A 115,343-nucleotide genomic window follows, 5' to 3' on the forward strand; every position below is an offset into this window, starting at 1 on the left:
TGTACGGCGTGGAGAAGTCATATTTCTTTTTACGCTCATCCGAAATGGTGACCTGATTGATCACCACATCGATACGTTTTGAATCCAGCGACGCCAGCATGCCATCCCATTTGGTCGGCTTCAGGCTGGCTTTCACGCCAAGGTGCTGCGCCAGCTGCTGGGCAAACTCCACTTCGAAACCGGTCAGCTTGCCGTTTTCATCCTGGAAGCTGAACGGCGGATAGGTGCCTTCCAGACCGACGAGCAGCGTGCCGCGTTCTTTCACTTTATTCAGCAGATTTTCTGCTGCGAAGGTTTTCACGTTGAAACCGGCGACCAGCGCCACCGCCATCACTCCCATCACCAGTTGGCGACGAACCTGTGAGAAAGCCATAATTACCCCATTTATTATTTGTGAGTTGTGTGTGTTGTGTGCGTTATTCCACCGGGTCAGGCAAAATAACGGCCGGATTATAAACCTTTTTTTGCCCGAGTCTCAGACCGAAGGATGATAAGCAAATAACGCCGGTGATCCGCCAGTGTGGACAAATAGTAGCGGACCTTCACGACGAAAACGGTTCTGACTGATGCCGTCAATCAACCCCGCCATGGCTTTTCCGGTATATACCGGATCAAGCATAATACCTTCCAGACGCGCCAGCAGCTTCACCGCCTCCATGCCCTCTTCATTTGGCTCACCGTAGCGCGGGGCAAAATACTCATCCCACAGCGTAATCGGCGCGCGCGCCTCGACTTCCAGTTGCTGCGCCAGTGCCGTGCGAATTCGCTCGACTACCGGCAACTGGTCTGCCACCTTACGCGACACCGTCACACCCACCAGCTCGCTGTCCGGCAACAGTTGCTCCAGACCAATCGCCAGGCCGGCATGGGTTCCGGCACTGCCAGACGCCACCACCACCGCGGCAAAATCTACCACCCCTTCGCTTTGGTGGGCGATCTCCTGAGCGCATTCCACATAACCGAGTGCGCCCAACGCATTAGAACCTCCAACCGGCACCACATAAGGTCGAAAACCCTGGGCTTCGAGGCGTTCCGCCTGCTCCGCCAGTTGGGCTGTCGGATTATGCAGCGCATCAACCATGACCACCTCAACATCCATTAAATCCAGCAACAGTCGATTGCCGTTGCTGAGATAGTTTGCTGCGCTGGTGCCAATCGGGTTTTCTAACAACGCGACGCATTTCAGGCCGAGACGCGCTGCCACCGCCGCCGTCTGACGCACATGGTTGGATTGAATCGCCCCAGCGGTCAACAGGACGTCAGCACCTTCACGCAATGCATCTGCAGCAAGAAATTCAAGTTTACGGAGTTTGTTACCGCCAAGTGCCACCGGGGTGAAATCATCACGTTTAATGAAAATATCACGGCCAAGATAGTCAGACAGACGGGGTAAATGTTCTAACGGTGTGGGTGCACCCAGCAGCTCAAGACGAGGGAATTGGTGCAGAAGATGTAAGGACAATGCAGCCTCCATTCGGGCAAATTGCAATTATTCTTACAGTGTTGCAGAAGATGAGAAAAGTCGCACCCGGAATTCACCGGGTGCAGCCCTTGTTGCTGGCGTCTTCGACAACAACAAGGGGAGGATCACAGTTAGCTGCGCTGCCAGCCTAAAAACTGGTCATATTTGCGCAAGGCGATGCGGTAGTTGTTATTACCGGCATCAGGTAAATCGTTCTCCAGACACTCATGCCAGCTGTTGCCCCGCAAACGCTCTGCCGGGAAATTTTTCGCCTTGAGCATGTCATCGAGTCGACGTAACCGCACCACATACTCGCGAATGGTGCTGTGACTCATCTCAGTCTGTTCAAAGAGGTATTGCTTGAACGCCATGATATCGAAGTAATTCGGATGAGTATTACAAAAAATATCGCTGCAAAAACGGCACAACGCAGTCAATTCCGGCTGAAGTTTCATCCACACCTGATCATCAATCATCTGGTCCATCCGTGCGATGGCCTCTTTATTGATGATCTGGCCACGGAATACTAACGCCATACGGTCAAGAACTTTGCCACAATGCGAACAATTGCTTTGGCTGTGCTTGTAGTCTTTAAGGTAGCGACTTAAAGGTCTGGCTTTGGATTTGGCTCCCATTGCTGAGTCCCCGGTTTTATTATTTTTGGATCCCCAGGAACTGAGTCTGTCAGCGCGCTCCCGTTAAACGGGCACGCAGGCGTTTAATCGCCTGACTGTGCAGTTGGCTGACGCGGGATTCGCCCACTTCCAGCACCGCGCCAATCTCTTTCAGGTTCAGTTCTTCCTGGTAGTACAGTGTCAGCACCAATTTTTCACGTTCGGGCAATGCCTCGATCGCATCAATTACGCGCTCACGCAGATTCCCTTCCATCAGTTGATGAAGCGGGTTGGCTTCTTCATGCCCTTCCGTCACCAGCTCTGCGCTGTCACCGTGCTCTTCCCGATACTCGTCGTAGGAGAAGAGTTGGCTGTTGTTGGTATCGAGCAAAATTTGCCGATACTCCTCCAGCGAAACATTCAATTGATCAGCCACTTCCTGCTCGGTAGCCGCGCGCCCCATCGCTTGCTCCACCTGATGCATGGCACCGGCCACTTCGCGCGCATTACGGCGTACGCTGCGTGGTGCCCAGTCGCGACTGCGCAATTCATCCAGCATTGCTCCCCGGATACGCTGCACGGCGTAGGTGGTAAAGGCGGTGCCCTGCAACGCGTCGTAGCGCTCCACAGCATTCAGTAAGCCAATGCCACCAGCCTGCAGCAGATCGTCAAGTTCAACGCTGGCGGGCAACCGAACCTGCAAGCGCAGCGCTTCATGCCGCACCAGAGGAACGTAGCGCTGCCAGAGCGAATGTTTATCCATCACGCCATCGGCGGTATAGAGATCGTTCACGTTGACTACCCTGCGTTAGTAAAGTTATCGGCATGATTATCTAATTCTGTAGGGGGTTTTGATTGGAGGAATAGGCGGGCAAAGCGCGGTTATTTCAATTTGTAATTGATGGCGGCATGAAAAGCCGCCATACAAACCACCGATTAACGCAGATTGCGCAGACGCTGGCGCGTGCCGGGGGGGACATTGTCCCATAACACGCAGGTTTTCCCTTCAAGCGACTGATAGAAAGGGCTAATGTTCTCATCGCTTTCCAGCTGCGTATTGAACACCACCTGACCGGTTTCCGCATCGATACTCAGCATGCGGTTAATAAATAACCGCTGTAAGTCACTGCGCAGGAATAAACCGTTATCCACGCTGTTATCAGCAAGAAATCCTTCCTCATTTTCCTGGGTGTCGATATGGCAGGCTTCAACCCACGGCCAGCTGTGCCGCTCGGTCAGTCGCGTGCCGGTGATCACACAAGCCCCGTAGCGCGCTTTCACCGCCGCACTAAACTCGGCCTGACTGGCACGCTGGAACACGCGAGATTTCACCCGCCTGCCCACCTCAGTACCGGGCATCACCGCAATCGGCACTTTATGTTGCGGCGTACTGAGTACCACCAGAAATTGCACCTTGCGTGACAACGGGAAACACGGGTGTGCCTGCGGATCGAACAACTGCCAATATTCGTCCTCTTCATTCTGACGCATCAGCACCAGCTTAAAGCCACGACTCGCCAGCAGGTTTTGCGCCTCCGCCGAGTGAGGATCGAGCATCGCGTAAACGCGGGTTTCCCCCACCACCTTCCAGCGGTTCTCCTTCTTGATTTCATCCGTACGACGGAAATAGAGGAAAGCCTGCTGGTTCTTCAGGTAGTGTTCAAAGCGACGCAGATAGTTTTTGCGTTCGTTGTCATCCGAAACGAACAGCAGATCTTCCAGCGGGCTGTTGATCTCCTGCTGGGCGAACACCGCGCGGATCACCAAATTGCGATAGCTGGTTGACGGACTGAGCAACCCGCGGGCGGTGAGTTCTTTCTCGTCAGGATGCTGCTGCATGTAGCGCAACGCGATCTCTTCGAAAGTCAGTAGCTCACCCGGTAACAAGTCATAATTGAAGCGCATAGACACCCCAGAAAATGGAAAAAGTAACAAACTGGCAACTTTGCTTTTTCATCATTATCGGCAGCGCTGGCGCGTTCTGTAATGGATTCATCACAGAGATGCAAGACAGATTTTGCTCATCAATGGCGACGATAACTCCCTTACTACACGGCTATTCGTTCAATTGACGATTCCGCCAAGACATCCCGCGCCATCATTGTGTCAGGTACAGGTAAAAAAACACTCACATCAGTTAAGCAAAATTATTTCAACAGATGGACTAATGAAAGATTATCTTTAATTTTTATCTTGCCAATCTCTGTCAAAAAGGCATCTTCAGCATATTTGTCATGCTTCGTGATACTGTGATAACTATAGACAATATTAATCACATCCTCTTCAGTGAAATCGCTTGTCAGTTCAATCGATGCCGCAATCAGCCACTTTAATAATAACCACTCCGCAACCAGAGAATAAAGATTGGCAAAGGCCTCCCTGCCGTTTTTCAGCGGAAAAAAGTCCTCATACATCCGATACTGAATATAGTTACTGATCAGATGGGGACGTTGCTGTAGCCACGGCACCGCTTTCTCCTGCCAGATTTTATTCAACCGCTGCATTGGGGTCTGGACAATATCTGCTTCAAAATTTACGTTCTGAAAATCAATCAATTTTTGCGAGTATTTCCGTAAGGTAGACAACCCGCGGCCTTCATGTTTTGTACTCAGATAGGTTTGCAATTGTAGAAGAAGCGCAGACTGCAACTGATAATCAGGGTTTAATTCATCAATGTTTTTTCTTATCTGGCCGTTTTGAATCGCCGCCTGAATATCCTCAAAATAACTCAAAAGATGTTCATCCGGAGCATTATCTTCTGCCAGCTTATCACGATAAAAGAACAGTAAAATGATACCGTAAAAGCCCCCTTCGATGTCTGAACCGCAGGTTAGCATAATGTTGGTACACATCAGATTGAGCAGGCGATCCTGCTCGCTTATATCCGGTGCATCCAGCGCCTGGGGACTTTGTTTAATCTTTTCGCTGTAGAGCATGGCATCCGGTGTCGTTAACAGTTTTTTCGCAGCTTCCGGGCAAGATAATGTCAGGTTACTTCTGATTTCATATTTATAGCTGCCATACAAGCGTGGATAGATTGCACAGGTGGTGCTCAGCGCTTTTTCCCCAAGCGACTTATGGACTTTGCACAAGCGGTCTTCATCGAGAAAAGTACAGTTTCCATCACTTTTTAATTTTACCTTCCCCCAACTGCTCGGACTCTCTTTGGTGGTAATAATATTTTCCACCGCAATATTACGAATCTCGATTTTATCACTCTGCATGTAGCGACTCACCGTTGGTTCGTCCAGCTCAATATCCCAGCCTTTGCAGCAATGATCGGGACAGGCACTACCGACACAATGAAACTGGCTGAAAAATGCCGGCTCAACAATAACGATCTGTTCCATAAACGCAGCGCTCTCTTCACAAGAAGAAAAAATAAGAATCTCCAACGATAACAAAAGGAGAAGAAATCGATGGTGGCAAAATAAAGCCAAATCGTGGCTTGTTTAGCTCGTAAAACCCTCGTCTGTGTGGACTCACTGGGGTGTTTCAGCGGTAAAACCCGGCAAATCAGGCCAAAAAGCCCGTCTGTTTAAGCCATTGTTCTTACCTGCGCCTGAATAAAATAAAGCGGTTAAATTTACTCAGGCTAAGGTTGGACGCCATGTCTTCACCCTCCCGGGCGCTGCTGCTTGATGCGGGATTCGCCTCGCTGCCCTTTCTGGATGTGTTACGCCAGCATGGTTATCGCACGGCGGTGTGCGGCAGCAAAACTCAAGACCCAGGCCATCGTTTTGCGGATGACAGCAGTCCGGTTAACTATGGTGATGTGCAGCAAGTCATTGACCTGTGTCGCGAATGGGGCATTTCAGCTCTGCTGCCCGGCGTCACGGATGTCTCTTACCTCACCGGTTCGCGCGTCGCAGAACAGCTTGGTTTTGCCGGATTCGATACTCCAGATATTGCCGATACGCTGTTTCAGAAAGACCAGTTCCGCCAGTGGGCACAGATTCACCATTTCCCGGTGCCACAGGCAGTGCAGCAACTGAGCAACAGCGACAGCTTACCGTTACCGCTGATCGTCAAACCGGTTGATGCCTATAGTGGTTTAGGCATTACCCATATCACCGAGCGCGAACAACTGGCTGCGGCCTTCCATGCCGCGCAACAGGCTTCCCGCAGCGGTGAAGCGTTGATTGAGCAGTTTATTAGCGGCACGCTGCACAGCCATTCCGCCTTTATCCGCAACGGCGAAATCGTCTGCGAATTTTTTGTCGATGAGTTTTGCACCGTTTATCCGTGGCAGGTCAACAGCAGTTCCCTCACCACGCAACTGAATCGCACCTTGCAGGATCGCGTCAGCGACTGTCTGGCGACGCTGACGGCACAACTCGGCTTGTGTGACGGCTTGCTGCACACCCAGTTTATGACCGACGGCAACGATTTTTGGTTGATTGAACTGACACGACGTTGCCCTGGCGATCTCTATAGTCGCCTGATCAACCTGTCGACCGGCGTCCCCTACTGTAGCCATTTCGTCGCACCTTTTATCCGTCTCGATGACCACTTTGACCAACGCCGTCCGGTACGCCAGCGTTTTATCGCCCGTCATACCGTCTCCTTGGCCGCAGCAACCCGTTTCGCCGGTTTTCACTTTGCCGCGTTACCGGCAAAAATCCTGGATGTCATTCCTCTTAAGTTGCCGGGCGATGCACTGGAAGCGGCCCCGCGTGACCGCGCAGGACTGGTGTTTGCCGAGTGCGACAGCCTGGTCAGGCTGGCACAACTAACACCGCATCTGAACCAGTATCTCAATCCCCCGATGCAACAGGAGAGAACGTCATGACCCAACCACTCAGGATTGCCTTCCTTGGTGGCGGCATCAATTCCGCCATCGGCCAGACACACAAAATAGCTGCCCAGATGGACGGCGAATTCCAACTGGTCGCAGGCTGCTTTAGCCGCGATGCGCAGATTAATCAGCAGACGGCACAGGCCTGGGGCATCGCTGCCGATCGTCTCTACGATCATTATGAGGCGTTGCTGGCAGCGGAACATACACAACTGGATGCCGTGGTGATTTTGCTGCCCACGCCACATCATCTCGATGTCATCGTGCGCTGCCTTGAATATGGTATTGCGGTGATTTGCGAGAAGGCGCTGGTGGAGTCCGTCGCCAGCGCGCAGGTGGTCAATCACGCGCTGCAACGTACCGGTGGCCGTCTGTTTGTGACCTATAACTACAGCGGCTACCCGATGGTACGTGAGCTGCGCCAGCGCATTGCCGATGGCGAGTTGGGGCATATCCAGCAGATTCTGGTGGAGATGCCGCAAGAAGGCTTTAGCCGTCGCAACCCGGCCGGTGAGGTGGCACGGCCACAAAGCTGGCGTCAATCCGACGGCGTGATCCCCACGGTATCGCTCGATCTTGGTGTTCATGTGCATCAGTTGGTGGATTTTCTCGCGCAACGCCGGGCGACCGATGTTTACGCCATCAATAGCCACTTCACTACGCTGCCGAATATTATCGACACCGTCCATGCCGTCTCACGCTATGAAGATGGCCTGGTGTGCCAGTATTGGTACGGCAAGGCGGCTTTAGGCTATCGCAACGGCTTACGTATTCGGGTGATGGGCGATAAAGGCAGCGCCGAGTGGCTACAGGTGGAACCGGAAACCCTGAAACTCAGCAATGTACACGGCCAGGTTAGCCTGATTGACCGTACTGATAACGCCAATCGGATCGCCAACCTGGCGCGCTATTGCCGCTTCAAAGCCGGTCATCCAGCTGGATTTATCGAAGCCTTTGCTAACTACTATGCGGATATTGCGCAAAGTTTACGCGGCGAGCACAACGACTACAGCCAGGGTATCGATACTGCACTCAGTGGGTTGAATTTTCTTGAAAAAGCCCAGCGCAGCGCCACATTGCATCAACCGGTCACGCTGCTGGATCTGCTTTCCCATCCTGCCACCGCAGCCGGTTAATCTGGCAACGCGATGCTCCCCCCTATCGGGGGGAGCTGTTCTCAGGCCGCCGCGATCTGGCTGGCCGCCAACACGATATCAATAATGCGTGATTGCTCTGCTTCGGTGAGCGTCGGATGAATCGGCAGACAAAGTACCTGCTGTGAGGTGGCACTGGCGACCGGCAGATTGTCAGGATGAGATGACTCATAGCCTTTATACATCGGGAACTGCGAAATCAGCGGGTAGAAGTAGCGACGGGCATAGATCCCGGCGTCCTTCATCTGTTGATAAAGCTGATCGCGCGTCAACGGGAAATGTTCCGGGTGGATAAACAGCGGGCAGTAAGCGTAGTTCCATTCGGTTTGCACATCTGCCTGCAACAACGATACCCCCGGCACGGCGGCTAACGCTTCGACATAACGTTGATAAATCCGCTGACGTATACCAAACGCTGCATCCACATGCTTCAGTTGCAACATGCCAAATGCCGCCTGAAACTCGCTCATTTTACCGTTGATGCCCGCCGCGACTACCGTGGTTTCGTCCGCAAAACCGAAGTTCTTCAGGTAATCAATACGACGCTTAATCTTCTCATCCGGGCAGATAATCGCCCCGCCTTCAAAGGTGTTAAACACCTTAGTCGCATGGAAACTTAGCACCGATAAATCGCCATGATTCAGGATGCTGACCCCTTCACGTTTCACGGCAAAGGCATGGGCGGCGTCATAAATGACACGCAAGCCATAGGTATCAGCGATGCGCTGAATCGCATCGGTGTCGCACGGCAGGCCATAGCAATGCACCGGCATGATGGCACTGGTCTGCGGCGTAATCGCCGCCTCAATTTTGGCCGGGTCCAGGTTACAGGTGTGCGGGTCGATATCGACAAACACCGGTTTGATGCCGTTCCACAACAACGAATGCGAGGTTGCGACGAAAGAATATGGCGTGGTGATCACCTCTCCATCAATCCGCAGCGCCTGCAACGCAGTCATCAACGCCAGCGTGCCGTTAGAAAACAGGCAGATATGTTTAACGCCGAGGTATTCCGCCAGCGCCGCTTCTAACGCCTGATGATACGGACCACCGTTGGTCAGATATTTGCTCTGCCAGATATTCTCCAGATAGGGAATAAACTCCTCCAGCGGTGGCAGGAGCGGGCTGGTCACCAGGATATTTTTATTGTCGTAATGCGGCGCAATCTTTTTCATCATAACCCCCTGCGGGCGGTGGCAAATTTTATGGTCTGGAAAAAGGGAGACCAGCCTGCTGCCAGAAGGCGGCAAGGGTGGCTTCAGTCTGCTGATGCGCGGCATCAACCGCCACCACTGCTGGCAATGAAGTCAGTTGGTGCCAGTCACGCAGCGCGGTGATCCAGACATTCTCTTTGTTACGAACAGGTGTGGCTGAGCCACGACGCGTCAGCGAACTCATGTCGCTACACAGCACCGGCAGCCCCGCCGCCTGGTAATACAGCAGCGTTAAATCATCTTTGAAGCGGTTTTCATCAAGATTGAGGCGAAACAGCACAGCTCCGTTGACGTTAAGGGCATTCAGCACATCGACAGCCACCGGTCCCGGTGTCGCACGATGCACCTCAGTCACGGCAGGCAGCCAGTTGGCAGGTACTTCGCCACGAATAACCCAGTCGATAAAGCTCGCGGTTTCCTGCACGACACGGGCGAAGAAGCGCACATCGGCATCGCTTAAATCCTGGGTATCGCACAACAGCCGTAAGCGTGCATTTCGCGGTGCCGCTGTGGCGCAGACGTCTGACATGGCGACCAGCGATGGCAACATGACGGTGGCTTGCTTACGTTTTTTCAGCCACTGCTGGAGTTCATCGCTCCACACCAGCCAACCGTTAACCCAGTTCGCCTGTAACAGGCTGACGGCGGATTGCGGGTTCAGCGTGGCTTCCGGCAGGCAATAACATTGGCAGCCAGTCAATGCTGCCACTCTGCCGACATGTTCCGGCTGCCGTTCAGCGATCTCTGCCGCAACAATCAACACATCGGGTTGCAGACGCGCCACGACCCAGGCGGGCAAGTTGTCATAGGTTACCAGGGATATCTGTTGCTGCTGCGCCATCGCATTGAGGATGTTGAGCAGACGCGCGCTATAGGGTTGGCGCTTATCGCCGTGAACAAATACCACACGTGGGACTTGCGCCTGAGTCAGTGCAGTCCATGTTTGCTTCAGGCTCTCATCAACGCTGAAAAGCTCGCCATGGAGCGAATAATTGCGGTGATAGCCAGGGTCATGCAGTAACGCACGTCCCCAGCGTTGTTGCAGGTTGAGGGCTTCGGCTGAGGAGCCATTGACTCCACGGGCGGTCCCTTCTAACGCCACCACGCTATAGGGAGTACAAATCGCCGTATGACCGGCATCAGCCACTTTCAGCGCGAAATCCACTTCGGCCACAGCCAGGTCGTAGTAGCGCTCATCCAGACCACCCAACTGTTGCCAGCAGGTCTGGCGGATCAACAGACATTGTCCGTTCAGCAAACGCACCTGACGGTCACTTTGCAGATAGCCCGCGCGGGCTGGTGAATCCCAGCGCTCACCTGCCCCAATATGCCCGGCTAATCCACGGTAGCCAGCGATCATGCCTGCCGAGAGAATATGTTGCTCGGTATCGATCAGTTTCGGTCCCACCAACGCCACCTGGGGGCGCTGTGCGTGGTTCATCAGCGCGGCCAGCCAGTTATCCACCAGAAAGATCAACTGGGGTTCGATAAAACACAGAAATTCGCCGCGCGCCTGTGCGGCCGCCACATTACGCAGTGCTATCGGTTGCCAGTCTGATGCCACCTCAATCACACGAATCTTCTCAGGATCGATAGTCGCCAACCCGGCCAGCCAGTTGTTCAGGGTGCTGTCGTCGTGCTGATGGTTGACCACCAGCAGCTCAAAATTAGGCCAGTTATTGTGCTGCAACAGGCTGGTGATGGCGCGTTCCAGTTGCGCCAGTGAACTGCCTGCCAACAGGATCAACGAAACCAGCGGTAAGGTGTCGTGGCCGTAAAGCGCCTGCAACGGCTGGCCCGGCTGGCTTTGCACCGCCGCAGCGGGATACCCCCTATGCGCCAGGCTCTGCTCCAACACACGCACCGCATCGGCGTGTTCAACCTCACTCATCTGAGGTTCAGGTAGAATCAACAGCGGATCGGTGAAATGGCGAATTGCCCCGGCATTGGCTTGTAGCGCGATATGCTGCATCAGCGCAATTTCCAGCGCCTGCGGATAACGCAGTGCCTCCTCCAGCCAACGTTGCACCGCCGCACGTGCCAGCAGGCAACGTTTCAGATAGAAGGCGGGTGCCGCACTGAACAGATCCGCGTCCCAGTGCGGTTTAAGATGCGGCACCGCTTCACCTGCTGCATTCAGCCAGAGTTCGTCGGCATATACCGCATCGGTATCCACCTGCGCTTGCAGGAAATGAGCCAGTACCGGCCAGCTTTCGGCGCTGTAGAAACTACCGGCCGGAATGCAATGCAGCCAGTCAAAGGATGCCGTTTTCAGCCAGACCGGCCAGTGATCGCCCTCAATCGCCATCAGGTCTGGCGGCAACGCCAGTTCACGTGCCGTGATCACCACCACCTGGACAAATGCGGGCCGTTGCGCGAGGGTGTCGAGCGTCAGTGACAGATGGTCAGGCTGATCCGGGTTATCAACTATTGCCACCAGAATGTGCGGCGCGTTTGCGACCGTCAGCTTCTGGCGCAGGCTGGGCGTCAGGGTACGCTGCACCAACCAGTTTTCCAGTCGCCCCTGCAACAACGTCTGCTGATGCTGACGCAGTTGCTGCTGTGTGGCGTTGACCAAATGTTGGATCTGAAGTTCGGTCTGCTGGCGGCGCGCCAGCAGCGTGTCACGCATTTTCCACAAGTTCTGACGAGTGGCTTCGAGGGTAGCGGGCTGATCATCCCAGCAGATGCCCACGGCACCGTTTTCTGCCAGCGTTGCTTCTGTCAGGGCGTATTTTTCGTATCCCTTTGCCGTCAGCGCCACCACCGGGCTGCCGCAAAGAATCGCCAGCAGCGCCGTACCCGATGACTCAAAGGTATAGAAGGTTCGGGCAGTTTTTAACTTAGCGGCCAGCTCAGTCAGCGTGAGGGGATTATTCATCGACAGGATTTCAATGCCGGGGGGTAACGCGGAGAAATCAACTGCTGATGTAGGTATACGGTTGAGATAAAGAATGTCGCAGGTTTTTTCCGGTTGATCGTCCTGAAACAGATCAAGATCGTAAAACTCGATGTTCAACAGTTGCGGATTGACGTATTTATCCGCAAATTCGGGACGGAACCAGTAAAACAGGTCGTCAGGACCGGCCTCGATCGCATTACCGTTGAGTATCCCTTCTTTGTTCAACATATAGCGCACCACCACCGGTGCCTGATGCACGTTACCCGAGACCACTTCCGGGTAGATGACGGTAAACAGCCCCCCACGCTGACGATACTCGCGCAGCTCTTTTCCGTTTACCGCCGGGGTATTCCATGCCGGATTGACGGTGCAGTTGACCATCCATGCCTGCCTGCCGCTTTCATTCAACAGGTGACACAAACGATGCATCACCTGTACGCCCGCCGAAGACTCGCGATAGTCCGGCGCGATAATGAAATAGGGAAAGTTTTCGTCCTGAATGCTGGTCATTTTGGTCGGCGTCTTCTGTTACCCGGCAAATTTTGCCTATAGTAACGACCCAGCCCGACGACCAATCCCGAAAACAAAGGGCAAAAACGGGGTATTCCGCCCCATTGACACTTTGTAGCGGCGCGATTTATCGCGCGCCTTTAACTTTGATGCTGTGGCCAGACAGCGCGATAAATCGCGCCGCTACCGGTTAATGCATGTCTGTCCTAGGCGCTCCAGGCCTTCAGCCAGTTATCAAGGTGTGCGCCAGTCAGCATCCACTCTTCCCGCACCATGGTTTGCAGTGCCTCGCCGTTACGTGTGCTGGCATCCGCATCGTTGAGGTGCATACGAATCGCATCCACCCAATCTTTAAAGCGGTTTTTCACACGCGTCACCGGCAAATCGGTATGGCGATAACACTCTACATCACTGCATATCACCGGAATGCCGCAAGCGCCGTACTCCATTAGCCGTAGATTACTTTTGCAGACGTTAAAGATGTTGTCTTCGACCGGAGCCAGCGCCAGGTCAAGGTTGAGTGCCGCCAGCGCCGCCGGATAAAGACTGATATCCACACCATTGTGATGTTCATGCACGTACGGGCGTAGTTTTTCCGGGCACATGCCCATAAACACCCACTCCACCTCTGGTGCCAGCGCTTTTACCACATCCGCGATCATCTCCAGATCACCCTGATGGCTGGAACCTCCTGCCCAGCCGACGCGCGGCTTGCGTCCCTGTCCACGCAGGCTTTGCAGATCGCCCCACCAGTTCACCGGCAAACGGTTCAGTACCACCTGAATATCAGGATGGAAGCCAGCCAGCGACTCGGCCAGCGGGGGTGTCGACACCACAAAACGGTCAAAGTAGCTCAGACTTTTACGCAGCAGTCCTGAAACCTCCTGGCTGAAGTTGGCACGGTTGTAGTGCTTCATCGGCAAGTTAAGAATGTAATCGTCCAACTCGAACACTTTGAACATCTCAGGCATCTTACCCGCACGTTCGATCCACGTATGGAAGCTCGGCGCATAACGACGCTGGATAATCAGGCTGTCAGGACGGTATTGTGCAACTTCGCTCAGATTAAGCAGCGATAATGAGGCGTTGCCCTGTGCCTTGCCTTCCACCTGCATGGCATACAAGGGTTGCAACATCCGGTAATGACCACAGCCCGCCGTATCGGAATGATGCAATAACAACTGCGGCAGCGCCGCGCGTTTTACCGGTTGCCAGCTGATTTCGCTGTCGTTACTGATATCAAAGTGGCGGCTACGCAGTGACAGATTGGTGTTGTAAGCCGGGTCATGCCCCACCAGCGGCAGCCAGCGTTGCAACAGTTTGTCTTCTTCCTGTTGCTTCAGTTGAGCGGCAGTCTGGATCGCGACGCCCGCAAAAGGACTTTTACGTTCGGCGGCACGCAGGATGCGCGCGTAAGGCGTCCAGACGGTGAGATAGCCCTGTTCGCGCGCCCGCAAACACAAATCAACGTCGCTAAACAACGGCTGGTTTTCATCAAAACCATTCAGTGCCGCGAACACGGCAAAACGCACCAGCATAAAGTCGCCAGATACTGCGCTGTAGTTTTGATCCAGATGCAAACGTCCCAACGCGCTGGGGTCTTTATCATCATGTCCACGGAATACATCGCCCGCTACGCCATTGACACCCAGCACAAAACCCGCATGGCGCACTTTATTGTTGGCATTCAATTGCTTGCCACCAACAATCGCCACTTCAGGACGCTGTCCATGATTGAGCAGATTATCCAGCCAGTCGCCATCAGTAATTGCCAACTCACTGTGCATAAACATCAGGTACTCACCCTGCGCCTGTTCCGCCGCCAGATTGCTCATCGCACCCTGATGCCACGCCTGCTCATAGGCAATCACACGGATACGTTGTGGATCGACCGTGGCGATGGCGTTCAGCCAGTCATCTCGTTCCGGGCTGTGTTGATCGTCGGCGACAATCAGCAATTCATACTGCTGATAGCGCGTCTTCTCCATCAAAGTGGTGACACAGGTGATCAGCGCTGGCAGGCTTTGCCCGGCAAGAATGATGATCGATACCTTTGGCTGCGACGCATGGTTGTAACGCAGGCGGTAGTTATAAAAGCTATCAAGGGCGATTTCAGCGTTCGCATAGCCGCGATTTTGTAAGTGACGTTGGATGATCCCGGCATCCATCGCTACATCCCGTGTGCGCAGGTGTGCGCACAACAATGGTTCCGCCAGGTGCCCGACCACATTCAGCCCCTGCGATTCGATCAATTTTACAATCAGATCCAGCTCTGCCGCCTGCGGATAATTGAGGTCAAACCCTTCTGCCGCCAGTAGCAATTCACGACGGAACAGCCAGTGCTGCGCCATGGTTTTTGGCGAACTGAGTAACATGTCGAGATTGAAATCCGGGCGGAATGCCAGACCGGTGGGTTCTTGCTGAATAAAAAAGTATTCATCGGCGTATAACGCCAGAACATCATCGCGTGATGGCAACGTGGCAGAGAGCGCAATCAGGCCGGAAGTCGTAAAGCGCGTACCGGCCTCAACCAGCATAAACCATTGGGCATCCTGTTGATTGATCAACTGGTTGATGACCACCAGATGCTGATCGGCGGCGGCCGGAAACGCCGCTGCACCAGACACATTATCCGCAACGGCCCCCACCAGCAACGGACGAATCGTCAGCAACGGCGAGGAAAAATCACCAAGGGAAGCCAGGGTCTCAGGCAGGAGTGCGGCATTGTCTGCTGTCACGTTGATCACCACCGCCACACTGACCGGTTGCGCCAGCTCGGCAGCCAACTGCGTCAACCCTGCCTGGTGAAGCGGGGTCAGCTGGCGCACCGCATTCCAGTGGTTGAGGGTACTGGTACTGAGTGCCTGATATTGCTCCTGACGCATATTGTATTGCGTCGTCTGAACCGGTTGCGTCAACGACGTCAGGCGGATGATCTCTGAGGGGCCTTTGGCATGGTTATACCATTCAGCTTTGCGAATCTGCTGGATGAGTTGCTCACGAGGGAGACGGATATGGTCTTCCGCCTCTTTCATATGGGGTTGCACATAGACATCGGAAACGCGCACCGTACACAACGCCTGCGGGAACCACACCACATCGCCCTGCGTCAGCAATTTGCTGTACAGCACCAGCGCAGCAATTTCTGGCCGTGCCTCCCCTTCAACAGTGAGCAACGCACTGGCATCAGGCATCAGCGCCATTAACATGTCGCGACGCATCAGTGTGGCACTGAGATCGCCCAGCAGGTTGTAACCGAGACGGCACTGATAACGCAGCAAGTCCGCGCCCCGGATAAACCCCGGCTTAGGCAGAAAGGCAGCGGTGGAGAGGATGTCTGCCATCGGTTCACCCGCAGCATCCATCCGGTTGCGTTTTGACACCGCCAGCACCGCCTGAGGTGCGGCGTCTAATGCGCCGATCAGGGTCGTGATGCTGTTGCTGGCAAGGACATCCGCATAGCTCAACACGTTAATAAATTCGCCCTGCGCTTCCGCGATCGCTTCAGCAATCACCGTGGGATGGCGTACCGGATAGACCAGATGGCGCACCGGATGGCCAGGCTGATTCAGGTAAGGTTGCAGCAGTTGGGCAATAAATTCGGTACCACTGACATCAGCGACCAGAATTTCGCAATTCGGATAGTCCTGCGCCAACGCACTGTTGAGCGCCTCTTCCAGCCAAACCGGGAAGTACGCCGTGATGATAATGCTGATTCGTGGGGAGTGGTTGCTCATAGACCTTTCTCTGACAGTGGTTGCGCCATCCGTCGTCGGCGCGCAGCAAGACGATTTTCCTTATCCTAAGGCTTATCAGAGAATTCAATCCGCCAAGCAGTGCCACGAATTTAGGGTTATTCCGCCATAAAAAAACCCCGCCGAGGCGGGGTTTGCAAGTTATCAAAACTCAGGCGATTAGCCCTGCAGCAGAGACAGAACCTGCTGCGGAACCTGGTTAGCTTTCGCCAACACGGAGTTACCTGCCTGCTGGATGATCTGTGCTTTAGACATGTTCGACACTTCTGTCGCGTAGTCCGCATCCTGGATACGAGACTGTGCTTCCGACAAGTTGGTCGTGGTGTTGTTCAGGTTGGTGATGGCAGAGTCCAGACGGTTCTGCACCGCACCCAGGCTTGAACGGTAGGTGTCAACTTTAGCGATAGCTTTGTCCAGCAGAGCCAACGGGTCAGCAGTCGCTGCACCAGAGAATTCCTCAGTCGCGGTGGTTGCACCGCTGGTGCTCAGATGAATACTCATAGTACCGCTGGTTGATTGAGCCGCGTTATTGCTGTTAGCCAGCACGTTACCGGTTACGGCGAAGTTTTTATCTTGCAGAGTGGTGTAAGCCTGCACATTACCGCTGCTATCAGTACCCACTTTAACCAACTGACCACTCACGGTCGCAGGGCTACCGCTCGACAGACCATTAGCGGCGTCATCATAAGACACGTTAACGGTGTTCAGCTCAACTTTACCTGCGTTGCTGCCAGTTGTACCGTCAGTATCAACAGATACAGAGTAGTAATCGCTGCCAGACTGAACGACGTATTCGTTGGTGCCAGAGATCTGGTGCAGAGACAGAGTACCACTGCTCACACCCAGTTTGGTTGCCACGTCAGTCAGGTCGATATCGGTCATCACACCGGTACCGGTATCAGCAACCTGAGTAATAGAGTCAGTCACATCCAGAGAGTTTTTAGAAACGGAGAAGCCGCTCAGACCCAGAGTTGAAGAGTCAATCTGCTGCAGGTTGATGTCGATGGTTTCGCCATCGTTAGAGCCAACCTGGATGCTCATTGAACCGTTTTTAGACAGCACGTTCACGCCGTTGAAGGTGGTCTGGCCAGACACACGGTCAATTTCGTCGAGACGTGATTTGATTTCGTCCTGGATTGAAGACAGGTCGGAATCGGAGTTGGTGCCGTTCTGTGACTGTACAGTCAGTTCACGGATACGCTGTAAGTTGTTGTTGATTTCTGACAACGCGCCTTCAGTAGTCTGCGCAGCAGAGATACCGTCGTTGGCGTTACGCGCTGCCTGAGTCAGGCCGTTGATGTTAGAAGTGAAGCGGTTAGCAATCGCCTGGCCCGCTGCGTCATCTTTAGCGCTGTTAATACGAAGACCAGAAGACAGACGCTCGATAGAAGTAGACAGAGCAGACTGGTTCTTGTTGATGTTGTTCTGAGTGATCAGCGAGAGGCTGTTGGTATTAATGACTTGGGCCATGATAAATATTCCTGTTAATCAAGTCTTTCGGTTAAGGTGTGGGCTTCAACCCGCCGGCTTCAGCGCCGTCAAAGTTGTTATCGTCTGCCCTTAAACAACCTTTAGATTTTTTTTAGTACCAGGCGAAAATTTTTCACTTCAGCCTGTCACGCTTAACTTTATCGCCCAGGTCTTGCACTTCTTTAGTGCCAAATGATCACTTTTCTAGCGCCAGAAATACCCTTCTCTATATGCGCTATTCGCTTTATTACTCGCTGGTAAATAATTTTAAACTTTCCCCATCCAAAGCCGATAACCCCGGTATTCACTCTCCGTGTCGACATGAAAAGGAAACAACATGGCAAGTATCTCTACCCTGGGTGTCGGTTCAGGCCTCGATTTAAGTAGCATTCTGGATAGTCTGGAAACCGCCGAAAAAGCGTCATTAGATCCCATCTCTACTCAGCAGACGGCGTATACCGCCAAACTGAGCGCTTACGGCACGCTGAAAAGTGCCCTGACCACCTTCCAGACGGCAAACACCGCGTTAAATGATGCCGATCTGTTTACTGCGACCACGGCCACCAGCACCTCTTCCGCATTTAGCGCGACGACCTCTGGTAGCACGGTAGCCGGTAACTACACCATCAGCGTATCGCAGCTGGCGCAGGCGCAAACCCTGACTTCCGCCACGCAGTCCAGTAACAGCACCGCACTGGGCGACAGCTCTGCCAGCAGCCGCACCATGACGATCAAGCTGGTGGATGGCACCAGCAAAGACATCACCCTGACCAGCGATCAGACATCGCTGACCGGCATGCGTGATGCGATCAACAGCGCCGATGCCGGTGTTACCGCCACGATTATTAAAACCGGTGATAGCAGCTACCGTCTGTCACTCACGTCTTCTGAAACCGGCAGTGATAACGCCGTTAGCAGCATCAGCGTAACCGGTGATGATACATTGCAAGGCATCGTCGGCTATGACTCCACGGCCAGCAGCAATGCCATGACGGAAAGCGTCACGGCGCAGAACGCCAAACTGACGGTAAATAACGTTGAGATTGAGAACAGCAGCAATACCATTAGTGATGCACTTGAAGGTATTACGCTCAAACTGAACGACACCACCACCGGTAACCAGACGCTGGCCATCACCAAAGATTCATCAAAAGCGCAAAGCGCCATTGAAAACTGGGTAGATGCCTACAACTCCCTGCTGACGCAGTTCGATACGCTGACCAAATATACCGCGGTTGATGTGGGTTCCGATTCGCAGGACTCCAGCAATGGCGCACTGCTTGGCGACAGCACCCTGCGTACCATTCAGACGCAGCTGAAAAGTATGCTGACCAATGCGCAGAGCAGCTCAACGTATAAAACGCTGGCACAGATTGGTATCACCACTGACCCCACTTCCGGTCAGTTGGAAGTGGATTCCGACAAGCTGGAAACGGCCTTGTCCAGTGATGCTGATGGGGTGAAAGAAATGATTGTGGGTGATGGCACCACCACCGGTATCACCACCACCATTGCCACCAACCTGACCAGTTGGCTTTCTACGACCGGTATCGTGCAGGCGGCCACCGATGGCGTCAGTAAGACCCTGAATGACCTGACCGATCAGTACAACGACATGAGTACGCGTATTGATAACCTGATCGCACGTTATAAAACCCAGTTTACTGCTCTGGACGTGCTGATGAGCTCGCTGAATAGCACCAGTAGCTACCTGTCGCAGCAGTTCGATACGTCATCCAGCAGCTCCAGCACCAGCAGTAGCTCATCCTAATAAGGAGTGATTCATGTATAGCGCAAATGGCACCCAAGCCTATGCCAAAATCGGCGTTGAAAGCGCCGTCATGAGCGCCAGCCAGAAGCAGCTGGTGGTGATGCTGTTTGACGGTGCGCTCAGCGCACTGGTTCGTGCCCGCCTGTTTTTGCAGGACGGGAATATGGAGGGCAAAGGTCTGTCGCTCTCTAAAGCAATCAATATTATCGAAAACGGACTCAAACAGGGTCTGACAGAAGGCAACGGTGATGAACTCACCGAGAACCTGCTCGGGCTTTATGCCTATATGGTGCGCCGTCTGTTACAGGCCAATCTGCGTAATGACGTAGAAGCCATCGAAGAAGTTGAAGGGCTGTTACGTAATATCGCTGATGCCTGGAAAGAAGTCGCTCAACCTCAACACCTTCAGGACGCCGTTTAATGACTATCGCACCGCATCTGATTGCCATTTACCAGCAGTTACTCGATCTCAGCCAGGGAATGCTGCGCCTCGCCGCAGACGGCGAATGGGATGAATTGATCACCAAGGAGATGGAATACGTTAGTGCGGTGCAACAGTTGGCCCGATCGACGCAGGACAACGCACCTTCGTTGCAAACCCAGGAACAACTGCGCCCGGTATTACGCCATATCCTCGACAATGAGAGTGAAGTCAAACGCCTGTTACAGGCACGTCTGGATGAGCTGGCGCAGCTGGTTGGACAATCATCACGGCAAAAATCCATGATGAACGCTTACGGCAAACAAGGCAGCGTGTTGGTGCCGCGTCAATCAGTTTGAGTGTTACCTTCGCGTAGCGGCAGTGAAAACCTTTTTCCTGCCGCTATTTTTTCCGCTTTAGCTTAATCCTGCGCAGTATTCTGCATCGGCCGCAAAATCTCCGGCTCAATATCCTGAATTACCGCCTCATCAGGGCGAGCAGCCACTTCTTTTAAGGCCTGCTGACATTCAACCGTTGGACGATCCACTTTCCGCATCCGCAGGCCATCGTAACGCAGCTCACCATTGTTTAACCGTAGCGGCATCACCCGTACCAGGCGTGTCACATTCACCCACTGGTCATCCAGACGTGTCAGCTTACCGGGTTTAGCAATCACGCGCTGCCACTGGCGGCAATCCAGTGTATCGCCCTGCGCACCGATGATCAGAGTGCCCATCGCCTGCTCGCTGATGAGCTTGCGCTGCGGGCCGACAGTTTGCCAGTAGCCCTGCAATTCCGCTGGTGCGGGGGTTTTTACAGCAGCTTCATAGTTGTTAATTTGCGCACACCCCGTCAGCGCCAATGCTGCCAGTACCATCCACTTTTTCATCTTCGATCCCTACACTCGCTTCAATGGCGGCTACGTTATAATTTTTCCAGGGAGTTACGCAAGGTATCTGCGTCGGATCTGCCGGGATTCCTGACAACCTGGCCCTCCCACGCTACACTACGCGCCGAGTTAACCAGCAGGAACCCCAAATGAAAACGCCAGAACAATATTACGCCCAGGCTCGTGAAATGTTTTTTACCGCCCATCCTGATTTCCAGGCGGCGCTGGACGAGTTGACAGAAAATGATGCACAGCAGGCTGGCATGACATTGGTGGCGCTGCGCCAGTGGCATGCAGAACGCATCTATGCTGCGTTCTTACGCCAGAAGAACCTCGATGGCATGCTGTTTTCGATTCAGCTCGCCGAACCAGATAAAGCGGTGGCCGCTGAAGCTATCGAAACCTACCTGAAATCGCACGCTGCGGCTTTAGGTATGACGTGGGAAGCGTTTTGTATTCAGAACGAGCTTTAATCGTTTCAGTTTAGACTGGTCGCGATTGAACACCTCGTACCACTCAAAATGATCAGGATAAAGTTGTACAAGATGGAAGAACTTGTATAAGTTAACTCTACGGCTTCGGTCGTAGATTGTCCTTGAACGAATGGTGCTTTTGCACCGCCTCTGGAGGTGTTGCTGGATTTCCACCTCCAGAGGTTCTATTTTTTTGCTTACTCTCCACGCTCAATCGCTTTCACTTCAACATAACGTGCTACCGCCAGCAGACGATTAATATGCGTCAACAACAGATCCACATCGGACTGCAAAAACTCTTCAGAGGAGCGAGACGCGGTGAAAATCGCATCCTGTACCGTTTCGCTAATGGTCAGCGAGTTATCCTGTTTAGCCTGGATCAACAATGCGGCAATTAGCAGCGATTGTGCTTCTACCTGTGCCATGAGTTCTTTCGCTTCCACATCCATTTTTGCCATCTTGAGCAAAATATCGATAACTAACTGACGCATGCTAACTCCTGAAGTGAAAAAGTGTTGTTATGAGGTGCACCGATAAAATTATCTGATTTCGTCCGTGCTGCCGCTTGATACTGTTTTTATTTACAGTAATATGGCGCTCTGATTTATTAAATGGAATGCCCTGAATGTTTGTGGAGCTGATTTACGATAAGCGCAACGTGGCGGGATTACCCGGCGCGCGCGAAATGATCTTGCAGGAACTGGAAAAAACGCGTGCAGCGGGTATTTCCAGAACTCGAAGTCCGTGTCAAACCCATGGAACGGAACGCTATTGAGACGGATATGAGTAAAAACGAGAAAGCCACCCTGGCACGCATCATTGAGGAGATGTTTGACGAAGCCGACATGTGGCTGGTGGCCGACTGAGCCACCAGCGTTGGTGGCTTAGCTCTCCTGCTCACTGTGATTGACGGCGATTTCCAGATCCTGAATCGCCTGGTCAATATCGTCCAGCAGTTTGCCTTGCTTATTAATCAACGTATCGAATCGAGCTGCATACTCTTTGTCTTTAAACTCACCAGCATCAAAAGCCAGCCAGTGACTGGAAAGGGTCTCGGTGTTGCTTTGTGCATAATGACGCATCTCTTTCAGCTGGGAGGTGACATCACGCAGGTAGTCAGTTTTGGTTTTGATTGCCTCTGAATCACTCATGCTGTTTTCCTTTTTGTGAAAAAAACCAGTTTAAATAACGCCATGATGACTAAAGGTAGTTGAATATAGCGAAGCCGCGTTAGGATTAATCGGAACTAATGTCTGAAAGTCGCCCTGGTCGCAGGATTGCCAGTATCATTATGTAATAAGAAGCATTATCATTTAACCGCTGTTTTACTTTCGTAACAGGACGTTAAATGAAAAAATTATTGTTACCGCTGCTATTGGTTTTACTGGCAGGCTGCGCCCGCTCGCCTGAGGGGAATAAACCGCCGCCGATAGTCAAAATGGTAAAACCAAACTATCCCATCTATGCGTATCAACACGGTATAACCGGCTCAGTTAAAATTTCCTATGATGTCGATGCCAGCGGGCACGTAAGTCGGCTGCGTATTTTGCAGGCACAACCGCCGGGGCGTTTTGAAGACACCGTGGTGGCTGCCGTCGCGCATTGGCGCTTCGCCCCCCATCATCCGACACAGAATATTGTGATGCGCCTGGCCTTTACCATGAATAATGACCCGCTGCCCGAGGTTCCCACCCCAAAGCCCGTCACTGCGGCAAACAAATAAATTGGTGTCCCACGCAAAAAACCCGCCACAGGCGGGTCAAGTAATACAAAAACTACGGCAAAAATTACAACACGTCGGTCAAGTGATCGACGACAACCCTTCCGTTCACATCGGTCTGTGTAATCCGGTAGCTGACATTCCAGGAGCGCTGGACACAGAGTTTATCACACAGAGAAACCCGGCCTTTATGCTCACCATTCTTCCCGACAATACGCCATTCGGTAATATCTTCCTGACCGCGATTGTTGAGCCTTTGTATGCTCTGTTCGACTAAGCGGTCGCTATCATCAATTTTCAAATAATCACGCAACATTGTGCTCACCTCTGGTTAACGAAGGTCACACTACGCTTTTTATTTGTCGTTTCAATCTAATATTTTTATCGTAAGCGAAGTGACAACCAGATGCAGAAAGAATCCGACTTGACGAAAGCAGAACACCGCTTTTTATTCTGTCGAGCGCTTTCAGACGCTTCTCAGGATAAATAATGGCTATCTGCGACATTTTCCCCGAACGCTCTGTTAATGTAGACCTCACAAAAATAATGTTCCGGAACCTGCCATGCTCTCAACCATCCTTTATCGTAGCCATCTCTGCGACCATGTTCCGGTGAAAAAGCTGGAAGATATGGTTAAAAAAGCAAATATAAACAATGAGTTAATGGATATTACGGGCATTTTATTATTTGACGGACTGCATTTTTTTCAGTTGCTGGAGGGACCCGCAGAGGCAGTACAGTCCATTTATGACCGGATCTGTAAAGACGCCCGCCATCAAAACCTTGTAGAGCTGTTGCACGACTATGCACCCGCGCGCCGTTTTGGTAATAGCGGAATGGAACTCTTTGATTTACGGGAATATGATAAAGCCACTGTGCTACAGGCGGTACTGAATAAAGGGACATCAAAGTATCAACTCACCTTTGAAGACCGGGCATTACGTTTCCTCCGAACCTTTGTCGAAGCACGAGATAACGAGAATTATTTCGAAATCCCTCCGGCTAATACCTGGGAATTTATCGCCGATGAGCAAGAAAATTTACTGATTGACGTTCCAGATGACGCAACTGCGCAGTGCCATTTTGCGTTCCAGCCGATTATTGATCCCTTCTCACGCGAAGTACTGGCGGTGGAAGCATTGATTCGCAGCGCCGACGGTGGCTCACCACAAACGTTTTTTGCCCCTTATAGTCGCAAGCAGGCCTATGAAGTTGATCTCAAATGTAAAAGCCAGGCATTCAAGCTGGCAAAACAATTCAACATCCCAAAGCTGACGCTGTCGATTAACCTGTTACCCATGTCGCTGGTGATGGTGCCAAATGCCGTGGAGTATCTGCTGACGGAAATTCACGCAAATGGTCTGATCCCGGAGCAGATTGTGGTGGAAGTCACTGAGGATGAAGCGATTTCACGCGCCGATGAATTTGCCACGGCGATTAAACAATTAAGGGCGGCGGGCATCAGTGTGGCACTGGATGATTTTGGCGCCGGGTTTGCAGGCCTGTCGCTACTGGCAAAATTCCAGCCAGACAAGGTCAAAATCGACCGTAGCATCATCAAAGACGTCCACAAAAGCGGACCTAAGCAAGCAATTGTTCATGCCATGATTAAATGTTGTGCCTCACTGGAAATCTCCGTGATTGCCGAAGGCGTGGAACAACCCGAAGAGTGGATGTGGCTGGAAGCCGCGGGCATCAGTAAATTTCAGGGCTTTTTATTTGCCCGGCCACAGCTGAACGGCATTCCGGCGGTCGCATGGCCAGAGATACGCCAATCCTGAAAAAATTGCGTAGTTGAGTGTTATGGACTAGCACGATTGAAAAATGCTTGTGACTGGCATCACGATTACCAGCAAACATGCCGATACAACCCTTTATTTTTCGGATAAATCTGAGACAATCTTTTTGCCCCTTCAAGAGCTAAGCCATTATGAGTGCCGGAGATAAGCGCCGGGTGGGGCATGAACTTTTCAATGCAGCGGCGCGATTAATCGCGCCGTTTCGTTTGCGGTGAGAGACCGTCGCGTAATGCAATTTACACCGACATATTCATGATGCAATGGTAGAAAAATTGAGCTGGTAAAGAGATAACTCAGATCCCGCACAAACAGAGCATTGCCGATATCACTCCCCACGTCTGCATGTAAGCAGACCTGTTTTAGTTCCACGCACTTTTTGAGATTTCCGGGTTTTCAGCTATCAGCCGGTACTCTTCCGGCGTCAGGTTAATCAGGGATTCATGTTAGTTTCACCGCAGACTCTGTCCACTTACTGGTGGCTCGTAGTTGCGCCCCTTCTTCTGGTCTTCCCCATCATGTAATCCCTCACCCATACAGCCAGACCATTCTCAAGATACTTCCAGCTATACCAAGACAGCAATAGAGTCATGCCAACGTAAGGGAAAAATAGCACCACTTTCATAAGTAGGCTAACAGCAAATTGATCAAAGTATTTTGCGTAAACCGCCAAGACAAATTCATGACAAAGGTAGATAGAAAAACTCATATTTCCGACTGCCAGCACATTGGTGGGTATTTTTATTTCACTATCGGCATTAAGGCAGTCAATACTGTACACCATCACGCCAAACATCAATCCAATAATAGGACCGTGCGCTGGCGCCTCAAGCGTGGTAAGGGATATCATGAAGACGAATAAAGACAGAAAAAATAAAATTCCCGAAGCCTTTTTGTTCAGCCTTATATTTTTTATTGAAAGTAAGCCAACGAGTGAACCAATGTAAAAAGACCAGTTTATCGGCGTCGCAGCGGTAGCGATGAACACGCCAGGAAATTTGAATGATGCATACGGCAACATCACCTTACTTGATAGAAAGCCCAATGTGAATATCATAATTGCAGACAGTGCAATCCAGCGCCACCGGCCTGCCACCATGCTCAGAGCAAAAAGAAGGTAAAAAAGCACTTCAAGAGGAAGTGTCCATCCGGACTTAATGACTGGCATCACATTCCAGGATGGATAGAACAGAATACTTTTTATTATCCACTTAACCTGAGAAATAGCATCACCGGGTATTGATGGCGTGAAAATTAAAAAAAAGAGCAGAGTAAGAACTGCATAGACGGGCCAGACGCGAGAGAATCTTTTAATAAGAAACGTTTTAACCTCTGACAATTCGAAGGTAAATGCCTTCGTCGTATAGACCATTATAAAACCGCAGATTACAAAAAACAGATCTACGCCAATGAAGCCATGTTTAAATAGAGGAATAATCCCTTCATAGTGAAAGCCGACGACCAGAGTAACCGCTAAGGCCCTGAGAGCCTGGATATATCCAATTTTATTCATGAAGTGTAAAGATTTCGAAAATATTTAGTAATCACTCCTTATACTCTTACCAGTCAACTTATTGAATGATTTTCATCAAAGCTGTCTCGGCTAGCATCATGAATTGCTACGGAGTTCAAAGTTTTGCTTGAGTCTCCCGTCTGAACAAACAGTCTCCAGCCCTCACCTGAAGGAACACTGATTAAAAAATGAGTTTTCCCTGATACTCCGGTTGTGGTGATGCTCTGTACAGCTCCTAAGTGATCTGTATCAGGGCCAGCATCAATATTCACAACACATGCAGCTGAGGTTGAACGATCCGTAGACCATAACCGGAACGCCGTAATTGTTGTTTATGGCCCCAGTGACAACAGTAACCCCATTGTATGATTCTGGAGGTTTTTCTGTGATAGCTGAGCCAGATTACCCCAAGCTGGCGTGTGAATTAACACCAAACAATACCCTTATTCAAAGAATAATCTGGCATGACAGACCTTACCCTTCAGTGGGATTCTGATAGAAAATATCAAAATAAAATCAATTGAATCGGTGTGACATGGAGGGGAGCAATAAGCAAAGCTCGTCTGACGTACAGGAAGCCATAACAGTCCAGGCACACTTATGCGTGCTGGTCATTATCGGCAGGAGCAAGCCCCAACTACATTGCGAGTCAGATGGGGTATGCAAACGCGCAGATGGTTTATCAGTTTTACGGATCATGGATGAAAGAAAACGATGAGATGCAAAGGAGTCTTCTCAACGAGAAACTGAATGCTGGTGTCCCACACCAAAGCGGCCAAGCCAGCAATCTCTTCCTTATCAACCAGTTACCATACCTACACCGACATATTCATAATATCGGTATACGCCGACACCAGTTTGTTCCTGACCTGAATGCCCATCTGCATCGAAATCGATGATTTTTGCAGATCGACCATCACATCATTTAACGCCACACCTGGTTTACCCAGCTCAAAATCCTGTGCCTGGCTGCGCGCATTGTTCTGCGTTTCACTGATCTTATCCAGTGCCGCTTTCATGGTCGCACCAAAGTCCACCTGCTGAGTGGCGTCACTCTGCTGGCCGCTGGCTTGCAACGACGTCAGCTGAAGCTGTTGCAGAACACCATCAATTGCCTGAATCGACATGCCATTACCTCGTTGAAGATGATTCATTTTTTCACGATGGAAAAGTTAGCACACTGTCAATAAGACAAAGGCGCTAAATGACTGCAAAAAACCCGGCTTTTTCGCCCATCAAATTTCGCGATTCAGAAAATAATGCAAAGCATTGGAGTGGAATTTCATTTTTCGACGTTTCAGGGAGTCCGTTTTGTCACCACAACACACCCGGTCAATTATGTCAGGCAGGAATCGGTCATGAATGCGAGTGCAGCCGCTACACAGGATACAAACCAGAAAGGCTTCAGTGACCTTCTCGCCCGCCTGCGCGCCAATCCGCGAATTCCCTTAATTATCGCTGCCGCTGCGGCTATCGCAGTGGTCATTGCGTTGGTGCTTTGGGCGAAAGCCCCTGATTATCGCGTCCTTTATAGCAACCTCTCAGATGAAGATGGCGGCGCGATTGTCACCCAGTTGACTCAGATGAACATTCCCTACCAGTTTGCCGAGAATGGCGGCGCACTGATGGTGCCAGCCGATAAGGTGCATGAACTGCGCCTGCGTCTCGCCCAGCAGGGGTTGCCGAAAGGTGGCTCGGTAGGTTTTGAGTTGATGGATAAAGAGAAGTTCGGCATCAGTCAATTCAGCGAGCAGGTTAACTATCAACGTGCGCTGGAAGGTGAACTGGCGCGCACCATTGAAACTCTCGGTCCGGTCAAGAGCGCGCGCATCCACCTGGCGATGCCAAAACCGACGCTGTTCGTGCGTGAGCAGAAAGCCCCTTCAGCTTCTGTCACCCTGAACCTGCAACCGGGGCGCGCACTGGATGAAGGCCAGATTCAGGCCGTGGTGCATATGGTCTCGAGCAGCGTACCTGGCTTGCCGCCGGGTAACGTGACGGTGGTCGATCAGGCTGGCCGTTTGCTGACTCGTTCAGACAGTGAAGGTCGCGATCTTAACGATGCTCAGCTGAAATACACCTCCGAAGTGGAAGGTCGTTATCAGCAGCGCATTGAAGCAATCCTTAATCCAATTGTTGGCCAGGGCAATGTCCATGCGCAGGTGACGGCGCAACTGAACTTTGACCGCAGCGAACAGACGGATGAGAAGTATCATCCGAACGGCAGTCCAGACAACTCAGCGATTCGCTCACGCCAGACCAGCACTAGCGAACAAAACGGTAGCCCGTATCCGGGTGGCGTACCGGGAGCGTTGTCGAATCAGCCAGCTCCTGCCAATACCGCGCCGGTCACCAATCCGCCAGCTAACAATACCAATGGTCAGAATGCCAATGGCCAGAACAATACGGCGAACGGGACCAGCACCAGCACCACTCAGAACAGCGGGCCGAGCAGCTCACGTCGTGACGATACCGTCAATTACGAGCTGGATCGCACCATTCGTCACACCAAGCTGAACGTCGGTGACGTGCAGCGCCTGTCGGTCGCCGTGGTGGTGAACTATCGCACTGACGATAAAGGTAAAGAAGTTGCCCTGAACGATCAGCAGATTAAGCAGATTGAAGACCTGACGCGCGAAGCCATGGGGTACTCGCAGACCCGTGGCGACAGCATCAACGTGGTGAACTCACCGTTCAATATGACCGAGCCTGCCGGTGGCGACCTGCCCTTCTGGCAACAGCAATCGTTCTTTGATCAGTTGATGAGTGCTGGTCGCTGGCTGCTGGTGGCATTGGTTGCCTTCATTCTCTACCGCAAGCTGGTACGTCCGCAAATTATGCGTAAGCGCGAGCAGGAACAAGCCGCCGCAGAAGCCGCTGCCGCCCGTGTTGCTGCGCAGGAAGAAGAAGAAGCCTATAGCGTCCAGCTCAGCAAAGATGAACTGGATCAGGAGCGCAAATCAACCAACCGCATGAGCGCGGAAGTGTTGAGCCAGCGTATCCGCGATATGTCTGAAAACGATCCACGCGTTGTTGCGCTGGTGATCCGTGAATGGATGAGTAACGAACTATGAGTCTGACCGGTACTGAAAAAAGCGCCATTCTGATGATGACCATTGGCGAGGACCGTGCGTCTGAGGTGTTTAAACACCTCAACCAGCGTGAAGTGCAGCATCTGAGTGCGGCGATGGCCAGCATGAAACAGATCTCGCACAAGCAGCTGACCGAGGTGTTACGTGAGTTTGAGATGAATGCCGAACAGTTTGCCGCGCTCAGTCTCAACTCCAACGACTACCTGCGCACCGTGCTGGTCAAGGCGTTGGGCGAGGAACGTGCCTCCAGCCTGCTGGAAGATATTCTCGAAACCCGCGAAACCACCAGCGGCATGGAAACACTCAACTTTATGGAACCGCAGGCGGCGGCAGACCTTATCCGCGACGAGCATCCGCAGATTATCGCCACCATCCTGGTTCACCTCAAACGTGGTCAGGCGGCGGATATTCTGGCGCTGTTCGACGAACGTCTGCGCCACGATGTGATGCTGCGTATCGCCACCTTCGGCGGTGTGCAGCCAGCAGCACTGGCCGAGCTGACCGAGGTGCTCAACAGCCTGCTGGATGGCACCAACCTCAAGCGCGCGAAGATGGGCGGCGTGAGAACCGCAGCAGAAATTATCAACCTGATGAAAACCCAGCAGGAAGAGGCGGTTATCGAAGCCGTTCGCGACTTCGATGGCGAGCTGGCCCAGAAGATCATCGACGAGATGTTCCTGTTCGAAAACCTGGTGGAAGTGGACGACCGCAGCATCCAGCGTCTGTTGCAGGAAGTGGAGTCCGAGCAGTTGCTGATCGCCCTGAAGGGTGCCGAACAGCCGTTGCGCGAGAAGTTCCTCAAAAACATGTCAGCCCGTGCGGCAGATATTCTGCGCGACGACCTCGCCAACCGTGGTCCGGTACGTATGTCTGCGGTAGAAAACGAACAGAAAGCCATCCTGCTGGTAGTACGCCGTCTGGCAGAAGCTGGCGAAATGGTGATTGGTGGTGGCGAGGAAACCTATGTCTGATGCCTTTTCCGCCCGTCCGTGGCAACGCTGGCAGCCTGATGATTTAGGACGTTCGTTCGATCCTGAACCGGAAATCCTGCCAATGGAGTCCGTCAGTGACGAAGTACTGAGTGCCGAAGATGAACAGCACCAGCAGTTGGAGCGTCTGCAGCAGCAGATGCGCAAAGAGGCGCAAACGCAGGGCTACAGCGAAGGCTACCAGAAAGGGCATGCTGAATCGCAGCAACACGGCTACGACGCAGGTTTCCAGCAAGGTTTGGCCGACGCCCAACAGCAGCAAGCGCCGTTACAGGCGCGTATGCAGCAGTTGGTGACGGAGTTTCAGCACACGCTGGAATCACTTGATAGCGTGATCGCCGCACGACTGATGCAACTGGCACTGGAGGCCGCGCGTACCGTTATTGGTCAGGCGACCACCGTCGATGGCAGCGCCCTGCTGCGCCAGATCCAGCAGCTGATTCAGCAGGAGCCGATGTTCAGCGGTAAACCACAGTTGCGGGTGCACCCGGATGACCTGCAACGGATCGAACAAACACTTGGCCCAACGCTGGATCTACACGGTTGGCGTCTGCTGGCCGATAGCAGCCTGCACCCAGGCGGCTGTAAACTCAGCGCCGAGGATGGCGATCTCGATGCCAGCGTGGCAACACGCTGGCAGGAATTGTGCCGCCTGGCGGCACCGGGAGAGTTCTGATGAGTACGCGCCTCAATCGCTGGCTCGGGGCGCTGGACGCCTTCGAAGATCGTATTTCCCAGGTGCAGACCGTACGGCGCTATGGGCGTCTGATTCGCGCTACCGGTCTGGTACTGGAAGCCACCGGCTTGCAACTGCCGCTCGGTGCGACTTGTGTGATTGAACGCCATGACGGTGCCACCATCACCGAAGTGGAAAGTGAAGTGGTCGGCTTTAACGGTCAGAAACTGTTTCTGATGCCACTGGAAGAAGTTGACGGTATTTTGCCTGGTGCACGCGTCTACGCCCGTGTCACTGGCGATAACGCCCACAGCGGCAAACAGCTCCTGCTTGGCCCGCAATTGCTGGGCCGCGTGCTCGACGGCAGCGGTAAACCGCTGGATGGCCTGCCTTCACCAGAAACCGGCTATCGCGCCCCACTGATCACCGCACCCTTCAACCCCTTACAGCGCACCCCGATTGAGGATGTGCTGGACACTGGCGTACGCGCCATCAACGCCCTGCTCACCGTTGGTCGTGGCCAACGTATGGGCCTGTTCGCCGGTTCCGGCGTAGGTAAAAGCGTGCTGCTCGGCATGATGGCGCGTTACACCAAGGCCGATGTGATCGTGGTTGGCCTGATTGGCGAACGTGGTCGTGAAGTTAAAGAGTTTATTGAAAACATATTGGGCGCCGAAGGACGTGCTCGTTCCGTGGTGATCGCCGCACCGGCTGACGTCTCGCCGCTGCTGCGTATGCAGGGCGCCGCCTATGCCACGCGCATTGCGGAAGATTTCCGCGACCGTGGTCAGCATGTGCTACTGATTATGGACTCCCTCACCCGCTACGCCATGGCCCAGCGTGAGATCGCGCTGGCGATTGGTGAGCCACCTGCCACCAAAGGCTACCCGCCTTCCGTGTTCGCAAAGCTACCCGCACTGGTTGAACGCGCGGGTAACGGCACCCATGGCGGCGGTTCGATTACCGCGTTTTATACCGTTCTGACCGAAGGTGACGATCAGCAAGACCCCATCGCCGACTCCGCTCGTGCCATTCTCGACGGCCATATCGTATTGTCGCGACGCCTGGCGGAGGCCGGTCATTATCCGGCGATTGATATTGAAGCCTCGATCAGCCGAGCCATGACCGCGTTGATCGATGAAAACCACTACGCCCGCGTGCGTCAGTTTAAACAACTGCTCTCCAGCTTCCAGCGCAACCGCGATCTGGTGAGCGTGGGGGCTTACGCCGCAGGTAGCGATCCGATGCTGGATCGGGCTATCAAGCTCTATCCACAGATGGAAGCCTTCCTGCAACAGGGGATTTTCGAACGCAGCGACTACGACGATGCCTGCCTGCATTTACAGGCGATGTTCGGTTAAACCTGCGTGAAGGGGGATTGCAATGAAAACGGCCAATGCTATCGATACATTGCGCGACCTGGCGGAACAGGATCTGGAGAAAGCGGTCATCCACCTCGGTGATATGCGCCGTGGCCACCAGCAAGCTGACGAGCAACTACATATGCTGCTCGATTACCAGGATGAGTATCGCAACAAGCTCAATCAGGATATGTCTGGCGGTATTGCCAGTACCCGCTGGACCAACTATCACCAATTTATTCAGACGCTGGAAAAAGCCATTGAGCAACATCGCCAACAGTTGCAGCAATGGAAACAGCGTCTCGATCAGGCTCTCAATAATTGGCGCGACAAACAGAAACGGCTCAATGCCTATCAGACACTGATCACCCGGGCCGCCGAAAACGCATTACGACAAGAAAACCGTCTCGACCAGAAACGGATGGATGAATACGCCCAACGGGCCGCATTGAGGAAAGGCGAATGATTACGCTGCCAACACTCGTTACACAAACCGCCAGCTCGGGAGAGGCAGATACTTCAGCCTCAACGGACATTCTGCAAGGGGTGGAAAACCTACCGCAGGACTTCGTGACCGCACTGGGCAACCAGTTATTGACCCTGGCAAAGCAGCAAGGCACCCATGTGCAATCGGCTGATTCATCAGCAGAAAGTGATGAAAAATCCAGCAAGGGTGTCTCCCTGAGTGCGCTGATGGCAGCACTGGACAAACCAGAGACCCTGAACGCACTTTTACAGCCGGAAAATATTAAAGCCACGCTGAAATCAGCCGATGATAAGGATAAGAGTGAGGCAAGTTCGTTAAGCGCCAGCGACTTACAGAATGTTCAGGCCCTGTTCGCCATGTTACCGGCAGCAGTTGAAGATCGCACCACCCAGACCGCGGCCACCAGCGCGTTGAGTGAAAATACCAGCGACAGTCGCGCCAGTCTGAACAGTACGTTACTGAGTGCGCTAACCCGTCAGGCAAAGGATGAGCAGTCGGATACCACGGCAGCCACCACCTCGACGGTAACGACAGCAGCAACCAAGAAAACCAGCGATGTGGCGGATGCGTTAACTGCGCAAACCACCACAACGCAGGCCACCAGCAGCACGGCCACTACCAGTACGACCAACAGCACCGCCCTGACGCTGGATGAGAGTTTTCAGCAGGTGCTAAGTACGCTAAGTAAGCCTGATGACAAGCGTGATCTGAGCAGCACTGACACGACGACACCGGTCACCAGCGCACCGCTGAGCAGTACCACACAGCTTCTCAGTAGCACCGCGTCGACCAGCACCACCCCGTCGACACCGATGCTGAATGCGCAACTTGGCTCGTCCGAGTGGCAGCAGGCGCTGAGTCAGCAAATTGTGATGTTCAGTCGTAACGGTCAGCAGAACGCTGAGTTGCGTCTGCACCCGGAGGATCTGGGTGCAATTCAGATCAGCCTGACCCTGGATAAGGATCAGGCACAGTTGAATATGGTTTCCAGCCACAGCCATGTGAGGGCCGCGCTGGAAGCGGCTCTCCCACAGCTGAAAACGGCGCTGGCGGAGAGCGGTATAAACCTGGGACAGAGTAATGTCAGCAGCGACGCTTCCGCACAAGGCCAGAATTATCAGGGTCAGCAGGAAGGTCGCCGTGATGGCCAGCACGGCAGCTTTACCCTCTCCCAGGACAGTGAAAACGAGATAACGCCTATTGCCGTCCCGGCAGCCCTCCAGGCGCGCGCGACCGGCAACGGCGCTGTCGATATCTTTGCCTGACAGCGGCTAACGCTGAAGGTAAGCGTAAAACCCGCGTCTTTTCTTCCCATTGTTTGACTTAAGACGCGGGATAATCTGTCCAGGCGAGCCGAAAGGCTTGCCCATAATTCACAGGAAGTAACTGCAAACATGTCTGATAACGCGAAAGCTAAAGGCCGCAAACGTTCAATATTAATTCCGGTGTTACTAATTGTGACGCTGGCCGCTTGCAGCGTGGCAGGCTATGCAGTCTGGCGAATGATGAATAAACACGAGGGCGATAAGCCGGAAGTGGCGAAAGTAGAGCCACCACCAGCCCCCGTATTTTTTGCAATGGATACTTTTACGGTTAACCTGGTCAATCCCGACAATGATCCTGACCGTGTGCTGTACGTGGGCTTTACGCTGCGTCTGCCCGATGAGGATACCCGACGTCGGCTGAATGACTACCTACCGGAAGTGCGCAGCCGCCTGCTGTTGCTGCTCTCGCGTCAAAGCGCAGCCGCGCTGGCGACCGAGCAAGGCAAACAGGCTCTGGTTGATCAGATCAAACAGGTGCTGGCGCCGCCGCTGGTAAAAGGTCAACCTCCGCAGGTGGTCAGTGACGTGCTGTTTACCGCCTTCATTTTGAGGTGATTTAATGGGCGATAGCATTCTCTCCCAGGCTGAGATTGACGCGCTGCTCAATGGCGACAGTGACAGCGCGGAAGTAGAGAAGAGTTCCACCGGGGGCGATGGTGATATTCGCCCCTATGATCCCAATACCCAGCGACGCGTGGTACGTGAACGTCTGCAGGCGCTGGAGATCATCAATGAGCGTTTTGCCCGTCACTTTCGTATGGCGCTGTTTAACCTGTTGCGCCGCAGCCCGGATATTAGCGTTGGGGCGATCAAGATTCAGCCGTACCATGAGTTTGCCCGCAACCTGCCGGTGCCGACCAACCTGAACCTGATCCACCTGAAACCGCTGCGCGGCACCGCGCTGGTGGTGTTCTCGCCGAGTCTGGTGTTTATCGCCGTGGATAACCTGTTCGGTGGCGATGGCCGCTTCCCGACTAAAGTGGAAGGCCGCGAATTTACCCATACCGAGCAGCGCGTGATTCGCCGCATGCTGAAGCTGGCGCTGGAAGGCTACAGCGATGCCTGGAAAGCGATTTACCCGCTGGATGTGGAGTATGTCCGTTCTGAGATGCAGGTGAAGTTCACCAACATCACCACTTCCCCGAACGATATCGTGGTGAACACCCCGTTCCAGGTGGAGATTGGCAACCTGGTGGGTGAATTTAACATCTGTATTCCGTTTTCGATGATTGAGCCGCTGCGCGAGCTGCTGGTCAATCCCCCACTGGAGAACTCACGTCAGGAAGATAACCACTGGCGCGACAACCTGGTGAAACAGGTGCAGCACTCGGAGCTGGAGCTGATTGCCCACTTCGCGGATGTATCGCTGCGTCTGTCACGTATTTTACAACTGAAACCTGGTGACGTCCTGCCCATTGAGAAGCCGGATCGCATCATCGCACACGTAGATGGCGTACCGGTGCTCACCAGCCAGTACGGCACGTTAAACGGCCAGTATGCGCTGCGTGTCGAGCACCTGATTAACCCGATTTTGAATTCGCTGAATGAGGAACAGCCCAATGAGTGACAGCAAGAAACCGTCCGATGACGACATCTCCGCGGACGATCTGTGGGCTGCAGCAATGAATGAGCAGGCGGCAACCAGCGCGCCGGACCCCAGCGAAGCCGTATTTAAGTCGCTCGACGGTGGCGGTGCCAGCGGTTCATTGCAGGATATCGATCTGATCATGGATATCCCGGTCAAACTGACTGTGGAACTGGGTCGTACCAAAATGACCATCAAAGAGTTGCTGCGTCTGACACAGGGGTCGGTGGTGGCGCTGGACGGTCTGGCGGGTGAGCCGCTGGATATTCTGATCAATGGCTACCTGATTGCCCAGGGTGAAGTGGTGGTGGTGAACGACAAATATGGCGTACGCATCACCGATATCATCACCCCGTCTGAACGTATGCGTCGTCTGAGCCGCTAAGTATGTTGAAGAACGCGCAAACGGTACAACCTGCCAGCCACAGCCAACCGGTGGTTTCAGCCGGTTCGGTGATTGGCCAGGTCAGCAGCGTGCTGGCGGTGATTGTGTTACTGATCCTCGCCTGTGGCTGGCTGGCACGCCGCCTCGGTTTTGCCCCGAAAGCGGTGAGCGGACAGGCGCTAAAAGTCAGCGCCAGCGTGCAGGTTGGCCAACGCGAACGTGTGGTGATTGTCGATACCCATGATGCCCGTCTGGTGCTCGGCGTCACCGCACAGCAGATTACCCACCTGCACAGCCTGCCGCCGCTGGCACCGGAAGACCGTGAAGCGCCAACTGCACCGCAGGATTTTCGTCAGCTGTTACAGACTCTGGTTAAACGTCCCGGAAAACCCCAATGATGCGTCGCTTGCTTCCTCTTCTGCCGCTGTTATTGCTGGCACCGGTTGCCCATGCGCAACTGCCAGGCCTGGTGAGCCATCCGCTGGCAAATGGTGGCCAGAGTTGGTCGTTGCCGGTGCAGACGCTGGTTTTTATCACCTCACTGACCTTTATTCCGGCAGTGCTGCTGATGATGACCAGTTTCACCCGCATCATTATTGTGTTCGGATTGTTGCGCAACGCGCTCGGTACACCCTCTGCACCGCCAAACCAGGTGCTGGTGGGGCTGGCGTTATTTCTCACCTTCTTCATCATGGCACCGACTTTCGACAAGATTTATTCCGACGCCTATCTGCCATTCAGCCAGGACAAGATCAGCATGGATGTCGCTATTGATAAAGGCGCACAACCGTTGCGTGAGTTTATGCTGCGTCAGACACGTGAAGCGGATTTAGCCTTGTTTGCCCGTCTGGCAAACACGCCGCCGATTGAAGGACCAGAAGCGGTGCCAATGCGTATCCTGTTGCCCGCTTATGTCACCAGCGAGTTGAAAACGGCGTTCCAGATTGGTTTTACCGTATTCATCCCGTTCCTGATCATCGACCTGGTAGTCGCCAGCGTGCTGATGGCGCTGGGGATGATGATGGTGCCCCCCGCTACCATTTCACTGCCCTTCAAGCTGATGCTGTTCGTCCTGGTGGATGGCTGGCAGTTGCTGGTGGGCTCACTGGCGCAAAGTTTCTATTCCTGAGGAGCGCAACATGACACCCGAATCGGTAATGGTAATGGGGCAAGACGCAATGCGTGTTGCCTTGCTGATGGCAGCCCCGATGTTGTTGGTGGCGCTGGTCAGTGGCCTGATCATCAGCCTGTTGCAGGCAGCGACACAGGTCAACGAACAAACCCTGTCGTTTATTCCCAAGATTCTTGCCGTGGCGGCCACTGCCGTGATCGCCGGTCCGTGGATGCTCAACCTGATCCTGGATTACATGCGCACCCTGTTTAGCAACCTGCCTTATATCATCGGTTAATGATTAACCTCGACAGCAGCCAATTGGTCCATTGGGTCAGTCAGTTTTTCTGGCCGATGGTGCGTTTGCTGGCGTTGTTTGCCAGTGCCCCGGTGCTGAGTGAAAAAAGCATCCCGAACCGCGTCAAGATTGGTCTGGCGGTACTCACCACCTGGATTTTGATGCCGCTGCTGCCACAAGTTGAAGTCACCCTGTTTACTGCCGCCGGCTTCTGGTTGCTGCTGCAACAAATTCTGATTGGCGTCGGTCTGGGTCTGTCCATGCAGTTTGCCTTTGCGGCGGTACGTATGGCGGGCGAAGTGATTGGCTTGCAGATGGGGTTGTCGTTCGCCACCTTCTTTGACCCAGGTAGCCGTCTGAATATGCCGGTACTGGCACGTATTCTTGATATGCTGGCAATGCTGCTGTTCCTGACCTTCAACGGCCATCTGTGGCTGATATCGATGCTGGTCGACAGTTTCCACACCATGCCGATCAGCGATCACCCGCTAAATGCCAACGCATTTATGGCACTGGTCAAAGCCGCAGGATTAATTTTCCTTAATGGCATGATGTTAGCTCTGCCATTAATAGTTCTGCTCCTCACGCTCAATATGGCCCTGGGTTTGTTAAACCGTGTTACACCACAGTTATCAGTTTTCGTTGTTGGCTTCCCAATCACCTTAACTGTGGGGATCCTGAGTCTCGGTCTGATGATGCCTCTCCTTGCCCCTTTCTGTGAACATCTCTTCAGTGAAGTCTTTGATTTGCTCGCTCAGTTCCTGTCAGAACTCTCCCGCGCGGGATGATTAATGATTCTGTAGCCGTTCTTAAGTGATAGTTAAGCTTTCAAAATCTATTTGTGCATTTTTCGAACCATGTTTCTCAGAAATCAACTGAGGAAATTCTGATAAATACGCATTTCTGGTGAAAATTATTCTTATTAAACCGCGCTTCAAGTATTTTAGTCAGACGAATCCTACAGTGCCTAAGCGTGTGGATTCGTTGAGAAAATGCCCAAAATGTTGTTTTCAAACGAAAAAAATTTTGCAGCGATTTTTCTTGTAAGAAAACCTTTTTTCCGGCATTGTCAACACTCGCTGATACGTCACACTTTCGCATTTCAAATGTTTTTAAGATTTGTCCTATCAGATTTGTCCGTGACATGCGCGATAGTGACATGGCTCGCAAAAATGAGCGATTTAAGTACTTAAAGCAAATTCCCGGCGATTCCCACTATCGCGGGGACAAGAGTGACGTTGAAGCAACACAACAAACTTCGCAGAACGGATCAGGGAAGAGTCATGATGGCGCACGGGTTTACTCCGCCAGACTGCTGAGCAGAATAAAAAAGTGTCTTTGGAAATCTCTCTCGTACCGCAAACGCGTAATTCATCGTTGATTTAAACGGATAACAAATTGGTGAGGGTCGCTAACATGCCAACGATTATTATGGATTCATGCAACTACACACGCCTGGGATTATCGGACTATATGTCCGCAAAGGGAGTTAAAAAGAAAAATATTACTTCCGTGTCCGACATCGAGCAATTGCAGCAAAGGTGTGAACAACTTAAGCCCGGTGTCGTATTTATTAACGAAGAGTGCTTCATTCATGAATCCGATTCCAGCGATCGTATTCGCGGCGTCATCATGCAGCATCCTGACACCTTATTTTTCATCTTCATGGCGATATCAAATATCCATTTTGAGGAATATCTCTACGTTCGTAAGAACCTGATTATTACGTCAAAATCGATTAAAACATCGACCCTGGATTCCCTGCTTGGCACCTATCTGCAAAAGAAACTCAATGCAGCGCCACGAATTTCGGCTGGACTTGATATTCACCCTCTGACATTAAGCCAGACTGAATCAAATATGCTGAAAATGTGGATGTCAGGACATGACACCATTCAAATTTCAGACAAGATGCAAATTAAGGCGAAAACAGTTTCGTCACATAAAGGTAATATTAAGCGTAAAATCAAGACCCACAATAAACAGGTTATTTACCATGTTGTGCGTCTGACCGATAATGTTACTTCCGGGATCTATGTCAACGTGCGATAATTTCCCGCAGTAAAAATAAGGGCTAATCAGCAGATTGGCCCTTTTTTGTTTTTATCCATTTTGCGATGTAGATCCCACTCTGCTGGCTAAGCCTTTCCCCTTCCTTGCCGATGTTAGCTTCAGAACACCAACCTATATGAGAGCAAGGATATGAAAACAGCATCGATTGATGAGCAACATAAGCTCAGCATCTGGCAGAACCTGCGCCTGATGCCTCTTTTCAGCATGATCTTTGGTGGCATTCTGCTGCTTTTTGCCCTGTGCATTGGACTCGCCAGCTACTTTCTGATTCAAAGCAATAACTCGCTGAATGACGCCACGGATGAAATCCAGATTCGTATGGGGATCTCCAACAGCTCAAACCACCTGCGTACTGCACGTCTGAATGTGATTCAGTCCGGTGCAGCTGCGCGTATTGGCGAGATGGAGAGTTATCGTGCCGATCTGGCACGCACCGAGCAACGCATAGAACAGGCGCGTGCCGGATTCAAACTCTATATGAATCGCAAAACCAAAACCGCAGAAGACCTGGCGCTGGACGCGCCACTGACCGAACGCTTCAACGCTTATATTGATAAGGGTCTGAAGCCGATGATTGATTCTGCCAAACAAGGCAGTTTTGAAGGCATTATCGCACAGGAAACCGATGTCACCCGTAAGCTGGATGATGCGTATAACGAGGTGTTACTTAAGGCGATTAAAATCCGCACCACGCGTGCGGATGCCATCAATGCGGAAGCCGCGCACCAGTCTCGTATCGGCTTTATCGCCATGGCTGCCGCCTTTGCTGCGGCGTTGGTGTTGGTGTTGCTGACCTTCCTGTTCTTGCGTCGCGTGGTGATCAACCCACTGCGTCAGTCAGTAGCCCGTATTGAACGTATCGCCCAGGGCGATTTAACCGCTCCCGAGCAGGCATGGGGCAACAGTGAAATTGGTAGCCTGCTGCATAACCTGCAACTGATGCAGGCATCATTGGTGCGCACCGTTGGGGTCGTCCGTGAAGGTGCCGTGGCCATTTATCAGGGGTCGAGTGAGATCTCTGCCGGTAATACCGATCTCTCCTCCCGTACCGAACAGCAGGCTTCTGCACTGGAGCAAACCGCAGCCAGTATGGAGCAGCTGACCGCCACCGTTAAGCAGAATGCCGAAAACGCCCATCATGCCAGCCAACTGGCAGCCGATGCTTCAGGCAAAGCACGCAGCGGCGGAGAGCTGGTCGATGGCGTGGTGAAAACCATGAACAATATTTCTGGCAGCTCGAAAAAGATTGCTGAAATCACCAATGTCATCAACAGCATCGCTTTCCAGACCAATATTCTGGCGTTGAACGCCGCAGTGGAAGCTGCCCGGGCCGGTGAACAGGGACGTGGCTTTGCCGTGGTCGCCAGTGAGGTGCGTAGTCTGGCACAGCGCAGTGCCCAGGCGGCGAAAGAGATCGAATCCCTGATTGCAGAATCGGTCGATCTGATCAGCAATGGCTCTCATCAGGTTGGTGCCGCCGGTAACACCATGAGTGAAATTGTTGAGGCTGTACGGCGCGTCACGGACATTATGTCAGAAATTGCGGCGGCTTCAGATGAGCAGAGTCGTGGTATTCAGCAGGTGAGCCTGGCTGTCACCGAGATGGATAATGTAACGCAACAGAACGCCTCACTGGTAGAAGAAGCCTCTTCTGCGGCAGCATCGCTGGAAGATCAGGCGGGTAAACTCACGCAGGCAGTTGCTGCATTTCGTTTAAATGACAAACCCGGTTTGCTGGTCACGACGCCGGTTGTCCAACCGACGTTAAAGGCGCTGACGCCACGCGTGGCAACCATCAGCAATGATAACTGGGAAACGTTTTAAGATCAGTTTCATACCGTAGCGGCGCGATTTATCGCGCGGTCCCGTGCGTTCTGGCGGAAAAACCTGCGCGATAAATCGCGCCGCTACGTGTGTTACTCATTAATCCGCGGCATACGGCTCGACAAAGACCCCATCCGCATGATCGTTTTCATTAAAGAACCAGATACCCAGCGGATAATCCTCCAGCGCGACCAGATACATAATACCTTCGTTAAATGGCTCCACAGCCAGAATGGTGCCTGAACGACGTGGTCCGCCGTCTGTCTTTACCGTCACGCGGTCATTGACCTTCATTGAATACTCTCCAGAAATAATGCCTCGGACACAGTGTAACGGAAGAAAAGCGCAATCGTGTGATCGCGATCAGCCTTGTGTGATGGCTCAACCCCGACTGACGCTATGTCAGATGCAGTATTTTCACTTCCTTAACGTTTCATGGCGAGACTTTTGACGCGGCCTCCGCGTAGAATTTTTAGCACTGCACCAACCCCAAAGGCGCAGTCAACCTAAAAGTAACAAGGATTTTTGCCCGCGCAGCGCGGGCTTTTTTTTGCCCGTCATTCTTCTCCAGCCCGTTTTCCCCTGCCGTCTATACTATTCAGAACCCTTTCGCCTTTCAGGAGGCCTGATGATGGCAACAGCAAAAGAGTATAGCGATAACGTTCAGCGCGAAGTGAACATTGATGTTGATGCGTTGCTCCAGGCGATCCAGAAAAAAACCTCGGGAGAGGTTAAAGAATTTATGGAAGCCGAGCACGCCCATCGCGTTAAAGTCAATGGCGAATCTTACGACTCCTACATTGAACTGGCTGAAGCGTTTGAACTGGATATTCGTGATTTCAGCATCACGGAAGTTAATCGCTGAGATCAGGCAAAAAAATACCCGGCGGGATAGCCGGGTAAAGATAAAGCGTTAAATTCGTTACACCAGGAAAATCTCTAACACAGCAGCCAGATTACGCCTCAGTCTGAATAAGACAAGTGCCAGCACTTTCCAGAGGTGCAACTTATCATGCGTTTATCACCGTGCTTGTTACCGAGAACACCGCATGTATGCTGCTTTTTTTCTGCACCTCTTTCACCTATGCACAATCCTGCTGTCACCTTGTTTTAGGATTCTTCCTGGGTTACTTTCCCTTTGCAGTGCGAAAAACTGTGATCACGATTACGCTATTATACTGATTATTCCTCGCTTTACGGATGCCCCAGGGTGTAAGGAGTGTGAAGATGGTCAGCCTTGACCAACCGTTATTGATAGTCACCGACCTCGATGGTTCTCTGCTGGACCATCATGATTATCGTTGGGATGCCGCCAGCGAATGGTTGGAACGTCTGAAACAAAATCAGATTCCTCTGGTGATCTGTTCCAGCAAGACCGCTGCCGAAATTATCCCGCTACAGAAAAAGCTCGGCATCAGCGGCACACCTTTTATTGCTGAAAACGGCGCGCGTGTGGTTCTTGAAGCGGAACCAACACGCAGTGAAGGATCTGGGCAGGCGTACCTGGCACTTTGTCAGCAGTTAAAAAGCTTACAGGCACACTTTCGCTTCACCGGCTTTCACGATTTCAGCGACGTTGACGTGGCAAAGTTCACCGGCCTGACGCTGGTGGAAGCCAGTCAAAGTCGGCAGCGCGATGCCTCCGAAGTGATATTGTGGCGTGACGATGCCGCACGTCTGGATGCATTTCGTGTAGCACTACATCAACAGGGTCTGGCATTAACCCAGGGAGGACGTTTCTGGCATGTGATGCCCGAGGGATGCGGGAAAGGTCATGCACTACAAGTCCTGCAACAACATCTGGCTCAACGAGATGGCACAACCCGTACCACCATCGGCTTAGGCGATGGCCCCAATGATGTGCCAATGCTGGAACAGGTCGATTATGCCGTCGTGATTAAAGGTTTCAGTAAAACGCCGGTCATCCTGACACGCGATGATGATGAAAACGTCTACCACACTGCACACGTTGGCCCGGAGGGCTGGCGCGAAGGTTTGGATTATTTTCTTGCCCAACCCGATTAACGGGCCACACAGCTAATCAGAAGGATGAGGCGATGAGTGATTTTTACCAGAATGGGGTGATTACCAACTTTCATAATCTCACCCACCGCAGCGTTGAATCGCTGGAAAAAGAGATGGTGCGCTTTGCGCGCAAACGCAAAATGGGGCTGGTTTTACCATCGCTATTTTCCGAACTGGAAGGCCCAGCGCTGGATAACATTGTCAATGAACTGGCCAAAGTGCCGTATCTTGATGAAATTGTCATTGGTCTCGATCGCGCAGACCGCGACCAGTTTTTGTTTGCACGCGAGTTCTTTGCGCGCCTGCCGCAGCGCCATCGTATTTTGTGGAATGACGGGCCGCGTCTGAAGGCGCTGGATGCGGAACTGGACAAAGAAGGACTCTCGCCGAGCCAGCCGGGAAAAGGACGGAACGTTTGGTTCTGTACCGGCTACACGCTGGCCTCGGATCGCACCAGTTGCGTCGCGCTGCACGATTGCGACATCGTCACCTATGAACGTAGCATGCTGGCGCGTTTGCTCTATCCGCTGGCGAATCCGGCTTTTCAGTATGAATTCTGCAAAGGGTTTTATGCGCGAGTGGCAGGCGGCAAACTGAATGGTCGTGTTGGGCGGTTGTTGGTGGGGCCGCTGCTGCGTTCACTACAAAAAGTCTATGGTCACTCGGAGTATCTCGACTATCTCGCCAGCTTCCGCTACCCGTTGTCCGGGGAGTTTGCCATGCGCACTCACGTGCTGAACAATATTAAGATTCCCGGCGACTGGGGGTTAGAAATTGGGGTGCTGTCGGAGATTTATCGCAACTACACCACACGGCAAAGCTGCCAGGTGGAGATTGCCGATAACTATGATCATAAGCACCAGCCCCTGGCTGAAGAAGATGGCACCGGTGGTCTTAAACGCATGAGCAACGACATCGTGCAATCGCTGCTACGGAAACTGGCAACGATGGGCGTACCACTAACCAGTGATTCATTCCGGGTACTGAAAGCCACCTATTATCGCAACGCGCTGGATATGATGGAGATCTACAACCACGAAGCCACCATGAATGGCCTCAAGTTCGACCAACATATCGAAGAGGCGGCAGTGGAGATGTTCACTCAGGCGATCCTTGACGCCGGTCAGGCGTTTATTGAACGCCCGAATGATAAACCCTTTATCCCCAGCTGGAGCCGAGTGCAATCCGCTTTTCCGGATATCCTGCAACGGATTTATCAGGCGGTCGAAGAGGATAACGACGGCAAGGTTTAATCCGCGCTGCACACGCGATTACGGCCGTGGGTTTTCGCCAGATAGAGACGGCTATCGGCTTTAGCCTGCAAGCTCTCGGCGTCGTAATCGCCCTGCTCCTCACTGCTGGTGACACCGGCAGATAGCGTGATGTTAAAAGTGGTACTGGCGTTCACCAGAATGGTTTTGGCAGCCAGGCGCGCACGGATGCGCTCCGCGACGGCGCTGGCTTCAATCAACGTGGTTTCCGGCAGCACAATACAGAACTCCTCCCCGCCAATGCGCCCCGCCACATCGTATTTACGCAGCGTATGACTGATGACGCTGGCGACACGGATCAACGCCTGATCGCCAGCATGATGTCCCCAGGTATCATTGACCTTCTTAAAATGATCGACATCCAGTTGAATAACCGACAGTGGCCGCTGCAACTGCTGACAATGGGTTGCCTGTGCAACAAATTGCTCAAAGAAGGCACTGCGATTAAGGAGTCGTGTTAACCCATCATAGTTGGCTCGCCAGGTAAGTTTTGCCGAAAGGTCATCCATACGCCGTACCAGACGGAAGATAATCTGATGTGCCACCAGCAACATCAGCACAAATAGCATCCACATGCCAAACAGGAATAATGAGACGCGACCCAGTTCCTGCTTCATTCCTTGCTTCAGGGTTTGGACGTTAATGATGTAACCATCGACATTTTTTAGTTTGCTCCAACTGGCAAACTGGGTGCCCAGTCGCAATATCCCGCTCGGTTTCTGTCGCATACGTTCCAGGAGTTCATTACGTTCTGCCGTATCAAGCGGCTCTTCGTTGGGTGCGTGTAAGCGGGTAACTTCATTCAACTTACGATCGAGAAAAACCAGGTTGCCCTGCAACAGGCTATGGCGCGATTCTGTCATCAGGTCACGGATTCGTGCCTGTGGGAAATCCATTGATAGTACGCCATACCAGTAGCCATTACTGATAATAGGGGTGCTGAGCGTAATCATCAGACCTTCATCGAATAATCCCTGATAGCCACTGGTCCAGCGCAGTCGTAACTGAGGATTTTGTAGCGGGTCCAGCGCACGAAAATAGGCACGCTGAACCATAGTGGCATAACTCAGTTCCAGCTCTTGCGGGCTTTGCGGCGGGCGTGAACTGATATAAAACCCGGCACGCGAGATGTACCAAAACCGTGAATAAAAATCCTGGTCGGGATCACTGAACTGCATAATAAAACTGAATTCCAGCGCCGCGCGGATTTCCTGATCTATGCGTGCCGGATCACGCTGCAACAACGGGTCACGCTTCAACCACGCATCACTGACACCGTTGAGTGGCATACTGCGCGGGCTATTCAACTGTAACTGCCACTGTGGTTGCTGACGCAAATCCTTAAAACGGATGACAGCTTCACGCGCGTTGTCTGAATCAAGCGGGTGTGCCAGGGCATAACTGAGCATTTTATCGTAGTAAACCAGCTCATCCACACTTTCCTGGAACTGACTGTCGAGGTTTTTTTGTATTTCCGCCAGTTGCGCACGTTGGCGATCTTCGTAATTGGTTTTGAGTTCAAGCGCTTCATGTACCGTCAGAAACGCTGAGAAAAGGAAAACCGCAATAAAACACAGATGAACAGGTAAAAAGGGATTGCCCGACTGCCGGGGAAGTGGCGATTGTGCCATCAGCAACCATGCTCCGGAAAAAGGCGAATGAAAACAGTGTAGTCAGCAGGGGAAAAATCGTACAGCGAGGGATCAGTAGCAGCGCGATTTATCACGCGACGTTTTCCTGCATCGAGCACGGAAATGCGCGATAAATCGCGCCGCTACGAATTCATGCAAAATAACCCAGCACTTAGCTGGCTAGTTGACGCGCAGCAGATAAGTGACAAAGTTCGTCACTATGGAACGCCTCACGGCGCACGCTGTAGCCATCATACCAACGACACTCTACCATTCCGCTGGCATAGCCGGTCACCACCATAGTGGGTCCGCCCTGTTTATGCTGAACTTCGTCACTGATCGCAAAGGTCATACACGCCCTCCCTTCTACCCGTTGAATGAACTTCATCAGGTATAGCAGGTGCGCGGGGTTTTTGCCTATAAGAGATTGTGATTATTACTGCAATTTAGGAATAAGCAGTTAAATATGCGGAAAATAAAAAAAGCGGATAAAAATTATTATCCGCTTTGAAATGCTTTCCCGGGTGGGAAAATCAGATTTTACAACCTTCGCAATCGGCTTCGTCGCTCAAATCGGTCGGGACTTCACGTGCTTTCTCCGCCGCTTTCGCTTCAGCCTGTTCCAGCTGTGCATCGATATCAAATTCAAACATATCGTCGTTCATCATCGTTCTCCTGACCCGTGATTAGAAATTTCCAGCGCTTTATAGTCTTTATCCACGTACTTTGGCAATCAGATTCACTACCAACAGCACGATCGACCCAATCAAAAAACCCAGCACCAGGTTAGCACCGTTGCTTAACAGCGCCGAGACCAGTGGATTAAAGCCACCACTGTACTCCTCAATCGCGTGATGCAACGGCGTAATCCCGTGTATAACAATGCCGCCGCCCACCAGGAACATCGCCACAGTGCCAACCACCGACAGGATTTTCATCAGTATCGGTGCGGCCGCCAGTAACAAACTCCCCACGGCCTGCGCCAGAGTGGTGGATTTCTCCCGCAGCCAGTAACCAAGATCGTCAATTTTCACAATCCCGGCGACGATGCCGTAGACCCCCACCGTCACCAGAATGGCAATGCCCGCCAGCACCATCACCTGATTGAGCAACGGTGCTTCCGAGACAATACCCAGCGTGATAGCCACAATTTCAGCTGAAAGGATAAAATCGGTGCGCACTGCACCTTTCACTTTATCCTTCTCAAATTTCTGCGGATCTTGCTGCGCCAGTTGCTCAAGGCGTTGCTGACGTGCTTCCGGGCTTTGCTCGGCTTTATCATGGTTCAGGCTGTGTAACACCTTCTCCACGCCCTCATAGCAGAGGTACGCACCGCCAATCATCAGCAGCGGCGTAATCAGCCACGGGGCAAACGCCGAGATCAGCAATGCCAACGGCACAAGGATCAATTTGTTGATAAAGGAGCCTTTCGCCACCGCCCAGACCACTGGCAATTCGCGATTAGCTTTCACGCCGGTGACCTGTTGCGCATTCAATGACAGATCGTCACCCAATACTCCGGCGGTTTTTTTTGCGGCCACTTTGCCCATTACCGAGATGTCATCAAGCAAGGTAGCAATATCATCCAGAAGCGTCAGTAAGCTGGTTCCAGCCAAAATGTTTTCCTTATTCGGGTTCGTTATCCTGACAACAGGGGCAACGCTCAACCGCCGTCACTGACATATCGGCGATGCCCGCACAATCCCACTCGACACGCAACGGTTGCCCCGCCGCATCCCCGGTATGCAAATATTTGCTCACCGGACTTTCCGTCATACCGGTAATCTCTTCGGTGGCGATCAGTGTATCGCCCAGATAGACACGGGCGGTGGCATGGGTGTTGACCATCCGTTCATCACGAAGTTGGTACAGGCGTTTGACCGTCAGTTTAATGCTGCTCATGGCTATGTTCCGCGTCCCAGAGAAAGGAGAGATCTAAACTGTTATAGCGAGTAAAAGCAACAATCTGCCTTATCCGCCACGATAATGATGCAAACCTGCATGATCAATTTCACCACTGTGACTGGCAGCCAGTAGCCACTCCTCCAACCGTTCAATCAGCGCCTCATCCTCCAGACGCAGCTTGCCGCGCAAAGCGCATTCCCAGACGATCAGCACCTTCCAGCCGCTCTCCTGTAACTGCTGAATGTAGCGCTGGTCACGTTCCACGTTACTGTTAATTTTACCGGCCCAGAATTCGGTACGCGTAGCGGGCATTTTGAACAGATAGCAGTGATGGCGATGCCAGAAGCAGCCATGGACAAAAATAATCGCCTGTTGACCAGGAACCACAAAATCTGGCCTACCGGCTAACGCTTTATCCTGCACCCGATAGGCAAAGCCACGGTCTTTTAATATCAAGGCGATACGCTGTTCAATCGCAGTGTCCTGAGTACGAATCGCACGCATATTCTTGCTACGCACATCACGGGAGTGGACGTCGGCCATAATCTTTCCTTTTTCTTGTGGCTCCTTCAACTTTAGCGGTTTGAGGCAAAAGCGAAAGCCACATTCGCCACCGGCACATCGGGCCAATTTCTTCATTGCGTGATGAGTGGTAGCATAGCCGCTTCACTGTTAAGGAAAAACGCATGCACGCCGAAGAGATCGCCGCGACTGCCTCACCCTCCCCACTTTCTGTTTCTGCCACTGATGATGCCACCGCGCTGTTACAGCAAGCGCTGGCGATTTACGCTGCGCGCGATCTGGTTAGCACGCTGAGCGACGCCGGTGGTTGTGACTGGAGCGTGCCTCGTCTCAATCGCATTCGTCAGGGAAAGAGTGCGGCCCCCGCGTTAAGCAGCGCGGAGGTCGCCAGTTTGCAGGCATTATTACCTTCTCGCCCGACGCACTACGACGCGCCGCGTTTCCAGTTTGTCGATCTGTTTGCCGGTATCGGCGGCATTCGTCGTGGCTTTGAACAGATTGGCGGCCAGTGCGTGTTCACCAGTGAATGGAATAAAGAAGCGGTGCGGACCTACAAGGCCAACCACTATTGCGATCCGCAGCAACATCGCTTCAACAGCGATATTCGCCAGGTAACGCAACCGGCTGGCCTGAGTGATGAACAGGCTATCTATCAGCATATTGATCGCACTATCCCTGACCATCAGGTGCTGCTGGCCGGCTTTCCGTGCCAGCCTTTTTCACTGGCCGGGGTGAGTAAAAAGAATGCCATGGGTCGGGCACACGGTTTTGAGTGTGAGGCGCAGGGAACGTTGTTCTTCGACGTAGCCCGTATTCTGGCAGCGAAAAAACCACCGTTTTTTGTCCTGGAAAATGTAAAGAACCTGAAAAGCCACGATAAGGGGCGCACTTTCGCCATCATTATGGCGACCCTTGATGAACTGGGTTACGACGTCGCCGATGCGGATAACGGCGGGTTGTCAGATGCGAAAATCATCGATGCGCGTCATTTTCTGCCACAGCATCGTGAGCGTATTGTGCTGGTGGGCATCCGCCGCGACACCCGCCTGAGTGAGGGTTTTTCCTTACGCGCCCTGTCGAAGCTCTATCCGCAACAAGTGCCAACCCTCAGCAGCTTGCTGGAACCTCAACCCGAAGCCAAATACACGCTATCGCCGGTGCTGTGGAACTATCTCTACCAATACGCCAAAAAACACAAAGCCAAAGGCAACGGCTTTGGCTTTGGTCTGAACGATCCGCGTAATCCCTCGGTATGCGTACGTACCCTGTCGGCCCGCTATTACAAAGACGGCTCGGAAATTCTTATCGACCGGGGTTGGGACAGCGCACTGGGCGAGCAGGAGTTCCACCAGCCGGACAATATGGCGCGTCGCCCACGTCGTTTAACACCGCGCGAATGTGCACGGCTGATGGGGTTTGAAGCACCGGGCGAAACGCAGTTCCGCATTCCAGTCTCCGATACCCAAGCCTATAAACAGTTTGGCAACTCGGTAGTGGTGCCGGTATTTGCTGCTGTCGCGCAACTGCTGCTGCCGTTGATCGAACAATATAGCCGTACCAGCAAGTGATTTAGATCCAGTATTTAGTTTAGGGACGACATTTCTGCTGTTTTGTCTGGATGTCGTTTCACTGTCACCAAACTGTCACATGCCCTGCCAATACTGCTTTTTATTTTTTGGGGGCGTTAGATGTCACTCCTTTCGGTAATCTCTCTGCCAGCGCGTTTTTGCGCACGGCTTCCACTGCGTATTCCTCTGTGGCTCACCAGCCTGCGCAGCCAGTTTCTGCTATTTATTGCGCTGTTTTGCATACTACAATCAGCGGGGGTGTGGTTACTCAACAACCACGTCAACCAGACCCAAATGTCGCTACAACAGGCCAATCAACTCAGAGCAAGGTTGGCCCTGCTGGATAAAGCACGAATTGAACTCCTCACCGCCAGTGATAACAGTCACGGCGCGGCTATCTACCTGATGCAGGATCAACAAAGCGGTTCAGTGGATAGCTGGAAGAGTCTCGCCGCTGCCGCTCAAGATTCACTCAATCAGGCGCAGCAGCTTTTCTCGCAATATCATGCCATCGCCGACAGTCCGCTGGCCCAGGGATTTACCCTGCTGGCTGGAGGGTTGCAGGAACAATTAACCGGTCTCGCCGCCAATGACATCAATGCGTTCTTTATGGTGCCGATGCAGGCCTTTCAGCAGCAATTTAACGACGCGTGGTTTCACGAAATTGAGCAGGCCAATCATCAACTCAGTGATGTGAATCAAAGCACGCTTGTCACGCTGAAGCAGAGTCGCAACATGTCGTTATTGGTCAGTGGGCTGCTAATCGCCCTGCTGATTCTGGCCGCCAGCCTGCTGATGCACGGCGTGCTGCGCCCACTGCGTCAGGCCAACGCGCAACTGGAACTCATTGCCACCGGTGATCTCCTTATCCACCATTCCCCTCCGCGCCGCCAGTCGCTGGAAACGCATCAACTGTTCCAGTCGATTGACACTATGCGACAAGGATTGCAGCAAATTATCAGTGATATCAATACGGTGGCTGCCAGCGTGGCGGTCGGTGCCGAGAATATGCAGCAACATAATGAGCAGGTGATGCAGCAGCATCAGGCACAAAACGCCAGTTTTCACCATTTATCACAACGTCTGCATCGTGTGTCGGAAGAAGTGGAAAACGGCGCACGTTTCTCACAACAGGCCACACGTGAAGCACAATCCGCCGACACCCTGATGCGAAACTGCGCGCGGGAAGTCGACAATATGGAACATCAAATGCAGCAGATTGTTACTGCCTCGGGCGATATCGCCGGGATTGTCGACATGCTGGATAACCTGTCGCTGCAAACCCGACTATTGGCACTGAACGCCGCCATTGAGTCAGCGCATGCCGGGGTATATGGCCGCAGCTTCTCAGTCGTGGCGAAAGAGATTGGTTTGCTGTCGCAACAAAGCGGCCAGTCAACGCGGCAGATAGATGGCTTGATTCAGAACACGCGCCAGCATGTCAACGACGGTTTCGATATGGTGAAAACGCTGGAGACGCTGTTCGCGCAGATCAGCGCAGCGGTATCCGGGGTAGTGCAGCAACTGGATGATTTGCAGAGCAATACCACGGCGCAAAGTCGTCGCGTAAGTACCATCGCTCAAGAGGTGGTGACCATGAGTGAGCAGTTACAGCAAAACGAAAAACATAATGCCCAGCAAGTATTCGCTGCCGGGCAGTTACGTGAGCTGTCTGACCGCCTGGCGCAACGGGCGCAGCAGTTTCGGCTGGATGTTAAGTAAAAAAAAACCGTCAGTTGACGGTTTTTCTCTTATTTCTTCTTCTTGCCCTGCTTCTTCAGCAACGCACGAATCTGCTTCAGTTCGGCAGCACTCAGCTGATCGGCTACCGCTTCTTCGGTGTCCTGATTGTCGATCGCATCCTGCGCAGGCGCCTGAAAGCTTGCCTGCAAGCGATTCACAATTTCCTGGCTCATGGAGATTTGGTTGTCCAGAGCCAGTTGTTTGATGTGTTCTTTCAGCGCAGGATCAATCTTAATCGTTAAATTAACGGTCTCGGTCATCGTGTTACTCCTTATTGATTTTCATCAACGTAGCGGAAGATGCCGAAAGTTAACAGGCTGTCATAAAAATTTAATATTAGACATGTATGGGACTGAAATCCCTTAGTACCGATTCATCGATGGATGTCAGGTTGCCCTGTAGCTCAGCACATAGCTTTGCCATGTAGTGTACCAGGAAGTCAGCGTTGTATTCCGCTAACTGGCGTCCAGCCTCGGTTTGCATCGTTTCCGGTAGACGTAATAACTTCTTCTGGAAGTGATCCAACGTCCAGTGCACATCATTCAGTTCGCGATCTTTACCCAGCGGATCCTCGCTGTCGAACAGCGGGCGTCCCAGTGCACCGGCAGTGTAAAACACCCGTGCCAGGCCGATGGCACCCAACGACTCCAGTCGATCCGCGTCCTGAACAATTTTGGCTTCAAGAGTCTGTGGTGTGATAGCGGCACTGAAACTGTGTGCCTGTACCGCGTGTGCCACCGCATCGACTAATTCAGACGGAAAGTCCGGAAAATCCTGTTGCAGAATACGACGCGTCTCTGCGGCGGCGTGAGTTGAAGCCAGATGGCGTTCCGGATGGTTCTTCGGTAGGTTGACGACATCATGAAAATAGCAAGCGGTTAGCACCACCAGCGCGTCAGCATCACTATTTTGCATAATGCGTGACGCGCTCATCCAGACACGACGCAGGTGGGCGATATCATGGGCTTTATCATCGTGCAGCCAGTTTTGCTGCAACCAGTTTTCGAAACGGTTTTGCCAGCCTGTTAGCGACATCGTGCTTCTCCTGTTATTGCTGTTATAAAGCACCGCCGTCATTGATCAGCGTGCTACTCCTGCCAACATCATAGCGGTCCGGTGATGACACTTTCTTTACACCCCTCCTGCATAATCACCTGTGAAAAAATGCGATCCTGATCCTGTTATAGCGCTGTTAACCACGCTTTCCCAGCACCACACGTGTTTTCGGGATTTCCTCATCGTCGTTTCAGTTAAACAACTCTGTTTAGCAGTCATAATGTTTTAAAGCCATGCAGAAATAGTGTGTTACTGGTTTATTATGGTTTAACGCGCTAGCTCAAAACGCTTCGGCCGACCGATCACCCACGACATATTCTGAAAGAGTTCCCATTGTGTTCGTTATAACGTACTGTATCTGAGAAAAATGCGATTTTGTTTTTCCATTGAACTCAAACAAGCACGTTTTTTGCTTATGAGCCATTTTTAAAACTGAATACGCACTGAAAGCCTGACTATAAGGCGACAAATTATTAAGCAAATTGATTTAAACCCATTATGCTAATTCTGCACATCCGTGGATGCGGATGGTTCAGCAAATTCTCCGGGTTGGTGACACAACAAGAGGTAAATCATGAAAGAACGGCCGATTCTTTTTTCCGAACAGCGGGTCCGCGCCCTGCTGGTTGGCCAGCAAACACAGACCCGGCGCATTATGAAGACTCAGGCATTTGGACCAGGTCAGGATCATCATGAAGGCGTACACGCCTTTGACGTCAGTGCTAACCATCTGCACGGCTATAAACTGATGTCGATGTCAGACATCAGTTACCATTGCCCCTATGGTAAACCCGGCGATCGTCTCTGGGTGCGCGAGACCTGGCGTGGACCGATTGTGCCTGAGGAGCAGTTGGCAGAGTATGAACGTGACCCACTTCCCTTCCGCGATCCGGTGTATTGCCAATACCGCGCTGACAGCAATGAGCTGGGGCAGCAGGATGACAATTTGCAAGATGCCGAGCAATTTGGCTGGCAGACGGCCATCCATATGCCGCGTTGGGCCAGCCGTATTGATCTGGAGATCACCTGCGTTCGTGCCGAAAAGATCCAGGACATCAGTGAAGATGACATCATGGCAGAAGGCGTGCAGACTGACTCACACTTCCTGAATAACTTCTTCACCATGAATATGAACTCGGAATCGCCGAAAGAAGCCTACCGTAAGGCATGGCAGAAACAATACGGTGCCACCAGTTGGGAAGTGAACCCGTGGGTATGGGTGATCGAGTTCCAGCGTGTGGCGCGTGAAGGGTAATGCCTTTCGCCCGTAAAGGTGAGCGGCTTACCTCTCACCTTTGCAACCTCAGTCACAGACAAAATCCTCACTAACAGGTTGAATAGACGGCTTTGATTCTGCGCTGGTAATTTTCTTTGTGCCGCGCGAGGATACCGTCTTCCGTCCTGAAGAGTGAGTGATGCGATGTTCAAATGGCCGTGGCACGCGCAGGTAGAAACGTCAGTTGCAGCGTTGCCGTGGCAACAGGCGCTGGCGCAGCCAATCTTCTCACTGCTTGAAGAAAACGAGCAAGCCATCCTGGTCGTCCTGGCGCAGCGTTTTCTGCAACAGAAAAAAATCACCCCACTCCAGGGCTTGCAGCTCGACGAGCTGCGTAGTGCCCGGCTGGCGCTGCTGTTTTGCCTTCCGATATTGAAACTCGGCCTTGAATGGCTCGATGGCTTCCATGAAATTCTGATCTACCCGGAGCCTTTCAATGTAGATGACCACTGGCAAGATGACAGCGGTCTGGTGCATCAGGCAGCAGCGGTACACGCGGGCCAGAGCTGGACCCAGGGTCCGGTGGTGTTAAATGCGCTGGATATTCAGGATTCGTTTGATCTCTCCGGCTATAACCTGGTGATCCACGAAGTCGCACACAAACTGGATGCGCGCGGTAGTGGCTACACCAGCGGCGTCCCGGCCATCGCCCTGCGCGATGTCGCCAGTTGGGAGAAAGATTTACTTCTGGCGATGGAGGAGATTGAAGCTGAAGTGGAGCTGGTGGGTGAACAAGCTGCCACCATCGATCCCTACGCCGCCAGCGATCCCGCCGAGTGCTTTGCCGTCCTCTCCGAATATTTCTTTAGCGCACCGGATTTACTGGCAGGGCGTTTTCCTGCCATGTATCGCCACCTGCAACAATTCTATCGCCAGGACCCACTGGCGCGTTTAACAGCCACGCGCCCTGAAATTGCTTAAAGCGCGATCGCTTTGTATTAATGCTAGCCAGTTGAATACAAATGTGTTTTTAGCTGTTGACAGCACCGGCACTGCCCATTAATATGCGCGCCATCAACACCGATTCCTCTGTAGTTCAGTCGGTAGAACGGCGGACTGTTAATCCGTATGTCACTGGTTCGAGTCCAGTCAGAGGAGCCATATTTAGAGAAGCCCGCTTAAGGAAACTTAAGCGGGCTTTTTGCTACCCTTCATTCTTGGTCAGACTTGCTCGGCCAGCGGCTCTATAAATAACTTTATAACTTCGCTTTCTTTGTTCAGGCAGAATCCTCTGCATCGCCTGCCAACTCACGCTCCAGTTGTTCAATGCTCGGCAAGTTGGTTTGGAACTCCTCAGGTAGAGATTCAACTAATTTGTATTCAGCGATGCCCATCGGCTGTGCCTTGTCGCCCAGAGCATATTCGGCAACCACTTTGTTTTTGCTCTTGCATAGCAAGAGACCAATAGTAGGGTTGTCCTGCTCGTCTTTTATCTGCCGATCGACAGCTGTAAGATAGAATCCTAACTGCCCCAAATGCTCAGGTCTGAACTTGCCGCCCTTGAGTTCGATTACTACATAGCAGCGCAACTTCAGGTGGTAGAACAGCAGGTCGATGAAAAACTCATCACCACCTACATCCAGCAACACCTGCCGCCCCACAAAGGCAAAACCTGCGCCCAGTTCCAACAGAAACTCGGTCACATGTTTTACCAACGCGTTTTCCACCTCACGCTCCTGGGCCTCTTCAGTCAACCCAAGGAAATCGAAACGGTAAGGGTCTTTCAGTGATTCACGGGCCAGATCAGACTGCGCCCGAGGCAGGCTGACATCAAAGTTAGTCACTGCGGTGCCACTTCGCTGCAACAGACGGCTTTCGATTTGCATTACCAGAACATTACGCGACCAGCTATGCTCAATAGCCTTGATGGCATACCAGCGACGATCTTCAGGCACGGTCAATTTATCCAACAAAGCTAACTGGTGATACCAGGGTAATTGTGCAAGCACCGCTTGCACAAACTCCGGGTCCGGCCAGGCTTCGGCAAAAGCGCGCATATATTTGAGGTTACGAGGTGAAAAGCCCTTCATATCGGGAAAAGCTGTACGTAGATCGTGCGCCAGGCGTTCGATGACTTTAGCACCCCAGCTCTGCCTGCCGTGCCAGGATATCACGACCGATTCGCCAATACAGCCCAACCAATTCCCTGTTTATCACCAGTGCAGCACGTTGTTGAGCGCTATGAATGCGGCCCTTCAGGTCGGCCAGCCAGTCAGCATAACCCTTAGGTTCTGGAATCAATGAAGCCGGGAGCTTCTTGCTCATAGCACTACCTCCGTGTCTTGTTAACCCGCTTTCACCGGGGCTTTGCCGCTAAGTATGAGACTTTCTATAGCGGCAGATGTGGGAATTGAGGACAACATGGTTCGTCTATTCCTCGATTTTTTGTCATTGAAGTTCAATCCAGCATCCTCAAACAAGAGTAGAAAACACGCTTTCAGGACAGATTGCCAAATACGCGACACGCCAGAGGGTGTTAGTTGCACAAAAAACCGCTCTAAATTGTATCAGCCAGGCCCCATTCTGACGAGGGCAAGCATTCGTCGCTTTGCTGAAAACCTAAAGTTACCGCCAGACAAATCCAGAAACACTTGGTTTGTCATGAAACGTCAATAAGCCGACGATCAGAAACGTACCAGGAGGTACAATAAGCGTGCTTATTAACTTTCTACTACGTACATCATGAAAACCATTCGTTTTAAAATCAGGCCATTGCCTGTCGCCCTCCTGTGCGCGCTGGCCGTACCCGCCGCACAAGCTACCGATTTTTTCCACCAGGATACCCTGACCGGCGACTGGGGTGGCGCACGCAGCGACCTCGCTCAACACGGTGTCAGCCTGACCGGCGACTATGTCTCCGAAACCGCCGGTGTGTTGAGTGGCGGCCAGTCTTACGGAACGCGTTACGCCCAACAGGTCCGTCTGGGCGCGACCTTTGATCTAAACCGCATGTTCAATGCGGAAAACGCCGGTACGGTCCAACTCTCGATCAATGACCGCCGTGGTCGCAGCACCTCAGCTGATTTGGTCGGCAATCGTCTGCCGATCCAGGAAGTGTATGGCGGTGAATATACTCGCTTGAGCGAACTCAGCTACGCTAACTATTTGTTCACCCCGCAGTTGCAATACAAACTGGGCTGGCTGGCAATGGGTAATGATTTCGGCGGCCTGTCGATTCTCACCAACTTTATGAACGCAGGTTTCTGTGCTCACCCGCTGTCGATGTCAGGTGGCAGCGGCTGGGGTAACTACCCGAATGCCCACCTCGGCGGTGAACTGAAGTACACCTTCAATGAGAGCTGGGCGCTGCAAACAGCGGTGTTTAACGTCAACCCAGAGCAGAACAGCGAATCATCACGCGCATTTAAACCCTTCGCACCGGGCACTACCGGCTATATCGTCCCGGTTGAGTTGATCTACAACTTACAGGGTGCGTTACCCGGCCAATACAAACTGGGTTACTACTACGACAGCTCTAACGTTGCACGTATCGACCAACCCGATCAGCGTGCTGATAAGCGCTGGGGTGCCTACCTGCTGGCCGATCAGACCATTTGGCAGTCCGCCTCGCTGCGCAGCCAGAACCTGCATATGTTTGGTCAGGCCACCACCACCGATGCCGCCACTTCCCCATTCCGTCACTGGTACTCGGCCGGTTTCGTGTTAAATGGACCATTTGAAACGCGCCCGCATGATGCGATTGCGATTGGTTATGGTCGTGCGGTGTACAACCAGCACAGCCGTGATAACGCCGTTGACAGCCTGCGTGCCAAAGGCGAATTGGCCGATGCAGAAATGGTTAATGGTCTGGATATCGGTGAGCAGCTGGTTGAAATGACCTATAACCTGCAAGCGACGCCGTGGCTGTCGGTACGTCCAAGTGTACAGTACATCAAAGAACCGGGTGCCTTCTCGAATAAAGAGATTAAGGATACCTGGGTAGCGGGTGTTCAGGTCAAAGTGAAGTTTTAAAGCAGAATGCCTTCCGCAGTGATTGCAGAAGGCATATTTTCGGCGGATTAATGGCCGTTGAGCGCCACATCGACGGTTTTCAATACCTGATGCAGTTGTGCTGCATCCACCTGTCCTGGTGCCGAGGCGCTGCCGATCATGCCGAAGGTCAGATCATCACCAAACACTTCCCCGGAAAGTCGTGAAATCGCACCCAAACCACCCATTGACATGGTCAGCAATGGTTTACGTGAATAGTTGTTGCGGATCTGCGCCGTGGCATCCATCAGTTTCACCACATCGCCTGAATCATGCGGCATCACAGCAATTTTCAGGATATCGGCTCCCATGCTGTCCTGCTTACGCAGACGGGATACAATCTCGCTGGTCGCCGGGGTTTTCTGGAAATCATGGCTGGACATCACCACTTTAACCCCGGCGGCATGAGCGGCAGTCACCACCTGATGAATCACCGCCGGATCGCGGAACATCTCCACATCAAGAATATCGATAAAGTGATCTTTAATCAGTGCCAGATAGAGCTTGCCATACGCCTTATCGCTGATGGCTTTCGCCCCGCCTTCGGAATGGGTGCGGAAAGTCAGGATTAGGGGTTTACCCTGCACTTCAGCGGCGACCTGTTTACCTAACGCACCAACTTGTGCGGCATCGGTGGCGAAATTCAGGTAATCAATACGGTATTCAATCAAATCGGCATCCGGGTTGCTGCCGATAACTTTGGCCTGCGCCAGAACCTGGTCGGCTGTCGCGCCGGTGGTAGGGATGATGACTTTCGGCATACCTTCGCCAATGGTGGTCTGGCGAATGGTGATCGGTTGTGCGTGTCGTACATTGACGGCAGCAGCCGGTGCGCTGGTGGCGGCAATGGCGCTGGTCACACCTGGCAAGGCCAGCAGCAGAGAAATCGCTAATACACTCTTATGCAAATTCATGGGTAGTTCCTGTTTCGCTAATGACACACCTGACTGGATGAGATCAGCAGTGGAGCTGCCTCTTTCCGGTCGGATTATTTTTTTAGTTGCAGATGAATGCCGTCAGGTAACGCTGTGCCGCAGCTCGCTCAGGAATGGGTTATTGCATCGGGGCAGGCTTACTTAAGGGTGAGGTTGCACCGTCATCGGTGGTGGCGGTCGCTGTCACATTCGCCACCTGCAAATCCGCACTTACCGGTGTTTGATAATGGATGGTACCGGTGCCTTGCGCATCAATGGTGACCATCTGATAGCCGAGGAAGTGCTCCGCTTCGTCCATCGATGCTTGGCTGTTGGAGAAGAACTCAATCCGGTAGGCGGTATTAGCCTCCCCCTTCACACTGCCGTCAATGGTCAGCGTATGCTGATTACGCACGACGCGGGTAATGGCGGGCGCATGCTGATCTTTATTTGGCGTCGCTTCACAACCGGCCACGTTGCCATCAATGGCGCAGATTTTTTCCAGCGTGCTGGTGTCATTGCTGATACCACCGCCACGATTACCGATAAACGCCGCATGTTCAAGGCCCGGCACATTAAATACAATCGCCCCGGCATAACCCGGCAGGCAGCTACCACCGGCAAAGCAACGCTTAATATCCTTACCGTTGTCGACCATAATATTTTCGGTGATGCGGTTTACGGCAGGTCCGGTGATCCGGTTAATCCCAAAGCTGCCGTCTTTACCTGGCTCACCCTGTGGACGTACCGAAACCGCCACGCGGTTGCCAGTCATAATATTTCCTGCTACTACGTTGCCTGTACCACTTAACGTCACTGCGGAAGAGAGATGGGTGAAAGTATTATCGGCAATATAGTTGCGATTACCCCAATTCAGTTGCACCCCGTCGGAATAGTTTTCAAAGTGATTGTGAATCACTTCGTTATCATTCCCCCACAACATTTCCAGACCCTGTGATGGCTCCTGATTCTGGACGCTGTCAGTGGTGATAAAGTTATCCGCAATCAGGTTGAACGAGGCACCACGCGTGGCCTCCATCGCATCACCATTATTAATAAAGGTATTGCGGATAATTTTATTACGCTCGGTGGTGGTGGCAGTTGAGTTACCTTTACCATCATCTCCCGTCAACATAATACCAGCACCGCCGTGATTACCGACAATACGGTTATCTTCAATCACGTTATTTTTAGCGCGATTAACCAGAATGCCAATGCAGAAATTACGCACTTCCACCCCTTGCAGGGTGACATCATGGGTATCGCGCAGCACCAGACCCGGCATGGTCGTGGTACGCACATTCGCACCATACTGACCCGGGACGGCACCGGGACAGGATTGCGGATCCACCCCTTTAATATAGCCAGAACCGTCGATAGCGACATATTTCCCCTGCTTGAGAAAATCGGTGTTAATAATCTCCACCGGGCCTTTAATCTCCGGTAGCGGTTTATTGGGTTTGATAATCAGTGGCTGGCTGTTGGTAGATTGTAATTCAATGCGGTAATGTCCGGGATTTTGGTTATTCTTTTCCAGTGCCCAACGTAGCGTGCCCTGGCTGCCATCATCGGCGGGAGACGTCACCCGTAATACTTCAATACTTTGTGTTGCGTTATCTGCGGCGTGTGAAACCAATGGCAATAGCAATGCTATTGCACAGGTAATGTTATTTTTAATCATGATGAATTCCGTTCTTACTAAAGTAGCCGGAAATAAACACCTTTAATTTCCGGCCCCTGGTTTAATAACTTTCCATCCCCAATTTAATTGTTTTTACCTCCAGAATTAAAAGAAGCTGCTCCATAAAGAAGAGATTGGCATCGCCAGCACCAATGCAGGGAGCATATTGGCGACCGGGAAGATTTTAATGCCGCAAATTCTAAAGCCCGTTGCGAACATTAATACGCCACCCACCGCCGAGAAATCCGCCTGCATGGCAGGTGTGGTTAACGGCAGAATAAACACCGCGCCATAGGCGAGTAACAACTGGATGATCAGCTGAGGAACGGCCACCACCGCCACCGCAAAGCCGAGCGATGTGGCAAAAATCGCAGCGGTGAACAGATCAAGGAATGATTTGGCGATCAGTACGCTGGTGTCACCGGTCATCCCTTCATGCATCGAGCCAAAAATCCCGGTACCGCTGGCACAAAACAACACGATAATCGCCACATAACTTTGCAGAAACTGCTCCTGTGACTCCTGATCCTGTTCACCCGAACTGACGAACATCTCCACCAGACCACGCGCTTTACTGCCCAGCTTGCCGATACCTTTTTCCAGATAGCACAGTTCCCCCAGCAGTGCGCCGAGGATTACCGACAGCACCATCACCGGCATGTGGCTGACTTTCACCACCAGCACAATCCCCATACACATGGAGGCCGCGCCGAAGATCAGCGGCATGGAGGTTCTGATACGTTCCGGCAGACGCGAACTGAGCAACGCACCGACAATGCCGCCGATCAGTACGGCAGAGCCATTGATATAGGGTCCAATAATCACGATTTATTACTCCTGGTCATTAACGTCACGTCTTCCCCCCAGCGCGGCAGATCGGCACAATCCAGATCCATCAGCCCCAGGGCACGTGCCACGCTGTGTGCAATAATCTCTTCAACACTTTGCGGCCTGGCGTAGAGCGCAGGCACCGGCGGAAACACAATCGCACCGGACTCCGTCGCCTGTTGCATATTACGGATATGTCCGAGATGGAGCGGGGTTTCCCGCACCATTAAGACCAGGCGACGGCGTTCTTTTAACACCACATCGGCTGCACGCGTCAGCAGATTATCGGTCAGGCCATTGGCAATAGCCGCCAGGGTATGCATCGAACAGGGTGCCACCAACATGCCGAGGGTGCGGAACGATCCACTGGCAATCGCCGCCCCTACCGCACGGATGGGATAAACCACATCGGCCATCTCCGCGACATCTTCAGCGGAAAGATGGGTTTCATGTTCGCGATTGAGGTGCCCGGCCGGGGAGATCACCAAATGGCTCTCCACCTCCAACTGACGTAAATAACGTAAAGCCTGTACGCCATAGGAGAAACCGGACGCACCACTAATGCCAACAATCACCCGTGGTTTACTGTTGGTTCGAATCACAGACCCTGACATGCTGCCTCCTTATTTCTGGTTAAAACCTGGGATAAAGCGATTCACATCCACTTCGAGGAATTCGCTGCGGTGGAAATTGGCTTTCAGGTGATAAGGCACGGTGCAGTCGAAAATGGTTTTGCAGGCAATACCATGATCACGTACTGACGGGCTATAGGCTGGGTCCGATGATGGATCGAGCGGATGGCAGCGCACGCCTGGAATAAACACGGTATCGACATCACCCTGGTAACGGGTCGTCATCGCCCAGACCACATCGTTGATATCGAATACATCAACGTCTTCATCCACCAGCATCACATGTTTCAACTCAGAGAAGGCGGAGAACGCCAACAGTGCTGCCTGACGCTGACGGCCTTCATCCGCCGGGGTACGTTTTTTCACCTGCAATACCGCCAGATACTTGCCGGTGCCTGGCGTTGGGCAGTGCACGGTCTGCACAAAGCCGGGCAGCGCACGTTCCACCATCTGCAAGATACTGGCTTCGGTCGGGATACCCGCCATATTGGTGTGTTCATCGCTTGGGCCGATACAGGTTTGCAGAATCGGTGAACGACGATGGGTGATCGCTTTAACTTTAATCACCGGCACCTGAGCCTGTGCCGCACCGGTATAACCGGGGAATTCTGGCATCGCTTTGCCGGAATTGGTGTTCTGGTCTTCACGCACACGCACGCCTGGCAGCAACTCACCTTCAATCACCACTTCCGCATTGGCGATAGCGCGGGCCTTCACGGTCAGACATTCGGCTAATTCAACCGCCTGGTTACGCAGGCTACCGGCGATGGACAATTCATCAAAACCCAGCGGGGTTGTTGGTGGCTCAAAACAGGCACCAATCTCAATCGCCGGATCGACACCGATGCTGATAGAGATGGGCAACGGTTTACCCGCCGCTTCCGCTTTCTGGCGGAAAGTATCAAGATGACGGCCAGGTACGAAATACATCGAGATTTCGTCTTTGCTCTGCACGCACAGGCGGTGAATGGTGACATCGTGCTCACCGGTTTCCGGATCGGCGGCGTAGCACATACCGAGGGTGAAATAAGGACCGGCATCTTCCGGGGTGTTGGTTGGAGCAGGCAAGATTTTCAGGATATCGAAGTCCGGGTCGCTGGCAAGGTGCACCACTTCCTGAGATACCGCTTTTTCACGCGGAATGACAATCGGTGCGATGGGGTTAGCGACGGAATCCTTCAGCATAAATGCCAGGTTTTCTGGTGTGGTGCCAAACAGGCGTGCCACGCGTTTACGCGATGACAGCAGACCGATAAGCACACGCATATCGTTGTAGCCTTTGATTTTGTTAAAAATCATCGCCGGGCCGATTTGCGTTGGACGTTTTACCGTGCCGTGTGCACCGACATAACGGTACACCCCGGATAATTCCGCGATCGGATCTACAGGTTCATCGGTGTAAATCAATTCATCATCGTACTGGCTTAATACTTCCAGTGCGGAACGTAAATCGGTGACTTTTATTTGCTTCTCAGACATCACAATGTCCCTCTTCGTCGTGGTAATCGGTGATGCATCGGCGCAGACAGACGCTGGCACACCTTGAGAACAACAGGTGCGAATTCAGTGGCATAGAACCGGCACCTCCCGTCGTTGCCCCCACAGTTTTAGAGGAACACTGATAAGAGTCCAATAATAATACATGGCGTTTTGATAAAGAGTTATTATCAGTAAAAATCAGGAGGACATTGATGGATTACCGACATTTACACGCCTTTGTGGTACTGGCAGAGGAGTTGCATTTTGGTAGGGCGGCACTGCGTCTGAACATCGCTCAACCGGCGCTGAGCCAGTACATCAAGGCGCTGGAAAAGGAGTTGGACTTCGCACTGTTTACCCGCGACCGGCGGCATGTGGCGCTGACGTTTGAGGGCGAACAACTGGTGGAAGAGGCGCGCATCGCTTCCAGTCATTACGCGAAGTTTCGCGAAAACGCGCGCAGTCTACGGCTGGGTTATCGTGGGCAGATTAAGCTCGGCTATGTCGGTTCTTCGATACTCGATCCGGCGCTCACGCTGTTAATTAATGGTTATCGTCAGCGTAAACCGGGCATTGATATCGTGATAGAAGAACGCAATGTTCACGAACAACTTACACTTCTGTTAACTAATCAAATAGATATCGCCCTGGTTCGCTCACCGGTGCCACGATATGATCATCTGGAATATCTCGATCTCGCCACCCGCCCGTTGATTGCCGTGTTACCACGCAGCCATGTGCTGGCTTCCCAACCGCGCATTGCGCTGTCACAACTCGCCGCTGAGCCTTTTTTGATGCAGGAAGATCCGCCAGGAGTGGGACTCGGCTGGTCGGCGCTGCACGCCTGTCAGCAGGCGGGATTTGTGCCGCAAAAGATTCAGCCAACGCGTGATGTCTCGGTGGCAATCGGTCTGGTGTCGATGGGGATGGGGGTGACGCTGGTGCCTGAAACCCAACGTTCGGTGATGATACCGGATGTGGCCTACTGTTTTTTACAGGATCAGCATGCCACCTCGACGCTGACTATGAGCTGGCAGCGACAGGTGACGAATAAAGCGTTACACGACTTTATTGCTTATGCGCGTGAACTGACACAATAGCCCCCCACAGCGCGATAAATCGCACCGCTACACCTCGGTCCAGCCACGAAGCAAGTTGTGATACATATTCAGCAGCGACAGCAATTCTTCACTGTCGCCATGACGCGTTTTCAGGCTCTGAATATTACGGTCCAGCTCAAACAACATCGCGCGTTGTTTGTCATCACGCACCATCGACTGAATCCACAGGAATGATGCGACACGTGCGCCACGTGTCACTGGTGTCACGCAGTGCAGGCTGCTGGAGGGATACAGCACCAGATGCCCGGCTGGCAGTTTGACCTTGTGCTGACCGTAGGTATCTTCAATCACCAGTTCACCACCGTCATAGCTCTCTGGCTCGCACAGAAACAGCGTGGCGGAAAGATCGGTACGCATCCAGCCCGCCGCGCCGTTGTGACGTACCGCGCCATCAACATGAAAACCGTAGGTTTCCCCCTGCTCATAACGATTAAACAGCGGCGTGGAGATGCTGCGCGGTAGCGCGGCAGAAAAGAACAGCGGGTTGTTGTTCAACGCCTGCAACACCGCCGCCTGCAACCGATCATACAGCGGGGTGCGGGTGTCGATCTGCTGGTTATTTTTCACCGTGGCACCCTGACTGCCGACCGTCACCCGACCATCCACCCACTCGGCCTGTTGCAGCAGCGTGGTAAAGCTGGCGACCTCTTCCGGCGTCAGCACGGCAGGAATGTGATACATCATCGCGTTGTTCTCTCTCAAAAACGTGGGATTAGCACATACGTAGCGGCGCGATTCATCGCGCGATAAATCGCGCCGCTACAGCCAGTTAGAAATGCACGTTGGCCGTCAACAGGAAAGTACGTGGCTCACCCGGATGGTAGCGGTAACCACTTTTGTTGATGGAGGCAACATAGTTGGTGTCGAAAACGTTGTATACGTTAAGCTGCAAATCAAGATTGTTGTTCACCTTATAGCCCAGCTTCGCGTCTGCCACCCAGTAACCTTCGGTGTGGTCTGGCGTGCCCACAGCACCATCGCTTCCGCGACGCAGGCTGCCAACATAACGCGTACCGGCCCCCACGGAAAGCGCATCGGTGGCCTGGTAGTTGGTCCACAACGTGAAAGCATGTTTTGGCGTATACGCCAGCGCGGAGGATCCGTCCTGCGCCACATTGGCACCTTCGGTGACAGAAGCATGTTGCAGGGTATAACCGGCGATCACCTGCCAGTCCGGGGTAATATTACCGGTGGCCGACAGCTCATAACCTTCAACGCGTTTCTTACCGTATTGCGAGTAAGTGCCATCGTCATTGGCGGTCACTTCGTTCTCAATATCGGTACGGAACAGCGCTGCATTCAACAGCAGACGTTTATCCAGTACTTCCCACTTGGTGCCCACTTCGCTGGATTTGGCTTTCTGCGGTTTGAAATCGGTACGGTTGGCGCTGTTACCGGAGCCACCCGCTGCCAGCGCGAAGTTGCTGCCACCCGGCGGTTGCTGGGAGATGGCATAGTTAACATAGACGTTGCCATGCTCGGTCAGGCGATACAGGGCACCCGCTTTCCAGTTGACCAGATTGCCCGATTTCGCGGTATCGACAGTGGTAACTGGCGTACCGGTCGCCACGCCCGCCGGACAGGCCAGCGCACCGCGCCCGGTGCCGCCACAAGCGGTAGCGCTGTCATAGTCGGTGTGATAGTTGTCGAGACGAATGCCACCGTTCAGCTCAAAGTTTTTGGTGATCGCCAGGGTATCGAAGGCGTAAATACCAAAGGTATCGGTCTGGCCGTTAGCGTTAGCGCCGTTACGGTTCAACCCACCCAGCGAAATGTCGCTGATCGGATGGTAGATATTCACGACAGGCGCGGTGATCGGGGTGACGCCGTAGTTGGTCTGATTTTCACGGGTAAACTCGACCCCGGCGCTGACATCATGCCCGACTGAACCGGTATAGAACTTCGAGGTGATATTGGTCTGGTTGGTCAGGATGCGGTTACTGACATCTTTCAGGTTGACGTTACGTGTCCAGGTCCAGGTGTTCACATCGTTCGGGTTCGGCATACCAATGGTGCTACCCATCACCGCCGTCAGCAAATACTCCTGCTTCACCCGCGACCAGCGCGTGGTGTTGCGGATGGTGGTGTTATCCGACAAATCATGCTCGAAACGCATGGTCACGGTATCGGTGGTGGATTTGTCGAAATCTGAATCGGTGCCGTAGTAGTTACTGGTCGCTACCTTGCCGGACGTATTCAGCGCAGAGGAGGCTGCGGTTGGTGAAGAGTAGCCCGGCAGCCCGATGGTCGGAATGCCGCCGTCCGGGGTGTTGTTCTGGTGAACGTGCAGATAATTGAGGTACAGGCGGGTGGAGGTATCGAGGCCAAATGCCAACGACGGTGCCACGCCATAACGTTCATTCTGGATATTATCGCGACCGGCATCATGGGTTTTTTCACCCATCAGATTGAGGCGGAACGCGGCGTTATCGCTGATCGCCTGGTTGTAATCCAGCGTACCGCGACGCATCCAGGCGCTACCCACGCTGACCGACGCATCCAGACCAGTATCAAGGCGCGGCTGTTTGCTGATCATATTGATGGAGCCAGACGGAGCGCTGCGGCCATAGTCAGTGCCTGAAGGGCCTTTGATCACTTCCACCTGCTCGGTGTTGAAGGTGTCACGGGTCACGCTGCCGATATCACGGATACCATCGACATAGATGCTGTTCGAGGTATCCATACCGCGCATATACACTGCATCACCGGTCGACGAGCTGCCGTTTTCTCCAGCATAAAACGCCCCGACGCCCGGCACGTTTTTCAGCGCATCGGTCAGGTTATTCACGCCCTGATCTTTCATCACCTGATCAGGGATCACCGTGATGGTACGGGTGGTATCCACCAGCGGCTGGGTAAATTTAGGATCGGCGGAAACGCCTGGTGAATAGAGTGACGGCGTTTGCGCCTCCACCACCAGGGTATCGTCGTTCTTTTTAGTGGTGTTGTCAGCGGCCAGTGCGGCGGCTGGAGAGATCCCGATACACAGCCCGGTAAACAAGGTCAGCGAGTTAAAGCTACCAAACGGCAGGTTGCGATTTTTATCCATTTTAAGAAGTGTGGGTTCGTTGTAGTTATTGACGCGCACAACGGGCCGTACAAAATGGCCCGCACCTCAAATGATAAGAAGAATGGTTATCATTTACTTTCGTATTTTTGCACGAGCGCAACGGTAAGGAAACACATTTCTTTACGCTATCATTACGAATTCAATACAATTGAAGGAAATGCGGAGGGTTTGTAAGAATTATTTAAACAATGTGCAGAAATTCGTCAGAAATGGAGCAAAAAAAAGCGCGATAAATCGCGCAGCTACGGTTTCGAGCGATACGTAGCGGCCCGATTTATCGCGCACGGCCCAACACGCACAGCTCATTCCAGTAGCTGTAACGCATCACCAGATGGAAGCGTTCATCTTTCATAGTAACGGTAAACCGTTGGGTGAAATTCAATGCCATACAGCTGGCTTATCGGGATCAATAGCTCAATATGTTTGTTGAAATCCACCTCACTCTCTTCAACCGTTGTCGTAGACTGCGGCTCCACCAGACGCTTGAACCACAGGAGCAGTAACTTTTTCATCGGCAGTTCTCCAGAAATGTTTGACCCTGTCAGTTAAGCGCAATCCGCCATATAACCAAAACAAGAAGTTCTGCACTCAATTGCTACAAATTGCATATAACGTCAGGCATGGGGTGGTAGCGCTGCACCTTCGATGCGGCAACGCAGCCAGTCCCGCGCGCGGTAATAACGCAGCGTCAGTTGCGGACCAAAGCCCATCCAGAATGGCGCTTTATGCAACGGCTCAATCTTCAGCGCCAGCTCGCTCTCTGGCAGCTCCAGCGCCCACTCGGCCAGAATACCGCCCAACATACTGCCGGTTGGTACGCCTCGCCCGGAGAGGCCCGTCAGCGCTACCACGCCAGGTGCCAGTTGATACAAACGTGGAATGGTGCGTTGCTGCATATCCAGCTCGCCGTACCAGAAATAGTCCCAGCGCAGCGGCTGATCGATGGCCGGATGCAGCCAGCGCAGACGATCACTCATCACCTGCCAGGTATAATTCATCTCACGCCCGCGCCGTCCCATCGGGAACATGGATGCGACGATGCGCCCTTGCTGGTTATATTTGTAGACATAGATATCACCACGTCCATCATGAATGGTGGTGTTTAGAGGCAATACCTTGCTGCGCAACGCCGCATCCAGCGGCTGAGTCGCCGCGACAAACACCCGCATAATGCGAAAACTCTGCTCCAACTGTGGCCATCCTGCCACGGTGTAAGCCCCGGTGGCGAAAATGACTTTGTCTGCCAACACATGGCCCTGTGGCGTAGTCACCTGCCATCTATTCCCTTGCTTTTTCACCTCACTAACCGGAGAGGCACAATAGACTTCCCCGCCCTCCTGCCCCACTGCCCGCGCCAGGCCGCGCGCATAGCCGAGCGGGTTGAGATGCCCCCCTTCATGATGAAACCAGCCACCATAGAAACGTGGGCTGCCGCTGATGCGCTCTGCCTGGGCGGCATCCACAGCTTCGGTATGTGCCCCGACCGCGTTGTACTGGCGCGCTTTCTCCTCGATCAACTTCATGGCTCCGGGGCGCGCCGCCGCCTGGAGATAGCCGTTCTGTTGCCATTCACAATCAATCTGGTAATCGCGAATCATCGCGCTGACCTGGTGATTGGCCTGGGTCTGACGCCGAATTAACCGTTCGGCCCAGGGTTCGCCCAGCAAGCGACGCAGTTCCGGCAGCGAGAAATGGGTGAAGGTGGGGGTACAGTGCCCGGCATTACGCCCGGAACCGCCAAAACCCGCCTGCTGTGCTTCCAGCAGAATGACTTTCACCCCTTGCTTAGCCAGCGTCAGCGCGGTGGTCAGCCCGGTGTAGCCGCCGCCCACCACGCACACATCGGCGCGATGTTCTCCCTGCAAAAACGGCAAATCAGGTGCGGCTGCCGCCGTGGCAAACCACAGCGAATCTTCAAATGGGGAGAATCGGGCCATTGCGCATCACCTCACTCTTTGTCGCTACGGGCATCCAGTGCATCACGCAGCCCATCACCAATGAAGTTAAAGCAGGTCACCGCCAGTGTGATGGCTATGCCTGGCACCAGCGCCAGCCAGGGCGCACGGATCAGGTACTGCTGCGCGCCGTTCAGCATATTGCCCCAACTGGGCAACGGCGGCTGGATACCGTAACCAAGAAAGCTGATATAGGCTTCCAGCAGGATGGCGCGCGCCACCGTCAGCGTCGCCGCGACGATAATTGGCCCGACCACATTTGGCAGCAGTTCCCGGAACATAATCCAGCGCCCGGAAAGCCCCAGCATGCGCGCCGCCAGGATATATTCGCGCTCACGCAGCGAACGTACTTCGGCCTCCACAATACGCGCCACCTCCATCCAACTGGTCACGGCGATAATTACCGTGATCATCGCCGGGTCCGGCTTGATAAATGCCGCCAGCGCCAGCAACAGAAACACGCTGGGAAAGGCCAGAAACGCATCGACGATACGCATCAGCACGGCACCAACGCGGCCACCGTAGTAACCGGCCACAATGCCGACCAGCGTCCCCAGCATGATGCTGAGCACCATGGCAAAGAAACCGACCAGCAGCGAAATGCGCCCGGCCATCAACAGGCGTGCCAGTAAATCACGCCCCAGTGGATCGGTGCCCAGCCAGTGCCAGCCGGTCAACGGCGGTGCAAAACGCGCGCGCAGATCGATATGTAAATCGTCAAACGGTAGCAGTGACGGGCCAAAGGCACAGGCCAGTGCCATCAGGATAATCAGCAGCAGACTGGCGCAGGCCAGTTTATGGCGCACAAAGCGTTGTAGCGTACGGTTGCGTAGCCAGCGCACCGGTGTTACTGGCGGCGTAATCACAGAAGATGCCATCTTGCCTCCTTAAGCAGGGCGAATACGAGGATCGACCAGCGCGGTAATCACATCCGCCAACAGGTTGCCAATCAGCACCAGAATCGCCGAGCACATCAACAAACCCATCACCACCGGATAATCGCTATAGCCGAGGCTATCGAGAAACAGACGCCCCATACCCGGCCAGGTAAACACCGTCTCCGCCACCAGCGCGCCGCCCAGGATGGTCGGCAGCTGCATCCCGGCGAGGGTGATCATCGGTAACAGCGCATTGCCCACCACGTGCTTCAGTAACACGCGACGTGGTGACACCCCTTTAGCACGCGCGGTTTTGATGAAATCCTGATTGATCACTTCCAGCGTGGCAGTGCGCATATAACGGCTCCAGATCGCCACATCGACAAAAGTCAGTACCAGTACTGGCAACACCAGATGACGCAGCACATCCAGTAACGATCCATCGCCCACCGTGTACATGTTCCCGGCGGGTAGCCATTGCAGCTTCAGAGCAAAAAAGTAGATCGCCACCAGTCCGAACCAGAAAGTCGGAATCGATAGCGCCACCATCGCTCCCATGGTGGCAAAGCGATCAAACAGGCTGTCGCGCTTGATGGCGCTCTGAATTCCGATCCACACACCGATGGCGATCGAGAACACCATCGAGGTGCACATCAACAGCAAGGTCGCGGGCAGATGAGAAAAAATAATGTTCAGTACCGGCTGGCCGTCGCGATAGGAACGCCCCCAATCACCGCGCAGCAGATGGCTGAGCCAGTCGAAATATTGCACCGGCAACGGTCGGTTCAGCCCCATTTGCGTGGCGATACGTTGCATCGCCTCCTGAGTCATTCCCGGCGTTAAGGCGTATTGCGACAACGGTCCGCCGGGTGCCAGATTGAGTGCGGCAAAACCGATAATCGATACCAGGAACAATAGAATGATACTTTGACCGCAACGTCGTAACAGAAATGCGCCCATGGCTCTCCTCCCCGGCGTGACGCTGACCGCGCGTCACGCACCTTGTGAATGGCATCAGGCTTGCTTATCCCAGTACCAGGTGTTGGCGTTCCAGCTGTCGATACGCACGTTGATGTTGGGCGTGATGTTCTCCGCACCCTGCTTGTGGCCGCGCACGTTGGCAAAGCTGAACAACGTCAGGAAAGGCATGTCCTTACGCACCAGCGACTGGATTTGCAGATACGCCGCTTTGCGTTGCTCTGGCGCGAACTCGGCACTACCCTGCGCCAGCAGTTTATCGACCTCGGGATTCTTGTACTGAAACACGTTCTGCCCCGCCCCACCCTGCGCCGGGATGGCATCAGAACGCATATAGGTGGCGGTGTCGGGATCGGAACCGGTGAGGTAATTCAGGCCAACAATCGCGCTGTCGAATTTCGACAGCATCCAGTAATCCCCCCACATCACCGCTGGCGGCAGGTTGGCAATCTTCATCTCCACACCGATCTCCTGGAAGCTTTGCTGCATAAACTGCTGCATCTGTTCACGCAGATGGTTGCCCGCGGTAGTGGAGTTGGTAAACGACAATTTGACGCCATTCTTCTCGCGGATACCACCCGCACCCGGTTTCCAGCCCGCTTTATCCAGCAAGGCTTTGGCTTTATCGAGGTTGAATTCGTGCGCCGGTAGATCGGCGTTGAAATAGGCCGACTGGCGCGGCATATAGGTTTCGGTCGCTTTCGGCAGCCCGTAATAAAGCGCATCAATAATGGTTTGTTTATCAATGGCGTAATACAACGCCTCACGCACTGCCGGGTCCTGGAATTGGGGGCGGGCGAGGTTAAAAGCAAAGTTCTCGATGGTGGCACTCTGGAACACATCCACCACTTTACCCGGCAGTTTTTTCGCCTCGTCGTAGTGGTCGGCTGAAATCCACTGCAACCCGGCGATATCAATATCGCCAGACACAAATTGCGTATACATCACGTTGAGGTCCGGGATGTACTTATAAATCAGGCGATCCAGTTTCGGTCCATCGCCGTAGTAATCTTTGTTGGCAGTCAGTTCAATATGGTCGCCCGGCACCCGCTCCTGCCATTTGAACGGTCCGGTGCCGATCGGCGCACTGTTAAACGGCGCGGTGTTTTTGTCCTGTACGTTGGCAAAACCGTGTTTCGGAATGATGAAGGTAGCGGCAAGGATTGAGGTGTATGGCGAATAGGGTTTCTCCATCCGCCATTTGATCTCAGTCGGAGAGACCACGGTGATATCACGCACCAGCTCATGACCAGAGCGGCTCCAACTGCGGAAATTGGGGTCCACCAATAATTCGAGGGTGAATTTCACATCTTCGGCGGTAAACGGCTGCCCATCGTGCCACTTCACCCCCTCGCGCAGTTTGAGATGGAAATTCAGGCCATCGGCCGAGATACCGCCATTAGCCTGCGTCGGTACTTCGGTTGCCAGTGCCGGGGTGAAGTTACCTTTCTCATCCACGCCGAACAGCGGGTCAAACAGGCTGAAATGCAGACCGTCATCCACCTCGATATGCGGCATCAACGGGTTGAACACCGTCGGTTCTTGCGAGAACCCCACCACCATCTGTCCACCGCTCCCGGCTGCTCCGGTCATTGCCGCGCGCGCAACAGTACTGCCAAACAACCCCGGCAGCGCCATTGCGGCGGTGCCGGAGGCCAGATACACCAGCGCCTGCCGACGGGAAATTTTTGGCAGGGAATCTGCAAACTTATCGCTCATCGTTTTTCCTCAGGTGAACAGAAACACAACGCCGCGCTGCGGCAATAAGAGTTAGTAGCCGGTCATAATTTCAATCTTCGAACCATCAGTGAAACGTGAAAAACGGAACGCTTTCGGGTCCACCACCGGGGTGCGGTTCAGCACCAGATCGGCGGTGAGGCGTCCGGCTCCCGGACCAATACCAAAACCGTGGCCGGAGAAACCGGTCGCCATCACCAGGCCGGGGTAGCGGTCAATATGGGAAATCACCGGAATGGCGTCAGGCAGCACATCAATGCATCCGCCCCAGCGTTGTGCCACCTTGAGTCCGGCCAGCGCGGGTATTTGCTGCTTGAGTTGCTCCAGCACTTTGTTGGTGAGTTTTTTCGACGGCGGCAGATCGAGCACGCGGCAGTACTCAAATGGGCTGGGTTCATCCAGATGCCAGTGGCGCGCCATACGCCACTCGTCATAGAAGCGTCCGGTCAGCCGCAGCCGCAGCGATCCCCACTCATGCCGCAGCGCAGGCAGGAAGTTGCGGGCAAAACGGAAGCTGTCTGGCACGATATCCACTTCGCTTTCATGCCCGGAGGCGATGGAGTAGCCGCCGTCCTGGCGTTTGCGAATGGCGAAATCGCGCGTCCAGAATGCCGCTTCCGGCCCGCCGGGCAGTGGCGCGGTGCGCACCACGCTGTTTAATACTTTAAGTTGTGGCAGAAGCAGACCAAAACGTTGCGCCATCAACCCGGACCAGGCCCCACCCGCCAGCACCACGCTGTGACAGGCGAGCGCCCCTCGTTCGGTAACCACCCCGGAAATCCGTCCACCGCTGGTTTCAATACCGCGTACTGCGCACTCCGTCAGAATATGGGCACCGTGGCGACGCGCCGCTTCGGCGATGGCCGGAGCGGCTTTCTGCGGCTCGGCACGACCATCATCCGGGGTATAGAGCGCGCCAACGCCCTGCACTTTATGGCCGGGAAACAGTTTTTCGACCCCGTCACGATCCAGCATCTCAGCACGAAAACCGGTGCCATCCATATGGCGTGACCAGTTTTGCAGTTCACTGAATTCCCGGTCGTTGGCGCAGTTAAAGGTAATGCCCGCGCGCTGATAACCGGTATCCGCTTGTAAACGTTGATCCAGCTGCTGCCAGAGTCGCAGCGATTCCGCCATCAACGGCACTTCACGCGGATCGCGGCGAGCCAGCCGTACCCAACCCCAGTTACGGCTCGACTGCTCATGACCAATGCCGCCCTTTTCGCACAGCGCGACACTGACGCCTTGTTCAGCAATCTCCAGCGCGGTGGCGCAACCAATAATGCCGCCGCCAATCACCACTACATCGACTTTTTCCGGTAATGTCACATCGCCGTGCACGGGTACTACAAACGGACCTGGCATAATTATTCCCACGGGTTATTGGCAGTTATTTATTTCCGACATCAGCCGCAAGCAGTAATATTTCGGCAACAGCTCACCGCGCGGGCGAAATTAATTTATCACCCACCGTTACCATCCGATTTTATTACTGCGTTACGGCTGTAAGACTTTTTTTAATAACCGAATGACGGTCTGTTTTTCTCTCGCCGTCAACCGTTGAAAAAAACGATCTTCCTGTTGCTGTGCCAATTCGCGCACGCGTTGTGCCAGTGCCTGGCCATGTTCGGTAAGAAACAACGCCTGGGAGCGGTTATCGCTGTGGTCAGCTTCACGCATCAGTAACTGTTGTTGTTCCATCTGGTCGATCAGGCGCGCCATGGCAGAACGGTCGCGCTGGATTACATCGGCAATCACCGAGGGCCGAATACCGGGGTGGCGGTCCACCACCAGCAGGGTGCTGATTTTGCCGGTGCCGCGCGCCACTTCAAGTCCGGCGAGTTGCTGGTCGAGGTCGCGCGACACGGCGATATTGATGCTGCGAATGTAAAAACTCAGCATATTACCCAACGGTCCCAAATCCACGTCGGTGGCCTGTTGCGGAACGGCAGGTGCGGCTGGTTTTGTCATTCTGCGCTCCACATAACTGAAAAAAAACGTCTCAGAAGAAGGGATTAGGGCAGTGCTAACTTTCATCCAGTATTGGTAAAATAGTGGACAATGACAACGACTTTTGTCATAGCTTTTTCCAATTTCACTTAAGACATCACCCGTTCCTCAGCGTGACCGGGAATGGCGCTAACCAACTGTTGGGTATAGCGATGCTGCGGCTCACGGAACACCGCCTGTGGCGTACCCTGCTCCACAATTTCGCCCTTAAACAGCACCGCGATGCGGTCACAAATCTGGCTGGCAACACGCAGATCGTGGGTGATAAAAATCATCGCCACCTGAGTTTGCTGCTGAATACTGCGCAGCAATTCCAGTACCTGCGCCTGAATTGACACATCCAGCGCCGACACCGACTCATCGGCCACCAGCAACACCGGATCGAACATCAGCGCGCGGGCAATACCGATACGCTGGCGCTGACCACCGGAAAATTCATGCGGAAAACGGTTCCAGGCACTGGCATCCAGTCCGACTCGTTGCAGCAGCTGTTTTGCCTTGCGTTCAACCTCCAGTGGCGTCATGCCGCCCAACGCCAGCGGCCCGGCAGACAGGATAGTGCCGATGGTATGACGTGGATTGAGCGAGGCAAACGGGTCCTGAAAAATCATCTGGATATAGCGCCGCAGCGGGCGGAATTCGTTCTCTTTCATCGGCTGGATATCACGGCCGTCAAACAGGATTTCGCCGCTATCCGCCGCCAGCAGTTTCAGCAGCACCCGACCGAGCGACGATTTGCCCGAGCCGGACTCACCGACAATCCCGAGGGTTTCACCCTTGTTGAGGCTGAAGCTGACGTTGTTAAGCGCCTTCACTTCACGGCTGCGACTCAGCCAGCCCCCCTCGCTGCGGTAGGTTTTCACCAGGTTTTTCACCTGCAACACGGTCGGCGTGTTACGCACATCCTTTTCCCCCGCATGCATACGAGGCACGGCGGCAATCAGCTTCTGCGAATAGGGGTGCTGCGGTGCGTTGAGCACCTGCTGCGCCAGGCCGGACTCCACCATGTGGCCCTTCTCCATCACAATCACCCGATCGGCAATCTCCTCCACCACGCCAAAATCGTGGGTAATAAACATCACGCTCATCGCCTTGCGCTGTTGCAGACCACGAATCAGCCGCAGGATTTGTGCCTGGGTGGTGACATCGAGCGCGGTGGTGGGTTCATCGGCAATCAACACATCGGGATCGAGCGCCAGCGCCATAGCGATCATCACCCGCTGACGCTGACCACCGGAGAGGCGAAATGGGTGTTGATGCTGAATTTTAGCGGGTTCCGGCAGTCCCACCTCTTCCAGCAGCGCCAGCACTTTTTGCTGGCGGGAGGCGGCAGTGCCGACGTTATGCGCCAGCATCACCTCGGCGATTTGCTCGCCGATGGTCATCAACGGATTGAGGGCCGACAGAGGATCCTGAAAAATAATGGCGAGGGTTTTCCCTTGCAGTTGGCGCAGCTGTTCCGGCGTTTGTTGCAGTAGATTGGTGCCTCGCAGCAGGATCTCGCCGCCCTGCACGCGCAGGGCTTTGGGTAACAGGCCCATGGCGGCATGGGCCGTGACGGATTTGCCTGAACCGGACTCACCAATAATACAAAGGATTTCTCCCGGCCACAGATCGAAGCTGAGATTTTCTACCGCATAGCGACGGTCCATTCCGGCGGGCAGCGCCACCGAAAGTTGGCGCACGGAAAATAATGGGGCGATGTTGTCAGGGTTTTCCATATTGACGCTCCTGGTTGCACAGAAAAATAACTTTTTCAGTATCGAAGCCAGCGGTTAAATAACGGAATTGACCAGCAGGGTGAATGTGATTTTTTAAATTAAGAAGGGAAAATGACACAGAAAGGTTGAGAATAAATAATAGGTTTTACTTATTTCGCATCCATCTAATCTGCGCGATAAATCGCGCCGCTACAAAAGATAGCACATACTGTAGCGGCGCGATTTATCGCGCGTCGTTAACAAAAATTACCCCCCGCTTTTGGCGATCATCCGGCGGTAATTATTCAGCCATTTGCCACTGGTCAAACGCCACCAGAAGCAGATACCGCGCACCGTCCAGTCGAGGAACATACCGAGCCACACGCCAATCACCCCCATGCCCAGCACGATACCGAGCAGATAACCGGCCACTACGCGCGCGCCCCACATGCTGAACATCGAGACATACATGGTGTAACGCGCATCACGCGCCCCTTTCAGCCCGGCAGGTAACACCCAGGAGGCGGTCCAGATGGGCATAAACGCGGCATTCAGCCAGATCAGGTGTTTGGTCACCGTAATCACCTCCGGGTCGCGGGTATAGAATTTCGCCAACAACCCGGCGATTGGCACGGTGATCGCCGCCAGGCTACATAAGCCAATCATCGCCAGCCAGAAAACATGCTTGATTTGCCGTTCCGCCTGCATCACCTGATTACGTCCGAGGCGTTTACCTGTGATAATGGTCGATGCAGAGCCTAAAGCGTTGCCCGGCAGGTTAATCAGCGTCGCAATCGAGAAGGCGATAAAGTTACCGGCGATTTCGTTGGTGCCCATCCCGGCGACAAAAATCTGCGTCAACAGCTTACCGCCATTGAACAGCACCGACTCGATACTGGCCGGTACGCCGATGCTTAGCACTTCCATCAAAATGCCGTAATTCCAGCGGCGAAAGTAGCTTTGGATGGAGATCTTCAGTGCGGGATTGATGCCGAGATACAACACATAAATTGCCGCAATCGCCCCGATATAACGTGAGATGGTCAGCCCCAGTCCGGCACCAATAAAGCCCAACCCTTCCCAGCCGAGACAGCCATAAATCAACACGGTGCTGATAATGATATTGAGGATGTTCATCCCACCGTTAATCAGCATCGGGATCTTGGTATTCCCCGCCCCACGCAACGCCCCGCTACCAATCAGCGCAATCGCCGCCGCCGGATAGCTCCAGGCTGAGGTTTGCAAGTAACTGAGCGCCAGCTCCTTAACCTTGGGTTCGGCGCTGCCGGCAATCACATCAATGATCAGGTGGCCCCAAATCTCAATGACGATCACCAGCACAAACGCCAGCACCGTCATCAATCCCAGCGACTGGCGCGTTGCCGCACGCGCTCGTTTGCCATTGCGTTTGGCAAGGCTGAACGCCACCACCACCGTGGTGCCGAGATCGATAGCGGCAAAGAATGAGATGATCACCATATTGAAGCTGTCGGCCAGACCTACGCCCGCCATCGCTTCTTTACCCAGCCAACTGACCAGGAAGGTACTCAGGACGCCCATCAGCATCACACATAAGTTTTCGATAAAGATGGGCACGGCCAGCGGCGTGATCTCACGCCATAACAGCGTGCGATAAGAACGGCGTTTCGGATACCACGCCGTATTTCTGATCGCCCGCATCACTGCTACGCCAGGATTTTGCAAGGGAATACCAAATCACTTTGGACAAGAAGAATAATAATGATAGGACGCTAACAATTATGCAAAATGTTTCCCGTCAACATTTAATCATTATTACAAACTTTTTGTCCCCGAGGCGGCAGGATGTTCGACTGCGCCCCCCAGATAGGCGCTGCGCACCTCCTCGTTATGCAGCAGGTCGTCGCCGCTGCCGCTGAGTTTTATCTCACCGTTAACCATCACATAACCCCGGTCCGCCAGTTGCAGGGCATGGCGCGCGTTCTGTTCCACCAGGAACAGCGTCATGCCCTGCTGCGTCAGCTCACGCAGGATGGCGAAGATTTGCTTCACCACCAACGGTGCCAGCCCGAGGCTGGGTTCATCCAGCAGCAACAACTTGGGTCGGCTCATCAACGCGCGGGCAATCGCCAGCATCTGCTGCTCACCACCCGATAACGTCATCGCGCGCTGTTTGCGCCTTTCCAACAGGCGGGGAAACAGCTGATACATCCGATCCTTATCCTCACGCGCGAAGCGTTCGCCGATCGCGATGGTGCCCATCAGCAGATTTTCCTCCACCGTCATATCGGGAAAGATACGTCGCCCTTCAGGCGCCTGCGCGATACCACTGGCGGCGATAAAATGGGTGGAACGGTGGCTGATGGCTTCACCGCGAAAACGAATCTCTCCGGCAGCGATGCGCGGCTGACTGAAAATCGACATCAGCAACGTCGATTTTCCCGCCCCATTGGCGCCAATCAACGCCACGGTTTCCCCCTCGTTGACCGTCAGCGACACCTGCTTCAGTGCCTGCACCGGGCCATAAAACACATCCACCTGTTCAAAGCTCAGCATCGGTTCAGACATGGTCATCCTCCTCTTCCGCGCCAAGATAGGCGGCAATCACCCGTGGGTCATGACGGATTTGCTGCGGCGTGCCCTGGGCAATCACGTCACCGTGATCCAGCACTACGATATGATCGGAGATGCGCATCACCATCGGCATATCGTGTTCAATCAACAACACGCTGATGCGGTGATCGGCACGCAGCCGGTGCAAAATCTGGCTTAACGCCTCGGTCTCCACCGGATTTAGTCCGGCTGCCGGTTCATCAAGGCAGATCAGTTCCGGGCGGGTACACATGGCGCGGGCAATCTCCAGCCGTCGCTGCTGCCCGTAAGATAACGTGCCCGCCAGTCGGTTAGCGCTACCAACCAGTTCAACATTCTCCAGCCAGTAAAACGCCCGATCCAGCGCGCGGCTCTCGGCTTCGCGATAACCACGGGTATTCAGGATGCCAGCAATCAGCTGACGGTTAACCTGCATATGCTGCGCCACCAGCAGGTTCTCCACCACCGACATCTCGCGGAACAGGCGGATATTCTGGAAGGTCCGCGCCAGCCCGGCGCGGTTCACCAGATGTGCGCCACCGAACATTTTGTACCAGACACGTGAACCCAGCCGCGTCGGATGCAACCAGTCGCCTGGATGGATTTTCTGCCCCAGCACCTGGATCACATCGGTCGATCGCTGATTGGCGTTGAGGGTAATACGCCCACCGGTGGCGCGATAGAAGCCGGTTAAGCAGTTAAACACCGTGGTTTTACCCGCGCCGTTCGGGCCGATCAGCGAGGTCACCGATCCGCGCTCCACCGCCAGGCTGACATCATTCAGCGCCTTGATACCGCCGAAGCGCATCATGAGGTTATCCACCTGCAAAATCGCATCACTCATGGCGCACTCCTTTACGCAACGGCACACCCACGCGTGCGGTGCGCACCAAACCGCGCGGCCGCCAGATCATCATCAGCACCATCAACATGCCAAACAACAACACACGATATTCGGCAAAGCTGCGTAACAGCTCCGGGGCCACCGTGAGGACAAAGGCCGCCAGCACCACACCAAGGGTGGAACCCATACCGCCCAGCACCACAATGGCAAGGATCAGTGCCGATTCAAAGAAGGTGAATGAGGTAGGATTGACGAATCCCTGATAGGTAGCAAAAAACACCCCGGCAATACCCGCAGTGGATGCGCCGAGCATAAACGCCGACAGCTTGACCAGCACATGATTCAGTCCCATCGCGCGGCAGGCGATCTCATCCTCGCGCAGCGCTTCCCACGCACGACCAATCGGCATGCGCGTCAAGCGATGTTTGATCCACAACACCAGCACCACCACCAGAACCAGCACCACGTAGATAAAGATAAACTTCATATTCGGGTTGTAGTCGAGATGGAAAAACTCGTTGTAGGGGACGCCACCTTCGCGGGCACGACGACCAAACTCCAGGCCAAAAAAGGTCGGTGACGGCACCGACACGCCATTGGGGCCACCGGTGAAGGTCAGCCAGTTGTTGAGGATCAGACGGATGATTTCCCCAAACCCGAGGGTGACAATCGCCAGATAATCACCGTGCATACGCAGCACAGGAAAGCCAAGTAGCGCTCCGGCGAAGGCCGCCATCAACGCCGCCAGCGGCAGCATGCTCCAGAAACCGAGGCCGAGATATTCATAACCCAACGCCAGGCCATAGGCACCAATGGCATAAAACGCGACATAACCGAGGTCCAGCAATCCGGCGAGACCGACCACGATGTTCAACCCGAGGCCGAGCAAGACATAAATTAACCCGAGGATCGCCACCGTGAGCAGGTATTTACTGGAGAGAAACGGAAAGGCCAGTGCCAGCACCAATACCAGCGGCAGGATCCAGCGCAGCGCTGAGCGATGGCCCGGTTCGCGCACATACACCCCGTCATCGCTGCCTTCGAACTTACGCGCGAAACGCTGCCCGGCGTGCGTTTGCAGCACCAGGCTCAGCAGCAGACGCCCCACCATCACCACACCCACCAACAGCGCCACCCGCAGCGGCGACAGGTGAAAACTGTAGCCATCCAGCACCACACCAACTATCGGACCAAACACCACCAGCGCCACCAGCCCGGCCATCAGGCAATCCAGCAGCGACTGCCGCACATTAACAGCTTGCGTCATTGCACTCATTTTGGCGTCCTCACACTTTGGCAACCAGCGGTCGTCCCAACAGCCCCTGTGGCCGGAAGATCAAAATCACCACCAGCAAGGCAAAAGAGAAAACATCTTTGTAATCGGAGTTCACCAACCCGGCGAACTGCGCTTCCGCTACCCCCAGCAGCAGGCCGCCAAGCATCGCGCCAGGCAGCGAACCGATGCCACCCAATACCGCCGCGGTGAACGCCTTGATGCCGATGACGAAGCCAATATAGAAATCGAAGGTGCCGTAGTTCATAGTGACCAACACCCCGGCCAGTCCGGCCATGGCTGCCCCGATCATAAACACCAGCGAAATCACCCGATCGGTGTTGATGCCAAGAATGGCGGCCATGCGGCGATCCTGCTGCACTGCACGACAAATACGTCCCAGCCGCGTGTACTGAATAATCCAGGTCAGCAGCGCCATGCCACCCAGCGCAGCAATCAGGATAAACACTTTGGTCCAGGTGATTTGCACCACACCGCCATCAATCTCCATGCGCAGCACGCCGCTCATCAGCGTTGGGATACCCTGCTGGTTCGGCCCCTGACTGAGTTGCACGTAGTTCTGCAAAATCAGCGACATACCAATAGCCGAAATCAGCGGGGCGAGACGCGTGGAGTTACGTAACGGACGATAGGCAATACGCTCAATGGTCCAGCCATATACCGCCGTGACCACGATGGTGAAGATCAGGGTGCCGAAAATCAGCAGTGGAAAGGAGTGGATACCGAAGAAGCTAAGCAGTCCCAGCCCGATGGCACAAAGGTAGGCAGAGACCATATACACCTCGCCGTGAGCGAAGTTGATCATGCCGATAATGCCGTACACCATGGTGTAGCCGATAGCAATCAGCCCGTAAACCGCACCCAGCGTCAGGCCGTTCACCAGTTGCTGCAGAAAGAAGGCGTCCATATGCAAGTCCCGTGCTTAAGGGGAGCGCAAACCTCGCGCCCAATCGCAAATGGCCCCGCTGCACGCGGGGCCGCGTGTCAGCTTACAGCTGGTGATATTTGCCTTTATCGTCCCACTGGTAAACCACGTAATCCGAGACTTTCAGGTCGCCTTTGCCATCCCAGGCTTTTTTACCCATCACGGTATCGACGCTATTCGCTTTCAGCCAGTCGCTGGCTTTGGCGTTATCTTTACCCGCCGCTTTATAGGCGGCAGCCAGTGCCTGAACGGAGGCATAGGCATACAGGGTGTAGCCTTCCGGCTCGAAACCACCGGCACGGAACTTAGCAATCACCGCTTTGCCATCCGGGATCTGACGCGGGTCCTGACCAAAGGTCATATAGACGCCTTTGGTATATTGCGGGCCACCGGCAGCCGTCACCATATCTTCCGTTACGATACAGTCACCGGAGAAGAAGGCAGCCGTCACGCCCTGCTCACGCATCTGCCGCACCAGTGGACCGGCTTCCGGGTGGCAACCACCAAAGTAGACCACATCCGGTTTCACCGAAGCGATTTTGGTCACCAGCGCGTTAAAGTCTTTCTCACCACGCGACAAACCTTCATACAACACCTCGTTGACGCCACGTTTTTCCAGCGCCGCTTTGGTGGCATCGGCCAGCCCCTGACCGTAGGTGTCCTTGTCGTGGATCACCGCCACGCGCTTAGCTTTCAGCTTATCGATGATGTAGTTAGCCGCAATCGCCCCTTGTTGGTCGTCACGACCACACATACGGAACATGGTTTTCATGCCGCGTTCGGTGATCTGTGGGTTGGTGGAACCCGGGGTGATCGCCAACACACCGGCGTCGTCATACACTTCTGAGGCGGGCATGGTGGAGGAGGAGCAGAAGTGGCCGACCACCGCCAGCACCTTGTCCTGGTCCACCAGACGGTTGGCTACCGCCACCGCCTGTTTCGGTTCGCAGGCGTCATCGCCCTGTACCAGCACAATTTTCTCACCGTTAATGCCCCCGGCAGCGTTGATATCATCCGCCGCCTGAGTAGCACCTTTCCAATACTGTGCGCCGTAAGTGGCATTAGGGCCGGAAAAGGGTCCAGCTACACCAATCTTAATGTCTGCCTGGGCATAAAACGCCGCACTCAGGCAACCTGCAATCACGACCTTCAATGGTAGTTTTATGAATTTCAAAGACATGCTTTCAATCCTCAACGGGTCAGGAACGGAGCCATACCACGGCCTGGGAGAAATCAATTTCTGAAACTTAACCAATTGCGATGCATGGCCAGCGCGGCCACGGTTAACGATTAAGCAAAAACCTCGCCAAAGGTAAGCATTGGTGACAAGTTTTTGCACTGGCAGCGCGTTAAAGCGGCGGGAACGCCTCTGCTGATCTTAACCATAGTCAGCGTTTGAAGACGCACCAGCACTCTGATGGTGCAGAATGCGGTCGATCACAGATTCTTCATGGTGCTGAGGGGTTTACCCGCTATGCTATAGCCAAATCGGTCCAAATTTCGGAGGGAGAACCTATGAATACACAACGGAACGGCATCAGCAGCCAGCAGGCGCTGGATGAACTGGAACGCCTGTACGACAACGCGGTTGCGGCGTTACGTAGCGCGATTCGTGACTTTACCGAACAGGGACGTCTGCCGGATGAAGCAGCACGTCAGCAGGGATTGTTTGTCTACCCGGAACTGCGGATTACCTGGGCGGGCGATGGCCCACAGCAAAACCGTACCCGTGCCTGGGGCCGTTTCACCCATACCGGTAGCTACAGCACCACCATCACCCGCCCGGCATTGCTGCGTCACTACCTGAGCGAGCAACTTTCGATGATTGAAAGAGAGTACGAGGTGGTGATTGAGGTGGGTCCATCTCAGCAGGAGATCCCTTTCCCTTACGTGATCGATGGCTCCGACCTGTCGCTGGATCGTTCGATGAGCGCCAGCATCGCACGTCATTTTCCCACTACCGAGCTATCGCAGATCGGTGATGAAACCGCTGATGGCCTGTTCAACGCCGACGCGCAGTTCCCGCTGTCGCACTTCGATGCGCTGCGTACTGACTTCTCGCTGGCGCGCCTGCGCCACTACACCGGCACCGCTGTTGAACACTTCCAGCCGTTTGTGCTGTTCACCAACTACACGCGTTATGTTGATGAGTTTGTGCGCTGGGCGATTGAGCAGGTGCAGGATCCCAACACGCCTTACGACAGCCTCGCCTGTGCTGGCGATGTGGTAATCACCAAAGACACCCAGGATCCGGAAGCGATGATGTCGGATCTGGCGTGGAAGAAACACCAGATGCCCGCCTGGCACCTGACTTCACCCAATCGTCGCGGCATCACGCTGGTGAATATTGGCGTCGGACCATCCAACGCCAAAACCATCTGTGATCATCTGGCGGTGGTGCGTCCGCATGCGTGGCTGATGATTGGTCACTGCGGCGGCCTGCGCGAAAGCCAGACCATTGGTGACTATGTACTGGCGCATGCTTACCTGCGTGACGACCATGTGCTGGACAGCGTACTGCCGCCGGATATCCCGATCCCCAGCATTGCCGAAGTGCAGCGCGCGCTGTACGACGCCACCAAAGCGGTAAGCGGTATGCCGGGAGAAGAAGTTAAACAACGTCTGCGCACCGGCACCGTGGTGACCACTGATGACCGTAACTGGGAGCTGCGTTACTCCGCTTCGGCGCTGCGCTTCAACCTGAGCCGCGCCGTGGCGGTGGATATGGAGAGCGCGACCATTGCGGCGCAGGGATATCGCTTCCGTGTGCCGTATGGCACCTTGTTGTGCGTGTCGGATAAGCCGCTGCATGGCGAAATCAAACTGCCAGGCCAGGCGAATCGTTTTTATGAAGGGGCGATTTCGGAGCATTTGCAGATTGGGATTTGTGCGGTGGAGTTGTTGCGGGCTGAAGGGGATAAGTTGCATTCGCGTAAATTGCGGACGTTTAATGAACCGCCGTTCAGGTAATTACGCTGGTGCGGGCTGACACCGAGAAGGTTCCGCCCGCCAGACATGATGGAGTTTCAGCTGCAACGTGCAGGCGGACGGGCAAAGGTCCGAAGGCGCGGACCTTTGCAATCCGCGCCCTGTGGCGTCCTCGCGCAGCGCATAGCGCTGTGCCCTCGCTTATCACTCAGGCCGCACGGCACGCGCGGATTCGCCATCCATGGCTCATTCCGCTCTCTCGCCGCATCCATGCGGCTCGACCTGGCCTTCCCTCTGCGCTCGGCGCTGTGGATGCCGCCCACCCACCGCCTGCAAGACCGCAGAAAAAACAAAAAATAAAAGCGAAAAGAAAAAAACAGATAAGTAAAAGGCGTGCAGCGGTGGGTGGGGCGCCATCCGGACTCGCTGAGCGAATGAATGCTGTCAGGATGAGCCGCATGGATGCGGCGAAAGGCGGCGTTGAGTTGTAGCGGCGCGATTTATCGCGCAAAAAAAAGCGGCTGGCGCAAGGCCGGGGAGTGCAGAGGGCGCGGCCAGGCGCCCTCTGCTCGGTCGCCGCACGAGCGAGCTGAAACTACATCAGCCTATGGCGAACGAAACCTGCCACACGGCGAAAAAAATCAGGCGCTCAACCAACCCAACTTAATCACAAACAGGATCGACATAATAATCAGCGCCGCATTCACCTCTTTGGTACGGCCGCTCAGCAGCTTCACCACCGTCCAGGTAATAAAGCCAAACGCGATACCGTTAGCAATCGAGTAAGTCAGCGGCATGGTCAGCGCAGTGACCGTCACCGGTGCAGCGGTGGTGATGTCTTTCCAGTCAATCTCCGCCAGCCCTGAAGCCATCAACACAGCCACGAACAGCAGCGCAGGTGCAGTGGCGAATACCGGCACACTACCCGCCAGCGGCGAGAAGAACAGGCTCAGCACGAACAGGATGGCTACCACAATCGCGGTCAGACCGGTACGGCCACCAGCACTGACGCCCGCTGCCGATTCGACGTAACTGGTGGTGGTTGAAGTACCCAGCAGCGAACCAAACAGCGCAGCCGCACTGTCAGCGATCAGCGCACGGCCCATTTTCGGCACGTTGCCCTGCTCATCCGCCAGACCGGCACGCTTGGTCACACCCAGCAGCGTACCGGTGTTGTCGAACACATCAACAAACAGGAACGCAAAGATCACACTGACCAGGCCCACGTTAAAGGCACCGGCGATATCCAGTTGCATGAAGGTCGGCGCGATGGACGGCGGTGCAGAGAACACGCCGCCAAACGGTGTCAGGCCAATGCCCATCGACAGGAAGGTGACGATCAGGATGCCGATCAGCACCGCACCGGTCACGCGACGCGCTTCCAGCACCACGATGATGACAAAACCCAGCAACGCCAGCAGCGGACCCGGTTTGGTCAGATCGCCCAGGCCCACCAGGGTCGCCGGGTTATCCACCACGATACCCGCGCCTTCCAGCGCAATCAGCGCCAGGAACAGGCCGATACCGGCAGCAATCCCGGCGCGCAACGGCAGCGGAATACTGGCGATAATCCATTCACGGATTTTGAACACCGACAGCGCAAAGAAGATACAGGCTGACAGGAATACCGCACCCAGCGCGATTTGCCAGGTGTAGCCCATGTGCAGTACGACGGTGTAAGTAAAGAAGGCGTTGAGGCCCATACCCGGTGCCAGTGCAATCGGGTAGTTAGCAATCAGCCCCATCAGCACGCAGCCGATCGCCGCCGCCAGACAGGTCGCGACGAAAACCGCGCCTTTATCCATACCGGTCGCACCCAGAATGCTCGGGTTAACAAACAGGATATAGGCCATGGCCAGGAAGGTGGTTATGCCCGCGATAACTTCGGTGCGGACCGTTGTGTTGTGCGCTTTTAGCTTGAATAGTTTTTCTAACATCATCATCTCTCGTGATGGGGAGGCGTCACTGACGTGCGTTCTCTTGCCAATGGGGTGTGCATGCGCGTTATTGTTGCGGGAAAAGGCAGACGGCTGCATGCTCGGCCATCAATACGCCTTGTTAATAAACTCCTTTCCCCCTGTCCTCATAGCAATTGCTATGCCATAACAGGACGCAATCGTTTACCTTCACGACTGTATCTTAGATTAAGACAATTCTGAACCAGAACGAGGCGCGATTATGGTGCATTGCACCATGTCCGCGCAATCGTTTTCCCACACGTCAATCGCGCCGCGAAAAAAGATTGCGGTAACGCACGCTTTCAAACTCTGTCAGGCGATGCGGCTCACGTTTCTGTTGCCTGAATCAGCAGGCAAAAGTGGTCGGTATACACTCTCGTTAACCCTTCCATAACAAAAGAGGCCCGTAATGAAGCCCGCAATTCTGGTCGTGGATGACGATCGTGCCGTATGTGAACTGCTGCATGATGTATTGAGTGAACATGTTTTTACCGTATTCAGCTGCCATCAGGGAAAAGATGCGCTGATGTTGCTGGATAAACACCCGGAAATCTCGCTGGTGATGCTGGATATGATGCTGCCGGATACCAATGGCTTGCTGGTACTACAGCAAATGCAACGCCAACGGCCTGAACTGCTGGTGATCATGCTGACTGGCATGGGATCGGAAGCGGATATGGTGGTCGGGCTGGAGATGGGGGCCGACGATTATATCGCCAAGCCGTTTAATCCTCGTGTGGTGGTCGCCCGAGCGCGTGCGGCATTACGCCGTTGTGGTCGCCTGGTGCCCCCCACCAGCATCCAGGATGAGGGCTGGCAGTTTAACGGCTGGCGGTTGGATGAAACCCGTTGCCAGTTGTTTAATCCCCAGCGTGAGACGGTGATGTTAACCCAGGGAGAATATGCATTGCTGCGCGCGTTGGTGTGCCACGCACGCAAAGTGCTGACGCGTGACCAGTTGCTGGAGCTGACCCACAGCGAAACCCTGGATGTGTTCGACCGTACCATTGATGTGTTGATCATGCGGTTAAGGCGTAAAATTGAGATGAACCCGCATCAGCCGAGCCTGATCCGCACCATCCGTGGTTTGGGTTATGTTTTCTCTGCGGATGTGATGCGTCCGGCCTCTGCCGTGCATGCCACACAAATTGCCTGATCCATCCAGCGCTGCATCTCGGTCAATGGGCGAGTGCCGTCCAGCGCATTGGCAGCGTGCAGATTAAAACAGGCACAGGTATGCGCCAGCTTCAGGGTCTCGGTCATTGACCAGCCCTGATGACTGGCGTACAACACGCCAGCACAGAAGGCATCCCCGGCCCCGACGCTGCCGACAATTTCGTCGGGCGTCAGCTGCCATGCGGGTTGCCAGCGCCCCTTACCGTTGACTTCCTGGCCCCACGCCCCTTCCGGCGCATGGATCACCACCCGCTGCCGCACGCCTTGCTGCGCCAGCCAGGTTGCCGCCGCGGCAAAGGCGTCTGGCGGTGCGATGCCTGTTGCGGTACGCAGGCTGACGCCGGTCAGTGCTTGCGCCTCCAGCTCGTTAATCACCAGATAGTCGAGCCAACGTAATGCCGGTGCCACCAGCGCCTGATACTCCCCGGCGCGCGACACCAGATCCAGCGAAGTGAGATAGCCACGCTGCTGCATCTGTGCCAGCAGATGAGCGCCGCGCGTCCCCCAGCGCTCATCCGGCAAATCGAGGCAATCCAACAGCAACAAATAACCGAGATGGAAGATACGATGGGTGGTATTGATGGCGGCAAAATGCGGCAGATCGAGCTGCGCATTGGCCCCGCGCGCATGAAAGAAGGTGCGCTGACCATCAGGCGTGGTCATCACCTGAGTCATGGCGGTGTTCACGCTACGGGTACGCTGCACAAAGTGACGGTCAACCTGATATTGATCCAGCAACTGCACAATATAGTCACCGTCACTGTCTTCGCCGATCATCCCCACCCCAGCCAACGGCAGGTCGATTTGCATCCTTGCCAGGGTGAACAACACGTTAAGCGCCGCCCCGCCGCTGCATTTTTCGCTGTGGTGGATCTCCGCCAGCCAACCTTGCTCCGGCCAGTGGCTGATGCGCTGCACATGATCCACCAGCATACTACCGGCCGCTAAGATGCCGCTGCGTTCCGCCATCTCAGGCCCTCCCGGCGCTGCCAAATACCCGCATCTGCTGCGCCACCACGTTGCTGATATCACGCTCCACTGCCATCAATAGTTCAGCAAAGGCGTCATAACGCGCCTCACGCTGGGCAATCTGACTCTCGATGGCTCCGAGTGCCGCCTGTGACATGCCGGTATAGAAGTTGATCTTGTGGATACCGAGGCTGATGGCATGGCGGAAATCAGCGTCGCTGATACCGGAGCCGCCATGCAGTACCAGCGGCACCTGCGCAGCATCGCGGATCGCCGCCAGTCGGTCGAAATCGAGTTTCGGCTCACCTTTGTACTTACCGTGTGCGTTACCGATCGCCACGGCCAGACAATCAATGCCGGTGCTGCGCACAAACTCGGCCGCCAGCTGCGGATCGGTGAACTTGTCGCTGTCGGCTTCACCGAACAGCGCACCACCTTCATCGCCGCCCACCGCCCCCAGTTCCGCTTCCACCGATACGCCGAGCGCATGGCAGATTTTCACCACCTCCTGGGTCTGACGTACGTTCTCGTCATAACTGAGGGTAGAGCCATCAAACATCACCGAGGTAAAGCCAAGGCGTATGGCCTGCATCACCGCCTCGAAATGCAGGCCGTGATCGAGGTTCAGCACCACCGGGATATCGTGCAGCGCAGCTTCGGTACGAATGGCGGCGATCAGATGATCGAGGCTGACATATTTAAAATGCACCTCGGCGATGTTGATAATAAATGGTGAACGCTGCTGCTCTGCGGCGTGAAACAGTGCGCGCAGAAAGTGGGTATCGAGCACGTTAAACGCGCCCAGGGCATAACCATTTTGTTGCGCATGGGCCAGACCCTGCGCCAGTGAAATCAGTGCCATAAGATGCTCCTTCAGGCCAGCCAGCGGGGATATTCGTTGCACAGCAACCAGCGCGGATCCTCATCCTCATCTATCGGGTTGAAGCGCGCCAGCGGGGTGAGAAAGACGTTGTCGTGCTCGTCGTCGTTCGGCATGGAAACTTCCCCCACCAGCACATCGCCGTAGCCCTCTTCACCCCAGAAGCTGTGCCAGATACCCGGCACCAGGGTGACACTTTCGCCCGGCGACAGGCGCAGTTGCGAACCAGCGGCGTGGGTCTGGTGGATGCCATCAAGGGTGACGTTAACCGGTGTGTTAGCCAACTGCTGGCCCTCACGGTTGTGCAGCGTGACAATCAGATTGCCACCGCCCCGATTAATAATGTCTTCCATCTTTTGTGGGTGATAATGCATCGGCGTCACCTGCCCTTCGCGCACATGCATGATTTTTTCCGCATAGGGTTTGTTCCACGGCTTGCCGCCGCGTGAACCGTTGCGCAAGGTGAACAGGGTTAACCCGGTCTGGAAGAAATCCTCGGCACCAAAGCTGGTGACATCCCAGCCCAAATGCAGGGCCAGCAGTTCATCGGCAGCAGACTTATCCAGCGCACGCCACTGGCTGAGGCCGTAGTCGGCCCAGTTGGGCAGGTGAACATCCTGGCGCATAAAGAATTCGCGGGTGAGTTGTAGAATGGCATTCACTTCCGAACGTTGCATCACTGCGTCTCCGGTCAGTGGAAAGTTGGGGCGGCCAAAGGCACGCCGCCCGGGTCGGTTATTTCACCGTCCAGCCTTTGTAGCTGCCAACGTTGTTACGATCGATCATCGTCACCGGGATCAGCACCGGTTTATCCGGCGCGGCTTTGCCTTGCAGGATGTCATAACCGATCTCCACCGCTTTCGCCGCCATCACCTGCGGATCCTGCGCCGGGGTGGCGACAAATAGCGAACCTTTACGTTTCAGCGCCTCTTCACCGTCCGGGCTGCCATCGACGCCGACAATAAAGAATTCGCTGCGCTGCGCCTGCTTGGCGGCTAAATCTGCACCGATGGCAGTAGGATCGTTAATGGCGAATACCGCATCGATTTTCGGATTCGCCGACAGGAGGCCGGTCATCACTTCCAGTCCGCCTTCACGGCTGCCTTTGGCGTTTTGGTTCGATGACAGAATCTTGATATCAGGATGGGTTTTGAACTCCGTCTCGCAACCTTCGACACGGTTCTGCACGGCGGAAACCGGAGGTCCATTGATGATGACCACATTGCCTTTGTTTTTCAGGCGGTCGGAGATGTATTTACAGGCCATCGCCCCAGCCTGGGTGTTATCGGAGGTGATAGTGGCGTCGGCCCCTTCGGCGGCCACGTCCACCGCCACCACCACGATACCGGCATCGCGCGCGCGTTTAACCGCGGGGGCAATACCTTTGGAGTCGGCAGCGTTGAGGATGATCATGTCCACCTTGGCGGCGATAAAGTTATCAATCTGCGCCACCTGTTGGCCGAGATCGTAACCGCTGGAGACCAGCGTCACCTTCACATCGTCACCCGCCAGCTTGCGCGCTTCCAGGGCAGCCCCTTTGGTGATCTGCACGAAGAACGGGTTGGCGAGATCGCCGACAGTCACACCAATGGCTTTTAACTCTTTGGCCTGCACCAGCGGCGCACTGAGAAGCGTGGCCGCCAGCAGTCCGGTAAGGATCGGATTAAAACGCATAGTCGATGTTCTCCTGCTTTTTTTATGTTGATATGGCGTTGCGCGATAAATCGCGCCGCTACAAAAGCGTGCACAATCACGTAGCGGCGCGATTTATCGCGCGTTTTTGTTGTTCTTAACCCACATGATGCCGAGTGCGGTATTTATCGATCAGCACGGCAATAATGATCACCCCGCCTTTAATCACCAGTTGCCAGAAGTACGACACCCCCATCAGCGTCATGCCGTTATTCAGCGTGGCGATAATCAGCGCACCAATCAGCGTGCCGGTGATGGTGCCGATGCCACCGACAAAACTGGTACCACCGAGGATCACCGCAGCGATGGCATCCAGCTCATAACCAACCCCGAGGTTGCCGTTGGCGCTGTAAAGACGTGAGGCGCTCATCAAGCCGCCCAAACCGGACAGCAAGCCGCTCACCGCGTAGACAAACACCAACACCGCCCCAACCTTGATGCCGGTCAGATGTGCCGCCTGCATGTTGCCGCCCACCGCATAGATATGTACCCCGAGTGTGGTGCGTCGCAGAATGAACCAGCACAACGCAATCACCGCAAAGGCGATCACAATCAGCCACGGAATCGGCCCGATATAGCCGTTGCCGATCCATTCAAAGTTGATGTCGGAGTTGATCACCGTGGTGCCGTCGGCCAGCAGGTATGCCGCTCCGCGTAGTGCGGTATAGGTGCCGAGGGTGACGATAAACGGCGGCAATCCCGCCCAGGCCACCAGCAGGCCGTTGAACAGTCCCATAATCAGCCCAGCTCCGAGTGCCGCCGGAATGGTCAGGCTGGCGAAAGCCGGGTCGAGCGACACCACCATCGCCACCACCGCCGTGGTGCCGAGCATCGACCCAACTGACAAATCAATGCCGCCGGTCAGAATGACAAAGGTCATCCCCGCCGCCAGCACGATGTTGATCGACGCCTGGCGAGTAATGTTCAGCAGGTTAGCCTCGGTAAAAAAATTGGGCGCGACAAAACCAAACACCGCGACGATCAGAATCAAAATTGGCAGAATGCCAACGGTCTGCAACAGATCCGCCATCAGCGCGCGTTTCAGCGTTGGGTTTTTCATACGGGTGGTTTCACTGGTCATCCTCGTCTCCTCACGCATGGGTCGGCTGTGCGCCGGTGGCCAGCGTCATAATGTTTTCCTGGCTGATCTCGCTACCGCTTAATTCACCGGCAATAGTGCCTGCACGCATCACATAAACCCGGTCGCTCATCCCCACCACCTCCGGCAGCTCGCTGGAGATCATCAGAATCGCCACCCCTTGCTGCGCCAGTTGGCTCATCATGCGATAAATTTCACTCTTGGCACCGACGTCAACACCACGGGTGGGTTCATCGAGGATCAGGATGCGCGGTGCAATCGCCACCCAGCGTGACACCAGCAACTTCTGCTGGTTGCCGCCGGAGAGACCACCGGCGCGCACCTGAGCATGAGGCACGCGGATGTTGAGGGTCTGGATCGCCTCACTGGCAATCTTCTGCCCTTTGCGCCGATTGAGCAGACCGTAACTGGCATCGCGTTCCAGCGTCGCCATGACAATGTTTTCCTGCGCCGCCAGTTCAAGAAACAAGCCCTGCTCTTTCCGGTTCTCGGTGAGAAAACCAATGCCGAGGGCAATCGCTTCACGCGGCGAATGAATTTTTACCTGTTCGCCATCGATCCAAATCTCCCCACCACTCGGTTTGTGCACACCAAAAATCAGCTGCGCCAGTTCGCTGCGCCCGGCCCCCACCAGTCCAGCGAGGCCTACAATCTCTCCGGCACGCACTGCCAGGCTGCTGGGATAGACCTTTTTGCCATCGGTGAGATGATTGACAGCGAGACGAATGGCACCGCAGGGAATGGTGCGATCTTTGTTAAACAGATCGCTGAGGGGACGTCCGACCATCATGCGCACCAGTTCACTGGCGCTCAGTTGGTCACGCGTCAGACTGCCAACATACTGACCATCGCGCAGCACGCTGACGCGATCGGAGAGTTCATACACCTCCGCCATACGATGGCTGATGTAGATAATCGCCATGCCTTCACTGCGCAGACGCTTAATCAGCGCAAACAACTGCTCGGTTTCACGGTTGGAGAGTGCGGCAGTCGGTTCATCCATCACCAGAATGCGGCTTTTGCGATGCAGCGCACGGGCGATCTCCACCTGCTGCTGCTCGGCAATGCTCAGTCGGCTGACCAGATCGGTGGCGCTGAACTGCGCACCGAGGCGATCAATCACCTGCTGCGCCTCTTCGGCCATTTGGCGGCGTTTGACTAATCCGACACGGGTGATTTCACTGCCGAGGAAGATGTTCTCCGCCACCGTCAAATTCGGTGCCAGATTGATCTCCTGATAAATCAGGGTGATACCAGCAGCCAGCGCCTCTTTCGGCCCTTTAATCGCGTAAGGGTGTCCATCAATCAGGATCTCCCCGCTGCTGGCGCTGTAGGCCCCGGCAAGGATTTTCATCAGGGTACTTTTGCCTGCGCCGTTTTCGCCCATCAGCGCATGGACTTCTCCGGGCCAGACCGTCAGATCCACCCCTTTTAGCGCATAAAAGCTGCCAAAGCGCCGGGTGATTGCACGCATTTCCAGAATCGGTGTGGCCGTCATCGCTACGCTCCTGCTGGCAAATCGTGCAGCGAGTTAATCAGGGGCAGATAAATGGAAAATGTCAGCCGCCATTTATATTTGTCATATTTCACCGCAGGCCCACTTCTATACTCGCGCTGAAGAAGGCCGGTTGGAGGATGCAACATGAGTCGGAGCCTGGGCGCACGTGGTCGCCTGCTGCTGTTTAACCTGCTGGTGGTGTGCGTCACGCTGGCGGTAGGCCTGGTCGCCATTAGCGGATTTCGCCACGCGGGTCACATTCAGGAACAGGCGCAGGCGCAAACCCTGGCGGATATGAACGGTAGCCTGGCACTGGCCCGTGATACCGCCAATGTGGCGACGGCGGCGGTGCGCTTGTCACAGGTGGTGGGCGCACTGGAATACCAAAGCGAATCAGCGCAGTTGCAACAAACCCAACAGGCGTTGCAGCAGTCGCTGAATTTATTGGCCAGCGCACCGCTGGCCGGGCAGCAACCGGCGTTGTTGCAACGGATCCGTGAGCGCAGCCAGATGCTGGAGCAAAGCATCAATCAACTGTTGCTGAAAGGTCATGATCGTCATCTGCAACGCAATGTGATGCTGAGTGGGCTGTGGCAAGCGCAGCTGCTGCTCAGCCATATCGATAACCTGGTGGCAACCCAACCCCTCCCCCTCGACCTGCGCCAGCAAACCGCACGCCTGTTGACCGTGGCGATCCAGTCCACCGCACCGCAGGCGGCAGTGCGGCAGCTCGATTCACTCAACGCCGCCTGGTCTGCCGTGCCGTTGCACGGGGTACTGGCCGACAAAGTGCAGCAACTGGTGAGTACGCAACAAAGCTTACTGCCGGTCGCCAGCCAGCTGGAGCAGAGCGATGTCGCCATCGCCTACGCCACCTATCGCATCAAAGCCCTGGTGGCGATGCTGAATGATGACATCACCCACTACGTGCAGCAGGTGGCGCAACAGAACGAAGCCCGCAGCCAGGCTACGCATCAGGAGCTGGATTCCATCATCGGTTTTATCGTGCTGTTTATGCTGCTGGCGCTGCTGATCACCGGCTATGCCGGTTACTACATTTATCGCAATCTGGGTTCCAGTCTGACCGCCATCGCCCACGCCATGACGCAACTGGCGCAAGGGGAGAAAAGTGTCAACGTACCAGGACTGGCCCGGCGTGATGAGCTGGGCGACCTGGCGCGCGCCTTTAACGTGTTCGCCCGCAATACCGCCTCGCTGGCGCATACTTCCCGGCTGTTGAAAGAGAAAAGCAACCAACTGGAATCGACCTTTCTGGCGATGCGGGATGGTTTTGCCCTGTTCGATAACGGCGGTGAACTGGTGGTGTGGAATGCGCAGTATGCGCAACTGTTGGGCATCGCGCCACGCGAGCTGCATCGCGGCCTGCATTACCAACAGTTGCTGAAGCGGTTGGACATTGAGCTGCATGGCCTGGGTGAAGCGCAGGAGGTGCGTCTGGCGGATGGCCGTACGCTGGAACTGCGCTTCAGCCCGGTGCCACGCCGTGGCATGGTCAACACCGTGCTGGAACGCACCACGCGTAAAGCGTTGGAGGAAGCATTGCTGCACAGCCAGAAGATGAAAGCGGTCGGCCAGTTAACCGGTGGGCTGGCGCATGATTTCAATAATCTGCTGGCAGTGATTATCGGCAGTCTGGCCCTGACCGTCGATCAACTGCCGCCCGGCACCCTCGCCAGCCGGGTTGAACGCGCCCGTCAGGCCGCCGATCGTGCCGCGCAACTGACACAGCGGTTGCTGGCCTTTTCACGCAAGCAGGCGCTCTACCCACGCGCCGTATCGGTGGTGGAGTTGGTGGATAACCTTCAGGGGTTGTTGCAGCACTCGCTGTTGCCCGGTCAGCATTTGGTGATCGACGCACAGCGCCCCGGATGGCCCGCATGGATCGACGCCGGACAGTTGGAAAATGCGTTGATGAATCTGGTGGTCAATGCCCGCGATGCGATGGAGAAGCAGAGCGGCGAAATCCGCCTGCGTATCTGGCACCAGCACCGTGACGCAGGCGATCGTGTCAGCATTGAAGTGATCGATCACGGTTGCGGCATGTCTGCCGAGGTACGTAGCCAGGTGTTTGAACCCTTCTTTACCACCAAAGCGTTGGGCAGCGGCAGCGGACTGGGATTGTCAATGGTGTATGGCTTTGTGCGGCAATCTGGCGGGCAGATTGAACTGGAGACCGCTCCCGGCGAGGGCACCACGGTACGTCTGCTGCTGCCGCGTGCGCCGGAAATGGCCCAACCGGCTCCGGTGCCATTACCAGGGATGATCAGCGATAGCGCTGACCGGCTGGTGTTGGTGCTCGATGACGAACCGGCAGTGCGCCAGACGCTGTGCGAGCATCTGCATCAGTTGGGTTATCTGACGCTGGAATGCGGCGATGGCGCAAGCGCGCTGGCGCTACTGCGCCAGACGCCGGATATTGAACTGCTGATCAGTGACCTGATGTTGCCCGGTAGCCTGAACGGCGCAGATGTGATTCGCCAGGCCCAGCAGCAGTACCCACGCCTCGCCACCTTGCTGATTAGCGGGCAGGATCTGCGCCAGACGCCGGTGATGCTGCCGCTGTGTGAGCGGCTGGCGAAACCCTGGCAACAAACCCAACTGGTGCAGGCGCTGGAACGCGCCTGGCAACGCAGTGAACGACTTAATCGCGCGCGGCAGGCTGCCACAGCGGCACCGCTTTCCCGCTGATATAGCGTTTACGCAGACGGCTGGAAATCACATCCATGATCATCACGATGGCCGCGAGGATAATCGTAATAAACATCACCACATCCCAGTTCCACAGGCGCATATTCTCGGCATACACCAGGCCGACGCCACCGGCACCGACAAAGCCCAGCACCGCCGCTGAACGGGTGTTGGATTCAATCTGGTACAGGCTGAGGGCGAGAAAGGTCGGAAACGATTGGGTAAAAATACCGAAGCGATGTTTCTGCAAACTATTGGCCCCCACCGCGCCAAGCCCGCGACTGGGTGAGCGTTCCACCGCTTCATGTCCTTCCGCGTAAAGCTTGCCAAGCAGGCCGATATCCTGCATCACAATCGCCAGCACCCCGGCCAGCGGCCCCATCCCCACAGCACGCACAAAAATCAGGCCCCAAATCGCCATATCAATACCGCGCAATATATCCAGCAGACGACGTACCAGCAGCGAAATTGGTCGGGCGATGGGATCGTGCATCACATTACGCGCCGCAAGGAAGGAGATCGGTAACGCCAGCAGCGTTGCGGTGAGGGTTCCGGCGAAGACGATTGCCAGCGTGATGCCAATCTGTGACAGGTAATAAAAAAACGGCCAGTTGGCGAAATCCTGCCAGACAAACATACGCAGGAAATAACGCCCCAGTTGTTGACAGCCAATCAGCAGGCGACTCCATTCAATGCCAAAGAATTCAAAGAAAAAGATGTAATAGAACAGCACCGCCAGCGCGATCAGCCCGATACGACGCAGGTAGCGATTTTGCGCCGCAAACAATTCCGGGTGTTGCTGCTTCAGTTTCGTGATATCCGGGGCCAGGGCGATCATGCGTGTTCTCCTTCCACCACCCGGCGGCGCAACCAGCCGGAGAGCGTATCCAGCAGCGACACCACCACAATAATCAGCAGCAACGTGATGCTGACCTGATCGTAACGATCCAGTTTGATATTGGTCATCAGCTCCTGACCGATGCCCCCCGCGCCGACCAGGCCAAGAATGGTCGAGGAGCGGAAGTTGATCTCCAGACGCATAAAGCTATAGGAGAGAAAAGTCGGTTTGACCTGCGGCCAGAAGGCAAAGCGCATCCGCTGCAATTTGCTGGCACCACAGGCGGCGAGGCCGCGTACCGGTTTGTCTGAGGCGCTTTCAATCGCTTCGTAAAACAGCTTGGTCAGGCTGCCAACGGTATGCAGCGCCAGCGCGAGAAAACCCGGGATGGCACCAATCCCAAACGCCATCACAAACATCACCGCCCATGCCAGCTCCGGCATGGTACGTAAAAAGGCCACAAAGGCACGGATGGCGATGCGTGCGCTCTTCGGCGTTTGGGTGTTATCGGCGGCGAAAAACGCCAGCACTGCCGCAATGCCCACCCCAATCAACGTTGAGGAAACCGCCAGTTGCAGGGTTTCCCAAATCAACGGCAGCTGGATATTCAGGCGGTAGCCCCAGTAAGCAAAGGAACCTTCGGTTTTGACATCGGCAAATAACACCGGCAAATGCAGCACCGGCAGGGTTTCACCAATGTAGTCAAAGAAATGCGGCAGCGACTGCCAGACCGTCACCAGGTTGAATTCTGCGATGTTGCCCGCAGCGAGATACAGCGCCACCAACAGCAGTGACCACAGCAGCGTGTCACGCTTTTGCTGACGGCGGATGCGTTGGTAGTAGTGTTCGAAGTCGGTCAATGGGGAGGTCCTGTGGTTGGAATACGTGCCATGACGGTGGCGCAATGAATTGCGCCGCTACGGCAGGGTGCACCGATTTCGTAGCGGCACGATTTATCGCGCAGAAGAAGCGTTACCCGCGACTGCCCTTCATCAAATCACGCTTCATATCGATAATGTTCTGATAATCCGCTACGGTCGCTGCGCCAATATGCTGCTCACCGCCCACCGCTTTAACAAAGCAACTATGATCTTCTTTATCCAGTTTCTTGATGGTATCCACCACTTTCTGTTTAAAGTCAGCGGGCAGATTGTTACTCACCAGGATCGGGCCATTCGGGATCAGCGGCGACTGCCAGATGATGCGAATTTGCTTCATCAGGTCCGGGTGGTCCATACGGATCAGACGCCCAAAGGCACCCGAGGTGTAACCGCTGTTGTAGTCACCCACCAGCGAGGTCCAGGTCACAGCACCGTCGAACTGACCATTCAGCACGCCGAGGATGTCCTGCTCGTGACCGCCAGAGAACGTGACGTTAGAGAACGTACCTTTATATTTGTCATCAACCGTGCCGCCGAACTCTTTCTTAAACGCCTGGTTTGGCATCAGGAAACCGGAGGTTGAATCCGGATCCGCCATGCCGAACGATTTGCCTTTCAGGTCTTCCAGCTTTTTATACGGGCTGTCAGCCTTAACGATCACCACCGAGTGGTAACCTTTGGAACCGTCTTTGTCGTCCACCACGATCCCGACAATATCCACCGCTTTCGGGTTTTGCAGGTAGACCGAAGCGTAAGAGGCTGGCGACATGCTCAGTACCAGGTCAATCTTGTTGCCCAGCAGTCCCTGAATCACGCCTGAATAGTCAGATGAGTTACGCAGTTGCGTATCGACGTTCAGTTCTTTGTCGAAGAAGGTTTTCACGCACTGGTTGTCGCCAATCTGCTGGGTGGCGTTCTGACCGCCCAGAATCCCGAGGTTAAGCTGTTTTGGTGCATCCGCTGCGTTAACGCCAAAAGCCATCAGAGCGCCAGTCAGTAAAGCTAAAGAAGTCAGTTTCATTGGTGGTTATTCTCTTGCCGTGGGAGTTAGTGGAGCTGGTTAATTTCGTCGCCGTACAGCTCGTGCAGCAGACTGTCGGTCAACTGAGAAGGATGTCCGTCAAACAGCACTTTGCCGCGCTGGATACCGATCACGCGGGTGCAGTAGTTTTTCACCAGTTCAATCGAGTGCAGGTTCACCATCACGCTGATGCCTTGCTCGCTGACCTGGCGCAATACGTCCATGATGCGTTTGGTGTTTTTAGGGTCGAGTGACGCCACCGGCTCATCGGCCAGCAGAATTTTCGGGTTCTGCATCAGCGCACGACAGATCGCCACACGCTGCATCTGGCCGCCAGACAGGTTCTCAGCGCGTTGCAGCGCCTGCGGCAGCATGTTCATCCACTGCAACAGCTCGATCGCCTGCGCGCGGTCAGTTTCGGAAAACACTTTGAAGAAGGATTTCAGCGTTGAGGTCTGGCTGAGGCGACCGAGCAGCACGTTGGTTAATACATCGAGACGTGGCACCAGGCAAAAGTCCTGAAAGATCATGCCGCATTCGCTGCGCCATTCACGCATTTGACGGCTGTTGAGTTGCACCACATCGCGTTGTTCCGCGCTAATAATCGCCCCTTCGGATGCGTTGATGGTGCCATTCAGCATATGTAACAATGTCGATTTGCCTGCGCCAGAGCGGCCAATCACCGCTACCAGTTCCCCCGCATGCAGATCGAAACTGACATCATCCAGCACGCGATTTTCACCGTATGCCTTGCACAGTCCCTGCACCGACAACACCTTGTTGCCCTGCTGAATGTGCGGAACATAAGGATTGTCGATCACGGTCTTCAGTAGTGCCTGTGCCATATTCCGCTCCGTTTCATCTGAGGTGTGAATTGCCCGCTTATTACGGCCAAAGGGGATGAAGGCTTGATGACAGGGAAATGATCAAACGGTGACAGCAGAGTTCTGCCCGCGGCAGCGGTTTAATTCTGAGAAGGTTCCGCCCGCCAGGCATTAGGTAGTTTCAGCTGCAACGAGCAGGCGGACGGGTTAAGGCCCGAAGGCGCGGGCCTTAACAATCCGCTCTCTCGCCGCATCCATGCGGCTCGGCCTGGCCTTCCCTCTGCGCTCGGCGCTGCGGATGCCGCGAAAGGCGGCGTTGAGCAGGAGCGAATCGACGCCGGTCCGTCGGCAGCGTGAATGAGCGAAGGGACCGCGAAGCGGCGAGAGAGGCTGGCGCGAGGCCGGGGAGTGCAGAGGGCGCGGCCAGGCGCCCTCTGCTCGGTCGCCGCACCGGCGAACTGAAACTACATCAGCCCAAGGCGAACGAAACCACCTCAGTGCCAAAACGTCAGCCCAAGGCGAACAAAACCGCCTCGGTGCAAAAAACACGCGCGATAAATCGCGCCGCTACAACCACTCACGTAGCTGAGAAAGCGTCTCCGCCAGCGCCCCATCGTTATTCAACGGGAAGCTATGCGCGGGCAAGGGTTCAGCCGCGCGCGCCAGCCGACGCGCAATCTCCGCCTCGCTTTCACGCCCCCGCTGACGCAAACGCGCCGCCAGAACCTCGGGTGACACCTGCAACACCAGCGGCAGCAACTGGCTGCCGTAGCGTTGCTGCGCCACCGGCAGATGCAGACGCGAACCGTTGACCAGCACGTTCAGCCCACGATCCAGCCACAGGTCGATTTCCGTGCCGAGGCCGTACAACAGCCCGTGCGCCTGCCAGCTCAGGGCGAACAACCCGAACGCGTCACGTCGCCGAAATTCCGCCTCGCTCAGCGCCACATGGTTTTCCCCACCCGCATCTGCCGGACGGGTAATGTAGCGATGGGCGATCACCAGTCGCTCTGGCGGCGCTTCGCGCAGTGCGTTGAGCAGACTGTCTTTGCCCGAGCCGGATGGCCCGGTCAGCCAGATCAGGCGCGCCATCAGAACACCAACCTGCCCTGCGACCAGACATGACGGATATGCGGGTGGCCGTGGTCGGTATGCGCCAGCACCAGATCGGCACGCAGTCCCTCAGCGATGATGCCGCGATCGCGCAGGCCAATGGCACGCGCTGGATTACGCGTCACCAGCGCCATCGCCTGCGGCAGTTCCAGCGTGTTGCGTTCATCTGCCACTAAACGGAACACCGCATCCAACAGGCTGGCCGGGTAGTAATCGGAGGAGAGAATATCCAGTAAACCGGCACTCGCCAGTTCCCAGGCCGCCACGTTGCCGGAGTGCGATCCACCCCGCACGATATTGGGCGCGCCCATTAATACCTGCATACCACAGGCACGCGAGGCCGCCGCTGCTTCCAGCGTGGTGGGGAACTCAGCGATAGCGCTACCCACCTCATGTGACTCGGTAACATGCGCGGCAGTGGCATCGTCATGGCTGGCAATCGGGATACCACGCGCCCGGCACATGGCGGCAATCGCGTTGCGGTTCGGCTGTGACCACTCGGCCGCCAGCGCCAGTTGTTCGCGCTCAAACTCATCCATCTGCTGGTCATTCAGCTGATATTTGCCCTGATAGTAATCACGGTACTTCTCCAGCGATGCATACTGGCGCTGACCCGGTGAGTGATCCATTAATGACACCAACGACAACTCTGGCGTGCTGACCAGCGCTTCAAACAGCGACAAGGTGGTGTGATAAGGCAGTTCGCAGCGCAGATGCAGCTGATGATCCACCCGATTCAGCCCTTTGCGGTTGCTGTCACGGATGGCATCGATCATTTTGTTGAGATTATCGAGACGATGCCCACCGTCACGCACATCGCCAACGCCAATCGCATCCAGCACCGTGGTGATGCCGCTGGCGACCATTAACGCGTCGTGGCTACTCATCGCCGAGTGCGCTGGCCAGTCCACTTTCGGGCGGGGCGTAAAGAATTTGTCGAGATTGTCGGTATGCAGCTCCACCAGCCCCGGCAGCAGATACGCCTGCTCGCCATCCAGCGCACCGGGTTGCTGGCTGTTACTGTCGCTAAAGCTGGCGATACGGCCCTCGCGGATCTCCAGTGATCCGGCCACCACTTCATCTTCCAGCACCAGTCGGACGTTATTAACGATCATGCTTCTGCTCCTGTTTGTACCGGCTGCATGACGTGCAAGCGATCGGCCACGCGTGCGCGCACCGCTTCGTCATGAAAAATCCCCACGATGGCCGCGCCACGCGCGCGTGCCTGTTCAATCAGTTCCACCACCGCCGCGCTATTGGCACTATCCAGCGAGGCAGTCGGCTCATCCAGCAGCAGTACCGGATAGTCAGCGATAAAGCCGCGTGCGATATTGACGCGTTGCTGCTCCCCGCCGGAAAAGGTGGACGGTGCCAGCGACCACAAGCGTTGTGGCACGTTAAGCCGTGTCAGCAACTCTTTGGCGCGCTTCTCGCAAAACGCGCGTTCCACGCCGCGCTCCAGCAGCGGCTGCATCACGATCTCCAGCGTCGGCACACGCGGGATGACACGCAAAAACTGGCTGACCCAGCCGACGGTATCGCGACGAATGGCAAGAATCTGGCGCGCCGGGGCCTGCGCCATATCGATCCACTCCCCGGCATGTTGCAGCCAGATATGGCCGCTGTTGGCCTGATAGTTGCCATACAGCGCGCGTAGTAGCGTTGATTTGCCGCTGCCGGAACGGCCATGCAGCACCACACATTCTCCCGCGTTGACCTCGAGGTTGGCATCATGCAACACCGGCAATGCCACACCGCTCTGGTTGTGCAGCACAAAGGTCTTACACAGCTTCTCCACGCGCAGTTGCGTATTCATGGTTGACCCCGCCATTAATTGAGCACCGAAGAGACCAGCAGTTGGGTATAAGGATGATGCGGATCGTCCAGCACCCGATCGGTGAGGCCGTTCTCCACCACCCTGCCCTGTTTCATCACCAACAGGCGATGCGCCAGCAATCGCGCCACGCCGAGATCATGGGTGACGATCACCACCGCCAGATTGAGTTCACGCACCAGGGTGCGCAGCAGATCGAGCAGGCGCGCCTGCACCGATACATCCAGCCCGCCGGTGGGTTCATCCATAAACACCAGTGTCGGTTGTGTGACCAGATTGCGTGCAATCTGCAAACGTTGCTGCATCCCACCGGAAAACGTGGTCGGCAGATCGTCAATACGGTTGGCCGGGATCTCCACATCCTGCAACCAGCGTATCGCTTCCGCACGAATGTTGCCGTAGTGGCGCTGGCCGACTGCCATCAGCCGCTCGCCGATGTTGCCACCAGCCGTCACCTGTGGACGCAGGCCATCAAGCGGATGCTGATGTACCACCCCCCATTCGGTGCGCAACAGGCGACGTCGATCGCTTTCACTTAGCTGATAAAGATCCTGATCGCGATAGAGAATATTGCCCTGCTGCGGTGCCAGACGGGCTGACAAGCTGCGCAGCAGCGTGGTTTTACCGGAACCGGATTCGCCCACAATGCCCAGCACTTCGCCGGGATAAAGCTCAAAACTCACCTCTTCAAACCCTTTGCCGGGTGCGTAGAGGTGGGTAAGGTTATTGACCGCAAGCAGCGGCTGTTCACTGTGCATGCTGTTGTTCCTGCTGCTGGTGGCAAAAATCGGTATCTGAGCAAACAAACATGCGCGTACCGGCGTCATCCATCACCACTTCATCGAGATAGCTGTGGCGTGAACCGCATAGTGCGCAGGGTTGATCCCACTGTTGTACGCTGAACGGATGATCGTCGAAGTCGAGGCTTTCCACTTTGGTATACGGCGGCAGCGCATAGATGCGTTTCTCACGCCCGGCACCAAACAGTTGCAGTGCCGGCATCCTGTGCATCTTCGGGTTGTCGAATTTGGGGATCGGCGACGGGTCCATCACGTAGCGATCATTGACCTTCACCGGGTAGGCGTAGGTGGTGGCGATATGACCGTAGCGGGCGATATCCTCATACAGTTTCACCTGCATGATGCCGTACTCCTCCAGCGCATGCATGGTACGGGTCTCGGTTTCACGCGGTTCGATAAAGCGCAGTGGTTCCGGGATCGGCACCTGGAAAATCAGGATCTGGTCTTCCTCCAGCGGTGTTTCCGGAATGCGGTGGCGCGTCTGGATCAGCGTGGCATCATGGGTGCGCTCGGTGGTGGTGGCACCGCTAACGCGCTGAAAGAAGCGACGAATTGACACGGCATTGGTGGTATCGTCTGCGCCCTGGTCAATCACCTTCAGTACATCCTGATCGCCGATGATGCTGGCGGTGATCTGGATACCGCCCGTGCCCCAGCCGTAGGGCATTGGCATTTCACGTCCGGCGAACGGCACCTGATAACCGGGGATCGCCACCGCTTTCAGGATGGCACGACGGATGGTGCGTTTAGTCTGCTCATCCAGATAGCCGCTGTTATAGCCGCTCAATTCACTCATCATTCTGCTCCTGATGTTGTTGGCGCAGCCGTTTGAGCAACTCCAGCTCCGCCTGGAAATCGACGTAGTGCGGCAACTTCAGGTGCGAGACAAAGCCCGCTGCTTCGACGTTGTCGGCATGGGCCAGCACAAACTCTTCGTCCTGCGCCGGGCTGGTGATGCGCTCCTGGTACTCACGGGTTTGCAGCGCCCGATCCACCAGTGCCATCGCCATCGCTTTGCGCTCGGCACGGCCAAACACCAGACCATAACCACGGGTGAAATGCGGTGCGCTATCGCCCTGGGTGGTAAAACCGTTAACCATCTCGCATTCGGTCAGCAGGATTTCACCGATCTCAATCTCGAAACCGAGTTCTTCCGGGCAGATGGAGATGCTGAGATAACCGGTGCGAATTTCACCGGCAAACGGATGGTTGCGTCCATAACCACGCTGGGTCGAATAACCCAGCGCCAGCAGGAAGCCTTCATCACCGCGCACCAGTTGTTGCAAGCGGGCCGCACGTGATGCCGGGAATGCCGGGGGTTCGCGGGTGATATCGCACGGCTCGCTGCCGTCGTCTTCTTCCCGTGCAGCCAGCCCTTCGGCGGTCATCATGCTGAACATATGCGGGCAATGCTGCGGTAACGCCTGATCGTCACGCGGTACCGTTGGGGTTTCGCCATTCGCCAGCAGGGTGAAATCCAGCAGACGGTGGCTGTAATCATAGGTCGGGCCGAGCACCTGGCCGCCGGGCAAATCTTTGTACACCGCCGAGATGCGGCGTTCGATACGCATGGCGTCGGTAGCCAGCGCCAGGCTGTCGGCGAGCCGGGGCAGCGTGGTGCGATAGGCACGCAGCAGGAAAATCGCTTCCACCAAATCACCGCTGGCCTGTTTGATCGCCAGTGCCGCCAGTTGTGGATCGTAGATGCCGCCTTCAGTCATCACGCGATCCACCGCCAGACCGAGCTGTTCGGCCAGTTGGTCACAATGCAGCTCTGCCAGTGCGCGGTCGCCACGGCGCAGATCGGCCTGCAGTTCATGGGCGCTGGCGATTGCCTTCTCGCCCCCTTTCACCGCCACGTACATCAGCACACCTCCACGTCGGTAGTACGCGGCAGCGCCATCATCGTTTCGCCGCAGGTGAAGATCAGATCGACGCCCTGCGGGAACGGATGTGGACGTTCGCGCAGGTAATGCAAAATCGCTTCCGGCAATTGCGGCGCAATGGCCCGTGATTCACGCAGGCCAGGACCGGAGAGACGCAGCGTCAGGCCACCGTTCAACGCCGGGACTTCCACAATCAACGTGGTGCTTTTTTCGGGTGACAGGTTGTCACCGGCGGCAAAATACGCTGGATCGGGGTTGGCGCTGGCATGGGTCAGGGCAAAAGGCGCATCACGCTCGCTGACAATCGGCACGCCGGTATGAAAACGCAGGTTATTACGCAGCAGTTCGTTATCTACCGTGCCATCCAGCCACAAGGCACTTTCCTGGTCGACCAACGTCAGCAGCACGGCCGTCGCCGCCGGTGACAGATCGCCCCAGCCCTGCGTTAGCGGTAACGCCACCATCACGCCCGGCTCACTCATCGCTTTCAGAATGCGACGGAATGCGCGCTGCGCATCGGCCACTGGGTGGTTAAAACTTGCCAGTAATGTCATCAGTTATCTCCGCGAACCAGCGTAAAGAAATCTACTTTAGAGCTGGCGATTTCACGTGCGCGCAGCTGACGCTGTTCTTCACGCAGGGCCGCCAGCGGGGCAATCACTTTTTCTTCAATCAGCGCCTGGGTTTCGGGCTGCTGTAATAAGGCATCAATCAGTGCGCAGCGCTCGGCATGAGCTTTGTCACGTCCCAGTACATAGCTGAAACCCAGGGTGCCGTCGTGCAGTTTCACTACCGCGCGGGTTACCGTGGCATCCCCCATCACGAAGCGTTTGCCGCTGCCGCCCATCCGTGCCTGCACACGGGTCAGACCGGTTTCTGCCGGACGCACGCGCTCAAAACTCGGGGCAAGCCGCAGTGGCTGCCAGTGAGCTTCCAGCACGCTGGCATCGCTGTGGGACAGCACCGAGAGCCAGTTCTGGCGAGCTGTTGGTTGTTTCATTAATGCTCCAGAGTCAGTTCAATCATGTCGCCACGCGTCAGGCTGACGGAGTACTCCGCCACCTGACCGTCGCTGTTTTTGTTCAGGGTGCGTACGCACAACACCGGAGACTGCAAGGCAATCTCCAACTGCTGACACTCTTTAGCCTGTGCACGGCGGGTGCTGATACGGGTTTGTGAACGGGTCAGTTGCAGGCCGAGCTGCTGTTGCAGATGGTCATGCAGCGAACCGCTGTGGAACTGTTGTAATGCGGGCCACCAGCTCAGTTCGGATAAGTAGTGGTTTATCACGCAGACCGGCACGCCATTGACGCGACGCAGGGTGCGCAGATGGATTACGTTGTCGCCTTCATTGACGCCCAGTGCCGTCGCCACATCGTGGCTGGCCGGACGCAGCACCGCCAGCAGACGTTCACTGGTGGGATGACTGCCCTGTTCCAGCAGGTTCTGACTGAAACGTGCCTGTGCATGCAGCGGGTAGTCGTAAGGACGCATCAGCACCAGGATGCCCACGCCATGACGTCGTTGCAGCAACCCTTTATTCACCAGTTCGTCCACCGCGCGACGCAGGGTGTGACGGTTTACTTCGTAATGCGCGGCCAGCTGTTGTTCGGAAGGCAGATAATCACCGCAGCGATATTGTTGCTGCAAAGCCTGCTCCAGTTGAGCGGCGACTGCCTGATATACAGTGGTCGGATGTCTGGATATCTCCATCACCATCATTACCTCGCTGGCGAGTGTTGAGGATACGCAGCAAGAGGCGCTGCGGGATGGCGATTACCTTGACCCAGGCAAATGACAAAGCCGTGACGGCTCAGTGACGTACTGATGAATTTGCTTTTGGGCAGCAGAAAGTGGCTGCGGCGGAGGGAATTTTAATAAAAAAATTTTAACTGTTTCCTTTGTGATGGCACTCCACTATTTTTCTGCCATTTTCACCGCATTAACGATCTCCTTGCGCAATGCAGCTTTTCAGACTTCTGCTAACTTAAACATGATCCCTCCTTGTTACGCGACCTTTAAAATGATTAATACAATCAAACTGTCAGACGGTTTCCGACGCAATTTTGTGCGTGAAGTGATTTTGCCATTATCGGCGATTCTGTTGCTGACCTTCGCCGGAGCCGGGGCGGGCCTGTTCTGGGGCACCCGACTGACCAATAACGAAGCGCAGGAACAGCAGCAACGTATGATTGCTGCCTCATTCGAACAAAGCCTGGCAGAGCATCTGCGTCAGTTACGCAGCCTGACGCGCTGGGCGCCATTAGCCAACCAGTTGGATTTGACCCAACCTGACCAGCGCTGGCTGGATGAGAATGTCGGTGGCTGGTTATACGAAATGTTCGACCATGAACTGGTACTGGTGCTGGGACGCGATAACCAGTTAGTGGAGGTATGGCGCAACGGCCAGTTGGTGCCGGATCGTCATGTCGAACCTCAGGTGCAGACGGTGTTGAACAACTCGCTGATGCGCACCAGCCAACCTGGGGATCGGGCCGATTTTGTGCGTATTGGTGACCGTGCGGCTTCGCTGGCGGTGGGTGATATCAGCGGTGATGCCCATCAGCCGGGGCGTTACCGGCTGGTCAGCGTAAAATATCTCGACGACGGCTATCTGCACGGTCTGGCAAATCGCAGCCAACTGCGGCAGCTGCATTTCAGCGGCGATACCACGCAGCCCACTGGCAAAGCACATTATCTGCTGAACTCACAGCAGGGTGGCCCGGTGGGGTATATCAGTTGGGAACCGGACCGTCCCGGTGCGCAGATGTTACGCACTATCGGCCCGTCCACTTTACTGTCGGTGGTGATGATTACCCTGGTGTGTCTGTTTATGGTACGACGCATCTGGACCTCGTCGTTGAGTCTGTCGCAGTCGCTACTCAGGCTGGGAGCCAGCGAGGCTCAGGCGCAACATCTGGCGTTTCACGATGTGTTGACCGGTCTGCCAAATCGCTCGATGGTAGAGGATCGTCTTTCCCAGGCACTGGCGATGGCCGCACGCTATGACCACCGCGTGGCGTTGCTGCTGATCGATCTGGATCGTTTCAAGACCATCAATGACACCTATGGTCACCATGCCGGCGATGAGTTGATTATTCAGGTGGGACATCGCTTAACCAGCATTGTGCGGGCCAGTGATACCGTGGGACGTATCGGTGGCGACGAATTTATCATCGTGATGCCGGACGTGGAAAATATCGGGCAGGTCCAGTCGTTGGCAAAACGCATCATCAGTGCACTGGGCGAGCCTTATCAGTTGTTTGGCAGCGAAGCGTGGATTGGTGCCAGTATCGGACTGGCGCTGGCCCCCAAGGATGGGCTGGATCGCCAGGAATTGATGCGCAAAGCCGATATCGCCCTGTATGAAGCCAAAAATGGTGGACGCGGTCAGTTTCGTCAGTTTGAACGGGTGATGGACGAGTCGCTGCGTACCCGCCAGCAAATCGCTGCCGATCTGCGTCAGGCGTTGCTGCATTTTGATGGTCTGGCGGTGTGGTATCAGCCATTGATGGAGATCAGTGGCCAGCATGTTGATGGTGTCGAAGCACTGCTGCGCTGGCAACATCCGGTGCGTGGTGAAGTGCCGCCGGGTGAGTTTATCGCTATCGCTGAAGAGACCGGGCTGATCATTCCGTTAGGGGAATGGGTGTTGCGCGAAGCGTGCAAAACGTCATTACGCCTGCCGCAGTTGATTGTGGCGGTTAATGTCTCACCGGTGCAGTTCCGCGCCAGCGGCTTTGTTGAACGCATGATTGAAATTGTTCAATCCGAAGGCGCCGATCCCCAACGGCTGGAGCTGGAAATTACCGAAGGGGTGCTGATTGAGGATGAACATGAGGCGCGCAATAACATCATCGCGTTACGCAACGCCGGTTTCCGCATTGCGCTGGATGATTTCGGTACGGGCTATTCCAGCCTCAATTACCTCAGCACTTTCCCGGTCGACAAAATCAAGATCGACCGTTCGTTCACTCAATCACTAGGGGTGGCGCAGAATTCAGCGGCAATTATTGAATCGGTGGTGCGGCTGGGCCATGCCATGGGGCTGATGGTGACTGCCGAAGGGGTAGAAACCGAAGGCCAGATGAGTGCCCTCGCCGACGCGGGCTGTAATCAGTTGCAGGGCTATTTGTTTAGCCAGGCGGTGCCGTTTGAGGAACTGGAAAGGATGGTGTAAGACCGACATAACATTGCGCGATTAATCACAAAACATTGCGCGATAAATCGCGCCGCTACGGGGAAAACGCAGGGTTCTGTAGCGGCGCGATTTATCGCGCGACCTTTATTAAATTTCCTGGAATCTGCTCCACAAAATTTCAGTCTAAAAATACAGCACCGGTTTATTTCTGCCAGCATGCTCCCGTAATAAGGAGATCAACATGTCACGCCGAAAAAGTCTACGCTTACCGCATTATGACTACACCACGCCGGGAGCCTATTTCATTACGCTGGTCACCCGCTTACGCTCCCCACTCTTTGGTTATATCAATCAAAACCAAGTGATACACAACGAGGCTGGCAAAATTGCCGTACAGGAATGGTTTCATTTGTCCTCCCGCATAGCAGGGTTAACGCTGGATAGTTTTATTCTGATGCCAAATCATCTACATGGTATTTTATGGCTGGAAGAAAAAATCATCTTTCCTCTGCCACGCATTATAGGTTTATACAAAGCGGGCGTGTCCCGACGTTGCGGGCAGAAAATTTGGCAATTTAATTCTTTCGAACGGGTGATCCGTGATGAGCGAGAATTATCTTATGTTCGACAATATATTGAACAGAATCCGTTGCGCTGGGAGTTGGACTGTTATTACCAATAATATTTCGCGATAAATTACAAAACATTGCGCGATAAATCGCGCCGCTACCGGGAAAACGCAGGGTTCTGTAGCGGCGCGATTTATCGCGCAGTTTTGTCTTACCGCGATTTACTGCGGGAAATCCGTATCAATCGACGTCTGCTTCCACGCCTCAATCTGCGTCAGTCGCTCTTTTAATTTATTGGTTACCGCATCATAACCCCAGGCGCCCATTACCAGATGGCGCGGCGGGTTGGGGTTTTCAGTGATGGCGATCATCGCACTGGCGGCACGTGCCGGGTCACCCGCCTGGGTGCCGCTGTATGCGGAGGTAGCTTTCATCCTTGCCGCCGCAGTTTCGGCGTATTCCGGCAGCTTACTCGGCGTCTGATGCAGCGAACGGCCCGCCCAGTCGGTGCGGAACGGTCCGGGTTCAACGCAGGTGACGTTGATACCCAACGAGGCCGTTTCCAGCGCCAGTGAATCGGACCAGCCTTCCACCGCGTGTTTGCTGGCAGAGTAGTAACCAGAGCTGGCAAAGCCGATAAATCCGGCCACGGAGGTAATGTTGATGATATGGCCGCTACGCGCTTTACGCATCGTCGGCAGAACGGCGCGCGTCAGAGCGAACAGGCCAAATACGTTGGCATCAAACTGCGCGCGGATTTCCTGCTCCTCCCCCTCTTCCACCGAACTTTGATAACCATAACCGGCGTTATTCACCAGAACGTCCAGAGTGCCAAAGGTTGTCAGCGCCTTGTTTACCGCCGCATCAATGCTGGCCTGCTGCGTCACATCCAGCGCCACCGCCAGCGCGTTGCTGTGGCCCTCGACCAAATCCTGCACTTTCGCCGGATCGCGTGCGGTCACCACGGTATTGAAACCACGCGCAATCGCCTGCTGCGCCAGTTCCCGACCAAAGCCAGTGGAGCAACCGGAGATAAACCATACCGGATTTTTTGCTGTTGCCATGCTGAGACTCTCCTGAAATGAACCAAGCCCGATGACCATGTCATCGGGCAAAGAGACTAAGCCTGGCAGGAACGCCATAAAGGTTTTAGCGCGATGTGCGCCATCAGGCCTTCATTGCCGGATAGCGCTGGCGCAAATCGGCAAAGATGGCGTGCATCTGCGCCGTGATGTCCGTTGCCCCCTCTGCCGCCACCGCTTTGAACACCTGCTGTTTAAGATAATGACGCCAGCCAACCGGCGCAGCCGCTAAGAATGTGGTTAACAGTTGATAACGTTCCGGTGTCCACAGCGCTTCAAAGGCATCGCGCGCGGCACCGTGGTCAAAGTGACTGACCGGCTGCTGGCACATTTCACTGCGCAACCGCGCGGTAGCCGCCGCATCAACCTGGTCATCAACGATTACCACGCCATAGGCGGAGCGAGCAGCCGCGTGACTGACAAACCCACAACGCACATCGTTGAGCACCGCCTGTTCATCACGCTGCACCGGCAGGCCATAACCGCCCGCGCCCGGACCACGCACTTCAACAATGTCACCAGGCTGGCAACGGATTACATCGGTGTTGCCATGCTCAATCACCTCACCCTCGCGCAGGGTGCGGAAATGGGACAGACCGCCAGGCAGCCCCCCCAATACCCCCGCAGAGGCAAATACCGAACGGTTGCGGTTACGCGCAGTGACCAAAGTATCCGGCGCGAAAATCTCGAACACCATTTCGGTCGCCAGGCCGCCGCGATAACGTCCGGCCCCGGCGCTGTCGCGAGTGAGGCCATAACGATGGAAATGGATTGGCACTTCCGCTTCGTTGATTTCAATCGGGGTATTTTTCAGGAAGGCGGATAAACCGCCGGAACCATCCGGGCCATCATGGCGTGGGGTGCCGCCCGCCCCGCCGCCCACCGGGCCAAGCGAGGCAACCACACTGCGATTCGAACCATCGCTGGTGCGGATATTCATAATTGAATTGCCACCCGGCGAGTTGGCTGGCAAGCGATCCGGTATCGCCTGAGAAAACACACCAATGGTGGCGATCTGCGATAGCGCGCAGGTCAGCGAACGCATACCCACAGCTGCTGGGGCTTCACAGTTCATCACCGTCCCCGGCGGCAGTATGGCGCGCGTCGGGCGCAGTGTCCCGGCATTCAGCAGCAGGTTACGGTCCAGCGTAGAGAGCACGTAAGTGACGCCGACCAGCGCCAGCGGGTGACGCTCACGTCCCCCGGTAGGCATATTTAACGAAGAGGCCAGCTGCGGATCGCTGCCGGTGTAATCCAGTTCCAGCGTCTCCCCCTGCACACGCAGGGTGATGGCTACGCGGCACGGATCCCCCCCGTCACCGTCCTCATCGGCAAAGTCGGCATAAAAATATTCGCCGTCGGGAATGGTGGCGATAATGCTACGCGCCTGACGTTCGGCGTAATCGAGAATCCCGTCAATGCCCTGCAGAAAATCCTCGACACCAAAGCGGGCAATAATCTCGTGAATTTTGCGCTCACCGACGTTGACCGAGGCGAGTTGCGCTTTGAAGTCACCCCAGTTTTGATCTGGCACACGCACGTTCAGGCGCATAATGCGCGCCACTTCTTCATTCAGTTCGCCATTGCGTACGATTTTCAGCGGTGGAATACGGATGCCTTCCTGCACGATCTCAGTCAATGAACGCGACAGCGACGCGGGTACAGCTCCGCCGACGTCGGTGTTGTGAATATGGCCGACGACAAAACAGACAATTTCCTCCTGATGAAACACCGGTTTCCAGATATGGATATCTGGCGAATGTGTCGCCACGTTACCGGCATAGGAGTCGTTGGTGATGCAGATATCCCCTTCGTCGTAGTGATCGATCAATGCCAACACCGGGGCGTAATCAATACCGCTGTACCAGGGCGCGCCGAAGCTGCGTGGTGAGGCAAACGCCAGTCCATCCCGGCTGACGATCTGGCAGGAGAAATCTTCGGTTTCTTTCACAAAGGTGGAGTGTGCGGTGCGCATCAGGGTGAACGCCATCGCATCGGCCGCTGCTGCGCAGTAGTTAGCGAGGATTTGCAGGTTACGTCCGTCAATCGCCATCTTAGTTCACCTCCAACGGGGTAATCAGTAAGTTACCAAATTCATCCACCCGCACTTGCATCTGCGGCGGCACGCAGGTGGTGCAATCGTCCTGCGCGATAATCACCGGGCCAGACAGTT

At 54.6% G+C, this 115,343-nt stretch carries 108 protein-coding genes, 1 tRNA gene and 2 pseudogenes (2 of these 111 cut by a window edge); 39 read left to right on the plus strand and 72 right to left on the minus strand.

The window, feature by feature from the left end:
- The 6 genes from tcyJ to fliB all read right to left on the minus strand — a co-directional run.
- On the minus strand, positions 1-373 hold the 5' portion of the coding sequence (tcyJ, locus tag AC6I8W_RS12590) for a cystine ABC transporter substrate-binding protein (protein ID WP_497835282.1). Its footprint begins 428 nt before the window's first position; the window shows 373 of its 801 coding nt (coding positions 1-373); the start codon lies at positions 371-373; the stop codon falls past the left edge of the window.
- A 102-nt stretch (positions 374-475) separates the two neighbouring features.
- Positions 476-1,462, minus strand: coding sequence for a D-cysteine desulfhydrase (locus tag AC6I8W_RS12595; RefSeq protein WP_497835283.1), 987 nt, complete (start codon positions 1,460-1,462; stop codon positions 476-478).
- Between the two features lie 131 nt (positions 1,463-1,593).
- Positions 1,594-2,097, minus strand: coding sequence for a flagella biosynthesis regulatory protein FliZ (gene fliZ, locus AC6I8W_RS12600; RefSeq protein WP_013509525.1), 504 nt, complete (start codon positions 2,095-2,097; stop codon positions 1,594-1,596).
- A 49-nt stretch (positions 2,098-2,146) separates the two neighbouring features.
- Positions 2,147-2,869: an RNA polymerase sigma factor FliA gene (locus AC6I8W_RS12605; protein ID WP_480364164.1), complete on the minus strand. Its 723-nt coding sequence runs from the start codon at positions 2,867-2,869 to the stop codon at positions 2,147-2,149.
- Positions 2,870-3,012: 143 nt separating this feature from the next.
- Positions 3,013-3,981 (minus strand): HNH endonuclease signature motif containing protein, encoded by a 969-nt coding sequence (locus AC6I8W_RS12610; protein WP_497835284.1) that lies wholly within the window; start codon positions 3,979-3,981, stop codon positions 3,013-3,015.
- Positions 3,982-4,223: 242 nt separating this feature from the next.
- Positions 4,224-5,426 carry a flagellin lysine-N-methylase gene (gene fliB, locus AC6I8W_RS12615; protein WP_497835285.1) on the minus strand — a complete coding sequence of 401 codons (1,203 nt, stop codon included), beginning with the start codon at positions 5,424-5,426 and terminating at the stop codon, positions 4,224-4,226.
- 260 nt (positions 5,427-5,686) lie between these two features.
- Between fliB and AC6I8W_RS12620 the strand changes: the two genes are divergently transcribed.
- The gene (locus tag AC6I8W_RS12620; protein ID WP_497835286.1) at positions 5,687-6,868 is read left to right on the plus strand and encodes an ATP-grasp domain-containing protein; all 1,182 of its coding nucleotides are present in this window, start codon (positions 5,687-5,689) and stop codon (positions 6,866-6,868) included.
- A complete protein-coding gene (locus tag AC6I8W_RS12625) occupies positions 6,865-8,010 on the plus strand; it encodes a Gfo/Idh/MocA family protein (RefSeq protein ID WP_497835287.1) in 1,146 nt (381 codons plus the stop codon). Before AC6I8W_RS12620 ends, AC6I8W_RS12625 begins: the two co-directional genes overlap by 4 nt.
- A gap of 41 nt (positions 8,011-8,051) precedes the next feature.
- Here AC6I8W_RS12625 and AC6I8W_RS12630 read toward each other — a convergent pair whose 3' ends face one another.
- The 4 genes from AC6I8W_RS12630 to AC6I8W_RS12645 all read right to left on the minus strand — a co-directional run bounded on the left by AC6I8W_RS12630 (position 8,052) and on the right by AC6I8W_RS12645 (position 17,879).
- A complete protein-coding gene (locus AC6I8W_RS12630) occupies positions 8,052-9,203 on the minus strand; it encodes a DegT/DnrJ/EryC1/StrS family aminotransferase (protein WP_497838182.1) in 1,152 nt (383 codons plus the stop codon).
- Positions 9,204-9,231: 28 nt separating this feature from the next.
- Complete coding sequence (locus AC6I8W_RS12635; protein WP_497835288.1) at positions 9,232-12,654, minus strand: glycosyltransferase family 2 protein; 3,423 nt, start codon at positions 12,652-12,654, stop codon at positions 9,232-9,234.
- 206 nt (positions 12,655-12,860) lie between these two features.
- Complete coding sequence (locus AC6I8W_RS12640; RefSeq protein WP_497835289.1) at positions 12,861-16,391, minus strand: glycosyltransferase; 3,531 nt, start codon at positions 16,389-16,391, stop codon at positions 12,861-12,863.
- A 177-nt stretch (positions 16,392-16,568) separates the two neighbouring features.
- Positions 16,569-17,879, minus strand: coding sequence for a FliC/FljB family flagellin (locus tag AC6I8W_RS12645; protein WP_497835290.1), 1,311 nt, complete (start codon positions 17,877-17,879; stop codon positions 16,569-16,571).
- Between the two features lie 337 nt (positions 17,880-18,216).
- On the opposite strand from AC6I8W_RS12645, the gene fliD reads away from it, so the two are divergent.
- From fliD to fliT, 3 genes are read left to right on the plus strand one after another with little or no spacing between them, the layout of a single operon-like run.
- A complete protein-coding gene (gene fliD / locus AC6I8W_RS12650; RefSeq protein ID WP_497835291.1) occupies positions 18,217-19,650 on the plus strand; it encodes a flagellar filament capping protein FliD in 1,434 nt (477 codons plus the stop codon).
- Positions 19,651-19,663: 13 nt separating this feature from the next.
- Positions 19,664-20,071 (plus strand): flagellar export chaperone FliS, encoded by a 408-nt coding sequence (gene fliS / locus AC6I8W_RS12655; RefSeq protein WP_497835292.1) that lies wholly within the window; start codon positions 19,664-19,666, stop codon positions 20,069-20,071.
- Positions 20,071-20,430 carry a flagella biosynthesis regulatory protein FliT gene (fliT, locus tag AC6I8W_RS12660; RefSeq protein WP_497835293.1) on the plus strand — a complete coding sequence of 120 codons (360 nt, stop codon included), beginning with the start codon at positions 20,071-20,073 and terminating at the stop codon, positions 20,428-20,430. Before fliS ends, fliT begins: the two co-directional genes overlap by 1 nt.
- A 62-nt stretch (positions 20,431-20,492) precedes the next feature.
- On the opposite strand, the gene yedD is transcribed toward fliT, so the two are convergent.
- Entirely contained in the window at positions 20,493-20,960 is a 468-nt protein-coding gene (yedD, locus tag AC6I8W_RS12665) for a lipoprotein YedD (protein WP_497835294.1), read from the minus strand.
- 149 nt (positions 20,961-21,109) lie between these two features.
- On the opposite strand from yedD, the gene AC6I8W_RS12670 reads away from it, so the two are divergent.
- Entirely contained in the window at positions 21,110-21,433 is a 324-nt protein-coding gene (locus AC6I8W_RS12670) for a DUF6388 family protein (protein WP_497835295.1), read from the plus strand.
- A 197-nt stretch (positions 21,434-21,630) separates the two neighbouring features.
- Here the strand turns inward: AC6I8W_RS12670 and iraP are convergent, their stop codons facing one another.
- Positions 21,631-21,924, minus strand: coding sequence for an anti-adapter protein IraP (gene iraP, locus AC6I8W_RS12675; RefSeq protein ID WP_497835296.1), 294 nt, complete (start codon positions 21,922-21,924; stop codon positions 21,631-21,633).
- Positions 21,925-22,058: 134 nt separating this feature from the next.
- Between iraP and AC6I8W_RS12680 the strand changes: the two are divergent.
- Positions 22,059-22,299: pseudogene (locus tag AC6I8W_RS12680) on the plus strand (DinI-like family protein).
- An 18-nt stretch (positions 22,300-22,317) separates the two neighbouring features.
- On the opposite strand, the gene AC6I8W_RS12685 reads toward AC6I8W_RS12680, so the two are convergent.
- Positions 22,318-22,584: a hypothetical protein gene (locus AC6I8W_RS12685; RefSeq protein WP_497835297.1), complete on the minus strand. Its 267-nt coding sequence runs from the start codon at positions 22,582-22,584 to the stop codon at positions 22,318-22,320.
- Positions 22,585-22,781: 197 nt separating this feature from the next.
- Between AC6I8W_RS12685 and AC6I8W_RS12690 the strand changes: the two genes are divergently transcribed.
- On the plus strand, positions 22,782-23,156 hold the full coding sequence (locus tag AC6I8W_RS12690) for an energy transducer TonB (RefSeq protein ID WP_497835298.1): 375 nt from the start codon (positions 22,782-22,784) through the stop codon (positions 23,154-23,156).
- Positions 23,157-23,220: 64 nt separating this feature from the next.
- Here the strand turns inward: AC6I8W_RS12690 and AC6I8W_RS12695 are convergent, their stop codons facing one another.
- Positions 23,221-23,469, minus strand: a complete 249-nt coding sequence (locus tag AC6I8W_RS12695; protein ID WP_497835299.1) for a hypothetical protein — start codon at positions 23,467-23,469, stop codon at positions 23,221-23,223.
- Positions 23,470-23,716: 247 nt separating this feature from the next.
- Between AC6I8W_RS12695 and AC6I8W_RS12700 the strand changes: the two genes are divergently transcribed.
- A complete protein-coding gene (locus AC6I8W_RS12700) occupies positions 23,717-24,934 on the plus strand; it encodes a diguanylate phosphodiesterase (protein WP_497835300.1) in 1,218 nt (405 codons plus the stop codon).
- 377 nt (positions 24,935-25,311) lie between these two features.
- Here AC6I8W_RS12700 and AC6I8W_RS12705 read toward each other — a convergent pair.
- The 3 genes and pseudogenes from AC6I8W_RS12705 to fliE form a co-directional block, all read right to left on the minus strand.
- Positions 25,312-25,395: pseudogene (locus AC6I8W_RS12705) on the minus strand (integrase); the annotation flags it as partial.
- Positions 25,396-25,421: 26 nt separating this feature from the next.
- Positions 25,422-26,462 carry an acyltransferase family protein gene (locus tag AC6I8W_RS12710; RefSeq protein ID WP_497835301.1) on the minus strand — a complete coding sequence of 347 codons (1,041 nt, stop codon included), beginning with the start codon at positions 26,460-26,462 and terminating at the stop codon, positions 25,422-25,424.
- A gap of 815 nt (positions 26,463-27,277) precedes the next feature.
- Complete coding sequence (gene fliE / locus AC6I8W_RS12715) at positions 27,278-27,589, minus strand: flagellar hook-basal body complex protein FliE (RefSeq protein WP_497835302.1); 312 nt, start codon at positions 27,587-27,589, stop codon at positions 27,278-27,280.
- Positions 27,590-27,820: 231 nt separating this feature from the next.
- On the opposite strand from fliE, the gene fliF reads away from it, so the two are divergent.
- The 15 genes from fliF to AC6I8W_RS12790 all read left to right on the plus strand — a co-directional run bounded on the left by fliF (position 27,821) and on the right by AC6I8W_RS12790 (position 41,668).
- Positions 27,821-29,536, plus strand: a complete 1,716-nt coding sequence (gene fliF / locus AC6I8W_RS12720; RefSeq protein ID WP_497835303.1) for a flagellar basal-body MS-ring/collar protein FliF — start codon at positions 27,821-27,823, stop codon at positions 29,534-29,536.
- Complete coding sequence (fliG, locus tag AC6I8W_RS12725) at positions 29,533-30,525, plus strand: flagellar motor switch protein FliG (protein WP_416412236.1); 993 nt, start codon at positions 29,533-29,535, stop codon at positions 30,523-30,525. Before fliF ends, fliG begins: the two co-directional genes overlap by 4 nt.
- The gene (fliH, locus tag AC6I8W_RS12730; RefSeq protein WP_497835304.1) at positions 30,518-31,219 is read left to right on the plus strand and encodes a flagellar assembly protein FliH; all 702 of its coding nucleotides are present in this window, start codon (positions 30,518-30,520) and stop codon (positions 31,217-31,219) included. Before fliG ends, fliH begins: the two co-directional genes overlap by 8 nt.
- Positions 31,219-32,580 carry a flagellar protein export ATPase FliI gene (fliI, locus tag AC6I8W_RS12735; protein ID WP_480364260.1) on the plus strand — a complete coding sequence of 454 codons (1,362 nt, stop codon included), beginning with the start codon at positions 31,219-31,221 and terminating at the stop codon, positions 32,578-32,580. Before fliH ends, fliI begins: the two co-directional genes overlap by 1 nt.
- Before the next feature lie 22 nt (positions 32,581-32,602).
- A complete protein-coding gene (gene fliJ / locus AC6I8W_RS12740; protein WP_480364262.1) occupies positions 32,603-33,046 on the plus strand; it encodes a flagellar export protein FliJ in 444 nt (147 codons plus the stop codon).
- Complete coding sequence (locus tag AC6I8W_RS12745) at positions 33,043-34,332, plus strand: flagellar hook-length control protein FliK (RefSeq protein ID WP_497835305.1); 1,290 nt, start codon at positions 33,043-33,045, stop codon at positions 34,330-34,332. Before fliJ ends, AC6I8W_RS12745 begins: the two co-directional genes overlap by 4 nt.
- Before the next feature lie 129 nt (positions 34,333-34,461).
- The gene (gene fliL / locus AC6I8W_RS12750) at positions 34,462-34,947 is read left to right on the plus strand and encodes a flagellar basal body-associated protein FliL (RefSeq protein ID WP_013509552.1); all 486 of its coding nucleotides are present in this window, start codon (positions 34,462-34,464) and stop codon (positions 34,945-34,947) included.
- Positions 34,948-34,951: 4 nt separating this feature from the next.
- A complete protein-coding gene (gene fliM / locus AC6I8W_RS12755; protein WP_013509553.1) occupies positions 34,952-35,959 on the plus strand; it encodes a flagellar motor switch protein FliM in 1,008 nt (335 codons plus the stop codon).
- Positions 35,952-36,362: a flagellar motor switch protein FliN gene (fliN, locus tag AC6I8W_RS12760; protein WP_497835306.1), complete on the plus strand. Its 411-nt coding sequence runs from the start codon at positions 35,952-35,954 to the stop codon at positions 36,360-36,362. Before fliM ends, fliN begins: the two co-directional genes overlap by 8 nt.
- Positions 36,363-36,364: 2 nt before the next feature.
- Entirely contained in the window at positions 36,365-36,760 is a 396-nt protein-coding gene (gene fliO, locus AC6I8W_RS12765; protein ID WP_497835307.1) for a flagellar biosynthetic protein FliO, read from the plus strand.
- Positions 36,760-37,491, plus strand: coding sequence for a flagellar type III secretion system pore protein FliP (fliP, locus tag AC6I8W_RS12770; protein ID WP_036625087.1), 732 nt, complete (start codon positions 36,760-36,762; stop codon positions 37,489-37,491). The genes fliO and fliP overlap by 1 nt, the downstream gene beginning before the upstream one ends.
- A 10-nt stretch (positions 37,492-37,501) precedes the next feature.
- Positions 37,502-37,771: a flagellar biosynthesis protein FliQ gene (gene fliQ / locus AC6I8W_RS12775; protein ID WP_480364269.1), complete on the plus strand. Its 270-nt coding sequence runs from the start codon at positions 37,502-37,504 to the stop codon at positions 37,769-37,771.
- A complete protein-coding gene (gene fliR / locus AC6I8W_RS12780; RefSeq protein WP_497835308.1) occupies positions 37,771-38,559 on the plus strand; it encodes a flagellar biosynthetic protein FliR in 789 nt (262 codons plus the stop codon). The genes fliQ and fliR overlap by 1 nt, the downstream gene beginning before the upstream one ends.
- Before the next feature lie 628 nt (positions 38,560-39,187).
- Positions 39,188-39,823 (plus strand): transcriptional regulator RcsA, encoded by a 636-nt coding sequence (gene rcsA / locus AC6I8W_RS12785; RefSeq protein ID WP_480364272.1) that lies wholly within the window; start codon positions 39,188-39,190, stop codon positions 39,821-39,823.
- A 150-nt stretch (positions 39,824-39,973) separates the two neighbouring features.
- Positions 39,974-41,668: a methyl-accepting chemotaxis protein gene (locus tag AC6I8W_RS12790; protein WP_497835309.1), complete on the plus strand. Its 1,695-nt coding sequence runs from the start codon at positions 39,974-39,976 to the stop codon at positions 41,666-41,668.
- Positions 41,669-41,767: 99 nt separating this feature from the next.
- On the opposite strand, the gene dsrB is transcribed toward AC6I8W_RS12790, so the two are convergent.
- Positions 41,768-41,962 carry a protein DsrB gene (dsrB, locus tag AC6I8W_RS12795; RefSeq protein WP_497835310.1) on the minus strand — a complete coding sequence of 65 codons (195 nt, stop codon included), beginning with the start codon at positions 41,960-41,962 and terminating at the stop codon, positions 41,768-41,770.
- Positions 41,963-42,299: 337 nt separating this feature from the next.
- On the opposite strand from dsrB, the gene yodD reads away from it, so the two are divergent.
- From yodD to AC6I8W_RS12810, 3 genes are all read left to right on the plus strand, one after another.
- A complete protein-coding gene (gene yodD, locus AC6I8W_RS12800; protein WP_497838183.1) occupies positions 42,300-42,533 on the plus strand; it encodes a YodD family peroxide/acid resistance protein in 234 nt (77 codons plus the stop codon).
- A gap of 362 nt (positions 42,534-42,895) precedes the next feature.
- Positions 42,896-43,693, plus strand: coding sequence for a mannosyl-3-phosphoglycerate phosphatase-related protein (locus AC6I8W_RS12805; RefSeq protein ID WP_497835311.1), 798 nt, complete (start codon positions 42,896-42,898; stop codon positions 43,691-43,693).
- A gap of 32 nt (positions 43,694-43,725) precedes the next feature.
- Complete coding sequence (locus tag AC6I8W_RS12810) at positions 43,726-44,946, plus strand: glycosyltransferase family protein (RefSeq protein WP_497835312.1); 1,221 nt, start codon at positions 43,726-43,728, stop codon at positions 44,944-44,946.
- Here AC6I8W_RS12810 and dgcQ read toward each other — a convergent pair.
- From dgcQ to AC6I8W_RS12840, 6 genes are all read right to left on the minus strand, one after another.
- The gene (dgcQ, locus tag AC6I8W_RS12815) at positions 44,943-46,595 is read right to left on the minus strand and encodes a cellulose biosynthesis regulator diguanylate cyclase DgcQ (protein WP_497835313.1); all 1,653 of its coding nucleotides are present in this window, start codon (positions 46,593-46,595) and stop codon (positions 44,943-44,945) included. The genes AC6I8W_RS12810 and dgcQ overlap by 4 nt on opposite strands.
- A gap of 172 nt (positions 46,596-46,767) precedes the next feature.
- A complete protein-coding gene (locus AC6I8W_RS12820; RefSeq protein WP_021182850.1) occupies positions 46,768-46,947 on the minus strand; it encodes a YodC family protein in 180 nt (59 codons plus the stop codon).
- 181 nt (positions 46,948-47,128) lie between these two features.
- Positions 47,129-47,263: a hypothetical protein gene (locus AC6I8W_RS12825; protein ID WP_021182849.1), complete on the minus strand. Its 135-nt coding sequence runs from the start codon at positions 47,261-47,263 to the stop codon at positions 47,129-47,131.
- Positions 47,264-47,308: 45 nt separating this feature from the next.
- Positions 47,309-48,211 (minus strand): DUF808 domain-containing protein, encoded by a 903-nt coding sequence (locus AC6I8W_RS12830; RefSeq protein WP_497835314.1) that lies wholly within the window; start codon positions 48,209-48,211, stop codon positions 47,309-47,311.
- Between the two features lie 10 nt (positions 48,212-48,221).
- Positions 48,222-48,497 carry a hypothetical protein gene (locus AC6I8W_RS12835; protein ID WP_497835315.1) on the minus strand — a complete coding sequence of 92 codons (276 nt, stop codon included), beginning with the start codon at positions 48,495-48,497 and terminating at the stop codon, positions 48,222-48,224.
- A gap of 69 nt (positions 48,498-48,566) precedes the next feature.
- Positions 48,567-49,043, minus strand: coding sequence for a very short patch repair endonuclease (locus AC6I8W_RS12840; RefSeq protein ID WP_497835316.1), 477 nt, complete (start codon positions 49,041-49,043; stop codon positions 48,567-48,569).
- 143 nt (positions 49,044-49,186) lie between these two features.
- Between AC6I8W_RS12840 and dcm the strand changes: the two genes are divergently transcribed.
- Positions 49,187-50,590: a DNA (cytosine-5-)-methyltransferase gene (gene dcm / locus AC6I8W_RS12845; protein WP_497835317.1), complete on the plus strand. Its 1,404-nt coding sequence runs from the start codon at positions 49,187-49,189 to the stop codon at positions 50,588-50,590.
- Between the two features lie 120 nt (positions 50,591-50,710).
- The gene (locus AC6I8W_RS12850) at positions 50,711-52,312 is read left to right on the plus strand and encodes a methyl-accepting chemotaxis protein (protein WP_497835318.1); all 1,602 of its coding nucleotides are present in this window, start codon (positions 50,711-50,713) and stop codon (positions 52,310-52,312) included.
- A gap of 29 nt (positions 52,313-52,341) precedes the next feature.
- Here AC6I8W_RS12850 and AC6I8W_RS12855 read toward each other — a convergent pair whose 3' ends face one another.
- Both AC6I8W_RS12855 and AC6I8W_RS12860 read right to left on the minus strand, forming a co-directional pair.
- Positions 52,342-52,593 (minus strand): hypothetical protein, encoded by a 252-nt coding sequence (locus tag AC6I8W_RS12855; protein ID WP_497835319.1) that lies wholly within the window; start codon positions 52,591-52,593, stop codon positions 52,342-52,344.
- 76 nt (positions 52,594-52,669) lie between these two features.
- Positions 52,670-53,368: a phosphohydrolase gene (locus AC6I8W_RS12860; RefSeq protein ID WP_497835320.1), complete on the minus strand. Its 699-nt coding sequence runs from the start codon at positions 53,366-53,368 to the stop codon at positions 52,670-52,672.
- A 595-nt stretch (positions 53,369-53,963) separates the two neighbouring features.
- Here AC6I8W_RS12860 and AC6I8W_RS12865 point away from each other — a divergent pair.
- The 3 genes from AC6I8W_RS12865 (at position 53,964) to AC6I8W_RS12875 (ending at position 55,766) form a co-directional block, all read left to right on the plus strand.
- Positions 53,964-54,644 (plus strand): ASCH domain-containing protein, encoded by a 681-nt coding sequence (locus tag AC6I8W_RS12865; protein WP_497835321.1) that lies wholly within the window; start codon positions 53,964-53,966, stop codon positions 54,642-54,644.
- A 165-nt stretch (positions 54,645-54,809) separates the two neighbouring features.
- Complete coding sequence (mtfA, locus tag AC6I8W_RS12870; RefSeq protein ID WP_497835322.1) at positions 54,810-55,586, plus strand: DgsA anti-repressor MtfA; 777 nt, start codon at positions 54,810-54,812, stop codon at positions 55,584-55,586.
- 104 nt (positions 55,587-55,690) lie between these two features.
- Positions 55,691-55,766 (plus strand) — tRNA-Asn (locus AC6I8W_RS12875).
- Between the two features lie 116 nt (positions 55,767-55,882).
- Here the strand turns inward: AC6I8W_RS12875 and AC6I8W_RS12880 are convergent.
- Together AC6I8W_RS12880 and AC6I8W_RS12885 are read right to left on the minus strand one after the other, a co-directional pair.
- Entirely contained in the window at positions 55,883-56,803 is a 921-nt protein-coding gene (locus tag AC6I8W_RS12880) for a PDDEXK nuclease domain-containing protein (protein WP_497835323.1), read from the minus strand.
- The gene (locus tag AC6I8W_RS12885; protein ID WP_497835324.1) at positions 56,742-56,930 is read right to left on the minus strand and encodes a hypothetical protein; all 189 of its coding nucleotides are present in this window, start codon (positions 56,928-56,930) and stop codon (positions 56,742-56,744) included. Before AC6I8W_RS12885 ends, AC6I8W_RS12880 begins: the two co-directional genes overlap by 62 nt.
- Positions 56,931-57,347: 417 nt before the next feature.
- Between AC6I8W_RS12885 and AC6I8W_RS12890 the strand changes: the two genes are divergently transcribed.
- Positions 57,348-58,637, plus strand: a complete 1,290-nt coding sequence (locus AC6I8W_RS12890) for a carbohydrate porin (RefSeq protein ID WP_497835325.1) — start codon at positions 57,348-57,350, stop codon at positions 58,635-58,637.
- A 47-nt stretch (positions 58,638-58,684) separates the two neighbouring features.
- On the opposite strand, the gene aroD is transcribed toward AC6I8W_RS12890, so the two are convergent.
- From aroD to AC6I8W_RS12915, 5 genes are all read right to left on the minus strand, one after another.
- The gene (gene aroD, locus AC6I8W_RS12895) at positions 58,685-59,569 is read right to left on the minus strand and encodes a type I 3-dehydroquinate dehydratase (protein ID WP_497835326.1); all 885 of its coding nucleotides are present in this window, start codon (positions 59,567-59,569) and stop codon (positions 58,685-58,687) included.
- Between the two features lie 139 nt (positions 59,570-59,708).
- A complete protein-coding gene (locus tag AC6I8W_RS12900; RefSeq protein ID WP_497835327.1) occupies positions 59,709-61,250 on the minus strand; it encodes a right-handed parallel beta-helix repeat-containing protein in 1,542 nt (513 codons plus the stop codon).
- A 105-nt stretch (positions 61,251-61,355) separates the two neighbouring features.
- Complete coding sequence (locus AC6I8W_RS12905; protein WP_497835328.1) at positions 61,356-62,075, minus strand: DUF554 domain-containing protein; 720 nt, start codon at positions 62,073-62,075, stop codon at positions 61,356-61,358.
- On the minus strand, positions 62,072-62,692 hold the full coding sequence (locus AC6I8W_RS12910) for a UbiX family flavin prenyltransferase (protein ID WP_497835329.1): 621 nt from the start codon (positions 62,690-62,692) through the stop codon (positions 62,072-62,074). The genes AC6I8W_RS12905 and AC6I8W_RS12910 overlap by 4 nt, the downstream gene beginning before the upstream one ends.
- A 9-nt stretch (positions 62,693-62,701) precedes the next feature.
- Entirely contained in the window at positions 62,702-64,189 is a 1,488-nt protein-coding gene (locus tag AC6I8W_RS12915) for a UbiD family decarboxylase (protein ID WP_497835330.1), read from the minus strand.
- A 212-nt stretch (positions 64,190-64,401) separates the two neighbouring features.
- Here AC6I8W_RS12915 and AC6I8W_RS12920 point away from each other — a divergent pair, with 212 nt between their 5' ends.
- Positions 64,402-65,289, plus strand: coding sequence for a LysR family transcriptional regulator (locus tag AC6I8W_RS12920; protein WP_497835331.1), 888 nt, complete (start codon positions 64,402-64,404; stop codon positions 65,287-65,289).
- 27 nt (positions 65,290-65,316) lie between these two features.
- Here the strand turns inward: AC6I8W_RS12920 and ybiX are convergent, their stop codons facing one another.
- From ybiX to AC6I8W_RS13000, 16 genes are all read right to left on the minus strand, one after another.
- The gene (gene ybiX / locus AC6I8W_RS12925) at positions 65,317-65,994 is read right to left on the minus strand and encodes a PKHD-type hydroxylase YbiX (RefSeq protein WP_497835332.1); all 678 of its coding nucleotides are present in this window, start codon (positions 65,992-65,994) and stop codon (positions 65,317-65,319) included.
- An 85-nt stretch (positions 65,995-66,079) separates the two neighbouring features.
- Entirely contained in the window at positions 66,080-68,359 is a 2,280-nt protein-coding gene (locus AC6I8W_RS12930) for a catecholate siderophore receptor Fiu (protein ID WP_497835333.1), read from the minus strand.
- Positions 68,360-68,721: 362 nt separating this feature from the next.
- Positions 68,722-68,892: a hypothetical protein gene (locus tag AC6I8W_RS12935; protein ID WP_497835334.1), complete on the minus strand. Its 171-nt coding sequence runs from the start codon at positions 68,890-68,892 to the stop codon at positions 68,722-68,724.
- 102 nt (positions 68,893-68,994) lie between these two features.
- Complete coding sequence (locus tag AC6I8W_RS12940; protein WP_497835335.1) at positions 68,995-70,317, minus strand: NAD(P)/FAD-dependent oxidoreductase; 1,323 nt, start codon at positions 70,315-70,317, stop codon at positions 68,995-68,997.
- Positions 70,318-70,328: 11 nt separating this feature from the next.
- On the minus strand, positions 70,329-71,213 hold the full coding sequence (locus tag AC6I8W_RS12945; RefSeq protein ID WP_021182829.1) for an ABC transporter permease: 885 nt from the start codon (positions 71,211-71,213) through the stop codon (positions 70,329-70,331).
- 9 nt (positions 71,214-71,222) lie between these two features.
- On the minus strand, positions 71,223-72,173 hold the full coding sequence (locus AC6I8W_RS12950; RefSeq protein WP_497835336.1) for an ABC transporter permease: 951 nt from the start codon (positions 72,171-72,173) through the stop codon (positions 71,223-71,225).
- 54 nt (positions 72,174-72,227) lie between these two features.
- Positions 72,228-73,910, minus strand: a complete 1,683-nt coding sequence (locus AC6I8W_RS12955; protein ID WP_497835337.1) for a peptide ABC transporter substrate-binding protein — start codon at positions 73,908-73,910, stop codon at positions 72,228-72,230.
- Positions 73,911-73,961: 51 nt separating this feature from the next.
- A complete protein-coding gene (locus tag AC6I8W_RS12960; protein WP_497835338.1) occupies positions 73,962-75,293 on the minus strand; it encodes an NAD(P)/FAD-dependent oxidoreductase in 1,332 nt (443 codons plus the stop codon).
- 132 nt (positions 75,294-75,425) lie between these two features.
- Positions 75,426-75,899 (minus strand): MarR family winged helix-turn-helix transcriptional regulator, encoded by a 474-nt coding sequence (locus tag AC6I8W_RS12965; RefSeq protein WP_497835339.1) that lies wholly within the window; start codon positions 75,897-75,899, stop codon positions 75,426-75,428.
- A 128-nt stretch (positions 75,900-76,027) separates the two neighbouring features.
- Positions 76,028-77,659, minus strand: coding sequence for an ABC transporter ATP-binding protein (locus AC6I8W_RS12970; protein WP_497835340.1), 1,632 nt, complete (start codon positions 77,657-77,659; stop codon positions 76,028-76,030).
- A 246-nt stretch (positions 77,660-77,905) separates the two neighbouring features.
- Positions 77,906-79,318, minus strand: coding sequence for an EmmdR/YeeO family multidrug/toxin efflux MATE transporter (locus AC6I8W_RS12975; protein WP_497835341.1), 1,413 nt, complete (start codon positions 79,316-79,318; stop codon positions 77,906-77,908).
- A 114-nt stretch (positions 79,319-79,432) separates the two neighbouring features.
- Positions 79,433-80,185: an ABC transporter ATP-binding protein gene (locus AC6I8W_RS12980; protein ID WP_497835342.1), complete on the minus strand. Its 753-nt coding sequence runs from the start codon at positions 80,183-80,185 to the stop codon at positions 79,433-79,435.
- Positions 80,178-81,053, minus strand: coding sequence for an ABC transporter ATP-binding protein (locus AC6I8W_RS12985; RefSeq protein ID WP_497835343.1), 876 nt, complete (start codon positions 81,051-81,053; stop codon positions 80,178-80,180). The genes AC6I8W_RS12980 and AC6I8W_RS12985 overlap by 8 nt, the downstream gene beginning before the upstream one ends.
- Positions 81,046-82,329 (minus strand): high-affinity branched-chain amino acid ABC transporter permease LivM, encoded by a 1,284-nt coding sequence (gene livM / locus AC6I8W_RS12990; protein ID WP_497835344.1) that lies wholly within the window; start codon positions 82,327-82,329, stop codon positions 81,046-81,048. Before livM ends, AC6I8W_RS12985 begins: the two co-directional genes overlap by 8 nt.
- Positions 82,330-82,339: 10 nt before the next feature.
- Entirely contained in the window at positions 82,340-83,254 is a 915-nt protein-coding gene (locus AC6I8W_RS12995) for an ABC transporter permease subunit (RefSeq protein ID WP_480364346.1), read from the minus strand.
- 82 nt (positions 83,255-83,336) lie between these two features.
- Positions 83,337-84,452 (minus strand): branched-chain amino acid ABC transporter substrate-binding protein, encoded by a 1,116-nt coding sequence (locus AC6I8W_RS13000; protein WP_497835345.1) that lies wholly within the window; start codon positions 84,450-84,452, stop codon positions 83,337-83,339.
- A gap of 335 nt (positions 84,453-84,787) precedes the next feature.
- Here AC6I8W_RS13000 and AC6I8W_RS13005 point away from each other — a divergent pair, with 335 nt between their 5' ends.
- Positions 84,788-86,242 carry an AMP nucleosidase gene (locus AC6I8W_RS13005; RefSeq protein WP_497835346.1) on the plus strand — a complete coding sequence of 485 codons (1,455 nt, stop codon included), beginning with the start codon at positions 84,788-84,790 and terminating at the stop codon, positions 86,240-86,242.
- Between the two features lie 599 nt (positions 86,243-86,841).
- Here AC6I8W_RS13005 and AC6I8W_RS13010 read toward each other — a convergent pair.
- Positions 86,842-88,140, minus strand: a complete 1,299-nt coding sequence (locus AC6I8W_RS13010) for an NCS2 family permease (RefSeq protein WP_021182816.1) — start codon at positions 88,138-88,140, stop codon at positions 86,842-86,844.
- Positions 88,141-88,567: 427 nt separating this feature from the next.
- Here AC6I8W_RS13010 and AC6I8W_RS13015 point away from each other — a divergent pair, with 427 nt between their 5' ends.
- Positions 88,568-89,314: a response regulator gene (locus tag AC6I8W_RS13015; RefSeq protein WP_497835347.1), complete on the plus strand. Its 747-nt coding sequence runs from the start codon at positions 88,568-88,570 to the stop codon at positions 89,312-89,314.
- Here AC6I8W_RS13015 and AC6I8W_RS13020 read toward each other — a convergent pair.
- From AC6I8W_RS13020 to AC6I8W_RS13045, 6 genes are all read right to left on the minus strand, one after another.
- The gene (locus AC6I8W_RS13020) at positions 89,251-90,303 is read right to left on the minus strand and encodes a carbohydrate kinase family protein (protein WP_497835348.1); all 1,053 of its coding nucleotides are present in this window, start codon (positions 90,301-90,303) and stop codon (positions 89,251-89,253) included. The two genes, AC6I8W_RS13015 and AC6I8W_RS13020, sit on opposite strands and share 64 nt — an antisense overlap.
- Position 90,304: 1 nt before the next feature.
- Entirely contained in the window at positions 90,305-91,165 is an 861-nt protein-coding gene (locus AC6I8W_RS13025; protein ID WP_480364351.1) for a ketose 1,6-bisphosphate aldolase, read from the minus strand.
- A gap of 11 nt (positions 91,166-91,176) precedes the next feature.
- Entirely contained in the window at positions 91,177-91,860 is a 684-nt protein-coding gene (locus AC6I8W_RS13030) for a D-lyxose/D-mannose isomerase (RefSeq protein ID WP_497838184.1), read from the minus strand.
- Positions 91,861-91,918: 58 nt separating this feature from the next.
- Positions 91,919-92,857 (minus strand): ABC transporter substrate-binding protein, encoded by a 939-nt coding sequence (locus tag AC6I8W_RS13035; protein WP_013509608.1) that lies wholly within the window; start codon positions 92,855-92,857, stop codon positions 91,919-91,921.
- A gap of 115 nt (positions 92,858-92,972) precedes the next feature.
- Positions 92,973-93,956 carry an ABC transporter permease subunit gene (locus tag AC6I8W_RS13040; RefSeq protein WP_497835349.1) on the minus strand — a complete coding sequence of 328 codons (984 nt, stop codon included), beginning with the start codon at positions 93,954-93,956 and terminating at the stop codon, positions 92,973-92,975.
- 10 nt (positions 93,957-93,966) lie between these two features.
- Positions 93,967-95,472, minus strand: a complete 1,506-nt coding sequence (locus AC6I8W_RS13045; protein WP_497835350.1) for a sugar ABC transporter ATP-binding protein — start codon at positions 95,470-95,472, stop codon at positions 93,967-93,969.
- A 144-nt stretch (positions 95,473-95,616) separates the two neighbouring features.
- Between AC6I8W_RS13045 and AC6I8W_RS13050 the strand changes: the two genes are divergently transcribed.
- Complete coding sequence (locus AC6I8W_RS13050) at positions 95,617-98,181, plus strand: ATP-binding protein (protein WP_497835351.1); 2,565 nt, start codon at positions 95,617-95,619, stop codon at positions 98,179-98,181.
- Here the strand turns inward: AC6I8W_RS13050 and phnE (AC6I8W_RS13055) are convergent.
- The 13 genes from phnE (AC6I8W_RS13055) to phnF all read right to left on the minus strand — a co-directional run bounded on the left by phnE (AC6I8W_RS13055) (position 98,135) and on the right by phnF (position 109,091).
- Positions 98,135-99,019 carry a phosphonate ABC transporter, permease protein PhnE gene (phnE, locus tag AC6I8W_RS13055; RefSeq protein ID WP_497835352.1) on the minus strand — a complete coding sequence of 295 codons (885 nt, stop codon included), beginning with the start codon at positions 99,017-99,019 and terminating at the stop codon, positions 98,135-98,137. The two genes, AC6I8W_RS13050 and phnE (AC6I8W_RS13055), sit on opposite strands and share 47 nt — an antisense overlap.
- The gene (gene phnE / locus AC6I8W_RS13060; RefSeq protein ID WP_497835353.1) at positions 99,016-99,879 is read right to left on the minus strand and encodes a phosphonate ABC transporter, permease protein PhnE; all 864 of its coding nucleotides are present in this window, start codon (positions 99,877-99,879) and stop codon (positions 99,016-99,018) included. The genes phnE (AC6I8W_RS13055) and phnE (AC6I8W_RS13060) overlap by 4 nt, the downstream gene beginning before the upstream one ends.
- Positions 99,880-99,991: 112 nt before the next feature.
- Positions 99,992-100,921 (minus strand): phosphonate ABC transporter substrate-binding protein, encoded by a 930-nt coding sequence (gene phnD, locus AC6I8W_RS13065; RefSeq protein WP_497835354.1) that lies wholly within the window; start codon positions 100,919-100,921, stop codon positions 99,992-99,994.
- Between the two features lie 26 nt (positions 100,922-100,947).
- Entirely contained in the window at positions 100,948-101,766 is an 819-nt protein-coding gene (gene phnC / locus AC6I8W_RS13070) for a phosphonate ABC transporter ATP-binding protein (protein ID WP_497835355.1), read from the minus strand.
- Between the two features lie 546 nt (positions 101,767-102,312).
- Positions 102,313-102,837 (minus strand): ribose 1,5-bisphosphokinase, encoded by a 525-nt coding sequence (gene phnN, locus AC6I8W_RS13075; RefSeq protein ID WP_497835356.1) that lies wholly within the window; start codon positions 102,835-102,837, stop codon positions 102,313-102,315.
- Positions 102,837-103,973 carry an alpha-D-ribose 1-methylphosphonate 5-triphosphate diphosphatase gene (gene phnM, locus AC6I8W_RS13080; protein ID WP_497835357.1) on the minus strand — a complete coding sequence of 379 codons (1,137 nt, stop codon included), beginning with the start codon at positions 103,971-103,973 and terminating at the stop codon, positions 102,837-102,839. The genes phnN and phnM overlap by 1 nt, the downstream gene beginning before the upstream one ends.
- Positions 103,970-104,674 (minus strand): phosphonate C-P lyase system protein PhnL, encoded by a 705-nt coding sequence (gene phnL, locus AC6I8W_RS13085; protein WP_497835358.1) that lies wholly within the window; start codon positions 104,672-104,674, stop codon positions 103,970-103,972. The genes phnM and phnL overlap by 4 nt, the downstream gene beginning before the upstream one ends.
- Before the next feature lie 14 nt (positions 104,675-104,688).
- Positions 104,689-105,450 (minus strand): phosphonate C-P lyase system protein PhnK, encoded by a 762-nt coding sequence (gene phnK, locus AC6I8W_RS13090; RefSeq protein ID WP_497835359.1) that lies wholly within the window; start codon positions 105,448-105,450, stop codon positions 104,689-104,691.
- Positions 105,440-106,288, minus strand: a complete 849-nt coding sequence (locus AC6I8W_RS13095; RefSeq protein ID WP_497838185.1) for an alpha-D-ribose 1-methylphosphonate 5-phosphate C-P-lyase PhnJ — start codon at positions 106,286-106,288, stop codon at positions 105,440-105,442. The genes phnK and AC6I8W_RS13095 overlap by 11 nt, the downstream gene beginning before the upstream one ends.
- On the minus strand, positions 106,281-107,357 hold the full coding sequence (locus AC6I8W_RS13100; RefSeq protein ID WP_497835360.1) for a carbon-phosphorus lyase complex subunit: 1,077 nt from the start codon (positions 107,355-107,357) through the stop codon (positions 106,281-106,283). Before AC6I8W_RS13100 ends, AC6I8W_RS13095 begins: the two co-directional genes overlap by 8 nt.
- The gene (phnH, locus tag AC6I8W_RS13105; RefSeq protein WP_480364371.1) at positions 107,357-107,932 is read right to left on the minus strand and encodes a phosphonate C-P lyase system protein PhnH; all 576 of its coding nucleotides are present in this window, start codon (positions 107,930-107,932) and stop codon (positions 107,357-107,359) included. The genes AC6I8W_RS13100 and phnH overlap by 1 nt, the downstream gene beginning before the upstream one ends.
- The gene (phnG, locus tag AC6I8W_RS13110; protein ID WP_497835361.1) at positions 107,932-108,378 is read right to left on the minus strand and encodes a phosphonate C-P lyase system protein PhnG; all 447 of its coding nucleotides are present in this window, start codon (positions 108,376-108,378) and stop codon (positions 107,932-107,934) included. Before phnG ends, phnH begins: the two co-directional genes overlap by 1 nt.
- Complete coding sequence (phnF, locus tag AC6I8W_RS13115; protein WP_497835362.1) at positions 108,378-109,091, minus strand: phosphonate metabolism transcriptional regulator PhnF; 714 nt, start codon at positions 109,089-109,091, stop codon at positions 108,378-108,380. Before phnF ends, phnG begins: the two co-directional genes overlap by 1 nt.
- Positions 109,092-109,401: 310 nt before the next feature.
- Here phnF and AC6I8W_RS13120 point away from each other — a divergent pair, with 310 nt between their 5' ends.
- Both AC6I8W_RS13120 and AC6I8W_RS13125 read left to right on the plus strand, forming a co-directional pair.
- Positions 109,402-111,558 (plus strand): putative bifunctional diguanylate cyclase/phosphodiesterase, encoded by a 2,157-nt coding sequence (locus AC6I8W_RS13120; RefSeq protein WP_497835363.1) that lies wholly within the window; start codon positions 109,402-109,404, stop codon positions 111,556-111,558.
- Positions 111,559-111,760: 202 nt separating this feature from the next.
- The gene (locus AC6I8W_RS13125; protein WP_497835364.1) at positions 111,761-112,201 is read left to right on the plus strand and encodes a transposase; all 441 of its coding nucleotides are present in this window, start codon (positions 111,761-111,763) and stop codon (positions 112,199-112,201) included.
- A gap of 108 nt (positions 112,202-112,309) precedes the next feature.
- Here AC6I8W_RS13125 and AC6I8W_RS13130 read toward each other — a convergent pair whose 3' ends face one another.
- From AC6I8W_RS13130 to AC6I8W_RS13140, 3 genes are all read right to left on the minus strand, one after another.
- Complete coding sequence (locus tag AC6I8W_RS13130; protein ID WP_497835365.1) at positions 112,310-113,152, minus strand: oxidoreductase; 843 nt, start codon at positions 113,150-113,152, stop codon at positions 112,310-112,312.
- A gap of 103 nt (positions 113,153-113,255) precedes the next feature.
- Positions 113,256-115,223 carry a hydantoinase B/oxoprolinase family protein gene (locus tag AC6I8W_RS13135; RefSeq protein WP_497835366.1) on the minus strand — a complete coding sequence of 656 codons (1,968 nt, stop codon included), beginning with the start codon at positions 115,221-115,223 and terminating at the stop codon, positions 113,256-113,258.
- Position 115,224: 1 nt separating this feature from the next.
- A protein-coding gene (locus AC6I8W_RS13140) for a hydantoinase/oxoprolinase family protein (RefSeq protein WP_497835367.1) crosses the window boundary here: on the minus strand, positions 115,225-115,343 show its end. It continues 1,927 nt past the right edge of the window; only the last 119 of its 2,046 coding nucleotides appear in the window; the start codon falls outside the window, past its right edge; it ends in the stop codon at positions 115,225-115,227.

Source organism: Pantoea sp. X-Soil-TKNS-1211 (genome assembly GCF_059730495.1).

Excerpts from the sequence above, each read along its gene's own strand:
- fliZ (WP_013509525.1), bottom strand. The coding sequence starts at position 2,097 with ATGGGAGCCAAATCCAAAGCCAGACCTTTAAGTCGCTACCTTAAAGAC.
- AC6I8W_RS12610 (WP_497835284.1), bottom strand. The coding sequence starts at position 3,981 with ATGCGCTTCAATTATGACTTGTTACCGGGTGAGCTACTGACTTTCGAA.
- fliB (WP_497835285.1), bottom strand. The coding sequence starts at position 5,426 with ATGGAACAGATCGTTATTGTTGAGCCGGCATTTTTCAGCCAGTTTCAT.
- AC6I8W_RS12620 (WP_497835286.1), top strand. The coding sequence starts at position 5,687 with ATGTCTTCACCCTCCCGGGCGCTGCTGCTTGATGCGGGATTCGCCTCG.
- AC6I8W_RS12625 (WP_497835287.1), top strand. The coding sequence starts at position 6,865 with ATGACCCAACCACTCAGGATTGCCTTCCTTGGTGGCGGCATCAATTCC.
- AC6I8W_RS12630 (WP_497838182.1), bottom strand. The coding sequence starts at position 9,203 with ATGAAAAAGATTGCGCCGCATTACGACAATAAAAATATCCTGGTGACC.
- AC6I8W_RS12635 (WP_497835288.1), bottom strand. The coding sequence starts at position 12,654 with ATGACCAGCATTCAGGACGAAAACTTTCCCTATTTCATTATCGCGCCG.
- AC6I8W_RS12640 (WP_497835289.1), bottom strand. The coding sequence starts at position 16,391 with ATGAGCAACCACTCCCCACGAATCAGCATTATCATCACGGCGTACTTC.
- AC6I8W_RS12645 (WP_497835290.1), bottom strand. The coding sequence starts at position 17,879 with ATGGCCCAAGTCATTAATACCAACAGCCTCTCGCTGATCACTCAGAAC.
- fliD (WP_497835291.1), top strand. The coding sequence starts at position 18,217 with ATGGCAAGTATCTCTACCCTGGGTGTCGGTTCAGGCCTCGATTTAAGT.
- fliS (WP_497835292.1), top strand. The coding sequence starts at position 19,664 with ATGTATAGCGCAAATGGCACCCAAGCCTATGCCAAAATCGGCGTTGAA.
- fliT (WP_497835293.1), top strand. The coding sequence starts at position 20,071 with ATGACTATCGCACCGCATCTGATTGCCATTTACCAGCAGTTACTCGAT.
- yedD (WP_497835294.1), bottom strand. The coding sequence starts at position 20,960 with ATGAAAAAGTGGATGGTACTGGCAGCATTGGCGCTGACGGGGTGTGCG.
- AC6I8W_RS12670 (WP_497835295.1), top strand. The coding sequence starts at position 21,110 with ATGAAAACGCCAGAACAATATTACGCCCAGGCTCGTGAAATGTTTTTT.
- iraP (WP_497835296.1), bottom strand. The coding sequence starts at position 21,924 with ATGCGTCAGTTAGTTATCGATATTTTGCTCAAGATGGCAAAAATGGAT.
- AC6I8W_RS12685 (WP_497835297.1), bottom strand. The coding sequence starts at position 22,584 with ATGAGTGATTCAGAGGCAATCAAAACCAAAACTGACTACCTGCGTGAT.
- AC6I8W_RS12690 (WP_497835298.1), top strand. The coding sequence starts at position 22,782 with ATGAAAAAATTATTGTTACCGCTGCTATTGGTTTTACTGGCAGGCTGC.
- AC6I8W_RS12695 (WP_497835299.1), bottom strand. The coding sequence starts at position 23,469 with ATGTTGCGTGATTATTTGAAAATTGATGATAGCGACCGCTTAGTCGAA.
- AC6I8W_RS12700 (WP_497835300.1), top strand. The coding sequence starts at position 23,717 with ATGCTCTCAACCATCCTTTATCGTAGCCATCTCTGCGACCATGTTCCG.
- AC6I8W_RS12710 (WP_497835301.1), bottom strand. The coding sequence starts at position 26,462 with ATGAATAAAATTGGATATATCCAGGCTCTCAGGGCCTTAGCGGTTACT.
- fliE (WP_497835302.1), bottom strand. The coding sequence starts at position 27,589 with ATGTCGATTCAGGCAATTGATGGTGTTCTGCAACAGCTTCAGCTGACG.
- fliF (WP_497835303.1), top strand. The coding sequence starts at position 27,821 with ATGAATGCGAGTGCAGCCGCTACACAGGATACAAACCAGAAAGGCTTC.
- fliG (WP_416412236.1), top strand. The coding sequence starts at position 29,533 with ATGAGTCTGACCGGTACTGAAAAAAGCGCCATTCTGATGATGACCATT.
- fliH (WP_497835304.1), top strand. The coding sequence starts at position 30,518 with ATGTCTGATGCCTTTTCCGCCCGTCCGTGGCAACGCTGGCAGCCTGAT.
- fliI (WP_480364260.1), top strand. The coding sequence starts at position 31,219 with ATGAGTACGCGCCTCAATCGCTGGCTCGGGGCGCTGGACGCCTTCGAA.
- fliJ (WP_480364262.1), top strand. The coding sequence starts at position 32,603 with ATGAAAACGGCCAATGCTATCGATACATTGCGCGACCTGGCGGAACAG.
- AC6I8W_RS12745 (WP_497835305.1), top strand. The coding sequence starts at position 33,043 with ATGATTACGCTGCCAACACTCGTTACACAAACCGCCAGCTCGGGAGAG.
- fliL (WP_013509552.1), top strand. The coding sequence starts at position 34,462 with ATGTCTGATAACGCGAAAGCTAAAGGCCGCAAACGTTCAATATTAATT.
- fliM (WP_013509553.1), top strand. The coding sequence starts at position 34,952 with ATGGGCGATAGCATTCTCTCCCAGGCTGAGATTGACGCGCTGCTCAAT.
- fliN (WP_497835306.1), top strand. The coding sequence starts at position 35,952 with ATGAGTGACAGCAAGAAACCGTCCGATGACGACATCTCCGCGGACGAT.
- fliO (WP_497835307.1), top strand. The coding sequence starts at position 36,365 with ATGTTGAAGAACGCGCAAACGGTACAACCTGCCAGCCACAGCCAACCG.
- fliP (WP_036625087.1), top strand. The coding sequence starts at position 36,760 with ATGCGTCGCTTGCTTCCTCTTCTGCCGCTGTTATTGCTGGCACCGGTT.
- fliQ (WP_480364269.1), top strand. The coding sequence starts at position 37,502 with ATGACACCCGAATCGGTAATGGTAATGGGGCAAGACGCAATGCGTGTT.
- fliR (WP_497835308.1), top strand. The coding sequence starts at position 37,771 with ATGATTAACCTCGACAGCAGCCAATTGGTCCATTGGGTCAGTCAGTTT.
- rcsA (WP_480364272.1), top strand. The coding sequence starts at position 39,188 with ATGCCAACGATTATTATGGATTCATGCAACTACACACGCCTGGGATTA.
- AC6I8W_RS12790 (WP_497835309.1), top strand. The coding sequence starts at position 39,974 with ATGAAAACAGCATCGATTGATGAGCAACATAAGCTCAGCATCTGGCAG.
- dsrB (WP_497835310.1), bottom strand. The coding sequence starts at position 41,962 with ATGAAGGTCAATGACCGCGTGACGGTAAAGACAGACGGCGGACCACGT.
- yodD (WP_497838183.1), top strand. The coding sequence starts at position 42,300 with ATGGCAACAGCAAAAGAGTATAGCGATAACGTTCAGCGCGAAGTGAAC.
- AC6I8W_RS12805 (WP_497835311.1), top strand. The coding sequence starts at position 42,896 with ATGGTCAGCCTTGACCAACCGTTATTGATAGTCACCGACCTCGATGGT.
- AC6I8W_RS12810 (WP_497835312.1), top strand. The coding sequence starts at position 43,726 with ATGAGTGATTTTTACCAGAATGGGGTGATTACCAACTTTCATAATCTC.
- dgcQ (WP_497835313.1), bottom strand. The coding sequence starts at position 46,595 with ATGGCACAATCGCCACTTCCCCGGCAGTCGGGCAATCCCTTTTTACCT.
- AC6I8W_RS12820 (WP_021182850.1), bottom strand. The coding sequence starts at position 46,947 with ATGACCTTTGCGATCAGTGACGAAGTTCAGCATAAACAGGGCGGACCC.
- AC6I8W_RS12825 (WP_021182849.1), bottom strand. The coding sequence starts at position 47,263 with ATGATGAACGACGATATGTTTGAATTTGATATCGATGCACAGCTGGAA.
- AC6I8W_RS12835 (WP_497835315.1), bottom strand. The coding sequence starts at position 48,497 with ATGAGCAGCATTAAACTGACGGTCAAACGCCTGTACCAACTTCGTGAT.
- AC6I8W_RS12840 (WP_497835316.1), bottom strand. The coding sequence starts at position 49,043 with ATGGCCGACGTCCACTCCCGTGATGTGCGTAGCAAGAATATGCGTGCG.
- dcm (WP_497835317.1), top strand. The coding sequence starts at position 49,187 with ATGCACGCCGAAGAGATCGCCGCGACTGCCTCACCCTCCCCACTTTCT.
- AC6I8W_RS12850 (WP_497835318.1), top strand. The coding sequence starts at position 50,711 with ATGTCACTCCTTTCGGTAATCTCTCTGCCAGCGCGTTTTTGCGCACGG.
- AC6I8W_RS12855 (WP_497835319.1), bottom strand. The coding sequence starts at position 52,593 with ATGACCGAGACCGTTAATTTAACGATTAAGATTGATCCTGCGCTGAAA.
- AC6I8W_RS12860 (WP_497835320.1), bottom strand. The coding sequence starts at position 53,368 with ATGTCGCTAACAGGCTGGCAAAACCGTTTCGAAAACTGGTTGCAGCAA.
- AC6I8W_RS12865 (WP_497835321.1), top strand. The coding sequence starts at position 53,964 with ATGAAAGAACGGCCGATTCTTTTTTCCGAACAGCGGGTCCGCGCCCTG.
- mtfA (WP_497835322.1), top strand. The coding sequence starts at position 54,810 with ATGTTCAAATGGCCGTGGCACGCGCAGGTAGAAACGTCAGTTGCAGCG.
- AC6I8W_RS12885 (WP_497835324.1), bottom strand. The coding sequence starts at position 56,930 with ATGAGCAAGAAGCTCCCGGCTTCATTGATTCCAGAACCTAAGGGTTAT.
- AC6I8W_RS12890 (WP_497835325.1), top strand. The coding sequence starts at position 57,348 with ATGAAAACCATTCGTTTTAAAATCAGGCCATTGCCTGTCGCCCTCCTG.
- aroD (WP_497835326.1), bottom strand. The coding sequence starts at position 59,569 with ATGAATTTGCATAAGAGTGTATTAGCGATTTCTCTGCTGCTGGCCTTG.
- AC6I8W_RS12900 (WP_497835327.1), bottom strand. The coding sequence starts at position 61,250 with ATGATTAAAAATAACATTACCTGTGCAATAGCATTGCTATTGCCATTG.
- AC6I8W_RS12910 (WP_497835329.1), bottom strand. The coding sequence starts at position 62,692 with ATGTCAGGGTCTGTGATTCGAACCAACAGTAAACCACGGGTGATTGTT.
- AC6I8W_RS12915 (WP_497835330.1), bottom strand. The coding sequence starts at position 64,189 with ATGTCTGAGAAGCAAATAAAAGTCACCGATTTACGTTCCGCACTGGAA.
- AC6I8W_RS12920 (WP_497835331.1), top strand. The coding sequence starts at position 64,402 with ATGGATTACCGACATTTACACGCCTTTGTGGTACTGGCAGAGGAGTTG.
- ybiX (WP_497835332.1), bottom strand. The coding sequence starts at position 65,994 with ATGATGTATCACATTCCTGCCGTGCTGACGCCGGAAGAGGTCGCCAGC.
- AC6I8W_RS12930 (WP_497835333.1), bottom strand. The coding sequence starts at position 68,359 with ATGGATAAAAATCGCAACCTGCCGTTTGGTAGCTTTAACTCGCTGACC.
- AC6I8W_RS12935 (WP_497835334.1), bottom strand. The coding sequence starts at position 68,892 with ATGAAAAAGTTACTGCTCCTGTGGTTCAAGCGTCTGGTGGAGCCGCAG.
- AC6I8W_RS12940 (WP_497835335.1), bottom strand. The coding sequence starts at position 70,317 with ATGGCCCGATTCTCCCCATTTGAAGATTCGCTGTGGTTTGCCACGGCG.
- AC6I8W_RS12945 (WP_021182829.1), bottom strand. The coding sequence starts at position 71,213 with ATGGCATCTTCTGTGATTACGCCGCCAGTAACACCGGTGCGCTGGCTA.
- AC6I8W_RS12950 (WP_497835336.1), bottom strand. The coding sequence starts at position 72,173 with ATGGGCGCATTTCTGTTACGACGTTGCGGTCAAAGTATCATTCTATTG.
- AC6I8W_RS12955 (WP_497835337.1), bottom strand. The coding sequence starts at position 73,910 with ATGAGCGATAAGTTTGCAGATTCCCTGCCAAAAATTTCCCGTCGGCAG.
- AC6I8W_RS12960 (WP_497835338.1), bottom strand. The coding sequence starts at position 75,293 with ATGCCAGGTCCGTTTGTAGTACCCGTGCACGGCGATGTGACATTACCG.
- AC6I8W_RS12965 (WP_497835339.1), bottom strand. The coding sequence starts at position 75,899 with ATGACAAAACCAGCCGCACCTGCCGTTCCGCAACAGGCCACCGACGTG.
- AC6I8W_RS12970 (WP_497835340.1), bottom strand. The coding sequence starts at position 77,659 with ATGGAAAACCCTGACAACATCGCCCCATTATTTTCCGTGCGCCAACTT.
- AC6I8W_RS12975 (WP_497835341.1), bottom strand. The coding sequence starts at position 79,318 with ATGCGGGCGATCAGAAATACGGCGTGGTATCCGAAACGCCGTTCTTAT.
- AC6I8W_RS12980 (WP_497835342.1), bottom strand. The coding sequence starts at position 80,185 with ATGTCTGAACCGATGCTGAGCTTTGAACAGGTGGATGTGTTTTATGGC.
- AC6I8W_RS12985 (WP_497835343.1), bottom strand. The coding sequence starts at position 81,053 with ATGAGTGATGCGATTTTGCAGGTGGATAACCTCATGATGCGCTTCGGC.
- livM (WP_497835344.1), bottom strand. The coding sequence starts at position 82,329 with ATGAGTGCAATGACGCAAGCTGTTAATGTGCGGCAGTCGCTGCTGGAT.
- AC6I8W_RS12995 (WP_480364346.1), bottom strand. The coding sequence starts at position 83,254 with ATGGACGCCTTCTTTCTGCAGCAACTGGTGAACGGCCTGACGCTGGGT.
- AC6I8W_RS13000 (WP_497835345.1), bottom strand. The coding sequence starts at position 84,452 with ATGTCTTTGAAATTCATAAAACTACCATTGAAGGTCGTGATTGCAGGT.
- AC6I8W_RS13005 (WP_497835346.1), top strand. The coding sequence starts at position 84,788 with ATGAATACACAACGGAACGGCATCAGCAGCCAGCAGGCGCTGGATGAA.
- AC6I8W_RS13010 (WP_021182816.1), bottom strand. The coding sequence starts at position 88,140 with ATGATGTTAGAAAAACTATTCAAGCTAAAAGCGCACAACACAACGGTC.
- AC6I8W_RS13015 (WP_497835347.1), top strand. The coding sequence starts at position 88,568 with ATGAAGCCCGCAATTCTGGTCGTGGATGACGATCGTGCCGTATGTGAA.
- AC6I8W_RS13020 (WP_497835348.1), bottom strand. The coding sequence starts at position 90,303 with ATGGCGGAACGCAGCGGCATCTTAGCGGCCGGTAGTATGCTGGTGGAT.
- AC6I8W_RS13025 (WP_480364351.1), bottom strand. The coding sequence starts at position 91,165 with ATGGCACTGATTTCACTGGCGCAGGGTCTGGCCCATGCGCAACAAAAT.
- AC6I8W_RS13030 (WP_497838184.1), bottom strand. The coding sequence starts at position 91,860 with ATGCAACGTTCGGAAGTGAATGCCATTCTACAACTCACCCGCGAATTC.
- AC6I8W_RS13035 (WP_013509608.1), bottom strand. The coding sequence starts at position 92,857 with ATGCGTTTTAATCCGATCCTTACCGGACTGCTGGCGGCCACGCTTCTC.
- AC6I8W_RS13040 (WP_497835349.1), bottom strand. The coding sequence starts at position 93,956 with ATGACCAGTGAAACCACCCGTATGAAAAACCCAACGCTGAAACGCGCG.
- AC6I8W_RS13045 (WP_497835350.1), bottom strand. The coding sequence starts at position 95,472 with ATGACGGCCACACCGATTCTGGAAATGCGTGCAATCACCCGGCGCTTT.
- AC6I8W_RS13050 (WP_497835351.1), top strand. The coding sequence starts at position 95,617 with ATGAGTCGGAGCCTGGGCGCACGTGGTCGCCTGCTGCTGTTTAACCTG.
- phnE (WP_497835352.1), bottom strand. The coding sequence starts at position 99,019 with ATGATCGCCCTGGCCCCGGATATCACGAAACTGAAGCAGCAACACCCG.
- phnD (WP_497835354.1), bottom strand. The coding sequence starts at position 100,921 with ATGAAACTGACTTCTTTAGCTTTACTGACTGGCGCTCTGATGGCTTTT.
- phnC (WP_497835355.1), bottom strand. The coding sequence starts at position 101,766 with ATGGCACAGGCACTACTGAAGACCGTGATCGACAATCCTTATGTTCCG.
- phnN (WP_497835356.1), bottom strand. The coding sequence starts at position 102,837 with ATGGCGCGCCTGATCTGGCTGACCGGGCCATCCGGCTCGGGCAAAGAC.
- phnM (WP_497835357.1), bottom strand. The coding sequence starts at position 103,973 with ATGATCGTTAATAACGTCCGACTGGTGCTGGAAGATGAAGTGGTGGCC.
- phnL (WP_497835358.1), bottom strand. The coding sequence starts at position 104,674 with ATGAATACGCAACTGCGCGTGGAGAAGCTGTGTAAGACCTTTGTGCTG.
- phnK (WP_497835359.1), bottom strand. The coding sequence starts at position 105,450 with ATGCACAGTGAACAGCCGCTGCTTGCGGTCAATAACCTTACCCACCTC.
- AC6I8W_RS13095 (WP_497838185.1), bottom strand. The coding sequence starts at position 106,288 with ATGAGTGAATTGAGCGGCTATAACAGCGGCTATCTGGATGAGCAGACT.
- AC6I8W_RS13100 (WP_497835360.1), bottom strand. The coding sequence starts at position 107,357 with ATGTACGTGGCGGTGAAAGGGGGCGAGAAGGCAATCGCCAGCGCCCAT.
- phnH (WP_480364371.1), bottom strand. The coding sequence starts at position 107,932 with ATGACATTACTGGCAAGTTTTAACCACCCAGTGGCCGATGCGCAGCGC.
- phnG (WP_497835361.1), bottom strand. The coding sequence starts at position 108,378 with ATGAAACAACCAACAGCTCGCCAGAACTGGCTCTCGGTGCTGTCCCAC.
- phnF (WP_497835362.1), bottom strand. The coding sequence starts at position 109,091 with ATGGAGATATCCAGACATCCGACCACTGTATATCAGGCAGTCGCCGCT.
- AC6I8W_RS13120 (WP_497835363.1), top strand. The coding sequence starts at position 109,402 with ATGATTAATACAATCAAACTGTCAGACGGTTTCCGACGCAATTTTGTG.
- AC6I8W_RS13125 (WP_497835364.1), top strand. The coding sequence starts at position 111,761 with ATGTCACGCCGAAAAAGTCTACGCTTACCGCATTATGACTACACCACG.
- AC6I8W_RS13130 (WP_497835365.1), bottom strand. The coding sequence starts at position 113,152 with ATGGCAACAGCAAAAAATCCGGTATGGTTTATCTCCGGTTGCTCCACT.
- AC6I8W_RS13135 (WP_497835366.1), bottom strand. The coding sequence starts at position 115,223 with ATGGCGATTGACGGACGTAACCTGCAAATCCTCGCTAACTACTGCGCA.